The 113786-nt window shown below is 73.5% G+C and carries 103 protein-coding genes and 2 pseudogenes (2 of these 105 only partly in view); 50 read left to right on the top strand and 55 right to left on the bottom strand.

Going from position 1 to position 113786, the window contains the following annotated elements; all coding sequences use genetic code 11:
* A protein-coding gene (locus OG937_05355) for an amidase family protein (protein ID WUD71152.1) crosses the window boundary here: on the top strand, window positions 1–1065 show its 3' portion. Its footprint begins 399 nt before the window's first position; the window shows 1065 of its 1464 coding nt (coding positions 400–1464); its start codon lies off the left edge, out of view; its stop codon occupies window positions 1063–1065.
* Window positions 1066–1118: 53 nt separating this feature from the next.
* On the opposite strand, the gene OG937_05350 is transcribed toward OG937_05355, so the two are convergent.
* Window positions 1119–2780, bottom strand: coding sequence for an ATP-binding cassette domain-containing protein (locus tag OG937_05350; GenBank protein ID WUD71151.1), 1662 nt, complete (start codon window positions 2778–2780; stop codon window positions 1119–1121).
* A 377-nt stretch (window positions 2781–3157) separates the two neighbouring features.
* Between OG937_05350 and OG937_05345 the strand changes: the two genes are divergently transcribed.
* Window positions 3158–4198: a serine/threonine protein kinase gene (locus OG937_05345; protein ID WUD71150.1), complete on the top strand. Its 1041-nt coding sequence runs from the start codon at window positions 3158–3160 to the stop codon at window positions 4196–4198.
* 3 nt (window positions 4199–4201) lie between these two features.
* Here the strand turns inward: OG937_05345 and OG937_05340 are convergent, their stop codons facing one another.
* The gene (locus OG937_05340; GenBank protein WUD71149.1) at window positions 4202–5353 is read right to left on the bottom strand and encodes a right-handed parallel beta-helix repeat-containing protein; all 1152 of its coding nucleotides are present in this window, start codon (window positions 5351–5353) and stop codon (window positions 4202–4204) included.
* A gap of 229 nt (window positions 5354–5582) precedes the next feature.
* Between OG937_05340 and OG937_05335 the strand changes: the two genes are divergently transcribed.
* Complete coding sequence (locus tag OG937_05335; protein ID WUD71148.1) at window positions 5583–5993, top strand: DUF3662 domain-containing protein; 411 nt, start codon at window positions 5583–5585, stop codon at window positions 5991–5993.
* Window positions 5994–6008: 15 nt separating this feature from the next.
* Here the strand turns inward: OG937_05335 and OG937_05330 are convergent, their stop codons facing one another.
* Both OG937_05330 and OG937_05325 read right to left on the bottom strand, forming a co-directional pair.
* Window positions 6009–6479, bottom strand: a complete 471-nt coding sequence (locus tag OG937_05330; protein WUD71147.1) for a helix-turn-helix transcriptional regulator — start codon at window positions 6477–6479, stop codon at window positions 6009–6011.
* A 60-nt stretch (window positions 6480–6539) separates the two neighbouring features.
* On the bottom strand, window positions 6540–7259 hold the full coding sequence (locus tag OG937_05325) for an SDR family oxidoreductase (GenBank protein ID WUD71146.1): 720 nt from the start codon (window positions 7257–7259) through the stop codon (window positions 6540–6542).
* Window positions 7260–7381: 122 nt separating this feature from the next.
* Here OG937_05325 and OG937_05320 point away from each other — a divergent pair, with 122 nt between their 5' ends.
* From OG937_05320 to OG937_05295, 6 genes are all read left to right on the top strand, one after another.
* Window positions 7382–7930: a GNAT family N-acetyltransferase gene (locus OG937_05320; GenBank protein WUD71145.1), complete on the top strand. Its 549-nt coding sequence runs from the start codon at window positions 7382–7384 to the stop codon at window positions 7928–7930.
* 65 nt (window positions 7931–7995) lie between these two features.
* Complete coding sequence (locus tag OG937_05315; GenBank protein ID WUD71144.1) at window positions 7996–8973, top strand: WGR domain-containing protein; 978 nt, start codon at window positions 7996–7998, stop codon at window positions 8971–8973.
* 74 nt (window positions 8974–9047) lie between these two features.
* The gene (locus OG937_05310) at window positions 9048–11441 is read left to right on the top strand and encodes a PAS domain-containing SpoIIE family protein phosphatase/ATP-binding protein (protein WUD71143.1); all 2394 of its coding nucleotides are present in this window, start codon (window positions 9048–9050) and stop codon (window positions 11439–11441) included.
* Window positions 11442–11728: 287 nt separating this feature from the next.
* Window positions 11729–14023 carry an FdhF/YdeP family oxidoreductase gene (locus tag OG937_05305; protein ID WUD71142.1) on the top strand — a complete coding sequence of 765 codons (2295 nt, stop codon included), beginning with the start codon at window positions 11729–11731 and terminating at the stop codon, window positions 14021–14023.
* Complete coding sequence (gene fdhD / locus OG937_05300) at window positions 14011–14850, top strand: formate dehydrogenase accessory sulfurtransferase FdhD (protein WUD71141.1); 840 nt, start codon at window positions 14011–14013, stop codon at window positions 14848–14850. Before OG937_05305 ends, fdhD begins: the two co-directional genes overlap by 13 nt.
* Window positions 14851–15110: 260 nt before the next feature.
* Window positions 15111–16028 (top strand): LysR family transcriptional regulator, encoded by a 918-nt coding sequence (locus tag OG937_05295; GenBank protein WUD71140.1) that lies wholly within the window; start codon window positions 15111–15113, stop codon window positions 16026–16028.
* Here the strand turns inward: OG937_05295 and OG937_05290 are convergent.
* The 7 genes from OG937_05290 to OG937_05260 form a co-directional block, all read right to left on the bottom strand.
* On the bottom strand, window positions 15994–17826 hold the full coding sequence (locus OG937_05290) for a glycoside hydrolase family 13 protein (GenBank protein ID WUD71139.1): 1833 nt from the start codon (window positions 17824–17826) through the stop codon (window positions 15994–15996). The genes OG937_05295 and OG937_05290 overlap by 35 nt on opposite strands.
* Window positions 17823–19019, bottom strand: a complete 1197-nt coding sequence (locus OG937_05285) for a Gfo/Idh/MocA family oxidoreductase (GenBank protein WUD71138.1) — start codon at window positions 19017–19019, stop codon at window positions 17823–17825. Before OG937_05285 ends, OG937_05290 begins: the two co-directional genes overlap by 4 nt.
* Complete coding sequence (locus OG937_05280) at window positions 19016–20032, bottom strand: glycosidase (GenBank protein ID WUD78634.1); 1017 nt, start codon at window positions 20030–20032, stop codon at window positions 19016–19018. Before OG937_05280 ends, OG937_05285 begins: the two co-directional genes overlap by 4 nt.
* Window positions 20033–20123: 91 nt before the next feature.
* Entirely contained in the window at window positions 20124–21017 is an 894-nt protein-coding gene (locus OG937_05275) for a carbohydrate ABC transporter permease (GenBank protein WUD71137.1), read from the bottom strand.
* A gap of 1 nt (window position 21018) precedes the next feature.
* Window positions 21019–21981 (bottom strand): sugar ABC transporter permease, encoded by a 963-nt coding sequence (locus tag OG937_05270; protein ID WUD71136.1) that lies wholly within the window; start codon window positions 21979–21981, stop codon window positions 21019–21021.
* Window positions 21982–21990: 9 nt separating this feature from the next.
* Window positions 21991–23265, bottom strand: a complete 1275-nt coding sequence (locus OG937_05265; protein WUD71135.1) for an extracellular solute-binding protein — start codon at window positions 23263–23265, stop codon at window positions 21991–21993.
* Window positions 23266–23378: 113 nt separating this feature from the next.
* Entirely contained in the window at window positions 23379–24410 is a 1032-nt protein-coding gene (locus OG937_05260; protein WUD71134.1) for a LacI family transcriptional regulator, read from the bottom strand.
* Between the two features lie 435 nt (window positions 24411–24845).
* On the opposite strand from OG937_05260, the gene OG937_05255 reads away from it, so the two are divergent.
* A complete protein-coding gene (locus OG937_05255; GenBank protein WUD71133.1) occupies window positions 24846–25409 on the top strand; it encodes a GNAT family N-acetyltransferase in 564 nt (187 codons plus the stop codon).
* Window positions 25410–25618: 209 nt separating this feature from the next.
* On the opposite strand, the pseudogene OG937_05250 reads toward OG937_05255, so the two are convergent.
* The 3 genes and pseudogenes from OG937_05250 to OG937_05240 form a co-directional block, all read right to left on the bottom strand.
* Window positions 25619–25747: pseudogene (locus OG937_05250) on the bottom strand (ATP-binding protein).
* 293 nt (window positions 25748–26040) lie between these two features.
* A complete protein-coding gene (locus tag OG937_05245) occupies window positions 26041–26832 on the bottom strand; it encodes a class I SAM-dependent methyltransferase (GenBank protein ID WUD71132.1) in 792 nt (263 codons plus the stop codon).
* 50 nt (window positions 26833–26882) lie between these two features.
* Window positions 26883–27638 (bottom strand): SDR family oxidoreductase, encoded by a 756-nt coding sequence (locus OG937_05240; protein WUD71131.1) that lies wholly within the window; start codon window positions 27636–27638, stop codon window positions 26883–26885.
* Window positions 27639–27731: 93 nt separating this feature from the next.
* Here OG937_05240 and OG937_05235 point away from each other — a divergent pair, with 93 nt between their 5' ends.
* Entirely contained in the window at window positions 27732–28367 is a 636-nt protein-coding gene (locus tag OG937_05235) for a TetR/AcrR family transcriptional regulator (protein WUD71130.1), read from the top strand.
* 16 nt (window positions 28368–28383) lie between these two features.
* Here the strand turns inward: OG937_05235 and OG937_05230 are convergent, their stop codons facing one another.
* The 4 genes from OG937_05230 to OG937_05215 form a co-directional block, all read right to left on the bottom strand.
* A complete protein-coding gene (locus OG937_05230) occupies window positions 28384–29226 on the bottom strand; it encodes an aldo/keto reductase (protein WUD71129.1) in 843 nt (280 codons plus the stop codon).
* Window positions 29227–29304: 78 nt separating this feature from the next.
* Window positions 29305–30090 (bottom strand): rod shape-determining protein, encoded by a 786-nt coding sequence (locus OG937_05225; GenBank protein WUD71128.1) that lies wholly within the window; start codon window positions 30088–30090, stop codon window positions 29305–29307.
* Window positions 30087–30461 carry a hypothetical protein gene (locus OG937_05220; protein ID WUD71127.1) on the bottom strand — a complete coding sequence of 125 codons (375 nt, stop codon included), beginning with the start codon at window positions 30459–30461 and terminating at the stop codon, window positions 30087–30089. Before OG937_05220 ends, OG937_05225 begins: the two co-directional genes overlap by 4 nt.
* A 26-nt stretch (window positions 30462–30487) precedes the next feature.
* On the bottom strand, window positions 30488–30772 hold the full coding sequence (locus OG937_05215) for a TraR/DksA C4-type zinc finger protein (protein WUD78633.1): 285 nt from the start codon (window positions 30770–30772) through the stop codon (window positions 30488–30490).
* 408 nt (window positions 30773–31180) lie between these two features.
* Between OG937_05215 and OG937_05210 the strand changes: the two genes are divergently transcribed.
* The 6 genes from OG937_05210 to OG937_05185 all read left to right on the top strand — a co-directional run bounded on the left by OG937_05210 (window position 31181) and on the right by OG937_05185 (window position 37011).
* Entirely contained in the window at window positions 31181–32137 is a 957-nt protein-coding gene (locus OG937_05210) for a HAMP domain-containing sensor histidine kinase (GenBank protein WUD71126.1), read from the top strand.
* Window positions 32134–32799, top strand: a complete 666-nt coding sequence (locus OG937_05205; protein ID WUD71125.1) for a response regulator transcription factor — start codon at window positions 32134–32136, stop codon at window positions 32797–32799. The genes OG937_05210 and OG937_05205 overlap by 4 nt, the downstream gene beginning before the upstream one ends.
* Before the next feature lie 65 nt (window positions 32800–32864).
* Window positions 32865–33278, top strand: a complete 414-nt coding sequence (locus OG937_05200; protein WUD71124.1) for a hypothetical protein — start codon at window positions 32865–32867, stop codon at window positions 33276–33278.
* A gap of 64 nt (window positions 33279–33342) precedes the next feature.
* Complete coding sequence (gene secD, locus OG937_05195; GenBank protein WUD71123.1) at window positions 33343–35607, top strand: protein translocase subunit SecD; 2265 nt, start codon at window positions 33343–33345, stop codon at window positions 35605–35607.
* A 107-nt stretch (window positions 35608–35714) separates the two neighbouring features.
* Entirely contained in the window at window positions 35715–36539 is an 825-nt protein-coding gene (locus OG937_05190) for an LLM class F420-dependent oxidoreductase (GenBank protein ID WUD71122.1), read from the top strand.
* Between the two features lie 31 nt (window positions 36540–36570).
* Window positions 36571–37011 (top strand): TIGR03668 family PPOX class F420-dependent oxidoreductase, encoded by a 441-nt coding sequence (locus OG937_05185; GenBank protein ID WUD71121.1) that lies wholly within the window; start codon window positions 36571–36573, stop codon window positions 37009–37011.
* Between the two features lie 28 nt (window positions 37012–37039).
* On the opposite strand, the gene OG937_05180 is transcribed toward OG937_05185, so the two are convergent.
* Window positions 37040–39559, bottom strand: coding sequence for an excinuclease ABC subunit UvrA (locus OG937_05180; GenBank protein ID WUD71120.1), 2520 nt, complete (start codon window positions 39557–39559; stop codon window positions 37040–37042).
* A 130-nt stretch (window positions 39560–39689) separates the two neighbouring features.
* Window positions 39690–40565 (bottom strand): LysR family transcriptional regulator, encoded by an 876-nt coding sequence (locus tag OG937_05175; protein ID WUD71119.1) that lies wholly within the window; start codon window positions 40563–40565, stop codon window positions 39690–39692.
* A gap of 169 nt (window positions 40566–40734) precedes the next feature.
* On the opposite strand from OG937_05175, the gene OG937_05170 reads away from it, so the two are divergent.
* Complete coding sequence (locus OG937_05170; protein ID WUD71118.1) at window positions 40735–41592, top strand: aldo/keto reductase; 858 nt, start codon at window positions 40735–40737, stop codon at window positions 41590–41592.
* A gap of 56 nt (window positions 41593–41648) precedes the next feature.
* Here the strand turns inward: OG937_05170 and OG937_05165 are convergent, their stop codons facing one another.
* Complete coding sequence (locus OG937_05165; GenBank protein WUD71117.1) at window positions 41649–42416, bottom strand: NPP1 family protein; 768 nt, start codon at window positions 42414–42416, stop codon at window positions 41649–41651.
* A 270-nt stretch (window positions 42417–42686) separates the two neighbouring features.
* On the opposite strand from OG937_05165, the gene OG937_05160 reads away from it, so the two are divergent.
* From OG937_05160 to OG937_05140, 5 genes are all read left to right on the top strand, one after another.
* Entirely contained in the window at window positions 42687–43109 is a 423-nt protein-coding gene (locus OG937_05160; GenBank protein ID WUD71116.1) for a hypothetical protein, read from the top strand.
* A gap of 80 nt (window positions 43110–43189) precedes the next feature.
* Window positions 43190–43354, top strand: coding sequence for a hypothetical protein (locus OG937_05155; GenBank protein WUD71115.1), 165 nt, complete (start codon window positions 43190–43192; stop codon window positions 43352–43354).
* 106 nt (window positions 43355–43460) lie between these two features.
* Complete coding sequence (locus tag OG937_05150) at window positions 43461–44333, top strand: aldo/keto reductase (GenBank protein WUD71114.1); 873 nt, start codon at window positions 43461–43463, stop codon at window positions 44331–44333.
* Window positions 44334–44427: 94 nt separating this feature from the next.
* A complete protein-coding gene (locus OG937_05145; GenBank protein WUD71113.1) occupies window positions 44428–44883 on the top strand; it encodes a tellurite resistance TerB family protein in 456 nt (151 codons plus the stop codon).
* Window positions 44884–44987: 104 nt separating this feature from the next.
* Complete coding sequence (locus OG937_05140; GenBank protein ID WUD71112.1) at window positions 44988–45578, top strand: hypothetical protein; 591 nt, start codon at window positions 44988–44990, stop codon at window positions 45576–45578.
* Between the two features lie 65 nt (window positions 45579–45643).
* Here OG937_05140 and OG937_05135 read toward each other — a convergent pair whose 3' ends face one another.
* On the bottom strand, window positions 45644–46090 hold the full coding sequence (locus tag OG937_05135) for a hypothetical protein (GenBank protein WUD71111.1): 447 nt from the start codon (window positions 46088–46090) through the stop codon (window positions 45644–45646).
* 67 nt (window positions 46091–46157) lie between these two features.
* Between OG937_05135 and OG937_05130 the strand changes: the two genes are divergently transcribed.
* The 4 genes from OG937_05130 to OG937_05115 all read left to right on the top strand — a co-directional run bounded on the left by OG937_05130 (window position 46158) and on the right by OG937_05115 (window position 49160).
* Window positions 46158–47009, top strand: a complete 852-nt coding sequence (locus OG937_05130; GenBank protein WUD71110.1) for a DUF3626 domain-containing protein — start codon at window positions 46158–46160, stop codon at window positions 47007–47009.
* Window positions 47010–47044: 35 nt separating this feature from the next.
* A complete protein-coding gene (locus OG937_05125) occupies window positions 47045–47518 on the top strand; it encodes a hypothetical protein (GenBank protein ID WUD71109.1) in 474 nt (157 codons plus the stop codon).
* Window positions 47455–48318 carry an MFS transporter gene (locus OG937_05120; GenBank protein WUD71108.1) on the top strand — a complete coding sequence of 288 codons (864 nt, stop codon included), beginning with the start codon at window positions 47455–47457 and terminating at the stop codon, window positions 48316–48318. The genes OG937_05125 and OG937_05120 overlap by 64 nt, the downstream gene beginning before the upstream one ends.
* 113 nt (window positions 48319–48431) lie before the next feature.
* On the top strand, window positions 48432–49160 hold the full coding sequence (locus OG937_05115) for an HAD hydrolase-like protein (protein ID WUD71107.1): 729 nt from the start codon (window positions 48432–48434) through the stop codon (window positions 49158–49160).
* Between the two features lie 145 nt (window positions 49161–49305).
* Here OG937_05115 and OG937_05110 read toward each other — a convergent pair whose 3' ends face one another.
* A complete protein-coding gene (locus tag OG937_05110; GenBank protein ID WUD71106.1) occupies window positions 49306–50151 on the bottom strand; it encodes a patatin-like phospholipase family protein in 846 nt (281 codons plus the stop codon).
* A 282-nt stretch (window positions 50152–50433) separates the two neighbouring features.
* On the opposite strand from OG937_05110, the gene OG937_05105 reads away from it, so the two are divergent.
* Window positions 50434–50721 (top strand): DUF6480 family protein, encoded by a 288-nt coding sequence (locus tag OG937_05105; GenBank protein ID WUD71105.1) that lies wholly within the window; start codon window positions 50434–50436, stop codon window positions 50719–50721.
* 45 nt (window positions 50722–50766) lie between these two features.
* On the opposite strand, the gene OG937_05100 is transcribed toward OG937_05105, so the two are convergent.
* The gene (locus tag OG937_05100) at window positions 50767–51708 is read right to left on the bottom strand and encodes an ion transporter (GenBank protein WUD71104.1); all 942 of its coding nucleotides are present in this window, start codon (window positions 51706–51708) and stop codon (window positions 50767–50769) included.
* A gap of 121 nt (window positions 51709–51829) precedes the next feature.
* Window positions 51830–52840: a 2,3-diaminopropionate biosynthesis protein SbnA gene (sbnA, locus tag OG937_05095; GenBank protein WUD71103.1), complete on the bottom strand. Its 1011-nt coding sequence runs from the start codon at window positions 52838–52840 to the stop codon at window positions 51830–51832.
* A gap of 274 nt (window positions 52841–53114) precedes the next feature.
* Between sbnA and OG937_05090 the strand changes: the two are divergent.
* Both OG937_05090 and OG937_05085 read left to right on the top strand, forming a co-directional pair.
* Window positions 53115–55592: pseudogene (locus OG937_05090) on the top strand (amino acid adenylation domain-containing protein).
* Window positions 55593–56216: 624 nt separating this feature from the next.
* Window positions 56217–56483 (top strand): hypothetical protein, encoded by a 267-nt coding sequence (locus OG937_05085; protein WUD71102.1) that lies wholly within the window; start codon window positions 56217–56219, stop codon window positions 56481–56483.
* Window positions 56484–56767: 284 nt separating this feature from the next.
* On the opposite strand, the gene OG937_05080 is transcribed toward OG937_05085, so the two are convergent.
* Window positions 56768–57589, bottom strand: coding sequence for an SAM-dependent methyltransferase (locus tag OG937_05080; GenBank protein ID WUD71101.1), 822 nt, complete (start codon window positions 57587–57589; stop codon window positions 56768–56770).
* 82 nt (window positions 57590–57671) lie between these two features.
* Window positions 57672–58580, bottom strand: a complete 909-nt coding sequence (locus OG937_05075) for a helix-turn-helix domain-containing protein (GenBank protein WUD71100.1) — start codon at window positions 58578–58580, stop codon at window positions 57672–57674.
* A gap of 160 nt (window positions 58581–58740) precedes the next feature.
* Here OG937_05075 and OG937_05070 point away from each other — a divergent pair, with 160 nt between their 5' ends.
* The 3 genes from OG937_05070 to OG937_05060 all read left to right on the top strand — a co-directional run bounded on the left by OG937_05070 (window position 58741) and on the right by OG937_05060 (window position 61870).
* Window positions 58741–59805, top strand: coding sequence for a lipoate--protein ligase family protein (locus tag OG937_05070; protein WUD71099.1), 1065 nt, complete (start codon window positions 58741–58743; stop codon window positions 59803–59805).
* A gap of 139 nt (window positions 59806–59944) precedes the next feature.
* Window positions 59945–61132, top strand: coding sequence for an LLM class flavin-dependent oxidoreductase (locus OG937_05065; protein ID WUD71098.1), 1188 nt, complete (start codon window positions 59945–59947; stop codon window positions 61130–61132).
* A gap of 3 nt (window positions 61133–61135) precedes the next feature.
* Entirely contained in the window at window positions 61136–61870 is a 735-nt protein-coding gene (locus OG937_05060) for an NAD(P)H-dependent oxidoreductase (GenBank protein WUD71097.1), read from the top strand.
* Here OG937_05060 and OG937_05055 read toward each other — a convergent pair.
* On the bottom strand, window positions 61815–62690 hold the full coding sequence (locus tag OG937_05055) for a phosphatase PAP2 family protein (GenBank protein WUD71096.1): 876 nt from the start codon (window positions 62688–62690) through the stop codon (window positions 61815–61817). The genes OG937_05060 and OG937_05055 overlap by 56 nt on opposite strands.
* A gap of 667 nt (window positions 62691–63357) precedes the next feature.
* Here OG937_05055 and mdlC point away from each other — a divergent pair.
* Window positions 63358–64947: a benzoylformate decarboxylase gene (gene mdlC / locus OG937_05050; protein WUD71095.1), complete on the top strand. Its 1590-nt coding sequence runs from the start codon at window positions 63358–63360 to the stop codon at window positions 64945–64947.
* Between the two features lie 19 nt (window positions 64948–64966).
* On the opposite strand, the gene OG937_05045 is transcribed toward mdlC, so the two are convergent.
* Window positions 64967–66388, bottom strand: a complete 1422-nt coding sequence (locus OG937_05045) for an MFS transporter (protein WUD71094.1) — start codon at window positions 66386–66388, stop codon at window positions 64967–64969.
* Between the two features lie 161 nt (window positions 66389–66549).
* Between OG937_05045 and OG937_05040 the strand changes: the two genes are divergently transcribed.
* The 6 genes from OG937_05040 to OG937_05015 all read left to right on the top strand — a co-directional run bounded on the left by OG937_05040 (window position 66550) and on the right by OG937_05015 (window position 72633).
* Window positions 66550–67119 (top strand): MarR family transcriptional regulator, encoded by a 570-nt coding sequence (locus tag OG937_05040; GenBank protein WUD71093.1) that lies wholly within the window; start codon window positions 66550–66552, stop codon window positions 67117–67119.
* A 210-nt stretch (window positions 67120–67329) separates the two neighbouring features.
* Window positions 67330–69627, top strand: a complete 2298-nt coding sequence (locus OG937_05035; protein WUD71092.1) for an LLM class flavin-dependent oxidoreductase — start codon at window positions 67330–67332, stop codon at window positions 69625–69627.
* Window positions 69628–69710: 83 nt separating this feature from the next.
* The gene (locus OG937_05030; protein ID WUD71091.1) at window positions 69711–70394 is read left to right on the top strand and encodes a TetR/AcrR family transcriptional regulator; all 684 of its coding nucleotides are present in this window, start codon (window positions 69711–69713) and stop codon (window positions 70392–70394) included.
* A 153-nt stretch (window positions 70395–70547) separates the two neighbouring features.
* Window positions 70548–71081, top strand: a complete 534-nt coding sequence (locus OG937_05025) for a hypothetical protein (protein ID WUD71090.1) — start codon at window positions 70548–70550, stop codon at window positions 71079–71081.
* Window positions 71082–71086: 5 nt separating this feature from the next.
* Entirely contained in the window at window positions 71087–71785 is a 699-nt protein-coding gene (locus OG937_05020; GenBank protein ID WUD71089.1) for a DedA family protein, read from the top strand.
* A gap of 110 nt (window positions 71786–71895) precedes the next feature.
* On the top strand, window positions 71896–72633 hold the full coding sequence (locus tag OG937_05015; GenBank protein WUD71088.1) for a hypothetical protein: 738 nt from the start codon (window positions 71896–71898) through the stop codon (window positions 72631–72633).
* An 18-nt stretch (window positions 72634–72651) separates the two neighbouring features.
* On the opposite strand, the gene OG937_05010 is transcribed toward OG937_05015, so the two are convergent.
* The gene (locus tag OG937_05010; protein WUD71087.1) at window positions 72652–73047 is read right to left on the bottom strand and encodes a DUF2267 domain-containing protein; all 396 of its coding nucleotides are present in this window, start codon (window positions 73045–73047) and stop codon (window positions 72652–72654) included.
* Window positions 73048–73329: 282 nt separating this feature from the next.
* Here OG937_05010 and OG937_05005 point away from each other — a divergent pair, with 282 nt between their 5' ends.
* Together OG937_05005 and OG937_05000 are read left to right on the top strand one after the other, a co-directional pair.
* On the top strand, window positions 73330–73686 hold the full coding sequence (locus OG937_05005; GenBank protein ID WUD71086.1) for a DUF805 domain-containing protein: 357 nt from the start codon (window positions 73330–73332) through the stop codon (window positions 73684–73686).
* 176 nt (window positions 73687–73862) lie between these two features.
* Window positions 73863–74462, top strand: a complete 600-nt coding sequence (locus OG937_05000; GenBank protein WUD71085.1) for a hypothetical protein — start codon at window positions 73863–73865, stop codon at window positions 74460–74462.
* A gap of 79 nt (window positions 74463–74541) precedes the next feature.
* Here OG937_05000 and OG937_04995 read toward each other — a convergent pair whose 3' ends face one another.
* Together OG937_04995 and OG937_04990 are read right to left on the bottom strand one after the other, a co-directional pair.
* The gene (locus OG937_04995) at window positions 74542–75993 is read right to left on the bottom strand and encodes an aldehyde dehydrogenase (GenBank protein WUD71084.1); all 1452 of its coding nucleotides are present in this window, start codon (window positions 75991–75993) and stop codon (window positions 74542–74544) included.
* Window positions 75994–76067: 74 nt separating this feature from the next.
* Window positions 76068–76919, bottom strand: coding sequence for an oxidoreductase (locus tag OG937_04990; GenBank protein ID WUD71083.1), 852 nt, complete (start codon window positions 76917–76919; stop codon window positions 76068–76070).
* A gap of 173 nt (window positions 76920–77092) precedes the next feature.
* Between OG937_04990 and OG937_04985 the strand changes: the two genes are divergently transcribed.
* Window positions 77093–77638: a TetR/AcrR family transcriptional regulator gene (locus OG937_04985; protein WUD71082.1), complete on the top strand. Its 546-nt coding sequence runs from the start codon at window positions 77093–77095 to the stop codon at window positions 77636–77638.
* Window positions 77639–77665: 27 nt separating this feature from the next.
* On the opposite strand, the gene OG937_04980 is transcribed toward OG937_04985, so the two are convergent.
* The 6 genes from OG937_04980 to OG937_04955 form a co-directional block, all read right to left on the bottom strand.
* Window positions 77666–77929: a helix-turn-helix transcriptional regulator gene (locus OG937_04980; GenBank protein WUD71081.1), complete on the bottom strand. Its 264-nt coding sequence runs from the start codon at window positions 77927–77929 to the stop codon at window positions 77666–77668.
* 228 nt (window positions 77930–78157) lie between these two features.
* A complete protein-coding gene (locus tag OG937_04975; GenBank protein WUD71080.1) occupies window positions 78158–81034 on the bottom strand; it encodes a SpoIIE family protein phosphatase in 2877 nt (958 codons plus the stop codon).
* Between the two features lie 15 nt (window positions 81035–81049).
* The gene (locus OG937_04970) at window positions 81050–81364 is read right to left on the bottom strand and encodes a hypothetical protein (GenBank protein ID WUD71079.1); all 315 of its coding nucleotides are present in this window, start codon (window positions 81362–81364) and stop codon (window positions 81050–81052) included.
* A 184-nt stretch (window positions 81365–81548) separates the two neighbouring features.
* Complete coding sequence (locus OG937_04965; GenBank protein ID WUD71078.1) at window positions 81549–82202, bottom strand: NAD(P)H-dependent oxidoreductase; 654 nt, start codon at window positions 82200–82202, stop codon at window positions 81549–81551.
* A 528-nt stretch (window positions 82203–82730) separates the two neighbouring features.
* Complete coding sequence (locus OG937_04960; protein ID WUD71077.1) at window positions 82731–83045, bottom strand: hypothetical protein; 315 nt, start codon at window positions 83043–83045, stop codon at window positions 82731–82733.
* A gap of 68 nt (window positions 83046–83113) precedes the next feature.
* A complete protein-coding gene (locus OG937_04955) occupies window positions 83114–83473 on the bottom strand; it encodes a hypothetical protein (GenBank protein WUD71076.1) in 360 nt (119 codons plus the stop codon).
* A 395-nt stretch (window positions 83474–83868) separates the two neighbouring features.
* Here OG937_04955 and OG937_04950 point away from each other — a divergent pair, with 395 nt between their 5' ends.
* Complete coding sequence (locus tag OG937_04950; GenBank protein ID WUD71075.1) at window positions 83869–84348, top strand: MarR family winged helix-turn-helix transcriptional regulator; 480 nt, start codon at window positions 83869–83871, stop codon at window positions 84346–84348.
* A gap of 102 nt (window positions 84349–84450) precedes the next feature.
* On the opposite strand, the gene OG937_04945 is transcribed toward OG937_04950, so the two are convergent.
* From OG937_04945 to OG937_04935, 3 genes are all read right to left on the bottom strand, one after another.
* Entirely contained in the window at window positions 84451–84777 is a 327-nt protein-coding gene (locus OG937_04945; protein ID WUD71074.1) for a hypothetical protein, read from the bottom strand.
* Between the two features lie 180 nt (window positions 84778–84957).
* The gene (locus OG937_04940; GenBank protein WUD71073.1) at window positions 84958–85593 is read right to left on the bottom strand and encodes a DUF1345 domain-containing protein; all 636 of its coding nucleotides are present in this window, start codon (window positions 85591–85593) and stop codon (window positions 84958–84960) included.
* Window positions 85594–85703: 110 nt separating this feature from the next.
* Entirely contained in the window at window positions 85704–86177 is a 474-nt protein-coding gene (locus OG937_04935) for a carboxymuconolactone decarboxylase family protein (GenBank protein ID WUD71072.1), read from the bottom strand.
* Window positions 86178–86288: 111 nt separating this feature from the next.
* Here OG937_04935 and OG937_04930 point away from each other — a divergent pair, with 111 nt between their 5' ends.
* Window positions 86289–87023 carry a class I SAM-dependent methyltransferase gene (locus OG937_04930; GenBank protein ID WUD71071.1) on the top strand — a complete coding sequence of 245 codons (735 nt, stop codon included), beginning with the start codon at window positions 86289–86291 and terminating at the stop codon, window positions 87021–87023.
* Between the two features lie 78 nt (window positions 87024–87101).
* Here the strand turns inward: OG937_04930 and OG937_04925 are convergent, their stop codons facing one another.
* Window positions 87102–89402 carry an esterase-like activity of phytase family protein gene (locus tag OG937_04925; GenBank protein WUD71070.1) on the bottom strand — a complete coding sequence of 767 codons (2301 nt, stop codon included), beginning with the start codon at window positions 89400–89402 and terminating at the stop codon, window positions 87102–87104.
* A 721-nt stretch (window positions 89403–90123) separates the two neighbouring features.
* Here OG937_04925 and OG937_04920 point away from each other — a divergent pair.
* The 3 genes from OG937_04920 (at window position 90124) to fxsT (ending at window position 96780) form a co-directional block, all read left to right on the top strand.
* Window positions 90124–91272, top strand: coding sequence for an FxsB family radical SAM/SPASM domain protein (locus OG937_04920; GenBank protein WUD71069.1), 1149 nt, complete (start codon window positions 90124–90126; stop codon window positions 91270–91272).
* 370 nt (window positions 91273–91642) lie between these two features.
* On the top strand, window positions 91643–92824 hold the full coding sequence (fsxC, locus tag OG937_04915) for an FxsC protein (protein WUD71068.1): 1182 nt from the start codon (window positions 91643–91645) through the stop codon (window positions 92822–92824).
* Window positions 92821–96780: an FxSxx-COOH system tetratricopeptide repeat protein gene (gene fxsT, locus OG937_04910; protein ID WUD71067.1), complete on the top strand. Its 3960-nt coding sequence runs from the start codon at window positions 92821–92823 to the stop codon at window positions 96778–96780. Before fsxC ends, fxsT begins: the two co-directional genes overlap by 4 nt.
* A 60-nt stretch (window positions 96781–96840) precedes the next feature.
* Here fxsT and OG937_04905 read toward each other — a convergent pair whose 3' ends face one another.
* The 5 genes from OG937_04905 to OG937_04885 all read right to left on the bottom strand — a co-directional run bounded on the left by OG937_04905 (window position 96841) and on the right by OG937_04885 (window position 105137).
* Window positions 96841–98067: a toll/interleukin-1 receptor domain-containing protein gene (locus tag OG937_04905; protein ID WUD71066.1), complete on the bottom strand. Its 1227-nt coding sequence runs from the start codon at window positions 98065–98067 to the stop codon at window positions 96841–96843.
* Window positions 98064–100874: a hypothetical protein gene (locus tag OG937_04900; GenBank protein ID WUD71065.1), complete on the bottom strand. Its 2811-nt coding sequence runs from the start codon at window positions 100872–100874 to the stop codon at window positions 98064–98066. The genes OG937_04905 and OG937_04900 overlap by 4 nt, the downstream gene beginning before the upstream one ends.
* A complete protein-coding gene (locus tag OG937_04895; protein WUD71064.1) occupies window positions 100868–101899 on the bottom strand; it encodes a hypothetical protein in 1032 nt (343 codons plus the stop codon). Before OG937_04895 ends, OG937_04900 begins: the two co-directional genes overlap by 7 nt.
* Window positions 101896–102801 carry a MoxR family ATPase gene (locus OG937_04890; protein WUD71063.1) on the bottom strand — a complete coding sequence of 302 codons (906 nt, stop codon included), beginning with the start codon at window positions 102799–102801 and terminating at the stop codon, window positions 101896–101898. The genes OG937_04895 and OG937_04890 overlap by 4 nt, the downstream gene beginning before the upstream one ends.
* A gap of 68 nt (window positions 102802–102869) precedes the next feature.
* Window positions 102870–105137, bottom strand: a complete 2268-nt coding sequence (locus tag OG937_04885; GenBank protein ID WUD71062.1) for a large ATP-binding protein — start codon at window positions 105135–105137, stop codon at window positions 102870–102872.
* Between the two features lie 169 nt (window positions 105138–105306).
* Between OG937_04885 and OG937_04880 the strand changes: the two genes are divergently transcribed.
* The gene (locus OG937_04880; protein WUD71061.1) at window positions 105307–106422 is read left to right on the top strand and encodes a hypothetical protein; all 1116 of its coding nucleotides are present in this window, start codon (window positions 105307–105309) and stop codon (window positions 106420–106422) included.
* Here the strand turns inward: OG937_04880 and OG937_04875 are convergent.
* The 3 genes from OG937_04875 to OG937_04865 all read right to left on the bottom strand — a co-directional run bounded on the left by OG937_04875 (window position 106415) and on the right by OG937_04865 (window position 108305).
* A complete protein-coding gene (locus OG937_04875; GenBank protein ID WUD71060.1) occupies window positions 106415–107248 on the bottom strand; it encodes an AAC(3) family N-acetyltransferase in 834 nt (277 codons plus the stop codon). The genes OG937_04880 and OG937_04875 overlap by 8 nt on opposite strands.
* A gap of 218 nt (window positions 107249–107466) precedes the next feature.
* Window positions 107467–107709, bottom strand: coding sequence for a hypothetical protein (locus OG937_04870; protein ID WUD71059.1), 243 nt, complete (start codon window positions 107707–107709; stop codon window positions 107467–107469).
* Between the two features lie 59 nt (window positions 107710–107768).
* Window positions 107769–108305 (bottom strand): universal stress protein, encoded by a 537-nt coding sequence (locus OG937_04865; protein ID WUD71058.1) that lies wholly within the window; start codon window positions 108303–108305, stop codon window positions 107769–107771.
* 103 nt (window positions 108306–108408) lie between these two features.
* Here OG937_04865 and OG937_04860 point away from each other — a divergent pair, with 103 nt between their 5' ends.
* A complete protein-coding gene (locus tag OG937_04860; protein WUD71057.1) occupies window positions 108409–109287 on the top strand; it encodes a LysR family transcriptional regulator in 879 nt (292 codons plus the stop codon).
* Between the two features lie 30 nt (window positions 109288–109317).
* Here OG937_04860 and ssuE read toward each other — a convergent pair whose 3' ends face one another.
* The 5 genes in view from ssuE to OG937_04835 are tightly spaced (at most 56 nt apart) and all read right to left on the bottom strand, a layout consistent with a single transcriptional unit that may run on beyond the window.
* Complete coding sequence (gene ssuE, locus OG937_04855) at window positions 109318–109875, bottom strand: NADPH-dependent FMN reductase (GenBank protein ID WUD71056.1); 558 nt, start codon at window positions 109873–109875, stop codon at window positions 109318–109320.
* A gap of 56 nt (window positions 109876–109931) precedes the next feature.
* Window positions 109932–110726 (bottom strand): lysophospholipase, encoded by a 795-nt coding sequence (locus OG937_04850; GenBank protein ID WUD71055.1) that lies wholly within the window; start codon window positions 110724–110726, stop codon window positions 109932–109934.
* 1 nt (window position 110727) lies between these two features.
* Entirely contained in the window at window positions 110728–111768 is a 1041-nt protein-coding gene (locus tag OG937_04845) for an LLM class flavin-dependent oxidoreductase (GenBank protein WUD71054.1), read from the bottom strand.
* 24 nt (window positions 111769–111792) lie between these two features.
* Window positions 111793–113133, bottom strand: a complete 1341-nt coding sequence (locus OG937_04840; GenBank protein WUD71053.1) for an NtaA/DmoA family FMN-dependent monooxygenase — start codon at window positions 113131–113133, stop codon at window positions 111793–111795.
* Window positions 113134–113159: 26 nt separating this feature from the next.
* Window positions 113160–113786 carry the 3' portion of an ATP-binding cassette domain-containing protein gene (locus tag OG937_04835; protein WUD71052.1) on the bottom strand. It continues 243 nt past the right edge of the window, so the window shows 627 of its 870 coding nt (coding positions 244–870); its start codon lies off the right edge, out of view — the gene reads right to left on this strand; its stop codon occupies window positions 113160–113162.

Below are 113786 nucleotides of genomic sequence, written 5' to 3'. Positions count from 1 at the left end.
GTGCTCAACCCGTACGACCTGAGCGAGACGCCGAGCGGCTCGAGCGCCGGTTCGGGGGTCGCCGCCGCGGCCGGACTGGCCGCCGTCACCATCGGCACCGAGACGGACGGGTCCATCCTCAGCCCGGCGTCGGCGACGTCCGGGGTCGGGGTGAAGCCCACCCTGGGCCTCGTCAGCCGCACCGGCATCGTGCCCATCGCCTCCAGTCAGGACACCGCGGGCCCGATGACACGGACCGTCGCGGACGCCGCCGCCCTGCTGACCGTCCTCACCGGCACCGATCCCGAGGACCCGGCCACCGCCGGCAACCCGCTCGAAGGCCACGACTTCACCGCCGACCTGTCCCCGCAGGCCCTGCGCGGCGCGCGCATCGGTGTCGTCGCGGAACAGACGCCCGAGGACGGCACGGACGAACGGGCCCTGTGGGACGCGGCCCTGGACGCACTGGCGCGACGCGGCGCCGAACTCGTCGACCTCGGCATCGAGGCGCGCCGCCGGTACGACGTCGCCTCCCCGGTGCTGAGCCACGAGTTCAAGCGCGACCTGAACGCCTACCTGGCGCGGCTGCCCGAGGGCGCACCGGTGCGCACCCTCGCCGACGTGATCGCCCACAACGAGGCCCACGCGGACGACGCCCTGAAGTTCGGGCAGACGCTCGCGCTCGCCGCACAGGCCAGGGACCTCGGGCCGGACAGCGCCGACACCGTCGAGTACAAGGCGGCCCGGGCCCGGGACCTGGAGGAGAGCAAGGACCGCATCGACGCCCTGATGGCCGAACACGCCGTCACCGCCCTGCTGTTCGTGAACAGCGGCAGCTCGTCCATCGGCGCCAAGGCGGGCTATCCCTCGGTCACCGTGCCCGCGGGCTACCTCGCGGCCAACCGCCGCCCGTTCAACATCACCTTCCTGGGACGGGCGTGGACCGAGCCGCTGCTCCTCGGCTACGCGCACGACTACGAGCAGGCGACCCGGCTGCGCAGGCCGCCGTCCGCCGTCAACCCCACCCTGCTGCGCCGCCGTCCGCTCGCCGTGCCGGCGCCGAGGGCGGCGGACGCGGAGCGCTGACGGCGTCGGCGCGTGGGACCGGACCGCCCCGCACGAGCGGGGCGGTCCCACGGTCAGTCGTCCCCGGCGTCCTCCAACAGGTGGCGCACCTCCTCGGCGGTGGTCTCGTGGAGTTCCTCGCCCACGAGCAGCCAGCGCGTGATCCCGACCGACTCCAGGAACGGCAGGTCGTGGCCGGCGATGACGAGTGCGCCCCGGAAGGACGCGAGGGCGGTCGTCAGCTGACGGACGCTGTCCATGTCGAGGTTGTTGGTGGGCTCGTCCAGCATCAGCAGCTGCGGGGCCGGCGTGGCGAGCATCGACGCCGCCAGGGCGGCGCGGAAGCGCTCCCCGCCGGAGAGGGTGCCCGCGGGCTGTTCGGCGCGGGCACCCCGGAACAGGAACCGCGCGAGCCGGGCGCGGATCTCGTTCTCGGACACCCCGGGAGCCACGCGGGCGACGTTCGCCGCCACGCTCAGCTCCTCGTCCAGGACGTCGAGGCGCTGCGGCAGGAACCGCAGCGGCACGTGCGTCCTCGCCTCGCCCGACAGCGGGGCGAGTTCACCGGTGAGGGTGCGCAGCAGTGTCGTCTTGCCGGCCCCGTTGCGGCCGACCAGCGCGACGCGTTCCGGCCCGTGGACGTGGAGGTCGCCCTGGCGCAACCTGCCGAAGCGTGGCCGCAGTCCCCGCAGGGTGAGCACGGTGCGGCCCGCCGGGACCGCGGTGTGCGGCAGGTCGACCCGGATCTCCGCGTCGTCGCGGAGCGCGTCCGCGGCGGCCTCGCGGCGTTCGCGCGCCTGGGCGAGCCGTTCCTCCTGCACGCCGCGGAGCCGGTCGGCGGACTCCTGCGCGGAACGCTTGCGTTCGCCTGCGACGATCCGCGGGGCGCGGCGCTGGGCGTCCATCTTCCGGCTGTGCCGCCGTCGGCGGTCCGACGCGATCCGTGCCTCCTCCAGTTCGCGGCGCTGGCGGCGCACGTCGGCCTCGGCGGCGCGGAGCGCGCGCCCGGCCGTCTCCTGCTGGGCGGCCACGGTCCCCTCGTAGTCGGACCACGCCCCGCCGTACCAGGTGACGGAGCCCGCGCGCAGTTCGGCGACGCGGTCCACGCGTTCCAGCAGTTCGCGGTCGTGACTGACCACGACGAGGACGCCGGAACGCCAGGATCCGACGGTCTCGTGGAGCCGGCGGCGCGCGAAGAGGTCGAGGTTGTTGGTGGGTTCGTCGAGCAGGAGGACGTCGGGGCGGCGCAGCAGCAGTGCGGCCAGGCGCAGCAGCACGGTCTCGCCGCCGGACATCCGGCCGACGGTACGGTCCAGTCCGAGGCCGCCGAGCCCGAGGGAGCCCAGGGTCGCCAGGGCGCGTTCCTCCACGTCCCAGTCGTCGCCGACGGTTTCGAAGTGCTCCTCGCCGACGTCCCCCGCCTCGATGGCCCGCAGGGCGGCGCGCCGTTCGGCGATGCCGAGGGCCTGGTCGACGCGGAGCGCGGTGTCGAGGGTGACGTCCTGGGGCAGGTAGGCGAGGCTGCCGCCGACGGTCACCGACCCCCGGGTGGGGGGCAGCCGGCCGGCCAGCAGCTTCAACAGGGTGGACTTTCCGGTGCCGTTGGCTCCGACGAGCCCGGTGCGGCCCCTGCCGATGGTGAGGGAGAGCCCGTCGACCACGGGTGTGCCGTCCGGCCACCGGAAGGAGAGGCCGGAGCAGCCCAGGGACGGGCCGGTCGGGGTGGGGATGGACATGATGATCCTCGCAGTCGCAAGCGCAGGGGTGGCGGGCTTCGTGTGCGAGCACCACGCGGCGACCGTGCGGGGACGGGGGGTGCGGTCCTCCGGGGAACGGGGACGGCTCGAGCACCGAGGTCGCATGCGCGCGGGGTCACGGGCGGCGGGAAGGCCGGCTGCTGCGTGACCGGCGGACGGCGGTGGGGCCGTGCGCGCGATGATCGCGGACCTCAGATGAGCAACGTCCACCTCTATCGGAGACGACAGGACCCAGGAACTGTACCTCAGGCCTCGGGGGAAACGCGCGACCGCGAATTGCCGGGGCCCGGTCGATACAATTCAGAAAGGGAGCGCGGAAAGGTCTCCGATGTCGGGCCGCGTGGCGGTGGTGCGCGATGAATTCGATTCCGCATGACGTGAGCGTGTACGCCGGGCGGTCCTCCGGGCTCATCGGGGCCCAGATCGCCGGCTACCGCGTGGAGCGGGAGATCGGCCGCGGCGGAATGGCCGTGGTCTACTGCGCCCGGGACCTGCGGCTCGACCGTACGGTGGCTCTGAAGCTGCTCGCCCCCGAGCTGGCCCGCAACGACACCTTCCGCCGCCGTTTCACGCACGAGTCACGGGTGGCGGCCGCGATCGACCACCCCCACATCGTGCCGATATTCGAGGCCGGGGAGACCGACGGTGTCCTCTACATCGCGATGCGTTACGTCTCGGGCCTCGACCTGCGGGCGCTCTTCGACCGGGACGGTCCGCTCCCCATTCCCACCGCCCTGCGCATCGCCACCCAGGTGGCCTCCGCACTGGACGCGGCGCACGACCACGACCTGGTGCACCGCGACGTCAAACCGGGGAACGTGCTCGTCGCCAAGGGCACCGACAGCGAGCACCCCGAGCACGTCTACCTCACGGATTTCGGGCTGACGAAGAAATCGCTGTCGCTGACCGGATTCACCACGGTCGGCGAGTTCGTCGGCACCCTGGACTACGTGGCGCCCGAGCAGATCTCCGGGCGCCCGGTGGACGGCCGCTGCGATCTCTACAGCCTGGCCTGCGTCGTCTACGAGAGCCTGACCGGTGGCCTGCCCTTCGAGCGCGAGGAGGACATGGCCCTGCTGTGGGCGCACCAGTACGATCAGCCGCCACCCCTCAGCGAGCGGCGGCCGGACATCCCGCCGGCCATGGACGACGTCATGGCCAAGGCGCTCGCGAAGGTCCCCGAGGACCGTTACGACTCCTGCCTGGAGTTCGTGGGTGCCCTGCGGGCGGCCGCGGCCGTGACCGCGCCGGAGGAGGGTTCCGCGCGGAGCGTTTCCCCCGACCACCAGGTGACGCGGGTGGCGCCCCGGGCGCCCGTGCTCCCCACGCTCCCGGGACCGCCGCCGGACCCGCCGATGTGGGCCCGGGCGGTCTTCCGTCGTCTGCCGGGTCTTTGAACGTCAGCTGCTGGGCGCGGTGCTCGGCGCGGTGCTCGGCGCGGTGCTGGGCGAGCTGTTGACCAGCTGCTTGGGTTCGGTGGTCTCCGAGGTGTTGTTGACGAAGGTGTTCCCCTTGCCCTTGAGGTCGCGGTTGGCGAGGTCGGCGGGCTTGTTGCCGCGGGCGACGTTGTCGCGGATGGTGTTCTCGGAGTTGGACGTCCCCACGACGCTGCCGAACAGCACGATGCCGCCGGACATCGGGGACTTGCCGCTGTTGTCGCGCACGTCGTTGTCGGTCACGACGGTCTTCTCGACGCCCGTGAGCAGGATGCCCGTGCCCTGGATGAACGGGAGGCGGGCGCTGGGCGCACAGTACTTGTTGTTGCCGGTCACCGTGTTGCGGGTGACGGTCAGCGCACCGCCGCGCGGGACGCCCTCGTCGCCGACGACGAAGACACCGCCGCAGTTGCCGGTGACCTGGTTGCTCTCGACCGTGACGCCCCGGACGCGGCGCAGTCCGATGCCGATCCGGTTCTCCGCCAGTTTGTTGCCGTCGATGACGGCGCCCTGGGTGTCGAGCGCACCGCCCTCGGTGTCCATGGAGTTGGCGAGGAAGATGCCGGAATCGCCGTTGTTGCGGGCGGTGTTGTCACGGAAGACGGTGCGGACGGACTTCTCCGCGAGGATGCCCTGCACCTTGTTGTCCCGTGCCGTGACACGGACGACCTGCAGGCCGTCGGCCTGCGTCGCGTGGATGCCGGCCTTCTTGAACCCGGCGACCGTCAGCGACTCCAGTGTCACGTCGGACGCCTTCTTCTGCGCCGTACCGGTGACGCAGATTCCCTCGCCCGCCTTGGCGCAGGCGTTCTCCTTGCCCTTCGTGCTCGGGGAGATGACGGTGCCCGTACCCGCTCCGCGCAGCGTCAGCCGCGGCGTGCTGATCTGGACGCTCTCGTGGTAGGTACCGGCCGCGATGTCGATGACCTGACCGGGCTTGGCGCGGTCCACCGCCGACTGGATGGATTCCCCCGCGCGGACGGAGATCTTCTTCTGCGCGTCCGCGGACTGCGAGGCCGTGGGCTGCGACTCGCCGCCGCACGCGACCGCGCCCCCCACGATGGTCGCCGTGGCGGCCGCCGCGATGACGGCCCTGCGGGACCGACAGAGCTTCATGTGTGTGCACCTGCTTTCCGTGACATGTGATCAGCCGAAAACAGACGCTATGGACGGATGTGACACCTCGCCACTCCAGAGCCAGTGGCATGCGGGCGACGGGGCCCTGATCGGCCGGTGGCCCCCGGGCTCACGGGGGTGCCGGGTTCGGTGGCCGGAATCGATCCGGTACGGCTGATGGGGTGGCCGCGGCCGCATCAGGGCCCGGGCCCCGGGCAGGCGCATCGTCATGGGAACACTGAAACGATGGGAACGGGTGATCGAGCGCTGGGAACAGGTGCTGGTGGCGAAGCTGATCCACCGTGAGCCGGTGGAACTGGTGGACGCCCTGCGCCGCGAGTGCGACGAACGGGCGGTGGTGTGCAGTTCGAGCCGCGTGGTGGTGCCGAACGTGTACACGGTGGAACTGGCCGACGCCCCGCACCGGGAACTGATCCCGCATCGGGCCCGCGTGGGGGAGGCCTTGACGGATTCGCTGCTGCGTCACGCCGACCGGCGCGGCTACGAGTGGGCCGGCCCGGTCACCGTGCGCATCGTCCGGTCCGCCGAGGTGCCCAACGGGCGTTACCGGGTGAGCAGCAGGCCCATGAGCCGGATCCGCGCGGACGCGCTCGCCCGGATCGCGCCCGGGTGGTCGTGAGCCACGGTGGCGCGGTCAGCGGGCGACGCCCTCCGAGGGGGTGAACGCCACGCCCTCCGGCGGGAGCACGGTGCCGGCGTCGTCGACGAAGGCGACGCTGACCGGGCGGCCCTCGTCCGCCGAGCGCCGCAGATGGCTCGGCCCCCGCGCGGGGGTCCGGTGCGTGTCGCCCCACTGCTGGAGCGCCGCGAGGATCAGCCGCAGCTCCTCGCCCGCCGGCGTCAGGTGGTAGCTGTACCGGGTGCGGCTGCCCGGTTCCCGGTACGGCCGCTTCTCCATGATCCCCTCGTCCACCAGCGAGCCCAGGCGCCCGGTCAGCAGATCGGGCGCGATGCCGAGCTCCCGGCGGAAGTCCGCGAAGCGCGTCACCCCCCGGATCGCCGCCTCACGCAGGACGAGCAGCGTCCACTTGTCGCCGACGACCTCGAGGGTCCGGGCGATCGAGCAGACGGTCTCCTCCTTGCCGGTGGCCTTGGCGCTGGACATGCCCCCAATGTACCTCTGGATTGACATCTCCAATTCAGCTGCTCCCGCGGCGTGCGGCGGTCAGCGGGCCGCCGGTGCGGGCAGGCCCGGGTAGAGCAGTTCGAGTCCGCCGGACAGGGCGGCCCTGACGCCGCGGCTCCGGTCGTCGACGACGACCTCCAGGGCCCGCTGCTCGATGCCGTCCAGGGCCAGGCCCGCCACCCACGCGGGGTCCACCTTGTCGGAGGGGTCGACGTAGTCGGCCATCTCGGTGTCCATGTAGCCCACGTGGAGCGCGGTGACGTCGATGCCGGACGGGGCGAGCTCCTGCCGGAGGACGTTGGTCATCGCCAACTCGGCGGCCTTGGCCACGCTGTAGCCGCCGTATCCCGGGAGGTGGATCCAGGACAGGATGGACAGGACGTTGAGGACGGCTCCGCCGCCGTTCGCGGCGATCACCGGCGCGAAGGCCCGCGTGACGCCCAGGGAGCCGAAGAAGTGGGTCTCCATCTCCAGGCGGATGTCGGCCATGTTCCCCTCGGCGAGCCCCACGTGGGTGCTGACGCCCGCGTTGTTGATCACGAGGGTGGCGTCGGAGGCGGTCCGGGCCGCCCGCGCGATCGACTCGGGGTCGGTGATGTCCAGCCGGAGCGGCTCCACGCCCGGCAGGTCGAGGGCGTCGGGGTTGCGGACGCCGGCGTAGACCTTGGCGGCGCCCCGGTCGAGCAGCCGGGTCGCCAGGTGACGGCCGAGGCCGCGGTTGGCGCCGGTCACGACGGCGACGGAGTTCTTGATGTCCATGAGGAGCGCTCATTCCGTTGTGCTGAGTAGGTATATCCAATCTAGGTCAGCTGGATTCTGAAAAGCAACTCAGCTAGGAAATGACCTTGCCCCGGGGCCGCGGCTGCCGTTGGCTGGGCGGCGTGACCGAACTGAGCACCGAACGCCTGATCCTCCGCCGCTGGCGGGACCGCGACCTCGCGCCCTGGGCGGCGATGAACGCCGACCCCGAGGTGCGGGAGCACCTGGGGGAGCCGCTGACCCGGGAGCAGAGCGACGCGTCCGTGGCCCGGTTCCTGGCCGAATTCGACGAGCGCGGCTACGGCTGGTGGGCGGTCGAGATCCGGGCGACCGGCGGGTTCGCCGGCTTCGCGGGCCTGGACCGGGTGGACGACGGCCTGCCGTTCACGGGAGTGGAGATCGGCTGGCGCCTCGCCCGTGCGGCCTGGGGCAAGGGCTACGCCACCGAGGCCGCCCTGGCCGTCCTGGCCTTCGGCTTCGGCACCCTCGGGCTCGCCGAGATCCTCGCGGTGACGACGGCCGGGAACCTCCGCTCCCAGGCCGTCATGCGCCGCATCGGCATGACCCGCGACCCCGCCGGCGACTTCGAGGACCCCACCGCCCCCGAAGGGCCGCTGCGCCCCAACGTGCTGTACCGGATCACGGCGGGCGCCCCGGTCGAGGCGCCCTAACATGGCCGCCGGGAGGCGGCGCGCAGTGCACGGGCGACGCCGCGGACGCCGGAGGACGGACACGGATGACAAGGTGGCGGCGGTTCGAGTCCCCGGGGGCCGGGAGGACCGAGTACCGGGAGATCCGTCAGGAGGGGATCCGCTGCTTCCTGCGCTGGGGCTCCGTCGGTGCGGACGGCAAGGGGAGCACCTCGACGCTCGACGACGAGGAGCACGCCCGGCGCCACGCCGCGCGCAAGGCCGGCGAGTGGCTGCGGAAGGGTTTCGTGGAGGTCGACCCGCCGGAGGACGACACCGGACCCGACCCGGAGGCGAAGGTCCTCGACGTGCTGCGGGCGGGCGCCCGCCCGCACGCCCGGCCGCACGCCCCGGCCCAGGAGTACCTGCCGGTCGAGGGCTTCGAGCAGGTGTACCGCCATGTGCTCGCGCCCGGGCGGCCGGCGGGTTTCCACGAGTACGTGGTCCTGCGCGACGACGGACGCAGCGCCGTCCGCTTCGCCGTGCGGTCCGACCGGAGTGACGCCGCGGCGGTGTCCGCCTTCCTGGACTTCGTCCGTACCCGTCGCGACCTGGCCTTCGACGGGCGCTCCCACCACAAGGTGCCGCTGCCGGAGCCGGTCGGGGCGTTCAGCCACGCGCTGTTCTGCGCACCGGCCCTCGGACGGGGCTGCGTCGCCTACCCCGCCATCGCCGACCGTGTCGCCGCGGCCTTCCCGGTCTTCGACTGCGAGATCGGTGACGCGGATCCCGAGGTTCTGGTCGACGCGCGGATCCACGGGCACGGCTCGCTGCCGTACGCCGACTGGGCCCGCCGGCCGCAACCGGTCGTCGACCTCCGCTTCGACGTCCAGCCGTCCCATTACCGGCGGACACGGACGTTCAAGGTGTTCGGCACCGCCGATCTCGAGGCCCTCCTGGCGGCGCTGCCGGGCGCGGACCCCGGCAGTTGGCTGGAAGTGCGCTCCTTCCGCGGCGAGACCCGGCGCGTCACACCCGCCGCGGTCCCGTCCCTCGCGGAGGTGACGTCCTTCCTGCAGGGCTGAGGCGGCCCCGAGTGGTGACCTCGCCCGCCTGCGCAAGACTGGGAACCTGAGGACCGGAACGTGATGGGACGGTCATGGGCACTTGGGCATCGCGGGAACGCGGCGAAGAGCGCGAAGAGCCGGCGGGGCGCACGGCGGCGCGGATGGTGATCGACGCCCATGGCACGGTCGTCGCATGGAGCCCTGAGGCGGAGTGCCTCCTCGGCCACCCGGCGGGCGACGTGCTCGGCCGGCCCGTGCTGGACCTGCTCGCCCCCGTCCCCGCCCCCGGCACCGCCGACGCCGGATCCGGCGCGTGCGCCGGGCCCGGATGCGTCCTCCTCCGGCACCGTGACGGGCGGACGGTTGCCTGCCGGCCGAGCCTGCGGGCCGTGCGCGACGACGGGACGGGCCCGTGCCTGACCGTCGACCTGCTGACCGGGGTGTCGGGCCTCTCCCCGGACGTCGACCGCGCCCTCCTCGAGGCACTGTTCACCCGCTCGCCCATCGGCCTGTTCGTGCTGGACCCGCAGCTCAGGCTGATGCGGTTCAACCCGGCGGCGGAGGGAATGCAGGACCACCGCTCGCAGCTCGCCCTGGGGCGGCGGCCCACCGAGGCGTGGCCCGACTTCAGCGCGGAGCTCGCCGAGCGCGTGATGAACAGGGTGCTCAGGACCGGAGAGGCCGCGATCTCGTTCGAGAAGCGCGGCCGTCCGCCCGGCGACCCCGCCCGGGAGCACGTCTACTCGGCGTCCGCCTTCCGGCTCGAGTCGGAGGACGGCCGCATCCTCGGCGTGGCCGACGCCGTCGTCGACGTCACCGAACGCCATCTCGCCGAGGCGCGCCTGGCCCTGATGGCCGAGGCGGGCCGGAGGATCGGCACCACCCTGGACCCGATCCGCACGGCGCACGAACTGGCCGAGGTGGGCGTCCCGGTACTCGCCGACTGCGTGAACGTGGACCTGCTGGCCCCCCTCCTCGGCGGCGAGGAGATGGCGGCGGGCCCGGTCGCGGACGACGCCGGGCTGCGGCGCGCCGCCACCTCCGCCCGCTGCGGCCAGACCGGGGCGTACACCACGGGTGCGGTCAGCACGCACCTGGTGGGCTCGCCCGCCCTGCAGGTGCTCGCCGACCACGAGCCGCGCCTCGTTCCCCGGCTCAGCCAGGACAGCGCGTGGATCGGCGACGACCCCGTGCGGGGCGGCAGGATGCTGGAGGAGCGGGTGCACTCCCTGATGGTGGTGCCGCTGCTGGTCCGCGACTGCGTGCTGGGCCTCGTCACCTACCACCGGTGGGACCCGGACCTGGGCCCGTTCGACGACGACGACCTCACGCTCGCCGTCGACCTCGCCGGCCGCGGTGCGATGGCGCTGGACAACGCCCACCGCTACGTGCGCGAACGTAACGCCGTCCTCGCCCTGCAGCGCGGCATGCTGCCCCAGCGGCTGCCCGCGCCCAGCGCCGTGGAGTGGGCCCACCACCTGGTGCGTTCCGGTGCCGGCGGCGACTGGACGGAGGTCATCCCGCTGCCCGGCGCACGGGTCGCCCTCGTCAGCGGCAGCACCCCCGGCCGTGGCATGCGCACCGCCGCCACCATGGGCCGGCTCCGGGCGGCCGTGCACACCCTGGCCAACTTGGACCAGGCCCCCGACGAGGTCCTCGCCCGCCTGGACGACCTGGTGCGCAACCTCGCCCAGGAGCACGAGGGCGCGGGCTCGGGCTCCCCGGTCGGGGCCACCTGCCTCTACATGGTCTACGACCCCGTGGCCCGGCAGAGCACCATGGCCTCGGCGGGCCATCCGCCGCCGGCGGTCGTCCACCCCGACCACACCGTGCGGACCCCGGACGCCCCCGCGGGTGAACCGCTCGGCCGCCCCGGGCCGTCCTTCGAGATGGCCACCCTGGAAATGCCCGAGGGGTGCATGCTGGTGCTCCGCACCCCCGGGCTCCTGCAGAGCCACCCGGAGGCGACCGGTCGGGCGGAGTTCGAACGGCTGCTGGCCACGCCCTGCGACTCCCCCCAGGACATGAGCCTGCTGCTCACCGACGCCCTGGTCCCCGCGGACCCGGACCACGACGCCTCGGTGCTCGTGGCCCGCCCTCGGCCCCTGGGCCCCGACTCCGTCGCCACCTGGGACCTGCCGTGCGATCCCGCCGCGGTGGCCACCGCCCGGACACTGACGACACGTCAGCTCGCGGCGTGGGCGCTGAACGAGGAGTGCTTCGCCACCGAACTCATCGTCAGTGAGCTGGTCACCAACGCCATCCGGTACGCGGCACCGCCCATCCAGCTCCGGCTCATCCGCGACCGGGCGCTGACCTGCGAGGTCTCCGACACCAGCAGCGCCGCACCCTTCCTGCGCCACGCCCGCACCACCGACGAGGGCGGCCGCGGCCTGCTGCTGGTCTCCCAGTTCGCGGAGCGCTGGGGCACCCGCTACCGGGAGCGCGGCAAGACCATCTGGACCGAGCAGACCATCGCCGTCTAGAGGGGCGCAGAGCCGGTCCTGAATTCCCGTGGGCGGCGGAACGGACGTCCCCGGGGAAATCCCCGGATGGCGAGGCGTTTTTTGCGCCCGCTTTTTCGCGGCGTTCCCCAGGATGCGTCCAGTGCCGCGACGAGCAGGGAGTTCGCCCCTGGTTTCCTTGATCGGCGCCGCCTATCAAGCAAAAGGAACGGCCTCTTTGACGGGCCGGTGAAGCGGGTCTAGCTTTTCTGCGAATCGGTATTCGCGGCGGTTTCCGCGGTGTCGGAAGCCGGGAAGGCAGGGCAGGCATGAGCGCTCTGGAGGACCCAACGGACGAGCACCTGGAGATCACCTCGCCCAAGGACTGGGCGACCGGTCTCCCCGCGGTCACGCACGCGCTGCAGTACTCGCTGAGCCAGACCTCGCCCCGCCGGACCATGCTGACCCTGCTGAACATCAACCAGGCCAAGGGCATCGACTGCCCCGGCTGTGCCTGGCCGGAGGCGGCACCGGGCAAGCGGCACATGAACGAGTACTGCGAGAACGGCGCCAAGCACATCAACGACGAGGCGACGTCGCACCGCGTACGGCGCGAGTTCTTCGAGCGGTACACCGTCGACGAACTGGGCCGCAAGTCCGACTACTGGCTCAACCAGCAGGGCAGGCTGACCGAACCGATGGTCAAGCGGCCGGGTGCGGAGCACTACGAGCCCATCTCCTGGGACGACGCCATCGCCCTGATGGCCGGGGAGCTGCGGGCCCTGGACTCCCCGGACGAAGCCCTGTTCTACACCTCCGGCCGGGTGGGCAACGAGGCCGCCTTCCTCCTCCAGCTCTTCGCCCGCGCCTACGGCACCAACAACCTGCCGGACTGCAGCAACATGTGCCACGAGTCCAGCGGCGCCGCGATGAACGAGACCCTCGGCGTCGGCAAGGGCACCGTCAGCCTGGACGACATCCACGAGGCCGACCTGATCTTCGTCGTCGGCCAGAACCCCGGCACCAACCACCCGCGCATGCTGTCCGCACTGGAGGAGACCAAGCGGGCCGGCGGAAGCGTCGTCGCCGTCAACACCCTCCCCGAGGCCGGGCTGATGCGGTTCAAGCACCCGCAGAAGGCGCGCGGAGTCATCGGGCGCGGCACGGTCATCGCCGACCAGTTCCTCCACATCCGCGCGGGCGGCGACCTCGCCCTCTTCCAGGCGCTGAATCTGCTGCTCCTGGAGGCCGAGGACGCCGCTCCCGGTACGGTCCTGGACCACGACTTCATCCGCGAGCACAGCACGGGCTTCCAGGAGTTCGCCGAGCACGCGCGCAAGACGTCGTGGGACGACGTGCTGACGGCCACCGGCCTGACGCGCGAGGAGATCGAGCAGGTCCACGAGCGCGTCCTGGCCGCCAAGAGCGTCATCGTCTGCTGGGCCATGGGCGTCACGCAGCAGAAGCACGGTGTGCCGACCATCCGCGAGATCGTCAACTTCCTGATGCTGCGCGGCAACCTGGGCAGGCCCGGCGCCGGGGCGTGCCCGGTGCGCGGCCACAGCAACGTCCAGGGCGACCGCACCATGGGCATCTGGGAGAAGATGCCGCAGAGCTTCCTCGACTCCCTGGGACGGGAGTTCGGCTTCACACCCCCCGCCAAGCACGGCCACGACTCCGTCGACGCCATCCGTGCCATGCGCGACGGCGAGGCGAAGTTCTTCCTCGGGGTGGCGGGGAACTTCATCCGGGCGACCCCCGACAGCGACGTCACGGAGCAGGCGATGCGCCGCTGCCGGCTGACGGCGCACATCTCCACCAAGCTCAACCGCTCGCACACCGTGTGCGGTGACACCGCACTGATCCTGCCCACCCTGGGCCGCAGCGACCGGGACGTCCAGGTGGGTGGCGAGCAGTTCGTCACCGTCGAGGACTCCATGAGCATGGTGCACGCCTCCCGCGGCAAGCTGGCGCCCGCCTCCCCCGACCTGCTGAGCGAGGTGGCGATCATCAGCCGGCTGGCCCGGTCCACCCTCGGCGATTCACCGGCGATCGGCTGGGAGGAGTTCGAGGCCGACTACGGCACCGTCCGGGACCGGATCTCCCGGGTCGTGCCGGGGTTCGAGGACTTCAACCGGCGCGTCGCCGAACCGGGCGGCTTCCAGCTGCCGAACCCGGTGAACGCGATGACCTTCCGGACGCCGAGCGGCAAGGCCGTCTTCACCCGCAACGACTTCGAGATGCCGCGGGCACCCAAGGGCCACCTCATCCTGCAGTCCCTGCGGTCGCACGACCAGTGGAACACCATCCCGTACGCCATGGACGACCGCTACCGCGGCATCCGGGGCGGCCGCCGGATCGTCATGGTCAACCCCGAGGACATCGAGGCCCTGGGGCTCACCGAGATGCAGATGGTGGACCTGGTGAGCATATGGACCGACGGCAGCGAGCGCCGGGCCGAGTCCTTCCGCCTGGTGCCCTACCCCACCTCCCGGGGGTCGGCCGCCGCCTACTACCCGGAGACCAACGTCCTGGTCCCGCTGGACAGCGTCGCGGACGTGAGCAACTGCCCCACCTCCAAGGCCGTCGTCGTACGACTGGAGGCGGCGGCATGGGCCGGGTGACCGCGCGGCGGCGGGTGCTGCGGATCAGGGACGGGGTTCCCGGGCACCGCTCGGACACGCTGGCCGCCGAGGAGCCGATGGAGATCCGCGTCGGCGGCCGCGCGCTGACCATCACCATGCGCACCCCGGGCAGTGACTTCGACCTCGCGGTGGGCTTCCTCGTCAGCGAGGGCGTCATCCACGGTCCGGACGAGGTGCTGGGCATCCGCTACTGCGCCGGCGCGACGGCCGACGACGGCAACACCTACAACGTCGTCGACGTCGTCCTGGCGCCTGGTGTGCGCCTCCCGGACCTCTCCCTGGAGCGCAACTTCTACACCACCTCCTCCTGCGGTCTGTGCGGCAAGGCGAGCCTGGACGCGGTGCGGACCACGCAGCACTGGAGCGTGGCGGGCGACGACGCGGAGATCGACTCCGAGGTTCTCTTCACCCTCCCCGACCGGCTGCGGGCGGCGCAGCGGGTCTTCGACAGCACGGGCGGGCTGCACGCGGCCGGGCTGTTCACGGCGGACGGCGAGATGCTGTGCCTGCGTGAGGACGTGGGCCGCCACAACGCCGTCGACAAGGTGGTCGGCCACGCGCTGCAGGAGGGGCGGCTGCCGCTGCGGGGCACCGTGCTCATGGTCAGCGGGCGGGCGTCCTTCGAACTCGTGCAGAAGGCGGCCATGGCGGGCATCCCGGTGCTGGCCGCGGTGTCCGCGCCGTCCTCCCTCGCCGTGGACCTGGCCGCCGAGACGGGGATGACCCTGGTGGGCTTCCTGCGCGGCCGCTCGGCGAACGTGTACACCGGCGCCGAGCGGTTGCGCGTGGCCCAGCCCGTCGTTTGACGCGGAGCGTCGCCCGGCGGCGCGTGCGCGAGGGGTGCCGCCCCTCCGGGCAGCACCCGTTCCGCGCCCGGTGATGCCGTGACCACGTCCTCGACTCGCCCCGCACGGCACTCACGGGTTCACTGGGAGCACGAGCGCTCCGGGCACTTCGCGGAGGCGGGCGCCGTCGGCCCGCCGGGAGCGACTTGGTATACAGCTCGGAACCCGGGAACAGGTCCGACGCGTCTCCCGGTCGGCGGAATCCTGAGAGGTGCTCAGCCGTGCTCTTCCGGCAGCTCGAATACCTGGTGGCCCTGGCGCAGGAGGGGCACTTCGCCCGTGCCGCGCAGAGCTGCGGGGTGTCCCAGCCCTCGTTGTCCGAGGGCATCCGCAAGCTGGAGGAGGAGATGCGGGTCCCGCTGATCCAGCGGGGCCGGCGGTTCGACGGCCTCACCGCCGAGGGCGAGCGCGTCGTGGTGTGGGCGCGGCAGATCCTGGCCGACCGGGACGCCATGGAGGGCGAGGTCGCCGCCATGCGCACCGGACTGAGCGGCCGCATCCGCATCGGCGTGGTGCCCAGCGCGGCCACCGCCGTGCCGCGCCTGGTCGACCCGTTGTGCACGCGGCACCCGCTGCTCACCGCGCACATCGTGAACGACCTGACGTCGAGTGACATCCTCACGATGCTCAGGGACTTCACCCTCGACGCCGCCGTCACGTACCTGGACGACGAGGTGCGCGCCGCCTTTCGCACCGTGCCGCTGTACCGGGAGAAGTACGCACTGCTCACCGACGCCTCGTGGGCCCCGGCCGGCGGCGCCACGGCGACCTGGGCGGAGGCGGCGGCCCTGCCACTGTGCCTGCTCACATCGACCATGCGGGGACGGCGCACCATGGACGCCCTTTTCGCCGCGGCCGGGGCCGAACCGACGGCGAGGGTGGAGACCGACTCGTTCGCCTCGCTGATCGCGCACGTCGTGCCCGGACGATGGGCCGGGATCGCCCCTCTGGCGTGGATCCATGCCCTGGGAGTGCCGCCCGGGGTGCGGGCGGTCCCGATGGTGGAGCCCGCCCGGGCGGCCGAGATAGGGCTGGTCGCCTTCCGCCGGGATCCCGAGTCCGTGATGGTGCAGGCGCTGGTCGCCACCGCGCAGCACGCCGACCTCAAGCCGCTGGAGTCGCTTCCCCGGATGCAGTGAGACCGGTGATCGCGGCCGACGGCGCCCGAGGGCGCCCCACGGCGGCGGGGCCCGCCGCCGTCGAGGTCGTCGCGCTGCCGGACGAGATGTTCGCCGGCCGTTCGCCGAGTGGCGCAGCCCTGGAACTGCCGGCCTGGGACGCGAACGCGGTCGTGGTCCCGGCGGTACGGAGCCACACGGTGGTGTCCGCGGGCACCGAGCGGCCGTCGAGCGGGGTGCTGGCCAGCAGCACCTCGTCCTCATCCGCGAGGGGCAGCGGATCCGGGCCGAAGTTGGTCAGGCACCGCAGCCCCGGCGCGCGGTCGAAGGCGACCCAGGAACCGTCCGCGGGCCCCTGCGGAACCGGCACCGCGTCCGCCGGGACCGGCGCCTCGCGCCGCAGCCGCAGCGCGGAGCGGTACAGGGCGAGCATCGACGCGGGGTCGTCCCCCTGGGCCCGGACGGTGAGGTCCGCCCAGTCGTCGGGCTGCGGGAACCAGCAGGCGTCCGCGGGGGCGCTGCTGAAACCGTACGGTGCCGCCGGGCCCTCCCAGGGCAGCGGCACCCGGCAGCCGTCGCGGCCGCGCTCGCGGTGGCCGGAGCGCTCCCAGAGGGGATCACGCAGCCGGTCGTCCGGCACGTGGACCTGCGGCAGCCCCAGCTCCTCGCCCTGGTAGACGTAGGCGGCGCCGGGCAGCGCGAGCATGAGCAGCGCGGCGGCCCGGGCCCGGCGCCGGCCGCGCTGCCCGCCGCCGTAGCGGGTGACCGGGCGGACCGCGTCGTGACTGGACAGGACCCAGGTGACCCGTGCCCCGACGGCCCGCATCGACGCGACGGACCGCTCGATGACCGCGCGCAGCTCCGTCCCGTCCCAAGGGGACTCCAGGAACGCGAAGTTGAAGGCCTGCTGCATCTCGCCGGGGCTGACGTACCGGGCCAGCCGGGCCGGTTCGAACACGGCGGCCTCGGCCACCATCACGCGCTGCCCCGGGGGGACCGCGCCGGACGGTGCCGGATGGGTGTCCAGCAGCCGGCGCCAGGAACGGAACAGCGGGTGCAGTTCCTCCTGGTCGTGGTACGGCAGCAGGTGGTTGCGGAGGATGTCCTGGTGCTGCCCGGGTCCGGCGTCGGGCAGGCCGGGGGCCTTGAAGAGGGTGTGGGCCACGTCGATGCGGAAACCGTCGACGCCGCGGTCGAGCCAGTGCCGCAGGATCCGCTCGAAGTCGGCGACGACCTCCGGCCGGCGCCAGTTGAGGTCCGGCTGCTCGGGCGCGTGCAGGTGCAGGTACCACTCGCCCGGGCCGCCGTCCGGTGCGGGCACACGGGTCCACGCCGGACCCCCGAACGCGGACTCCCAGTCGTTCGGGGGGAGTTCACCGTCCGCGCCGCGTCCGGTGCGGAAGAGGTAGCGGTCCCTTGCCGCGCTCCCCGGATCGGCCGCGAGGGCCTCCCGGAACCAGGGGTGCGTGTCCGAGGTGTGGTTGGGGACGAGGTCGATCAGGACCCGCAGCCCCAGGCCGTGGGCGCGCGCGACGAAGGCGTCGAAGTCCGCGTCGGTGCCGAGGTCGGGGGCGACGGCGGTGTGGTCGGCGATGTCGTACCCGCCGTCGGCCAGCGGGGACGGGTAGAACGGGGTGATCCACACCGCGTCCGCCCCCAGGCGGGCCACGTGGTCCAGGCGGGCGGCGGCGCCGGCGAGGTCGCCGACGCCGTCCCCGTCGCCGTCGGCGAACGCGCGGGGGTGGATCTCGTAGCAGACCGCGTCCCGCCACCAGGGCGTGGCCGGTGCGGGATCGGTGGTGCTCACGGTGCTCCTCATGCTCCTGTCGGGCCGGACGGGACCGGCAGGGTGCGGCCGGTCTCCGCGGAACGCGTGGCGGCCTCGGCCACCGCGACCGCGGACCGCCCGGACCGCGCGTCGGCCACCGGGGTGCCACCCTCGGTCGCGCAGCGCAGCAGGTCGGTGAAGGCGGCGCGCACGCTCTCGGCGTACACGTGCTGCTTGCGGGCCTCGCCGCCCAGGTCGACCACGCAGGTCACCCGGTGCGGGACGCTCCGCTCCACACCGCGGCCGCGGGCGGGCGCCGCCGGTCCCGCGTCGCGTTCCACCGTGACGGTGATCCGCTCCTCGCCGTGCGGCCGCAGCCCCGATACGGCCAGCAGCGCGGCGGTGCGCGCGGGCAGGTCCTCCCAGCGGCGGGCGCCCTGCTCGTCCGTCCAGGCCGTGACCGTCGCGTGGGTCGGGATCCAGCCGGTGACCCGGGCCTCGGCGAAGCCGTAGTCCAGGCGCATCAACTGCCGTTCGGCGCGGTGGGCGTGGGTGAAGGAGTGGGTGTGGGTGGCGACGGCGCCGCCGGGGTGGGTGGCGGTGGCCACGACGATGTCGACCGGGCCGCCCTCGCGGCGCACGGCCGTGCCGTGCACCTCGACGGGATCGCTGCCCATGAGGGCGCGGGCTGCGTCGAAGAAGTGCACGCCGTGCTCGACGTGGATGCCGCCGCTGTGGGCGGGGTCCCAGAACCAGTGGCCGGGGCCCAGGTCCTCGTCGGCGGCGTCGTTCTCGAAGGCGAAGCGCACCAGCGGGTCCAGCAGCCCCTCGGCGCTCAGCCGCTGCAGCATCCGCAGGACGGGGTTGTAGCGCAGGACGTGGTCGACGACGAGGACGCCGGGGGAGCGTTCGGCCTCGGCCTCCACCCGCAGGGCGTCCTCCAGCGTCACGGCCAGCGGCTTCTCGCAGAACACGTGCCGGCCCGCGCGCAGCGCGCCGACGGCGAGTTCCGCGTGGGTGGCCGGGGGAGTGGCGATCGCCACGACGTCCACACCGCGCAGGCCCGCCAGCGCGGCGGCGTCGGCGGCGACGTCGGCGCCGTGCCGCCGCGCGAGGGCGGCGGCACGGTCACCGTCGGGGTCGGCGCACGCCACGACGCGTACGCCGGGCAGGTCGGCCACGGCGTCCAGCAGGTAGGCGCCGAACGCACCGCAGCCGGCCAGGCCCAGACCGAGCGTGGTCACTCGGCACGGTCCAGGCGGGCGACGCCGATGTGGGCGTCGGCCATGCCGTAGAAGACGTAGCGCACGCCGTCGATCTCCTCGATCGCGGTGGGGAAGACGACGTTCGGCACGGTGCCGGAACGCTCCTCCTCCGTCTCCGGCTCCATCAGCGGCTCGTCGGTGCGGGCCAGGATCCGCGACGGGTCCTGCGGGTCGAGGATCATCGCGCCCGCCGCGTAGCTGACCTTCTGCTGCTGGGCGAAGGGGTCGTCGATCGTGCCGGACACGCCGTGGTGGATGAGCAGCCAGCCCTCCTCGACGCGGATCGGGGCCGGGCCGGCGCCGATCTTGAGCTCTTCCCAGGGGTGCTCGGACAGCGCGACCAGACGGTGGTCACGGGGGCGGGCCAGGGCGCTGAGGTCCCTCTCCACCTCGGCCACCGGGACGTAGGAGATCCAGATGCCGGGGCGCTCGTCGGTCACGCCGGCCGGCAGGTGGACGCCCTCCCCGGGGCGGAACCAGCCCAGGTCCCACATCGGGCGGTGCAGCATGGCGAAGGCGGGCTCGCCGTCCGGGCCCGGGACGGGCTCGGGGAAGTGCACCACGTCCTTGTTCGGGAAGAGGTTGAGGTCGGTGTCGAGGTCGGCCTGGTAGGCGAACTGGATCGGGCCCAGACGCTCCCAGGTGACCAGGTCCTTCGAGACGGCCAGCGCCGGCTTGGGGCCGAGCGGGCCGTAGGCGACGTACGACATGACGTGCAGCCCGAGCGCCTCGATCCACGTCGTGCGCGGGTCCTCCACGCCGGCGTTGTTCTTGCCGCGCTCCCAGCCGGCGTCGGGGGCGAGGACGACGCCGCGGCGCTCGACGCCGGTGGGCACGCCGTCCTCGATCACGACCTCGGCGAGGCCCACGCGGGAGACGTTGCCCTCCGCGACGAGGCGGGGCAGCAGGTGCAGGGTGCCGTCCGGGGTGCGGCCGGACGCGGGGTTGAGCACGCCCTCGGCCTCGTCGGCCTCGCCGGCCAGCGGGGACATCACGACGCCGACGCGGGTCAGGCGGTAGGGCACGGAGCTGTTGGAGCCGGTGGTACGGGCGGTGCTGGTGGTGCGGTCGTTCACGGCGAGTTCAGCCCTTCGTGGCGGAATCGAGGTCGGTGGAGGTGAAGCGGCTCTGGAAGACGAGGTAGAGGGCCACCGCGGGCGCGGCCAGTACGCAGGCACCGGCGAGGATGGCGCCGAACGGGTTGGCGGCGGCGGAGGAGACCGTGCTGATGTAGTTGGCCAGGGACACCGCCAGCGGCTGCATGTCCTGCTCCTTGGTGACCAGGAACGGCCACAGGAACTCGTTCCACGGCCCGGTGAAGCTCAGCAGCACCACGGACGCGAGCGCCGGCTTGCACAGCGGGATCGCGATCCGGAACAGGATCTGCAGCTCGCCCGCGCCGTCGATGCGCGCGGCCTCGAACATCGCCTGCGGCAGCTGCAGGAAGAACTGCCGGAAGATGAAGACCGCGCTGGTGTTGATCGCGAACGGCAGGATGATCCCGATGTAGGAGTCGGCCAGGCCGTAGTCGCGGACGATCAGCACGTACAGCGGGATCATCAGCAGCTGGAACGGGATGACCTGCACCAGCAGCACCAGGGCGAAGGTGGAGCCCTTGCCCCGGAAGTGGAGCCGGGCCAGGGCGTACCCCGCCAGCAGGCCGAAGACGGTGGTGCAGACGATGACGCCGCCGGTGAAGATGCCGGAGTTGATCAGGGAACGGCCGAGCGAGATGGCCGAGTTGATCTCCGCGTAGTTGTGCAGGGAGAGGTTGCCCGGTTGCGGGAAGGCGCCGGCGGGGCTGCTGTCGGGCTCGCGCTGCAGGGAGCCGATGAGCATGTAGTAGAAGGGGAAGAGGAAGGCGAAGGCCCCGGCGAGCAGGGCCAGCCGCGACAGGATCCGGCGGCCGCGCGAGTGCGTGTGCGGGCTGTGGTGCGCAGAGCGGCGCATGAGCGAGGGGGCGTGTGCGTCGGCCATGTCAGTCCCTCTCCAGCAGTCGGCGGTAGAGGAGGGAGATCCCGGTGATCAGCACGACCAGGATCACGCCGATCGCCGCGGCCTCGTCCGGGTGGCCCTGCTGCAGACCGCGCTGGTACATCAGCAGTACCGGTGAGGTGGTGGCGCCGTCGGGTCCGCCGCCGCTGGTCAGCAGGTAGGGCTCGGTGAACAGGTTCGCGCCCGTCACCGTCGCCATGACCAGCACCAGCAGCGTCGCGGTGCGCACCGCCGGGACGGTGATGGACCAGAACATCCGCACCTTGCCCGCGCCGTCCAGCGCGGCCGACTCGTAGAGCTCGCCGGGCACGTTCTGCAGCGCCGACAGGTAGAGCACGATGAAGAAGCCGAGCTGCTTCCAGGCGACGAACAGCGCGATGGTCGGCATCGCGAGGTGCGAGTTGACCAGCCACGACGGGTCCGGCGCGAGCGGCCCGAGCGCCTTGTTGACCAGGCCGTTGGAGTTGAACAGGAAGAGCCACACGCCGACGACGGCGACGCTGGCGGTGATGTACGGGACGTAGTAGGCGGTGCGGAAGAACGTGCGCGCCCGCAGCTTGGAGTTGAGGGCGGTGGCGAGCACGAGGGACGCCGCCACCGTCAGCGGCACGTTGATGACCAGGAAGACCGCGATGTTGGCGAAGGAACGCCACACGGCCGGATCGGTCAGGACGGCCGTGTAGTTGGCCAGCCCCACGAAGGGACGGTCCACCTGGGCGCCCGGCGCGGCGAAGAAGTAGTCGTGGAAGGAGATCCACACCGCGAAACCGAGCGGGTACAGGAAGATCGCGGCCAGGTAGATCAGGTACGGGGAGACGAAGGCGAGGCCGATCGGCTGCCGGCCCGCGAACCGCAGCCGGCGCGGCCGCGGCTCGCGGTCGGCCCGGGGGCGGGCCCCGCCCCGGGCGGACCCGGGGCGGAGGACGTCATGGTGCGTGGAGGACATGGCCGTGACTCACTGCTTCGCCAGGCCGTCGACCTTGCCCGCGGCCTCGCGGAAGGCGCTCTCGACGTCGCCCTTCCCGAAGATCACGGACTTGGTGTAGGCGTCGCGGAACGTCTGCCAGATCTCGACGGAGTTCGGCACGTTCGGGGCCTCGACGGTGCGGTCGGCCTGCTCGGCGAAGGTCTTGTAGTCCGGGTGCGAGGCGAAGTAGTCGGGGAACGCGGCCGGGAGGTCCTGCCGCATCGGCATCTGGCCGGTGGCCTCCAGCAGCTTGCCGTCCTGCTCCTTGCTGGTGGCGAACTTCAGCACGTCCCAGGCCGTGCCCTTGTTCTTGCACGCGGTGAACATGCCGATGGACTTCTCGTCGCTGAAGGTGCCCTTGGCCTCGGTGCCGGTCGCGGTGGGCACCGGCACGGCGCCCCACTCGACCTTGTCGCCGTAGACGGAGACGGCCCACGGGCCGACGATCGCCATGGCGGACTTGCCGTCGGCGAAGGAGTCACCGTTGTACTGCTCGTTGGGGGCCAGGCGGTCCGCGTACATGGTCTTCCAGAACTCGGCGGCCTTGACGCCGTCGGGCGAGGCGAACTGGGCCTTGCCGTCCTCGACGAGCTGCTTGCCGGTCTGGGCCGCGAAGAGCGGGTAGAAGTCGAACCAGGACTGGTAGAACTCGGAGGTGGGCGCCGGCCAGATAGCGGCGTGCACACCGCCCTTCACCAGGGCGCGCGAGGTGGTCAGGAAGTCCTGGTAAGTGGAGAGCTTGGGGTGCTCGGGGTCGAGCCCGGCCTTCTTGAACAGGTCCTTGTTGTAGAAGATCATGACGGGGTTGCTCTTCCAGGGCATCTGGTAGTGCTTGCCGTCGGGCGACGCGTACTGCGAGAGCCGGTCGCCGGTCCGCGCCTTGAGGTACGCCTCCGCACCGGGGAAGTCGTCCAGGGCCACCAGGCCGCCCTGCTTCTGGAAGCCGGGCACGGCCGCGGGGGCGGTGTTGAGGATCAGGCACGGGGCGTTGCCCGCCGTGATGGCCGCGCCGATGACCTCCTCGGAGCTCTTGCCCGCCGGTATCTCCTGCGCCTTCACCTTCTCGTCGGGGTGGGCGGCGTTCCAGGACGCGACCATGCTCTTGCCCCAGGCGACCTCCTGGGCGTTGTTGGAGTACCAGACCGTGATCGGCCCGTGGGCGGCGTCGCCGCCCGCGGCGGAGTCCGATCCGCCGCTGCCGCACGCCGCGAGGGGCACGGTCAGGGCGACGGCCGAGAGGACGGTCAGGAGGGTTTTCTTCATTGCGGTGGCTCCGGGTTCTCAAGGGGTGGGGAGAGGCCGTTCCGGGGCGTCGTCCTGCCTCGGTGACGGCCCTCCGGGGAGCGGAGAACGTCGTGGGCGCGTCGGGCGCGCGTTCAGGGGCGGGCGGTGCCGGCGGGGGCCGGGCCCGTGGAGCCGCGCACCATGAGCGCGGCCGGGTCCAGTTCCACGTGCGGGGTGGTGCCCTGCTCGATCGTCTCGATCAGGGCGAGTGCGGCGGCGCGGCCCCAGGTGGCGGCGTCGGCACGGCAGGTGGTGAGCGAGGGTCTGGTCCAGGAGGCCAGCGGTACGTCGTCGAAGCCGACCACCGACAGGTCGTCGGGCAGCCGCAGGCCGGCCTCCTGCGCGACCGCCATGCCCGCGGTGGCCGACAGGTCGTTGGCGTACACGATGGCGGTGGGCCGGTCGCCCCGCGTGATCAGGGCCTGCGTCGCGAGCGCGCCGCCCTCGGCGGTGAAGCCGCCCGGCAGCACCGGGCCCGGGGGCAGGCCCGCCTCCGCGAGCGCGTCCCGCCAGGCGCCCAGCCGCCGCTGGGCGTGCAGGTACTCCTCGGGGCCCGCGACGTAGGCGATGTGGCGGTGGCCGAGTCCGACGAGGTGGCGGACGGCGCCCGCGACCACCGGCCGGTCGTCCAGGTTCACGGTGGCGATCCCCTCGACACCGTCGTCGGCGCCGACGGCCACGGCGGGCAGACCCAGTTCCCGCAGCAGCGCGGGGCGGGGGTCGCCCACGCGCAGGTCGGTGAGGAACACCCCGTCCACGCGCTGGTCGTCCACCAGGCGGCGGTAGGTGTCCATCTCGTTGCGGGGGCCCGTCACGTGCAGCATGAGGCCGTCACCGGACTCGGATATGACGGACTCGATGCCCGCCATGAAGGCCGGGTAGAAGGGGTCGGTGCCGATCAGGTCGGGCTCACGGGTCAGCACCAGACCGACGGCCCTGGCCCGCCCGGTCGACAGCGCGCGGGCGCTGCGGCTCGGCGTCCAGCCCAGCTTCTCGGCCGCCGCGCGGACCCGTTCCTGGGTCGCGGCGGCCACGCCGGGGCGGTCGTTGAGGACGAAGGAGACCGTCGCCCGGGACACACCCGCCAGCTGGGCGACATCGGCGATCGTGGGGCGTCTGGCCATGCGGACTCTCCGTGTACGGCGGCGGAAGGGCGCCACATCCGCATCCGCGGGTCCCGTCGGCCGGCGTACCCCGAGGGGCACACCGTCCGGCGGCACCTTCGGCGCCGGAGGCAGCACGTTCTTGCACTCGCATACCGGGGCAACCAACGCGAAGGGATCTCGTAACCTCGCGTTTGAACCGGTTTAAACGAGCGATGTGAGGAACCATGAACCTCGGGGGGCGGAGTGTCAAGGGTCTACTCTCAGTTGGTGAGTTGTATGCGGCAAGTGTGGCGGTAAGTCCGAAATGTCGCATCGGCGCACTGTCACCACGCACCGCGCGGGCCGTGACAGTGCGTCACGGCCCCCGCGGGGGCGCCGGCACGGCACGGCGTGCTGCTAGCGTCTGCCCAACCCCGCGGCCGGCGGCGGACGGAGACGACGACGGAGACGGATGTGTTCCCGGACACGGTCCTGCGCACCGAACGGCTCCTCCTGCGCCCGTTCACCCCGGACGACGCCCATGACACCCGGGCCGGCTGTGAGGACCCCCACACCCAGCGATGGCTGCCCCTGCCCCGCCCCTACACGCTCGACGACGCGACGGCCTGGTGCACGACGGTCTCCCACGCCCTGCGCGAGTCCGGCGACGGCATCCACTTCGCCGTCACCGACGCGGACGGCGGACGGTTGCTGGGCACCGTCGGCCTGAAGCGGACCGACTGGCGGGCGCTGACGAGCGAGGTCGGCTACTGGGTCTCCCCCTGGGCGAGGGGACGCGGCATCGCCACGGAGGCGACCCGGGCCCTCGCGACGTGGCTGCTGGCCGAACAGGGCTTCCAGCGTCTGGAACTCCGCGCGGCGACGGGCAACACCGCCTCCCAGCGCGTCGCCACGAAGGCCGGCCTGCGCCGTGAAGGCGTCCTGCGCAACGCGGGGTTCGTGCACACCGGCCGCGTCGACCTCGTCCTGTTCTCCCTGGTGCCGGGGGACTTGGCGGCCGCCGCCGCTGGTGGCTGACCGGGGCAGGGCCGTGAACGGGTCGCTGACGGACCCGGGTTGGACGCGATCGAAGAATGGCGCCGAGAACGCGTCACCTGGCGGTGAGCAGGGCCGACGAGTCCCACCACGCCTGGGTCACCGCGGACGTGAGGTCGCCGCCCTGGACGAACGGCTCCACACCGACCTCGACTTCATCGCGTTCGCGCGCCAGGACGCGTCGCGCCGCGGGCTGGGCCGTTGAAATCGGGTGCCTCGTCCAGGAAGAGCACGCATTGATGGGAGAGCGACACGGCACCCGGCCGTGTCAGCCCGTTCCCGTCGCCGACGGGCTGCGTGGTCGCCGAGGGGTGCGGCGCTCAGTCAGTGGCGAGTTCGTCGTTGCGGAGTGCGTCGCCGAGGTGCGCCGCCTGCGGGCAGCACTCGCGGCGGAGGGCGCCTGAGTATGCCGCAGGCCCCCGCCGCGCCGTTGCGGCAGGGGCCCGACTCATGGCGATGAGGGCTCGAACGGGGAGAGTCGGAGCCCTCCAACTACACCATCGCCCAGCCTCGTCGTGGGCCCGCGCGCTCGCACGCCACCGGGGGCCGGTCGGGTGACGCTCCCCGTGCCCATGGGTGGCGTCACGCCGTTGGCCGGCCCCCGGCGGCACGCCTAGAGCGGCGACCGCCCCCAGGCCGTGAGCATCCCGGGGGACAGGTCGGCGCACTGCGGGGAGTCCAGGTAGCGCAGGGCCTCGTCGACGAGGGTGTCGTCGACGAGGCCGGTGGCGATCATGGTCGACCGGGTCCGGTTCCAGGTCTCCACCCAGAACCGGCTGATCGTGCTGCCCGGCAGGAGCGGCGGAACGTGGATCTCGGCCGCGACCGATCGGAGCCCGGCCGCCCTGAGCATCCCTGGGTAGCGCGGCACCCGTGAGACGTCGGTGCCGATGGTGTCGCGCAGCCCCCGCCACATCGCCCGCATGACCAGCGTGTACGGCGTGTCGGGGGCGGCGGCGGTGGTCAGGTCCACGGCGTCGCAGACCACGAGGACGCCGCCGGGGGCGAGCAGGCCGCCGAGCGTGGCGATCATCCGCTCCGGCGACGGCAGGTGCATCAGCACGAACCGCGCGTGGACGAGGTCGAACCGCCCCGGCGGGAGGTCGTCCACGGTGACGTCCGCCTGCCGCACCGTGAGGCCCGGCGTCGGACGCGCCGCCAGGAACCGTACGTCCCGGTCGACCGCGAGCACCTCGCTGACCCCGGCCTCGCGCAGCAGTCTGCGCGCCACCGTGCCCGTGCCGGCGCCGACGTCCAGGCAGCGCCACCCGGGGCCCGCCCCGAGCTGCCGCAGGCGGGCGAGGGTGGTGTCGTCGTACGTGGCGGCGGCGAGGTCGATGCGGTCGCCCTCACCGGCGTCCTCCGGGCGGAAGAAGCGCTCACCGTAGCGACCGGCGCTGGTCATGCCCTCATTGTGGCAAGCACCGGACGCGGTCACCCGTCGGCGGCAGGTCGCTACACCGCGGTGAACCCGCCGTCGACGGTGAGCGTGGCGCCGTGGATCTGCGAGGCCTCGTCGCTCGCCAGGAACACGACGGCCGACGCCACCTCCGCCGGGTCGCCGGCGCGGCGCGAGGGCATGCGCGAGATGATCGGGGTCAGGTGCTCCTCCATCGCCGCGACCTTCTCCGTCAGGGTGGGACCGGGAGCCACGGTGTTGACCCGGACCCCGTGCGGTCCGTACTCCGCTGCCCACGACATGGTGAGCGAGTGCACGGCCGCCTTGGTCATGCTGTAGAGCGCCGAATGCGCCATGCCCCGCATGCCGTTGATGGACCCCAGGTTGACCACGGCGCCGTGGCCGCGCTCGGCCATGGGCGGCGCCAGCAGGCCGGTGAGGAGGAACACCGACCGCACGCTCACCGCCAGTGCCTGGTCGACGGTCTCCTGCGGGACCTCGGCGGTCGGCGTGGGCGTGAGCAGGAGCGCCGCGTTGTTGACGAGGACGTCGATCCGGCCGCCGGCCGCCGCGAGCGCGTCGGTGGCGAGGCGGCCGACCGCGTCGGCGCCGCCCGACAGGTCGGCGCCTACGAACGTCGCCGAGCCCCCGTCCTTCTCTATGCGTGCCACCACGTCGGCACCCCGCGCAGCGTCGCGTCCGCTGACGACGACGAACGCGCCCTCGGCGGCCAGGGCCGCCGCGATGGCGGCGCCGAGGCCCGTGGTGGAACCGGTGACCAGGGCCGTCCGCCCGGTGAGTCGCTGGGTCATGTTTGCGCACCTTTCTCCGTGAACCGGCTGGGAACGGCCAAGGTGCCACCCGGAAATTGGACCTGCAAGTCCAGAAAGTGGCAGGATGGGGGCATGGCAGCACGACTGACGGCCAAGGGCGCCGCCACCCGGCAGCGCATCGTCGAGGGGGCCGCGGAGGAGATCCGCGAGCGAGGCGCGGTCGAGACCACCCTGGACGACATCCGCGCCCGCACGGCCACCAGCAAGAGCCAGCTCTTCCACTACTTCCCCGGCGGCAAGGAGGAACTGCTGCTCGCCGTGGCCCGGCACGAGGCCGGCCGGGTCCTGGCCGACCAGCAGCCGCACCTCGGCGCGCTCACCTCCTGGCAGGCCTGGTACGACTGGCGGGACGCGGTCGTCGACCGCTACCGGCGGCAGGGGCAGCAGTGCCCGCTCGGCACGCTCATCTCGCAGCTGAGCCCCGCTACGCCCGGCGCGCAGGCCGTCACCAGGGAACTCCTCGCCTCGTGGCAGGCGCAGATCACCACCGGCATCAGGGCCATGCAGGAGCAGCGGGAGATCTCACCGGAGCTGGACGCCGACCGTGTCGCGGCCGCCCTCCTCGCGGGCATCCAGGGCGGTGTCTCGATCCTGATGTCGACGGGCTCGCTCACGCACCTGGAAGCCGCCCTCGACCTGGGCATCGAACGGCTCCTCGCCGCACCCGCACCCGCACCGGTACCCGCACCCCTGCCGTCGGCCCCCTGACCGGGCACGGCACCCGTCAGAGCACCTCCAGCGGCACCGGCCCGCGGGGCGGCGGGAACGCGGCGTCCAGCGCCGCCAGCGCTTCCGCGGGGAGCCGGAGGTCCGCCGCGGCGCGGTTCTCGCGCACGTGCTCGGGCCGCCCCGAGCGCGGGATCGCCGCCACGCCCTGCTCCAGCACCCACGCCAGCGCCACCTGGGCAGGCGTGGCGCCGAGGCCGTCCGCCACGGCCAGCAGCGGTGCGGAACGCAGCAGTCTGCCCTGCTCAATGGGGGAGTACGCCATCACCCCGGCCCGGTTGCGCCGGCACCAGGGGAGCAGGTCCCACTCGATGCCGCGCCGGGTAAGGTTGTAGAGCACCTGGTCCACCGCCACGGCCGAACCGCCCGGGAGGGAGACCAGTTCGGCCATGTCCCCGGCGTCCAGGTTGCTGACCCCCCAGGTGCGGATCTTGCCGGCGGCCATCAGCTCGGTGAACCCGGCCAGCGTCTCCTCCAGCGGATGCCGCCCCCGCCAGTGCAGCAGGTACAGGTCCAGGATGTCCGTGCGGAGCCGTCGCAGACTCGCCTCGCAGGCCGCGACGACGCCACGGCGGTCGGCGTGGTCCGGCAGCACCTTGCTGACGAGGAACACCTCGGCACGGTGTCCCGCGATGGCCTCCCCGACCAGTTCCTCCGCCGCGCCGTCGCCGTACATCTCGGCGGTGTCGACGATCGACATGCCCAGGTCCACACCGAGCCGCACGGCGGCGACCTCCTCGCGGCGGCGGCCCGGATCCGTGCCGAGGTACCAGGTGCCCTGGCCGAGCGCGGGGACGTCCCTCGAGGACAGCCGGACCGTACGCATCGACGCTGTCGCCATCCCTGCCTCCCCGGCACGACACCTCTTCAGGCCACCATCCCGCATCCGGTCGTGCAACTCGGTGGACGGCGCCGGCTCCTACTCCGGCATCGGCGCGCGGACGTTGCCGGTGAGCGACGGGTGGAGGCGGGCGGATCCCAGGAGTTCGGCGGCGCCGCGCACCGCCGCGGTGTGCGGCGCCGGCACCACCTTGACGGGGACGTCGAGCCGGCGCGCGAGACGGTAGACGACCTCGGGGCGCAGGGCGCCCCCGCCGGCGAGGAGGACGCCGTGCGCCAGGGCGGCCGGCGCGGCCGCCGTCCGGTCCTCCTCCAGCACGGTCGCCACGGTGGCCACCAGCGAGTCGACGACGCGTGCGGCGGCACCGGGGTCCGCGTCGAGGTCGGCGGTGCCGAGCGTCGCGCGGTGCGCGTCGGTCACCGCGCCGTCGACCAGCAGGACCGTCTCCGTGAGGTGGGCGCCGACGTCCACCACGAGCAGCGGGCGGTTGTGTTCCTCGCGGGCCGCGAGGGCCACCGCCCGCGCCGTGGGCACCGTCAGGACGGCGCGCGGCCGCAGGACCTCCACGGCGGCCCGGGCCGCCGCGCGGTAGGCGACGCCGTCCAGGGCGGGCGCCGTCAGCGCGACCAGCGGGCGGCAGCGGCGGGGCAGCCGGTGGCGGAGCAACCGGTCGAGCATCCGGGCGGTGCCGGGGACGTCGATGACGCCGCGGCGGACGGGGTGGACGGTGCCCGAACCCGGGAACGTCACCGTGGGCACGTCGAGCACCATGCCCCGGCCGAGGGCCCAGACCCGCGTGCGGGCACTGCCGAAGTCGATGGCGACGCCCGCCCGCCGGCGCAGGGGCAGCCACGGCGCGCTCATCCCTCGGCCCCGCGCGCCTGCCGGCAGCGGCCGCAGTAACGGGCCTGGGGGACGACCACCAGGTGGTTCAGCGGGATGGGCTCCCGGCACAGCGGACAGATCCCGTACCGCCCCTCGCGCATGCGCTCCAGAGCCGCCTCGACGTCGGCGAGCACCATCCGGGCCGAGGCGGCGAGCGTGGCGCGGACCTTTTCCCGTGCCGCCGCCCGCCCTCCCGGCGGCCGGTGCGGTTCGGCCGGCACGGCCGCGGCGACCTGCCGCAACTGTTCCCGGCGGAAGAGGCGTTGCTCGTGGAGGCTCGCGCGCAGCGCGGCGAGGTCCTCGGCGGACAGATGCGCTGCGCGGTCGTCCGCGGTCCGGTGGTTCACCACGTCCCCTTTCTCCGGCTGGTCACGGGTCACGCGGCACGGCGCCCGCAGGCCACGCAGCAGCGCGCGTACGGGAGGATCTCCAGACGCTCGGCCGGTATGGGCTTGGCGCAGTCGGGGCAGACCCCGTAACTGCCGTCCTGGAGGCGCGTGAACGCGGCCTCGATCTCCCCCAGCACCCGCTGGATGGCCTCCTTCTGCACGACCATGACGTGGTCGTCCGCCGCCCAGCCGGCCTCGGCGACGGCCCGGAGCTGGGTCAGCCGGGTGCTGCGCTCGTGCTCGAGGCGCTGACGGGCCTCGTGCGCGGTCATGCGGCCGGGCCGGGGGTCGGGCCGCGGGTCGGGCCGGGCGGTGTCGGGGGGCACGGCGGGATCCTTCCTGGGAGGGGACGCGCGGCAGGCCGGCGCCGGGGGGTGACGCCGGCCGGGACCACGCGGGGGGTCGCTTCCCACCCTGGCCGAGGGGGCGGCGCCTGCCCATCGGCCGTGACACCCATTCGCGGTGGGTACCGGACCCCATCCGGAGCCCCGCAGGCGACCTCACGACCACCCCGGAGATGGGGGTCGCACCCCATCGACCAGGGCACCCGGGCACGGGCAGGCTGGACGGAGGCCGTCACCACGACGGCCGCGCCCGCCTGCCGGAACCCGCGGAGGCGGGCGGCCGGTGTGCGCGTGTGAAGCGACGAGGGAAGAGCGGGAGAAGGAGGCCGACGTCAGGTGTCCCTGTTCTGGCGGATCTTCGGGCTGAACGCCGTGGTGCTGGGTACGGCCACGGCACTGCTGTTGTGGGCCCCGGTGACCGTCTCCGTACCCGTGGTGCTGGCCGAGGCGGTGATCCTGGTGGGCGGCCTCGCGGTCATGCTGGTCGCCAACGCCGTGCTCCTGCGGGTCGGCCTGGCCCCGCTGGACCGGCTGACCCGGCTGATGACCACCGTCGACCTGCTGCGCCCCGGGCAGCGGCTCCCGGCGACGCGCGGCCACGGCGGCGTCCCCGAGCTGATCCGCACCTTCAACGCCATGCTGGACCGGCTGGAGGAGGAGCGGGCCACCAGCAGCGCCCGCGTCCTGTTCGCGCAGGAGTCCGAGCGCAGGCGGGTCGCCCAGGAACTCCACGACGAGGTGGGGCAGAGCATGACCGCCGTCCTGCTCGAACTGACCCGCGCCGCCGACCAGGCGCCCGAGCCGCTCCGCGGCGAACTGCGGCAGGCGCAGGAGATCACCAGGGAGAGCCTGGACGAGGTCCGCAGGCTCGCCCGCCGGCTGCGCCCCGCGGTGCTGGACGACCTCGGTCTGGTCAGCGCGCTGACCTCGCTCACCGGCGACTTCGCCACGCACACCGGACTGGGCGTGCGGCGCCGCTTCGACACCGATCTGCCGTCGCTCGACCGCGAGACGGAACTCGTGCTGTACCGCGTCGCCCAGGAGAGCCTGACGAACGTCGCCCGCCACGCCGAGGCCGGACGGGTCGAGGTCAGCCTGCGCCACAGCGCCGGCCGCGTCGTGCTCGGCGTCAGCGACGACGGACGCGGCACCGGCATCGTCCACGAGGGCGCCGGTATCCGCGGCATGCGCGAACGGGCCCTGCTCCTCGGGGCCGCGCTCGACATCACCTCCACACCACGGGCCGGCACCCAGGTCCGGCTGACCGCGCCCGCCCCGAGGGACCGCTCATGACCCCGACCGGACCGACCCCGATCCGCATCCTCCTCGCCGACGACCACGCCCTGGTACGCCGCGGGGTGCGGCTGATCCTGGACCGCGAACCGGATCTGGAGGTCGTCGCCGAGGCCGGGGACGGCGCGGAGGCCATCGCGCTGGCCCGCGCCCAGGACGTCGACCTGGCCATCCTGGACGTCTCGATGCCCCGCGTCACGGGCTTGCAGGCGACCCGCGACCTGGCCGCGCTGAAACCGGGGCTGCGCATCCTGATGCTGACGATGCACGACAACGAGCAGTACCTCTTCCAGGCGCTCAAGGCGGGTGCCTGCGGCTACGTGCTGAAGTCGGTCGCCGACCGCGACCTGGTCGCCGCCTGCCGGGCCGCGATGCGCGACGAACCGTTCCTCTACCCCGGCGCGGTCACCGCCCTGATCCGCAACTACCTCGACCGCGCCCGCCACGGCCAGCAGGCCCCTGACCACGTGCTGACGGCGCGCGAGGAGGAGGTGCTCAAGCTCGTCGCCGAGGGGCACTCCTCCAAGGAGATCGCCGAGGCGCTGGTGATCAGCGTCAAGACCGTCCACCGGCACCGCGCGAACCTGCTGGGCAAACTCGGCCTGCACGACCGGCTGCAGCTCACCCGCTACGCGATAAGGGCCGGCCTCATCGAGGCGTGAGCCCGCCGCCCGAACTCCGCCCCTCTCTCCCTCACCACCCCCGACGACCGACGAGGAGGTGCCGCATGGCACCGCGCCGTGCCCCCGCGGCCCGCCCGCGCGGCCCTCGCCGGTCGGTGAGGGCGGTCGCCGGGACGCTGGTCGTCACCCTGTTCGCACTCCTCGGGCTCCTCGTCCCGGCCGTCGCCGCGACGGGACCCGGGCACGCCCCGCCGCCCCCCGCCGCCACGGGTGACCGGGACCCCGGTCCGTACGCCACCGGGCCGATCGCCGACTGTGCCGCGTCCGCCCGGTCATGGCGCGACGCCCCGGGTGAGCGGCACTCGCCGCTCCTCGACGCCGCGACCGCCTCCGCCCGGACCGCCCTCAGCTGCTCGGGGTCCGTCACACCGCGACCGTCCGCGGACCGCGACGCCTCCGCGACCGCGCAGGCGTCACCCTGCCGCGGACGTGCCCCACCCTCCTCCACAGGCATCTGACACTCCCTCACATTTCCCTCGCATGCCGCCCCGCGCGGCTGCGCCCTGCCTGCTGGAGGCCCCCGTGACACGCGCCACGCGCGTGCGGGCGTTGCTCGCCCTCGTTGCCGTCGCCCTGTCCCTCTACGTCGCCGCCACCGTGCCGGTCCGCCTCGGACTCGACCTGCGCGGCGGCACCCAGATCGTCCTGGAGACCCGCTCGACCCCCTCGGCGCCCGCCGACGCCGAGGCCACCGCCCGCACCGTCGAGGTGCTGCGCGGCCGCGTCGACGCCCTCGGCGTCGCGGAACCCGCCATCGTGCAGTCCGGGGACCACCGGATCATTGTCGAACTGCCCGGTGTGCAGGACCCGGCGCAGGCCGCCGCCGTCCTCGGCCGTACCGCCCAGCTCACCTTCCACGCCGTGCTCGGCACGGCCCGCGAAGGCGACGACGTCACCACCCCGCTGCCCGAGCGGCCCGAGGAACGCGTCCTCGCCGACGAGTCCGGCCAGTCGCTCCGGCTCCGCGCCGTCTCCCTGACCGGCGGGGACGTCAAGGGCGCGCACGCCCGCTTCGACCAGGACACCGGTGCGGGCTGGTACGTGGACCTCGACTTCAAGGGGGAGGGCCGCGACGCGTGGGCGCGCCTGACCGGCGAGGCGGCCTGCCGTGCCCCGGGCGACCCCGCGCGTCGCGTCGCCATCGTCCTGGACGACAAGGTGATCTCCTCCCCACAGGTCGACGCGTCGGTCGCCTGCCGGACCGGCATCACCGGCGGCTCGACCCGGATCACCGGCACGTTCGACGACGCCGAGGCACGCGAACTGGCCCTGCTGATCAGCGGGGGCGCCCTGCCCGTACCCGTGGAGACCGTCGAGCAGCGCACGGTCGGCCCCACCCTCGGCGCCGAGGCCGTCACGGCCGCCGTCTGGGCCGCGGGCCTCGGCACCGTGCTGACCTCGCTGTTCGTCATCGCCGTCTACCGCCTCGTCGGCGCCCTGGCCGTCGTCGCGCTGGCCTGCTACGGCCTGGTCGCCTACGCGGCGCTGGCCGCCCTCGGCGCGACCCTCACCCTGCCGGGACTCGCGGGCTTCGTCCTGGCGATCGGCATGGCCGTGGACGCCAACGTGCTGGTCTTCGAACGGGCCCGCGAGGAGTACGCCGCACGGCGCCGCGCCAGCCTGGGGTCTGCGCTGACCGCCGGGTTCCGGAAGGCCTTCAGCGCCGTCGCGGACACCAACGTCACCACCCTCATCGCCGCCGCGCTGCTGTTCTTCCTGGGCTCCGGGCCGGTGCGCGGTTTCGGCGTCACCCTCGGCATCGGTGTGCTGGCGTCGATGCTCAGCGCGCTGGTGATCACCCGGGCCCTCGCCGAACAGGCCGTGGCCCGCCGCTCCGTCCGACGGCGCCCGCACCTGTCCGGCATCGCGGGCATCGGCGCCGTACGGGAACGGATCACCCGCCGCGACCCCGACCTGATGCGGCGCCCACGGCGCTGGCTCGCCGTGTCGGCGGCGGTCCTCGTCCTGGCGGGCTCCGGCGTCCTCGTGCGGGGTGCCGACCTCGGGGTGGAGTTCACCGGTGGCCGGCTCATCGAGTACGCCACGGACCGGCCGGTGGGCGCCGACCGGGCGCGCGAGGTCCTGGCCGGTGCCGGATTCCCCCGGGCCGTCGTGCAGACCTCGGGCGACGACCGTCTCACCGTGCGCACCGCGGAGCTGACCGAGGCGGAGGAGGACCGCGTCACCGCGGCGATCAGCGGCCTCGGCGGGCAGGCGGAGAAACTCCGTGACGAGTCCGTCGGGCCCGGCATCGGCAAGGAGCTGCGGCGTGGCGCCGTCATCGCCCTCGCCGTGGCGCTGGCCGCCCAACTCGTCTACCTGGCGGCCCGGTTCCGGTGGACGTTCGGCGCGTCGGCGGTGGTCGCCATGGCGCACGACGTCGTCGTCCTCGTGGGGGTGTTCGCCTGGCTGGGCAAGCCCGTCGACGGCGTCTTCGTCGCGGCCCTGCTGACCGTCGTCGGCTACTCGGTCAACGACTCCGTCGTCGTCTTCGACCGGGTCAGGGAACTGGCCCGGCGCGACCGGAGGCGCCCCTTCGCCCGTGTCGCCAACGCCGCGGTCCTGCAGACGGTGCCCCGCACCGTGAACACCGGGATGGGCGCGGCGTTCGTCCTCGCCGCGCTCGCCGTGCTGGGGGAGGGATCGCTCGCCGACTTCGCGCTGGCCCTGCTCATCGGGCTCGCCGTGGGCACCTGGTCCTCGGTGTTCACCGCCGCGCCGCTCGCCGTGGAACTGCACCGGCGCAAGCGGGCGCCGGTGACCGCGCGCCCCGTGGCGGCCGGCTGACGGACACCCGGCGCGATGCTCCTCCCGGGTGGTCGTGGCCGCGCGGCCACCCGGGCGGGGTAGGCAGCACAGTGTGCCATCCGCTCGCCGCGACCCACGGAGCCGTCGTGTACATCGGGATCTCGACCTTCATCACCGATCAGGTCATCCGCCCCGCCCCGCTCGGCACCGCCCTGGAGGAACGGGCGTTCGACTCGCTCTTCATCGCCGAGCACAGCCACATCCCCGTCAGGCGCGAGAGCCCCTACCCCATGGGTGGCGAGCTGCCGGAGGTGTACTACCGCACCCTCGACCCCTTCGTCGCCCTCTCCGTGATCGCCGCCGTCACCCGGCGTCTGCTGCTGGGCACCGGGATCGCGCTGATCCCGCAGCGCGACCCGATCCACACGGCCAAGGAGGTGGCCTCCCTCGACCTGGTCTCCGACGGCCGTGCCGTCCTCGGCGTCGGCGTCGGCTGGAACCGCGAGGAGATGCGGAACCACGGCGCCGACCCCGCCACGCGCGGCCTGCTCACCGACGAACGGCTGCGGGCGATCCGCGAGCTGTGGACCGCGGACAAGGCCGAGTTCCACGGCCGGTTCGTCGACTTCGACCCCGTCTTCGCCTGGCCCAAGCCGGTACGGCGGCCCCATCCGCCGATCTACGTCGGCGGCGGCGAGGGCGGGTTCGGCCGGGTCGCCGAGTTCGGCGACGCCTGGCTCGCCAACAGTGACGCGCCGGACGACCTCGGCCCGCGCATCGAGCGGCTGCGCGAGGTCACCGGACGCGACGTGCCCGTGACGGTGTACGGGGTCCGCGGCGGCCCCGAGCAGCTCGAGGGCTACCGGCGGCTCGGCGTCGAACGGGTGCTGCTCCACCTGCCGACGCTGCCCGAACGGGAGACCCTGGAGCACCTGGACGAAATGGCCGCGCTGGCCGACCGGTTCCGCTGACCCGGCGGGGCCACGACGAGGGGAGGACCCGATGCCGGCCCTGACGGGCGGTGAGGCGCGCGGGCGCTTCGCCGCGGCACGCGTCGCACGCCTGGCCACCGCCGACGCCGCCGGCGTGCCGCACCTGGTGCCGGTGGTCTTCGCCGTGGACGGTGACACGGTCGCGCTGGCCGTGGACCACAAACCCAAACGGACCACGCGCCTGAAACGCCTGGCCAACATCGACGCCAACCCGTCGGTCTGCCTGCTCGCCGACCGCTACGACGAGGACTGGGACCTGCTGTGGTGGGCCCGCGCCGACGGCACGGCCCGCGTCCTCCCACCGGTGGGCGGACCGCCCGGCGGATCGGCAGCGGCCGCCCGCTGCGTCGCCCTGCTGACCGCCAAGTACGGCCAGTACGCGGGCCGTCCACCCGCGGGGCCCGTCCTGGAGGTCTCCGTACGGCGCTGGAGCGGCTGGCGGGCCGTGTGAAGCCGGGGGCGGACCGCGGATGGAACGGTCAGCCCGTCAGCCGGCGCGCCAGGTAGGGCGCCGTACGGCTGCCCTCGGCCCCGGCCACCTCCGCGGGCCGCCCAGTGGCGACGACCTTCCCTCCGGCGTCCCCGCCGCCGGGGCCCAGGTCGATCACCCAGTCGGCTCCCGCCACGACGCTCATCTCGTGCTCGACGACGAAGACCGAGTGGCCGGCGTCGACCAGCCCGTGCAACTGCCGCATCAGCAGCTCCACGTCGGCCGGGTGCAAGCCCGTGGTGGGCTCGTCCAGCAGGTACACGGTGTGCCCGCGGCGGCCGCGCTGCAGCTCCGAGGCGAGCTTGATCCGCTGCGCCTCGCCGCCCGACAGCTCGGTGGCCGGCTGCCCCAGCCGCAGGTAGCCCAGCCCCACCTCCTGGAGGGTGCGCAGGCTCCGGGCGACCGCAGGGACGTCCGTGAAGAACTCCGCCGCCGCGTCCACGGTCATGCCGAGCACCTCCGCGACGTTCCGCCCCCGGTAACGGACGCCCAGCGTCTCCTCGTTGTAGCGGTCCCCGTGGCAGGTGGGGCACGGGGCGTACGTGCCGGGCAGGAACAGCAGCTCGACGGCGACGAAGCCCTCGCCCTGGCAGGTCTCGCAGCGGCCGCCCGCGACGTTGAAGGAGAAGCGCCCGGCCTTGTAGCCGTGCCGCCGCGCGGCGTCGGTGGCCGCGAAGAGCTTGCGCACCGTGTCGAACAGACCGGTGTAGGTGGCGAGGTTGGAGCGCGGGGTGCGGCCGATGGGCTTCTGGTCCACCCGCACCAGCCGGTCCACCGCCTGCAGGCCGTCCGCCAGGACGCCGAACGCCGGCCCGGCGCCGGCGCCCTCCCACGCCTCGTCGTCGCCGCCGTCGCCCTCGGCGGCGTCCGCCGGAACGGCGGCGTCGTCCACCGCGCCGGAAGGCCCCAGATGCTCCGTCAGCACCCCGGCCAGTACGCCCACCAGCGTCGACTTGCCCGAACCCGACACCCCCGTGATCGCCGTGAACACCCCGAGGGGCAGCTCGACGTCCACGCCGCGCAGATTGTGCCGGGCGATGCCGCGCAGACCCAGCCACGACGACGGCTTCCGTGCGGCGCGCCCGGCGGCCGGATCGGGTCCCGCGGCGAACAGGAACCGGCGGGTGGCGGACTCGGCGACCGCCTCCAGCCCGTCCACCGGGCCGCTGTACAGCACTTGGCCGCCGCGCTCGCCCGCGAGCGGTCCGACGTCGACGATCCAGTCCGCGCGGCGCACCACGTCCATGTCGTGCTCGACGACGAACACCGAGTTCCCCGCGTCCCGCAGCCGCACCAGAACCGTCAGCAGCGCCTCGCTGTCCGCCGGGTGCAGCCCGGCCGAGGGCTCGTCCAGCACGTACACCACACCGAACAGGCCGGAGCGCAACTGGGTCGCCAGGCGCAGGCGTTGCAGCTCGCCGGGGGAGAGCGTGGGCGTCGTGCGGTCCAGGCTGAGGTAGCCCAGGCCGAGTTCGGTGACGACCTCGATCCGCGCGACGAGATCGGCGCACAGCGTCGTGGCGATCTGCCGTTCCGGGCCCTCGGGGAGGTCGTCCACCGCGCCGCGGGCGGCCGGGCGCAGCACGTCGGCGAGCCGCGCGAGGTGCATCGCGTTGAGCTCGGCGATGCTGCGGCCGGCGAAGGTGACGGCCAGGGACTCCGGGCGCAGCCGGCTGCCGCCGCAGGCGGGGCAGAGCGAGCTCTCCAGGAACCGCTCCGCGCGGGCGCGCAGCGCCGGGCTCTTGGAGTCGGCGAAGGTGTGCATGACGTAGCGCCGCGCGCTCTGGAAGGTGCCCTGGTACGGGCGCTGGATCCGGCCCGCCTCCCGCACCGGGTGCACGGTCACCACCGGCTGCTCGTCGGTGAACAGGATCCACTCCCGGTCCTCCGCGGGCAGGTCGCGCCAGGGCCGGTCGACGTCGTACCCGAGGGTGCCGGTGACGTCCCGCAGGTTCTTGCCGTGCCAGGCGCCCGGCCAGGCGGCGATCGCGCCCTCCCGGACGCTCAGCGAGGGATCGGGGACCATCAGCTCCTCGGTGGCCCGGTGCACCCGGCCCAGCCCCTGGCACACCGGGCAGGCGCCCGCGGCCGTGTTGGGGGAGAAGGCGTCGGAGTCCACGGGATCCGCCCCCTGCGGGTAGCGGCCCGCGCGGGAGAAGAGCATCCGCAGCGTGTTGGACAGGGTCGTCACCGTGCCCACGTAGGAGCGGGAGGTGGGTGCCCCGCGGCGCTGTTCCAGGGCGACCGCCGGGGGCAGCCCCAGGACGTCGTCGACCGCCGGCGCGCCCACCTGATGGATGAGCCGGCGGGCGTACGGGGCGACGGACTCGAAGTAGCGGCGCTGCGCCTCGGCGTAGATGGTGCCGAACGCCAGCGAGGACTTGCCCGAGCCGGAGACCCCCGTGAACACCGCCAGCGCGTCCCGCGGGACGTCGACGTCGACGTCGCGCAGGTTGTGCTCGCGGGCGCCGCGCACCCGGACGTACGGGTCGTGGGCCGTGCTGTTCATGCCCCTCCGGAGAACGGGGTGGGGGTACGTGCCGGGAGCGCGGCACCGCGCGCCCGGCACCAGTGTGCGCGCGGCTGCGGGTGCCCGCAGGTCCACGGCGGGGCCGCCGGCGAAGGCGTGGACGGTGACGTCACGGCAGGTAGGACAGCAGTTTGCGGGCGGCGGGGGAGACCCGGTCCTCCTGGGGCAGGGCGGCCGACACCTCCCAGACGTGGTCCTCGGCGCCGTCCAGCGTCACGGTGCGCAGTCCCGCGGCGTGCTCCTTGCGGGCGATGGGCCGTGGCACGACGGCGATCCCGAGCCCGTGGTGGACCAGGTCGATCAGGCTGTGCACGTCGTTGACCTCCAGGGCGACCCGGCGCGGTACCCCGTTGGCGGCGAAGGCCCGGTCGGTGAGCCCGCGCGCGCCCCAGTCGGGGTGGAAGTCCACGAACTCCTCGCCGCCGAGGTCCGCCCAGCCGGCCGAGTCCGCCCCGGCCAGCCGGTGCCCGGGATGGCACAGCAGGACCATCGGAGCCCGGGTGATCGGCATCAGCTGCACTCCCTCCGGCGCCTCGCCGCTCAGCGCCGTGAACGCCACGTCCAGCCGGCCGCTGGTGATGTCCTGCACCAGGGCGGCCGACCCGGCCTGCCGCAGCCGGACCTCCACGCCCGGGTGCTGGGCGCGGAAGCGGGCCAGCAGCGCCGGCACGTCGACGCCGGCCAGGCACTGCTCGGTGCCGATGGTGAGCACCCCGCGCATCAGGCCCTGCACGGCCGCCACGGCCTCCTTGGCGGCCCGTACGCTCGCCAGCGTGCGGCAGGCCTCGTCCAGCAGGGCCCGGCCCGCCGCGGTCAGCTCCACGCTGCGGGTGCTGCGCACGAACAGCGGCGTGCCGAGTTCCTGCTCCAGGGCGCGCACGGAGGCGGACAGGCCCGACTGCGAGATCATGAGGCGTTCGGCGGCGCGGGTGAAGTGGTGCTCCTCCGCGACCGCGACGAAGTACTCCAGATGGCGTAGCTCCATGATTCAGAAGCCTAGCTCCTGAATGCGTTCGCTTTCTTCTATTGGACGTGTGGGTGCAGCTCCGGCGAGGCTTGAGCGCGTGCCCGCACGGCTGCGGCCCGTTTCCGGCCGTGCCGGCACGCCATCAGTGCGCAAGAACGAGACGCAAGCCGAGAAAGGCCACGGACACATGGAGACTCGCCGCATCGGCGCCACCGAGGTCAGCGCGATCGGCCTGGGCGGCATGCCCATGTCGATCGAGGGCCGGCCGGACGAGGCGCGGTCCATCGACACCATCCACGCGGCGCTCGACGCCGGTGTCACGCTGATCGACACGGCGGACGCCTACCACCTGGGGGCCGACGAGGTCGGCCACAACGAGACCCTGATCGCCAAGGCGCTGGCGTCCCACGGACGCGGCTCCGACGTCCTGGTCGCCACCAAGGGCGGCCACCTGCGCCCCGGTGACGGACGCTGGACCCTCGACGGCTCGCCCGAGCACATCAAGCGGGCCTGCGAGGACTCGCTGCGCCGGCTGGGCGTGGAGGCCATCGGCCTGTACCAGTTCCACCGCCCCGACCCCAAGGTGCCGTACGCCGAGTCCGTCGGCGCGGTGCGCGACCTGCTCGACGAGGGCAAGATCCGCATGGCCGGCATCTCGAACGCGGACCCGGAGCAGATCCGGCAGGCGGACGAGATCCTGGGCGGCCGTCTGGTCTCCGTGCAGAACCAGTTCTCCCCGGCCTTCCGCTCCAGCGAGCCGGAACTCGAACTGTGCCACGAGCTCGGCATCGCCTTCCTGCCGTGGAGCCCGCTCGGCGGCATCTCCCAGGCAGGCGAACTCGGCTCGTCCTACGCGCCGTTCGCCCGGGTCGCGCAGGCCCACGGGGTCAGCCCGCAGCGCGTGTGCCTGGCGTGGATGCTCGCCAAGTCGCCCTACGTGATCCCGATCCCCGGCTCCAGCCGGCCGGAGACCATCCGCGACTCGGTGGCCGCGGTGGAACTCGTGCTCACCGCCGAGGAGATCGCGGAGCTGGACGCCGTCTGACACGGCCGTGCCCGGGACGGGGCGGGGCGGTGCGCCGCCCCGTCCCGGCGCACGCGTCAGGCGTTCGGGTCGAACGGGATGCCTGCCGGCTTGGCCTTGGCCAGGTGGCCGTTGAAGTTGCCGTCCTTCAGGCCGAAGACTGCGCTGCCGAAGTCGGCCTGGCTCAGCTTGTCGCGCAGGCCCGCAGGGTAGCCGTTCCAGCCGATCAGGTCGGGGAACTGCCAGCCGTGGTAGTGGTTCTCCGGCGGCTCGTCGTTGGTGTTGGCGGGACGGAAGCAGTGCGTGCTCGCGCCGTCCTTGTGGTAGACGACCTTGGGGTGGGTCCCGTCCCAGCGGATCTGGTCGCGGCCGTAGATGTTGAAGTTGCCGTGCGCCGACGTGGACACGTACTGGGCCTGGTTGTCCTTCACCCAGACCACGACGTGCTCCCAGTCGTTGCGGTGGCCGCCGAGGCTGATGCCGGGTATGGCCTGGTCCTTCTCGAAGTAGAGGCCGTAGATGATGGCGCACCAGCCGTTGTTGCACTTGTAGCGGGCGTAGCCGTTGGTGTTGTCCAGGTCCGACTGGTCGCGGCAGTTGCCGTTCAGGGCGCCGGTGGGGTTCAGGCCCGGGTTGATGGTCCCGTCGGGGCCGATGGCGGGGGTGGGGTAGCAGCCGTCCGTGTCGTAGTCGAACGCCGGCTGGAACGTCTGCTCCAGGCCGTCCGCGTTGGCGGGCAGGGCGGGGGGCGGGGCGGCGAACGCCGTCCCCGGAAGGGCGATCACCAGCGCGACCGCGCTGCCGACGACAGCCGGGACCCTGCCGATACGCGAGCTTCTCTTCACTTGCTTCCTCCTGGTCGACCGCGGTGGGGAGTGCACGGCCTGATTGACATGCCCGGCTCATCTTTCCCGAACCGCGGTGACGCGTCGAGCCTCGGCGGATGTCCCGGTGATGAAGCGTCAACCAATAGCGGGGGCAAGGCCGGAGGGCCGCGACGTCCCGGGACTGTCACCGCCGGGTACCGAACCCGTGTGCCCGCGGGACACGCGCCGGAGGATGGCGTTGGATGGCGGCACCGGACGTCGTGGGGGCGTTCCGACGGAGGGGGAACCATGAAGTACGCAGTGCCCGCCGCCCTGTTGCTGCTGCTCCTGACCGCGTGCGGTGGCAAGGGCGCCGAAGCGGGCGACGGATCGCCCTCCGCCGGCACGCCGGGGCCGGACGCGAGCGCGAGCGCGTCGAGGAGCGCCTCCGCGGACGACCCGGCGAAGGGCGGCGACGGCAACCCGGTCGACGCCGCGGCCTTCTGCGCCTTCCTCACCGATGAGCAGCCCAAGGTGAAGGACATCGGCTCCGACGTCGGGGCGCAGGCCGCCCTGGCGATCGACCTGGCCACCTGGATCTCCGACCACCCGGAACAGCAGCCGCGCACGGCCGCGGACTTCGACGCCGCCGCGCAGCAGGTCTGCCCCGAGGTCCGCGAGTCGATCCTCGACGCCACCGGTCACGACAGCCTCAAGGACGCGGTCGGATGACGGCCGGGCCGCTCCCCGGCGGGCCCGACACACCGCCCCGCCGCCCTTCGCCGCCCCCGCACCGGGCACGACCGAGCCTGATGCGACGAACGGCGAGGAGGCTGTGCACGGCATCGACGGGTCCTGACCGGTCGGTGCTCGCGCCGCGCTGGGACCCGGCCCGGCGCAGCGCACAGGGCGACGCCGCCGCCTCGGCGGTGACGTACGCCCTGGGCGCCATGGGCGGCGGGCAGGCGGTGAGCTGAGGGACCGGCCGGGGGGCGCCGGTCGGCGTAGTCCGCCGCGCGGGGAGCGGGCGCCGGTCCGAAGCTGGTGAGCAGCCGTCCGCGGGCCCGACGCGAGGAGACCCCCATGACATCCACGAGCGCGCAGGCCGACGCCCGCGACTCCGGCACCTTCGACCTCGGCGGCGACCTGCCCGTCCACCGGCTGGGCTACGGGACGATGCAGCTCACCGGCGAGGGCGTGTGGGGCGACCCCGCGGACCCCGACGAGGCCGTACGGGTCCTGCGGCGCGCGGTCACCCTCGGCGTCACCTTCATCGACACCGCGGACGCCTACGGCCCCTTCACCGCCGAGCTGCTCCTGCGCAAGGCCCTCCACCCCTATCCGCAGGACCTGGTGATCGCCACCAAGGCGGGTTTCGCCCGCCCGGGCCCCGGACAGTGGGTCGCGGTCGGGCGGCCCGCGTACCTGCGGCAGCAGGTGGAGCTGAGCCTGCGCCACCTGGGCGTCGAGCGCATCGACCTGCTCCAGCTGCACCGCGTCGACCCCGAGGTGCCCATCGCCGACCAGGTCGGTGAACTCGCCGCGCTGCAGCAGGAGGGCAAGATCCGGCACATCGGGCTCAGCGAGGTGACCACGTCCCAGATCGAGGAGGCCGCGAGGACCGCCACCATCGTCTCCGTGCAGAACCGCTACAACCTCGCCGACCGGGCGGCCGAGGACGTCCTCGCCCACGCCGAGCGGCACGGCATGGGCTTCATCCCCTGGTTCCCGCTCGCCACGGGCGAACTGGCGCGGAAGGGCGGCCCCCTGGACCGCATCGCCGAGGCGCACGGCGCCCAGCCCTCCCAGCTCGCCCTCGCCTGGTTGCTGCGGCGCTCCCCGGTCATGTTGCCGATCCCCGGCACGTCCAAGGTCGCGCACCTGGAGCACAACATCGCCGCCGCGGGCATCCGGCTCACCGACGAGCAGTACGAGGCGCTGACGACGGCGGTCTGACGCGGGGGAACGGCCGCCGTGCGGCGCGGCACTCGCGCCGCGAGTCCTTCGTTACCTCCTCGGCGAACGCCGGACCATCACCTGAGGAGAGACCGTGGCCCTCTGGGACCGCATCAAGGACTCGGCCGCGACGATGCAGACGCAGCTCGTCGCCAAGAAGAACGACCTGAAGAGCGGCGCCTTCCGCGACGCGAGCATGGCGATGTGCGCCCTCGTCGCCGCCGCGGACGGCACCGTGGACCCCTCCGAACGGCAGCGCGTCGCGCAGCTCATCGCGACCAACGAGGTCCTGCAGAACTTCCCGGCCGCCGACCTGCAGCGACGCTTCGACGACTGCCTCGACAAACTCACCGCCGACTTCGCCTTCGGCAAGGTCGGCATCCTCCAGGAGATCGCCAAGGCCAGGAAGAAGCCCGCCGAGGCGCGGGCCGTCATCCAGATCGGCATCGTCATCGGCGGCGCCGACGGCAACTTCGACAAGACCGAGCAGGCCGTCGTCCGCGAGGCCTGCTACGCCCTCGACCTGCCCCCGGCGGAGTTCGACCTCTGACGCTCCCCGCACGGTGCGCACGTCGGGCCGCCCCCGGGACCGGGGGCGGCCCGACGCGTCCCGGCCCTCCCCCCGCCGCGGGGGATGCTGCATCATGGCCCGCCATGGAAGCAGCACCTCTGCTCGTCCTCGTGGGCCCGGCCGCGACGGGCAAGACGACCGTCGGGCAGGGCGTCGCCGCCCGGCTCGGGCGCCCCTTCACGGACCTCGACGCGGTCGCCGACACCTACTACCGCGAGGTCGGCTGGAGCGTCGCCCGCCTGCGCGAGCGCATCACCGCCCTCGGCCGCGTGGCCGCCGAACGCGAGTGGGAGCCCGCCCGGGTCCACGCAGTGCGGCGCGTCCTCGCCGACCACCCCGGGGCGGTGATCGCGCTCGGCGCGGGCCACACCAGCTACGCCGACCCCCGCCACGCCGCACAGGTCCGCGCCGCCCTCCGCCCCTGCGCCGCGGTCCACCTGCTGCTCCCCGCCGCGGATCCGGAGCGCGCCCTCGCGGTGCTGCGCCGCCGCTCGATGGCGTCCAAGGGGACCGACTGGATCACCGACGGCCATGACTTCCTCGCGCACTGGCTCCACGACCCCACGTGCCGCGCCGTCGCGACGCACGTCGTCTGCACGGAGGGCGCCACCCCGGAACAGAGCATCGACCACGTGCTGCGCCTCCTCCCCGCCCGCCCGGACAGCCCCGTGTGAAGGTGCGTCGTGGCCGGGGCGTTCGCCGGGGTCGTCCTCGGCCGGCCGCGCGGCGACTCCCGGCGTCAGGAGGCTTGCGCCTTACGGCACTGCACCTGGGGATCGTGGGCGTTGATCTCGTCGCCGAGGCTGAGGACGCGGACCTGCAGTGCGTCCGTGCCGTCGGACGCCGGCGTGGCACCGGCCTTCAGGTCGGCGAGTTCGAGGCTCACCGAGGCCCACTCCACCGTCCGGGACAGCCCTTGGGCGAGTTCCCGCCAGTCCGAGTCGAGGCGGGCGGCCTGGGCGGCCTCGCGCGCACCCTCCTCGAGAGCGGGTACGACCTGCTCGCGGATGCCATCCCGGTCCCCGGGGACGCCGAAGTCGGCCTGCAGGAGCATCTCGTAGTTCCCGCACGCCTCACGGGCGAGGCTGCGTGCCCGGTCGTCGTCCCCCGACCCGCAGGCGCCGGCCAGGGCCGTCACGGCGAGGGCGACGGTCACGGCGACCGCGCCCAAAGATGATCTCCGCATGGACACATCATGCCTCGCCGGTGATTCGGATGTGCGAACTCCCCGTTGTCCGCGGGACACTGCGTGGATGACGGCCGACGCCACCGCCCCGACCCCGCGGGAGCGGGCCCTGCGGCACGTCACGGGGCTGTCGTCGGGGCCTCCGGTGGATCCGGCGCTACGGGTCACGCTGAACTTCCACCCGGACCGGGTGGCGCGGGGCAAGCCGGTCCTGCAGGCCCTGTCCGAAGGCGGCGTCTACCACTCGCAGTTCGTCACGGGGACGAGCAACGGCGGCATGACCGCCTGGCCGGGCGGTGACCGGTGGCGGTGGGAGAGCCGCATCTTCAACGGTGCGTACGATGCCGCGCCGCCCGCCGAACGACCCGTCTACGGGGCGCTGAACTTCCGCCGCAAGACGGTCGGCGCCGCGCCGCGGTTCGGGTCCGCCCACTTCCGACTGAGCGCCGGGACGGTGGCCCGGACGACGTTCTGCTACCCGGACAGCTTCTTCGAGCCCTCGGACTTCGGCGTCGGGGAGCGCATGGACCTGGTCGCGCTCGCCCTGGCCGATTCCAGGGACGCCCTCGACGACTACATCGAGGCGCAGGTCCACGGACCGGTGCGGCTGGACCGCGATGTCGAGGCGCTGGTCCTGGACCCCTGCTACCGGGGCACGGCCGTCGAGGACGCCGCCCGCCGGCTGCCCTGCCCCGTGGAGTGGCACGGCGGCTTCCGGCTCACCGTCGAGGAACTCCGGCTACGCCCCGCGTACCGCGGCCAGGAGTACGTGGACCTGGGAGCCGGGATAGCGGTCGGCGGCCTGCTCGACCCCCGCGTCATCGGCACGGCCGCCGCGACCGGCCGCCACGACCCTCAGGCGCTCAAGAAGGTGTGGCACTGCCTCGCCCGCTTCGGGGCGGTCGGCGTCCGAAGTTGACGTGGCGTCGGATAATGGATCGCGGGATGGGGACGATGACCACAGCACGCTTCACTGCCCGTTTCACCGCCGCATGGCTTCCGCTGTCCGGTGCCCTCTTCCGGCGGCACTTCGCGGCGCGGGTGCTGTCGTGGACCGGGACCGCGGTCTCGCCCATCGCGCTGGCGTTCGCCGTGCTCGGGATCGGCGGGGGCGTCGGCGGGCTCGGGGTCGTGCTGGCGGCCGACATGGCAGCACGAGCGGCGCTGCTGCTGGTCGGGGGCGCGGTGGCGGACCGGTGGCCCCGGTCCACGGTGCTGGTCGCGGCCAACGTCGTCGCCGCCGTGGGTCAGGGCTGCGCAGCTGCGCTGGTGTGGTCCGGGACCGCCCAGGTCTGGCACCTGGCGGTGTCGGCGGCGTGGCGGGGGCGTTCATCGGGCCCGCGTCGAGCGGGGTGCTCCGTGCGGTGGTGCCGCCGGAACAGCTCCGGCAGGCCAACGCGCTGCTGCGGCTGGCGCAGAACTCGGTGAAGGTGGCCGGCCCGGCGCTGGGCGGCATCGTGGTGGCGGCGGCCGGGCCGCAGTGGGCCATCGCCTGGGACGCGGTCACGTACCTGGCCGCGGGACTCCTCTCCCTCCGCCTCCGCACCCCGCCGCCGCCCGATGCGCGCCGGCGGACCGGCGGCCTGCGGCCCGGCGAGGGATGGCGGGAGATCGCCGCGCGTCCGTGGCTCCGGCTGCTGCTGGTCCAGGGGACGGTGGTGGTGCCCGTGTGGCTGGTGTCGTTCCAGACGCTGGGGCCCGCCTACGCGGAGGAGCACTTGGGCGGTGCGGCAGCGTGGGGCTTGGCCATGACCGGCTTCACCGCGGGAATCCTCGTGGGCGCCGCCGTGGCGCTGTGGTGGCACGTCCGCCGCGTGGGCCGGCTGCTCTGCGCGGGGACCGCGCTGATGGCGCTGCCCATGCTCACCATGGCGGCCGGTACGGGCCTTCCGGCCGTGGGGGCCGGGTACTTCCTGGCCGGTGCAGGGGAGGCACTGGTGTCGACGGTGTGGACCCTGCTGCTCCAACGCCGCGTTCCCGACGAGGCGTTCGGCCGGGTCATCGCGTTCTCCAGCCTGCTGCAGCTTGCCCCTGTCCCCCTGGCCTCCCTGACGGCCGCGCCGATGGCCCACGCTTTCGGAGTGCGGCCGGCGCTGGCCGGCTGCGGCCTGGTCACGCTCGGCGCCGTCGTGGTTCCGCTGGTGCGCCGTCGGGTCCGCGTGCTGTGCCTGCCGGCGAGCGGGGAGGAGGAGGGGCTGCCCCGGCGCAGACCCCAGCCGCAGTCCTGAGCTGTGACCGGCTACGACGTGTGGCGTGCGAACCGGCCGGTGCGTGCCCCGGTCACCGCCCGGAGCTCCGCCGGGCCTGGCGGTCGCCGTGGGGCGTGCGGTAGGAAGATCGAATGACACAGCCTCCCGTCTGCGGCCCGGAAGGGCCCCTGCGTGCCGCGGTCGTCGCCCGTGGGTTCGTGCCCGTGCGTGCCGTTCTCTTCGACTTCTCCGGGACGCTGTTCCAGATCGCGTCGTACGCGGACCGGATCCGCGCGGTGCTCGAACGGCCTGTGACCGAAGCGGAGATGGACCGGCTGCTGGACGGGCTGGAGGCGGGGCTCACGGACCCCGAGGTGGTGCGCGCGCAACCGGGCCGGGACGTCTCCTCGAAGGCGCACCGTCACGCTTTCACGACGTGGTACGCCTCCGTCGCCGAACTCGCCCCGTACGCCGACGCGCTCTACGAGCAGCTGCGGGCGCCCGGCCACTGGGTTCCGTACGCCGATGCCGGGGCCACGCTGGAGGCCTTGCGGGGCGCGGGCATCCCCATGGGCGTCGTCAGCGACGTGGGCTGGGATCTGCGGCCGACCTTCGCTCACCACGGGCTCGACCACCACTTCTCGGCGTGGGTGCACTCCTACGCGTACGACACCGAGAAGCCCGACGCCGTCCTGTTCGCGCACGCCTGCCGTCAACTGGGCGTCGATCCGGCCGAGACGCTCATGGTGGGTGACCACCCGGCCAAGGACGGCGGTGCGGCCGGCGCGGGACTGCGCTCGTACGTCCTGCCGGCAGGTGCCGCCCCCGGCGGGCACCGGGGGCTGGACGCGGTGCTCCGGCTGGCCGGGGTGGGGTCGTGAGCGGCCCGGAGGGGATCCGGTCCTGGCACCTCACACGGAGCTGAACCAGCGGTGGCAGGTGGGCCGGGCCCCTTTCTCGGCCGCCTCCGCCTTCAAGACCTCTGGTTCGGGGAGGGGCGATGTCCCTCCGCCGCCCGCCGGGTGCTCAGGCTCGGCTCCACTCGATCTTCAGCTCGCGCCCCTGTGCCCGCCCGGCCTCGGCGGCGGGCCGGCGGGTGGCGGGGTCGAGCGGGTTCGTGCCGATCGCCGCCAGTGACGCCTCGTCCGGTTCGGCCACCGCCACCTCGGCGCCCGCGGCCCGTAGGTCCGCCAGGGCCCGCTCCAGGGGCAGTTCGCTGGGGAACAGTTCCGTGACCCCCATCGGCGCGATCGCCAGCACGCGCGACGATCCCCCGGCGTAGTCGGCGTTCGTGGCGGACCGTACGCCGCCGTCGACGAAGCGGCGCCCCTCGATCGTCACGGGGGGCCAGATGCCCGGCACGGCGCAGCTCGCCGCGACGGCGTCCACGAGACCCACGCCGCAGGAGCCGTCGAAGACCCGCGGCTGCCCCGTCTCCGCGTCCACGGCGACGATCCGCACCGTCCGGGAGGCGGGCCAGTCGTGCGAGGGAAGACGGGACTCGATCACCCGCCGCCGTTCCGCCTCCGGCACGGTCTCGGCGCCCAGGGCGTACCTGCCGACCGCGCGCCGCATGTCGGGGACGGAGGCCGCGCCCTGCAGCACTTCGGCGATGCCCGCGCCGAAGTTCGCCAGGTCCACGTCCGCCATGATCTCGGCCGACTGCAGCTCCGGCTCGGTCTGCCGGGCGTAGAGCTCTTCCAGCGACAGCCCGCTGCCCAGTTGCGCCGCGACCGTCGCCCCCGCCGACGTCCCGACCAGCACGTCGGCTCCCGTCACGTCCTGCCCCGCGTCCGCGAGCCCCGCCAGCAGTCCGGTGATCCAGGCGATCCCGGCGACGCCCCCGCCACCGAGCACCAGTGCGTCGGTCATCTTCCGCCCTCCCTCGGGGTTGCCCTCGTCGGCCCTCGTCCCATCCTCTCCCATGGCGGCCGGATCATCCGGTTCCGCGAAGAGGGCGTGCGACGTCGGCCACCCGGCGTGACGCGCTGGTCACGCCGGTTCCCTGATCGTGGATCCCTTCGTGCGGATATAAGATGAATCGCCCGGGTGGTGCGCGGCGGAGACCTCCGTGGACCCCGGCTGCCGCGGCCCGAGGTGACGCCATGCGGGGCGATTCCCGCGTCCGCCACAGGAACGTCCGGAGTGGTGAGCATGTCCGAGACCCTGATTCCTCCCCGGCCGGTGATCGGCCCCACGATCGGCCCGGCGTTCGGCGCCGCGACCGGCACCGCCGCGCAGCCCGCGCCGGCCCTGCGCCCGCACCGGGACCGGGTGGCGCCCACCCCGACGCCGGCCTGCGAGGAGAGCACGACCGCGGGCATTTCGTACACCGAGCCCCCGGAGGTCCCGAAGACCTGGGAGATCGTGGCCCTGGTGGCGATCTTCGCCGTCACGCTCCTGATCGCCGTGGGGATGTTCGGCCGGGTCCTGACGCTCTGACCGTCGCCGGCGGCACATGGTCCAGGACGCCGGGCGCGCCCGTCCTCAGGTCGGGGCCGGTGACCCGGCCGTACGTCCGCCGGGCGGGGCGGCAGGGGCGGCCGGGGCGGCGGTTCCGGGGCCCGCGCTCTGCGCGCCCACGAGATCGAGCCCGGCCTCCAGTTCGTCCAGGGCCCGCCGGGCGGCGGCGAGACGTTCCCGCAGGTGGTCGGGCGGCGGCTCGCCCTCGGTCGGCCGGGGCGGCGACTCGCGCCCGCGCTCCAGTTGCCTGGCCTCCTCCAGCGAGCTGATGACCACGCCGATGAGCAGGTTGACCAGCACGAACGAGCCGAGCAGCACATAAGAGGCGTAGTAGAGCAGGCTCCAGCGCGAGATCTCCAGGCCGCCCCGGACGGCGTCGCCGATGCCGTCGAGGGTGATCAGCAGGAAGAGCGACAGGGCGGCCCGCCCGACGGACCCGTAGTGCTCGGGGTCGTCGTCGGCGAAGAAGACCCAGCCGGTCATGGCGTAGACGTACAGCAGCATCGTGCCGACGAGCAGGAAACTGAACGTGCCCGGGAGGCTCTTGCCGACGGCCACGATGATGATGCGCAGCTGCGGCAGGAAGCGGGCGGCGCGCACGACCCGGGCCAGCCGCAGCAAACGCAGCACCGTGGCGTTCTCGCGCGCGAAGGGCAGGTAGGCCAGCGTCACCACGGCCAGGTCGAAGACGTTCCACGGGTCGCGGAGGAAGTCCCTGGGGCGGTCGGCGTGGGCGCAGGCCCGTAGGGCGACCTCGGCGGTGAAGGCCGCGAGGAAGGCGTGCTCCACCAGTTTCAGGGGGCCGTGCCAGCGTGCGGCGATGCCGTCGTACGTCTCGACGCCGAGGACGGCCGCGTTGGCCAGGACGAGGGCGAAGACGGTGACGCCGAACCACTCGGAGTCGACCACGCGACGGCAGCGTGCGGCGAGCGCATGGCCCGGGGGAGTGGCGATGTGTTCGGCCATGTGCGTGTACCCGGTCCTCCGCTGCCGCCTGCCTGTTGATCCGACTGAAGTGGATCTTATGGCCGGGCAGGCTGGCCCGGGGCCCATGGACGCGCTCAACTGGGCTTCGGGCGGCGGTGGTTCAGGGGGTCCGGGCGGCGGCGATAGCACCGGCGGGGCGCGGTGCGGGGTCGTCGGGGCCGGCGAGCGCGTCATCGCCGTAGAGGTCCTTGACCCAGGGGGTGTGGTAGACGGTGTCGAGGTAGCGTTCGCCGAGGTCGGGGGCGATGGCGACCGCCGTGAGGCCGTCGTGGCCGCGGTCGGCGAGCCAGTCGGTGGCGGCGCTGACGACGGTTCCGGTGGAGCCGCCGAAGAGGAAGCCGCGGCGGGCCAGGCGGTGGCAGGTGCGGATGGCGTCCGCCTCCGCGACGTGGACGACCTCGTCCACGCACGCGGTGTCGAGCAGCGGCGGGCGGACGCTCGTGCCCAGCCCGGGGATCATGCGCCGGCCGGGGGCGCCGCCGAAGGTGACCGAGCCCGCGGTGTCGACGGCCACGACGCGGACGCGGGGATGGTGGCGGCGGAAGTAGCGGGCGCAGCCCATCAGCGTGCCGGTCGTGCCCGCGCCGACGAACAGGACGTCCAGGGCGGGGAAGCGGGCGGCGATGGCCGGGGCGGTCGTGCGGTAGTGGGCCCGGCCGTTGTCGGGGTTGGTGTACTGGTTCAGCCACACGTAACGGTCGTCGGCGGCGCACAGCGCGCGGACGTGGTCGATGCGGGCCCGCAGCCAGCCCCCGACGGGAGCGGGTTCGGTGATCAGGTGCACCCGGGCGCCGAGGGCGGCGATCATCTGCCGGGTGGCCAGGTTGCAGCGGGTGTCGGTCACGCACACGAAACGGTGGCCGCGGTTCGCGGCGATCATGGCCAGGGCCACGCCGAGGTTGCCCGACGAGGACTCGACGAGGACCGAGCCGGCCCCGAGGCGTCCGCTGCGCTCGGCGGCCCCGATCATGGCGGCGGCTGCCTTGAGTTTGATCGACCCCGCGAAGTTGAAGCCCTCGCACTTGAGGAACAGCCGCTGCGCGAGGACGGGTTCGAGGTCGACGTACAGATCGTCCTCGTTGAAGTCCTGGGGTGCGGATATGACCGGCACGGTGTCTCCTTCCGGGGTGGTCGTGCTTCCAGTGACACCCATCGGGAGCTGTCCGTCATGTCACCGGAATCCGTGACTTGACGCCGTCGGCGAGCGCCGTTACGGGCGGCCACCGAACGGGCGGGGCGGGCGGATTATCGGGACGTACGCCGACGCGTCAAGTACCGAATTGCCGGGGCAGGACAGGCCGTCGGCGCCGGTGCCTACTGGAGGGCGGCGCCCCCGGCACACCGACGACCCGACGCCACCGCATCGCACCGGAAGGACGACCCCGATGGACACGTACGCGCACACCGGCCGCAGGTTCTGGCACTCCATGGTGACCACCGGCGGGTTCACCTCGATACCGCGCTGGACCTGCCGGCCGTCCCCACCGGGCACCGCCGTGCACCGGCTGGGGCTCCCGGACGGGCTGGTGGCGGCCTTGCGACGGCAGGCGTACCGCCTCGGCGTGCCGCTGCGCTCGATGCTGCCGGCCGCGCACGCCAAGGTGCTGGCGGCCCTGTCGGGGGAGGCGGAGGTGGTCACCGGCTACGCCGTCGAGGACGGAAGGGTGCTCCCGTGCCGGCTGTCGGCGGCCGCCGCCACCTGGCGCGGGCTGGTGCTGGCCACGCACCGCGTGGAGGCGCAGGTGCTGGCCTTCCAGGACTACCCGGTCGGTGAGCTGAGCCGCGAGCTCGGGATGACCGGCCCGCTGTTCGAGACCGTCTGCGACCCGGCGGGCGTGGGCGCCGGTGTGGCCGTCGGCGCGGACGGCGCACCGGACGGGTCCACGGTGCTGCGGGTGGGCCTGGGCGCCCACGAGGGCCGTCCGGTACTGGAGCTGGGCTACCGCACCGACGTGCTGGACGAGCCGGCGGCAGCCCGGATCGCCGGCTACCACCTGACCGCCCTCACCCTGATGGCCGCCGACGTCGACGCCGAGCACGCAGGTCAGAGCCTGCTCACGGCGGAGGAGACCCGGCTGCAGCTCGACGGCATGGCGGGGCCCCGGCGCAGGTTGCCCGACCGGCGCTTCCACGAACTCTTCGAGGAGCGGGCGGCACGCCGGCCCGAGGCGGTGGCGGCCGTCCACGCCGGCCGGCGGTGGACGTACGGGGAGCTCAACGCCCGCGCCAACCGGCTGGCCCACGCCCTGCTGGCCCGCGGGCTGCGGGCCGAGGACGTGGTCGCGGTGGTCACCGGGCGGAACCTGGACTGGCTGGCCGCGGTCCTGGCCGTCCTCAAGGCCGGGGGCGCGTACCTGCCCGTCGAGCCGCACCTGCCGCCCGGCCGGATCGCCGCCGTCCTCACCCGTGCCGCCTGCACGACCGTCATCACCGAGCACGGCAGCACCGAGGCCCTGGAACGGGCCCTGCCCGGGCTGCCCGGCACCACGACCGTCTTCGTGGAGGAGGCCCGCGCGGAGGAGCACCCGCCGTCCGATCCCGGTGTCCCCGTGGCCGGCGACCAGCTGGCGTACCTGTACTTCACCTCCGGCTCGACCGGGGAGCCCAAGGGCGCGATGTGCGAGCACGCCGGATTCCTCAACCACCTCTACGCCAAGATCGACGACCTCGGCATCGGGGAGGGCCAGGTCGTCGCCCAGACCGCGCCGCAGAGCTTCGACATCTCCCTGTGGCAGCTGACCGCCCCGCTGCTGGCCGGAGGGCGGGTCCTCGTCGTCGAGCAGGACGTGGTCCTGGACGCCGACCGCTTCCTCGACACGGTCGCCGGGGAACCGGTCGAGGTGCTGCAGCTCGTCCCCTCCCACCTGGACGTCGTGCTGTCCGCGCTGGAGAGCCGGCCGCGGCGCCTGCCGGACCTGCGGTGCGTCTCGGTGACCGGGGAGGCGCTGAAGAAGGACCTCGTCGAGCGCTGGTTCGCCGCCGTGCCGGGGACCCGGCTGGTGAACGCGTACGGGCTGACCGAGACCAGCGACGACACCAACCACGCGGTCATGGACCGTCCCCCCGAGTCCGACTGGGTCCCCGTCGGCCGGCCGGTCAACAACGTCCGCGTGTACGTCGTCGACGAGCGCCTGGCGCCCGTCCCGCTGGGTGCTCCCGGCCTGATCGCGTTCTCGGGGATCTGCGTCGGCCGGGGCTACGTGAACGACCCCGAGCGCACCCGCGAGGCCTATCTGCCCGACCCTCACCACCCCGGGGCCTGGCTCTACCGCAGCGGTGACGTCGGCCGCTGGCATCCCGGGGGCCGGCTGGAGTTCCTCGGCCGGACCGACGACCAGGTGAAGATCCGCGGCTTCCGCATCGAGATCGGCGAGATCGAGAACACCCTCACGCGCGCCGACGGCGTGCGTGACGCCGCCGTGGTCCTGACGGACCACGGGACCCGGCTGGCCGCCTTCTGCACCGGGGACCGGCCGCTGCCCGCGGCCGCGCTCCACGAACACCTGGCGGCGGCGCTGCCCGCCTACATGATCCCGGCGGCCTTCCACTGGCTGGAGCGCCTGCCGCTGACCGGCAACGGGAAGACCGATCGCGAGGCCCTGGCCGCGCTCGCCGGCCGTACGGACCCTGCCGGTGCCCACCAGCCGCCGCACACGGCGGCCGAACGCCGTCTGGCCACCGCCTGGGCTCAGGCGCTCGGCATCGCGGACCACCGCGTCGGCCGCGGTGACCACTTCTTCGACCGGGGCGGTACCTCACTGGCCGCGGTGCGCCTGGCGATCCTGCTGGACCGCGACGTCACCCCCGCCGACGTCAACGCCCACCCGGTGCTGGCCGACCTCGCCGGGACGTTGGAGGCCCGGCGGCGCGTGGGCGGGCCGCAGGACGGGGAGCTCAGGCAGCCGGGGGCCGGCACTGCCGGAGGTCCGCCGGCACCGGCCCGTCGACACCCGGCACCGGCGGCGGCGCCGGGCGCTGGCACGCGGGACACAGCTGATGCCCCCGCGCCGTGATCCGGGTGCCCCACCCGAGGCAGACCGCGCAGCTGCGCGCCGCGGCCAGGTCGGGATGCGGGACGGCGGGAGCGGAGTGTGCTCCGTGGGACATCCGGGACTCCTTGGGGTGCACGGAGAGGCGGCATGATGTCGGGCCTTATGGGCTCTTTATCCAGGTATAAGCGGAATGCCCCATTTTGGACAAACGCGGTGCGTCACCGACCGCGCACCATCGGAGACATCGGCGGGCGGCGGTCCCGCCGCCCGCAACGGGAATGACATCGTCCGCCCGGCGGTTGCACACAACGCGGGTGACCGGTGGCGGGAGTACGCGACCTGGCGCGTGGGGGCCGCGCAGCGGTACGTCCCCACGCGGCCGCCGGGGAGCGGCGACCGGCACCCGCCTCATTCCCGCGCCGGTCCGGCCCCCATCCGGGCCGGCGCAGGCTGCGTCCCCGGGGATTGTCGGTGCCGGGTGGCACCGTGGACACCATGGACGAGGTGATAGAGCCCAGGGTCTACGGTGCCGACGTGGACGACCCGCATCCGGGCCCCAAGCCGGGGCACGTCTACCGGGAACTGGTCGGCGGCCCGCTGGACGGGCTGCTGCTCGACGTGACCGGCTGGACCGCGCCGCAGCACTCGGCGGGCGCGGAGCTGCGCACCGACATCGGCCGTTTCGGCCCGGGCGGGCGCGCCCGGTACGCCCCTCGCGACGGGGACACCGCCCACTGGGACTGGCACGGCGACAGCCGCTGACCGCCCCCGGGGTCGCGGACGCCCCGTCACGGTCGCGTCCACCGGGCCGGGTTGCCGCGGGGGCCCCGGGTGGGTCAGTCCGGCTCGCCGGATCGCGCCCCGGGGTGTCTGATGAACACAGCGGTCCCGGGGCCCCGGAGTGGCCCCCGGTTGGTCCCGGGCCGCTCTTCTCGCCGTGTCCGGCCCTGCCCGGACCGCCCGGCGCCCGCCGCGGAGTTCACGGGCGCGTGGTCGACGCGGAGGGCGGGCGAGGGCACCGGCGGCGAGCCCTTTAGGGCCGCCGGTTACGGCTTCCTGGCCATCCCGGCGGCGATGAGACGCTCCCAGACGGTGAGTTCGCGCTCGGTGTCGCCGATGCGGGAGACGCCGTCGCTCGCGTCCGGGCGCCACAGCGACGCGGGGACGATCCCCGGCTCCAGGACCTCCAGGCCGTCCAGCAGGTCCTCGATCTCCTTGTCGGTGCGCCACCGCCCGCGGCCGAAGGTCTGCTGGAGGATCCGCTCCGACTCGGCGGTCTCCGGGTTGTTGCCGGACCGGAAGTGGCTGACGAAGAAGTAGCTGCCGGAGGGCACTTGGTCGCGCCAGTAGCCGACGATGCCCGCCGGGTCCTCGTCGTCGTTGACGTGGTGGAGGATGGCGCTGAGGATGACGGCGACGGGCTTGTCGAAGTCGATCACCTCGAGGGTGTCCGGGTGGTTCCGGATGACCTCGGGTTCGCGTATGTCGGCCTGGATGACGCGCGTGTCGTCGTTCTGCTCCAGCAGCGCCCGGCCGTGGGCGAGCACGATCGGGTCGCTGTCCACGTACACCACCGTGGAGCCGGGGGTGTGCCGCTGGGCGACCTGGTGGACGTTGTCCGCGGTCGGCAGACCGCTGCCCAGGTCGACGAACTGGCGTACACCGGTCGTGGTGGCGATCTCCCGGATCGCGCGGATCAGTGCCGCGCGGTTGGCGAAGGCGATCGCCACCGAGCCGGGCAGGTCCTTCTTGAACACGTCGCCGATCTCCCGGTCGACGGCGTAGTTGTCCTTGCCGCCGAGCAGGTAGTCGTAGACGCGTGCGATGCTTGGTCTGGTCTGGTCGACCCAGGAGACGTCGTCCGTCATGACACCCATCCTTCTCCGCGATGACGCCGGGCAACCGTCATCCTAGGGAAGACCGTGGGCAGTTCACCCCCGGCGGTGGTGCTCAGCCCATGCGGTCGATGAGGCGGGTCAGGATCCGGCCGGTGTTGCGGGGCGGCTGCGACTCGGCGGCGAGCCGGTCCATGACGGTCAGGTAGTGCTCCACGTCGTCCTGCTTGTCCAGGTAGAGCGCGCTCGTCAGCTGCTCCAGGTAGACGATGTCGGGCAGGTCCGGCTCCGAGAAGCGCAGGATGGTGACGGGGCCGCCGGCGGCGGCCAGACCGCCGATGTCGAACGGGGCGATCTGCAGCGTCACGTTGGGGAGCGCGGCCACCTTCATCAGGTGCTCCAGCTGACCACGCATCACCTCGACGCCGCCGAGCGGCCGGTGGAGGCAGGCCTCGTCGAGCACGACCCACAACTGCGGCGCGTCCACCTTGGCGAGCAGGTCCTGACGGGTCATCCGCAGGTCGACACGGCGGCTGATCTCCCGCTCGGTCGCGCGGGGGTGGCCGAGCCTGGTGACGGCCCGGGCGTACGCCTCCGTCTGCAGCAGGCCGGGGACGAACTGCACCTCGTAGGTGCGGATGGTGTGGGCGGCCTCCTCCAGGCCGATGTGCGTCTCGAACCAGCTCGGCAGGACGTCGGCGTACTGGTGCCACCAGCCGGGGGTGTTGGCCCGCAGGGCGAGCCCCAGCAGGTCGGCGCGCTCCTGCGCGTCGGTCACGCCGTACAGGGTGAGGAGGTCGGCGACGTCGCGCTCCTTGAACCCCACCCGGCCCAGCTCCAGGCGGCTGATCTTCGCGTGCGACGCGCGGATCGCCTCGCCGGCCGCCTCGCGGCTGATCTGCCGGGACTCGCGCAGCCGGCGCAGCTGCGTGCCCAGGACGATGCGGAGCACCGTCGGCCCGCCGCGCTGCGCGGCGAGCGGCGAACCGGTGGCGGGCTCGTGGCCCGGCCGGGCGGCAGTCATGTCGGATCCCCCTGAACGACTGGTTGCGGATTCAGTGTTCCATCGCCGGGCCCGTCAGTACAGGCACATCCGCATCGCGGCGGCGTGCCCGGAGCCCACGGCGTACGAGCCCGGCGCACCGGCCGGGAGTAAAGGGGCGGCCGGGACGGTTGTCGTCAGCATGCACGGTGAGTACAAGGTGCCCGGTGGCAAGCTCGTGGTCGTGGACCTCGACGACCACGACGGGGTCCTCCGGAATGTTCGCGTCGCAGGCGACTTCTTCCTCGAGCCGGACGAGGCGATCACCGCCATCGACCGGGCGCTCGAGGGCGCTCCCGCCGACACCGACGCCGCCGGCCTCACGGCCCGGATCGAGGCGGCCCTGCCCGAGGGGACGGTCATGTACGGCCTGACCGCGGAGGGGGTCGCCGTCGCCGTACGGCGGGCCCTCGCCCAGGCCACGGACTGGACGGACTACGACTGGCAGCTGATCCACGAGGGACCGCAGTCCCCGGCCCTGCACATGGCCCTCGACGAGGTCATCACCGCGCAGGTCGCGGCCGGCCGCCGTCCGCCGACCCTGCGCGTGTGGGAATGGGGCGGACCCGCGGTCGTCATCGGCAGCTTCCAGTCCCTCGCCAACGAGGTCGACGCGGAGAACGCCGAGCGCCACGGCCTGACCGTCGTGCGGCGGATCTCGGGCGGCGGCGCGATGTTCGTGGAGCCCGGGAACACCATCACGTACTCCCTGTCGGTGCCCGCCTCCCTGGTGTCGGGGCTCTCCTTCGCCGACTCCTACGCCTACCTCGACGACTGGGTGCTCGACGCCCTCGGGGACATGGGCATCAAGGCCTGGTACCAGCCGCTCAACGACATCGCCACCGAGGCCGGCAAGATCGCCGGCGCCGCGCAGAAGCGCGTGGTCGCCCCCGACGGGGGCGCGGGTGCGGTCCTCCACCACGTGACGATGTCCTACGACATCGACGCCGACAAGATGCTCCAGGTGCTGCGCATCGGACGCGAGAAGATGTCCGACAAGGGCACCCGCAGCGCCCAGAAGCGCGTCGACCCGTTGCGCCGCCAGACCGGGCTGCCGCGCGAGGCCGTCATCGACCGGATGATCGATTCCTTCCGCGCCCGCTACGGCCTCACGGACGGGAGCATCAGCGCCGAGGAGCTCGCACGCGCCGAGGAACTCGTCGCCGCGAAGTTCGGCACCGCGGAGTGGACCGCTCGCGTGCCGTGACGCACGCGCCCGACCCTCGTCTTTGACTCGTCAAGCATATGCCTATGCTTGACGAGTCAAAGATGTGGGGTACGGGCCTGCCGGCGCGGACCCCGGAAGCCCCCGGGCGTCCGTCCGCGCACAAGAAAGACGAACCACCATGCAATTCGGCATCTTCGGAGTCGGCGACGTCACCCGGGACCCGGTCACCGGACGCACGCCGAGCGAGGCGGAGCGCATCGACGCCATCGTGCGCATCGCCCGGCGCGCGGACGAGCTGGGCCTGGACGTCTTCGCCATCGGCGAGCACCACAACCCGCCGTTCGTCCCCTCCTCGCCCACCACGATCCTGGGGCACGTCGCGGCGCTCACCGAGCGGATCACGCTGAGCACCTCCGTGACACTGATCACGACGAACGACCCGGTGCGCATCGCGGAGGAGTACGCGATGCTGCAGCACCTCGCCAAGGGCCGGGTCGACCTCGTCCTCGGACGCGGCAACACGGCGCCGGTCTACCCCTGGTTCGGGCAGGACATCCACCGGGGTGTCGAGCTCGCCCTGGAGAACTACAACCTGCTGCACCGCCTGTGGCGGGAGGACGTGGTCGACTGGGAGGGCAACTTCCGCTCCGCCCTGCAGGGCTTCACCTCCACCCCGCGCCCCCTGGACGACGTGCCGCCCTTCGTGTGGCACGGCTCCATCCGCACGCCCGAGATCGCCGAGCAGGCCGCCTACTACGGCAACGGCTTCTTCGCCAACAACGTCCTCGCACCGTACGGGCACTTCGAACGACTCGTCGCCTTCTACCGCCAGAGGTTCGCGCACCACGGGCACGGCACCCCGGAGCAGGCGGTCGTCGGGCTCGGCGGCCAGGCGCACATCGCCCGGCGCTCGCAGGACGCCGTCGCGGCGTTCCGTCCGTACTTCGAGGGCCACCCGCTGTTCCGCGGGAGCTCGCTGGAGGAGTACCGCAAGCTCACACCGCTGTCGGTGGGCAGTCCGCAGGAGGTCATCGACAAGACGATGGACTTCCGGGAGCGCTTCGGCGACTACCAGCGCCAGTTGTGGAACGTGGACGGCATGGGACAGCCCGTCGAGGTCGTCCTGGAGCAGATGGAGCTGCTGGCGACCGAGGTGGTGCCGGTGCTCCGCAAGGAGATGGCCTCGCTGCGCGCACCGGGCGTGCCGGACGCGCCCACGCACGCGAGCCTGGTGCGGGCGAAGTACGGGGACGCCGAGCCGCGGCAGCCGCGGCCGAACCCCAATCGCGGGGACAACGTCACCGGCGCCTCGCCGTACCAGGACAGCGATCCGTCGGTCGCCGCGCACCGGCCCCTGGCAGGCTGAGCCATGAGCACCGGCACGCCGGCCGCGGACGCGTCCGCCGCCCGCCCGCTCAGCCTCGTCGTCGTCGACGCGGGGGTCGGCGATCCCTCCTCGTCGCGGCTGCTGGCCGGCCGCATCGCCCACCGGGCCGTCGCCGCGCTGCGCGAGCAGGGGCGTACGGCCACGACCCGGTCGATCGGACTCGGTCCGCTCGCCGTCGACATCGCCCGGGCGATCGTCTCCGGGCATCCCGGTGAGGACCTGCAGGCGGCGATCGGCGAACTGGCCGCCGCGGACGGCGTGATCACCTCCACCCCGGTCTACACCGCCGGGGTGAGCGGCCTGTTCAAGTCGTTCTTCGACGTCCTGGACGGCGACCTGTTCGTCGCCAAGCCCGTCCTGCTCGCCGCGACGGCCGGCAGCGCGCGTCATGCGCTGGTGGTCGAGGACCAGGTCCGCCCCATGTTCGCCTACCTGCGCGCCCTCTCCGTCCCGACGTCGGTCTTCGCCGCCCCCGAGGACTGGGGCGCGTCGGCGCTGGGGGACCGCATCGGCCGGGCGGCCGTCGAGCTCGCGGCGCTGATGGCCAGCGGGGTCGGTGACACGATCGCCGACCGGGCCTGGTCCGGCTACCAGCACCGGTTCGGCGGCAACGCCACGCGTGCCGAACGCACCGCCGCCGACGTCGACTTCGACACCCCGCTCATGCGCCTGGCCGCCGGGGGAGCCCCGTTGCGGAAGGAAGGCCCCGCCGGCTGACCGCCGAGGCGATCCCGCCGCGCCGGAGCCGGAGCCGGAGCCGGAACCGGGGCCGGGACCTGAGGTGTCCGGCGGCGTACCAGCCGGCGTGGGCCAGGGCGGCGCCTGCGAGGGCGTCCAGGACGTAGTGGTTGGCGGTCAGGACGACGGTGGCGTCCATCGACACGGTGAGCGCGACGGCGAGGACGCGGAGCCAGACCTTCCGGGTGGCGGCGAGGACCGCCAGCGTCATGAGGAGGTTCCAGCCGACGTGCAGGCTCGGCATCGCCGCGTACTGGTCGGTGAAGGCGGGCGGCTGCAGCACCCGGTAGGCATGGGACTGCCGGGTGACGGTGTCCGTCATGCCCGGCGCCGCCAGTCGCGGCGGGGCCACGGGGAACGCGGCGAAGACGACGAGCCCGGCCGCGCCCGAGAACAGCATCGCGCCGGCCGCCCGGGTGTACACCTCCGGGTGCCGCGAGAGCAGCCACAGCAGGGTGAGCGCGATGACCGGCCAGTGGCCGAAGATGTAGATCCAGTTGAGGACCCGCGTGACGGTGCGGTCGTCGACGACGAGGTCCTGCAGCGGGGACTCCCAGTCCAGGTGCAGGAACCGTTCGGTGGCCTGGACCCGGGCGGCGTTGTGCAGGGCCGTGCCCTGGGAACCGTCGGTCAGGCCCCGGACGCCGAAGTAGCCGATGACGGCGGCCACGACGACCGCGCTCCGCGGGACCAGCCGGGATGCGGTGGCGGCCGGGGGCCCGTCATGGGCCGCCCGGCAGGAGACGGCGTCGTACGCCAGGTGGCGGGCGCGGTGCGCGTAGGGCGCGATGACGCTCATCGCGGGGTCCGGAAGCCCTGCCGGTCACTCTGGGTGCCCGGGTGCGACTCCGCGCGGACGCCGGCACCCGCGAGCGGGGCCCGCCACAGCGGGACGACGATCCGGCTGCCGTCGGTGTTTCTGCCACTGCCGTCCGACGAGGGGAGTGGGCCGTTCATTTCTGCCTCCGGTTCAGTTGTGCTCGAACGCATCGCAACAACTGGGAGTTTCGTTTCCCGTATTCCGGAGGGTCGCGGTGGGGAAGATCACAGAGAGCCGTCGCGATGTGCCGGCCGTGGCGGGGCGTGGGGAGCACGGGAGGCCGGGTGCTTCCTCCCTGCGGGCAGGGTGGGCTGACCCTGCGTCCGGTGAGTGGTGTCACCGCTGCTCATGCGCCGGGTGCCCGACGTGGAGTTGACAGGGAGCGGCGACCGGTATCTACTTGACGCTGCAAGCATCTGGGGTGGCGGCGGCTTCCGCGTACCGTCCGGGGATTTCCGGTGAGGAGTACCGGGCATACCTGCGACAGGCCTTTCCGCGGCGATGAATGCGCGCCTGTCGACGCGGAATTGACCGCCGTCCCCGTTTCCGGCGGGTCGCCCGGGAGCGGCTCCCGGCGATGGCGGTGCCGTGCCGATTTGCCGATTCCCTGCGGCACTTCTACGGTCATGGGACAGGGTCCATCACCTTGCGTAAGAGGACGGCCGTGGTCACCGTCAGTGATGCCTTCTACCGAATCCTGCGCCATCACGGGGTGAAGGCGGTGTTCGGCAATCCCGGGTCCAACGAGCTCTCGTTCCTCACCGGACTGCCCGAGGACATCCCCTACTACCTGGCCCTCCAGGAGGGCGCCGCGATCGCGATGGCCGACGGCTTCGCCCAGGCATCGGACACGACCGGCTTCCTCAACCTGCACGCCGCCTCGGGCACCGGCAACGCGATGGGCTGCATGACCAACACGGCGAGCTGCCACACCCCGATGGTCGTCATGGCCGGCCAGCAGTCCCGGCGCTACGTCCCTGTGGGCGCGATGCTCACCAACGTCGACCCGACCAAACTCTGCGACCCGCTGGTCAAGTGGTCCGGCGAACCGCCGCGGCCGCAGGACGGCCCGGCACTGGTCTCCAAGGGCCTGATGCTCGCCGCCTCCGCGCCGCGCGGCGTGGTCTACCTGTCCGTACCGCTGGACGACTGGAACGAGCCCGCCGAAGAAGGCGACCTGGCCCACCTCATGGACCGCGGGGTCGAGGGCGGCCCCGTGTTGGCGCCGCACGTGCTGGACGCGCTGGCCGGCGTGCTGGGCCGCGCCGGGTCGCCGGTGCTCGTCCTCGGCCCGGGAGCCGACACCGAGACCGGCTTCCCCGCGGCGGTCGCGCTGGCCGAGCGCGCCCGGCTGCCCGTGTGGGTGGCCCCCAGCCCGCCGCGAGCACCGTTCCCCACGCGACACCGCTGCTACCAGGGCCAGTTGCCGTCCGCCGTCGGCGCGGTCGCGGAGGTGCTCTCCGGTCACGACGTCGTCCTCTGCTTCGGGGCGCCCGTCTTCCGGTACCACGCGCCCAGCGGCAGCGACTTCCTGCCGCCGGGCGTCAGCGTGTACGGGGTCACCGACGACCCGGACGAAGCGGCCCGCGCCCCCTTCGGCCGCCTCGCCGTGGGCGACCCGTCCGACGCGCTGGTGCGTCTCGCCGAGGCGGCCGCCCCGGCCGACCGGCCCTGGCCTCCCGAGCGCACCGTCACGGCGGCGGACACCTCCGGGCCGGCGTTCACCGCCGAGGCGATCCTCGACGCGATCGAGTGCGGCAAGAGCGACGACACCGTGTTCGCCCTCGAGTGGACGTCCGCGGACATGGCGCGCGACCGGCTCACCGTCACCCGGTCCAAGTCGCTGTTCTACCCCGCCGCCGGCGGCCTGGGCTGGGGCCTGCCCGCCGCCATCGGGTTGCGGCTCGGACGTCCCGAGCGGTCCGTCGTCGCCCTGATCGGCGACGGGGCCATGCAGTACACCACCTCGGCCCTGTGGACCGCCGCCCGCTACCGGGTGCCGGTCACCTTCGTGGTCTGCAACAACCGCAGGTACCGCGCGCTGGAGGAGTTCTCCGAGCTCCTCCACGTCCCGGAGGGCGACTACCTGGACATCGCGGGCATCGGTGTCCTGGACCTCGCCCGCGGCTACGGCCTGGAGGCGCACCGCGCGGAGGACCTCCAGGACCTGACGGACTTCGTGCACCAGGGGCTGACCGCCCAGGTCCCCCGGCTCGTCGAGGTCCACCAGCGCTGAAGGGGCCGCCGGCGTCCCGTCAGGAGCGGGCGAGGATCGCCTCCTTCGCGGGCGTGTGCCCGGCCGCGGTCCGACGGGGCACACGCCATGCGGCGAGGACCGCCCCCAGTCCGGCGAGAGCGAGCGCGCCGAAGCCGTAGGTGTACCCGGACTCGGCGGGCAGCCCGCCGTCGCCGACGCGGGCGCCGACGATCCCGCCCATGAGCGCGGCACCCAGGGCGCCGCCGATGGTGCGGAGGTTGGCGTTGACACCGCCCGCCACTCCCGTCTGCTCGGGGCGGACGGCGGCCACGACGACGTTCGACATCGTGGCGACGGCTCCCCCGAAGGCGGTGCCGAGCAGCACCATCGCGACCACCACCTGCCACGCACGGTCGTGCCGGAAGGCGAGCCCGGCCAGCGCGACCACGTCGAGCACGGCCGCGGCGGTGAGCACCGTGCGCGCGCCGAGCCGGCGCGTCAGCCGCACCGACACCGGACCGGAGACGGACATCGCCACCGTCATCGGCAGCAGGAGCAGCCCGGCCCGGGTGACGCTCGCCCCGAAGCCGTAGCCGCTCTCCGGCGGGCTCTGCAGGAAGGCGGGCATGAAGCCGAGCACGGCGAAGACGCCCGTGCCGAGCATCAGCGAGACCAGATTGGTGGTCCACACCGCGGGGACGCGCAGCATACGCGTGTCGACCAGCGGGCTCGCGGAGCGGCTCTCCGTCACGACCCAGGCCGCGCCGAGCGCGACGGCCGCGACCAAGGGGCCGATCACCCTGCCCGACGACCACCCCCACGCCGAGGCCTGGGTCAGCGGTACGAGCAGCGCGATCAGCCAGCCGGCCATGAGCAGGGCGGACACCCAGCTGACGGACCCCTCGTTCCGGGAGGGCGAGGGCGGCACCACGAGCCGTGCCGCCACCGCGGCGAGGGCGGTGAGGACCATGGGGACCCAGAACAACGCCCGGATGCCCAGGGCGTCGTCGAGCGGTCCGGCCAGGACGACGCCGATGCCGCCGCCCACCGCGGTCAGTGCCGACGCGAGGCCGATCGCGCCGGGGATCCGCTCCCTTGGCAACTCGTCGCGGATGATCCCGAAGGCGAGCGGCAGGACGCTGCCGCCGATGCCCTGGACGGCCCGTCCGGCGATCATCACGGTGATGTCCGTGGCGACCGCCGAGAGCAGCGAGCCCGCGGCGAGCGCGGCGAGCGCCACGACGAGCATCCGGTCCTTGCCGTACCGGTCGCCGAGGCGTCCGACGACGGGTGTGAAGACGGACGCCGACAGGAGGAAGGCGGTGACGACCCAGGTGATGAGCGTCTGTGTGGTGCGCAGTTCCTCCTGCAGCCGGGGAAGCACCGGGTTGATCAGGGACTGGAGCAGGGCGAACGTGAAGACGCCCAGCAGGACGACGGCCAGGACTGCGCGGGGGCGCGGGGGAGTACGGGGTGGCATGGGGCCTTCTCTGCGAACGGGTGCGGGTTCCGCCGGTCCCGGCGCCCCGGGAGGCCGGACGGCACTGGGGTCCCGGAGAAAGATGCCAACGAGATCTTATGCCGACAAGATAGTCTGTCAAGCAGACGATATGCGGTACCGAGGTGAATTAGGGTGTCCTCGTGACTTCACAGCGCAGCCTCGGTGCGGAGGCCCCGGAGAGCGGACCGTCCGGGCTGGACGACGACTTCGGCTTCGCCATCGGCGCGGTCTTCCGCGCCTACGCGAAGGCGGTCGACGCCGCTGTCGGTAACATCCCCGGGGGCCCCCGCGGCTACTTCGTGCTCGCGGCCGCCGTCTCGGGTGAGGCGGGCAGCCAGAAGTCCCTCGCCGAACGCCTCGGGGTCGACCGGACGGTCATGACCTACCTCCTGGACGACCTGGAGGCGGCCGGTCTGGTGGAGCGCAGGCCCGACCCCGCCGACCGCAGGAGCCGGCACGTGTTCGCCACCGAGCGCGGCGCCGAACACTGGGAGGAGTTGCGCGCCCGGGTCGGCCTGGTCGAGCAGCAGCTGCTCGGCGTGCTGCCGGAGGAGTCGCGGGCGGCGTTCCGCGGCATGCTGTGCACCCTCGCCCGTCATGTGACCGGGCACGACCCGATGGTCGACCCCTGCCAGGTGGTCGTCGAGTTCGGCATCGCCGAGGAGTCGCCGCGCGCACCGCGCCGCGGACGGCGGCGTCCCGCGAACTGACCGTCAGGGGTGCCGTGATGGCGCCCCCGCTCCACTGCTGCTGCCGCCGCCGTCCGTTCGGACGGCGGCGTCTTCGTGTACCGCCGTCCTTCACTTTCGCTCTCGGCCCGGGAGGGTCGAGAGGAATAGGCGTGCTCGCAGATGTGCTGCAAGATATATTATTTACGAGACAGATAAGCTGTCCGGCAGCACACTTAGAGGGGCGAGGTCATGCCCGACCACGGTCACGAGCTCCTGCTCGGCACGTTCATCACCCCGACCGCCCACGACCCCGCGCAGGCCGTGGCCCTGGCCGAACTCACCGAGGCGTCGGGCCTGGACGTCGCGACGTTCCAGGACCACCCCTACAACCCGGACTTCCTCGACACCTACACGCTCATGACCTGGGTCGCGGCGCGGACGAGCCGGCTGCGCGTCTCGGCGAACGTCACGAACCTGCCCCTGCGCCCGCCCGCGATGCTCGCCCGTACGGCGGCGAGCCTGGACCTCCTGTCCGGAGGGCGGTTCGAACTCGGCCTCGGCGCGGGCGCCTTCCCCGACGCCGTGCACGGCATGGGCGGCCGGCGCCTGACGCCGGGCCAGGGCACCGAGGCGCTCGAGGAGGCCCTCGACGTCATCCGCGGCGTGTGGGACGGTGACGCCCCCGGCCCCCTGCGCTTCCAGGGCCGGCACCACACCGTCCCCGGGATGAGGCGCGGCCCGCGCCCCGCCCATGACATCGGCGTCTGGCTCGGCGCCTACAAGCCGCGGATGCTGCGCCTGACGGGCCGCAAGGCCGACGGATGGCTGCCCACGCTGGAGTACCTGCAGACCCCGGGGATGGAGGAGGCCAACAAGACGATCGACGAGGCCGCACTCGCGGCCGGCCGCGACCCCGGGGAGATCCGGCGCCTGCTCAACGTCTTCCGGGTGGACTTCTCCCCGGTGCGGCGCGGCCACCTCCAGGGCCCGCCGTCGCAGTGGGTCGAGGAACTGCTCCCCCTCGTCCTGGAGCACGGCTTCTCCGGGTTCTTCATCGGCCGGGACGACCCGCACGTGATCCGCACCTTCGGCGAGGAGGTGGCGCCCGCCCTGCGCGAGGCCGTCGCACGTGAACGGGCCGCCGCGGGCACGGGCACCGCCCCGCGGCGCCCGGCGGTCGTCCTCGCCGCGCGGCACGACACGCTCGACTACGACGCCGTCCCGGAGTCCCTGGCCGGCAAGGTCGTCGAGCCCGGCGACCGCGGCTACGAGGACGTGCGCCACACCTACACCCGCACCGGATCGCCCGCCCTGGTCGTCCGTGCGGCGAGCGCCGACGACGTGGTGGCGGCGCTCGCCTACGCGCGCGGCCAGAACGCCGCCGTCGCGGTGCGCAGCGGCGGCCACGGCATCAGCGGCCGTTCGACGAACGACGGCGGGGTCGTCATCGACCTCTCCGCGATGAACGCGGTCGAGGTCCTCGACCGGCCCACCGGCCGCGTCCGCATCGAGCCCGGCGCGCGATGGGGGGACGTCGCGCGCGCCCTCGCCCCGTACGGACTGGCCATGAGCTCCGGCGACTACGGCGACGTCGGCGTCGGCGGGCTCGCCACGGCGGGCGGCATCGGCTACCTGGCCCGTAAGTACGGCCTCACCATCGACCACGTCACCGCGGCCGAGATCGTCGTCGCCGACGGCCGCAAGCTCCGCGTCGACGCCGGGCACCACCCCGACCTCTTCTGGGCGATACGCGGCGCGGGCGGCAACTTCGGCGTCGTCACGGCCTTCGAGTTGGAGGCCTACGAGGTCGAGGACGTCGCCTACGCCACGCTCGTCGTCGACGCGACCGACACCGCGGACTTCCTGATGGAATGGGGGCGCCTGGTGGAGGCCGCCCCGCGGGAGATCAGCAGCTTCCTGTCGCTCTTCCCCGGACGACGCGGCGCGCCGGTGACCGCGCGGATCACCCTGGTGTACGCGGGGGACGACGTCGACGAGGCGCAGCAGGCCCTCACCCCGTTCCTGGGCACCGGGCCGGTCCTCGACCAGCAGGCCCAACTCGCCCCCTACCACGCGATCGTGGCGCCGCCCGGGAACCGGCACCGCGGGCAGGGCCTGGAGGACACGCGCAGCGGACTGCTCACGCGCATGACCCGCGAGGCCGCGGAGACCGTCGAGGCGATGATGAAGTCCGGCGACCTCCTCATCATGCAGTTCCGCTCGATGGGCGGTGCCGTGCACGACGTCCCCGCCGACGCGACGGCCTGGCCGCACCGCACCCAGGAGTTCTCCGTGCTCGCCGCCACCGCGCCGGGCCTCGTCCCGCGCATGAACGCCCAGTGGGCCCGCCTGTACCCGCACTTGGACGGCATGTACCTGAGCTTCGAGACGGACACCGACCCGGCCCGCCTCCAGGACGCCTTCCCCGAGCCGGCCCTGACGCGGCTGCGCCGGACCAAGGCCGAGTGGGACCCGGGGAACGTCTTCAACCGCAACTTCCCCATCCCGCCGGCCACGTCCTCCGACGACGGCGCGGCCGGGCGGTAGGCCCACGACCGCGATCGCCCGGGCCGCTGCGGGTCCTGAGCCACGCCATCCGGAGGAGGTTCTCCGGTTGGTAGGCTGGGGGTATGGCAGCGACCGAGAGCCCCCGATCCGCAGAACGGGGACTGCGCGCGGACGCCGTGCGCAACCGGCAGCGGATCGTGGCGGCCGCGCGTCAGATCTTCGAAGAGCGCGGTCTGGACGCGCCGTTGGACGAGGTCGCCGAGCGCGCCGGGGTCGGCGCCGGCACGCTCTACCGGCGCTTCCCGACCCGCGAGGAGCTGGTCGAGGCGGCTTTCGCGGAAGAGCTGACGCAGGTGGGAGCCATCGCCGAGGAGGCGCTGCTCTGCGAGGACCCGTGGACCGGCTTCACCACGTTCGTCGAGCGGCTGTGCGGCGCCATGGCGGCCGACCGCGGCATCAGCGACCTGCTCGTCCTCAGGCTTCCCAACTCGCGGGTGGCCGCGGGCTCCTGTGAGCGCCAGAACCGCGCCGTGGGCGAACTCGTGCGCCGGGCACAGGAGGCCGGGGCCCTGCGCGAGGACGTCGTTCCGGAGGACGTCCTCCTGTTCCTCATGGCGAACGCGGGCGTCATCGAGGTGACCCGGGGCGCCGCCCCTCACGCGTGGCGGCGCCTGGTGGCGTTCCTGCTGGAGGCGTGCAGGCCGGTCCACACCGGCCCGTTGCCGGCGGCACCGACCCCGATGCAGACCCAGCGCGCGCTGCTGGGGAACGCGGAGGCCAAGGGCCTGCGGGCGCCGGGCCGCTAGGGCCGCGGCCTCGGCTGACCGTACCGCCGGGCCCGTGCGGTGTTAGGTGCGTCACGGCGGAAATAAGTGGAGAGCCAAGTCCGGTTCCCTGATCGGAAGACGAAGTCGACGCGCCGCCGTGGCGACGCGGACCCGGCTGATCAGGAGACCGCCGTGAACCCACCCCCATCCGCGACAGATGGCTGGACGGCGCTGGGGCAGGACGCGGCGCACGTGCTCGACCGGATCCACGCCGTGGCCCCCTGGCCGCTGATGGCGGTGACCTTGCTCTGGCTGTCCCACCGGCAACCCGCGGTCTACGTCCGCGTCGCCGTCGCGCTGCTGCTGTCGAGCGCGGCCGGGCTCGCCCTCTCCGCGTCCATGGGGCGCGTGCCGGTGCGCGGGGCGTCCCCCGCCCGTGACTACCTGGCGGACTACTTCGCGCTGCCCGGCGCGGGGGCGGGCTGGTACCTGCTGACGGCGCTCGCGGTCGTCGCCACCGTTCCGGCCGTCTGGGCGCGGATCGCCGTGGCGGCGATCGCCCTGTCCTCGGTCGCGGCGGCGGTGGCGACCGCCGACGACCCGATGGCGGGCGCCCTGCTGGCCGCGGGCGTGCCGGTGCTCGCCTGGTTCACCGCACGCCACGTGCCGTACCGGCGGGGGGCGCGACGCGCACCCGAAGCGGCGCCGCTGCGGCAGGCGGGCTGACGGCCATGCACCTGGACGGCCTGATCGAGGCGGCCGGATGGTGGTCGTACGTCGTCGTGTTCGCCGTGACGGCGGGGGAGACCAGCGCGTTCGTCGGCCTGCTGCTCCCCGGGGAGACGGTCATCCTCCTGGCGGCCGCCATCGCGGGCCGGGGGGACCTGGACCCCCTGCTCCTCGCCGCCGCCGTGGTCACCGGCGGCATGGCCGGTGACAGCCTCGGCTTCGCACTGGGCCGGCACTGCGAGCGTCACCCGGGCACGTGGCCGCACCGGATACGGCCCGACAGCCGGATCGGACGCGCCCAGCACTTCCTGCTGCGCCATGGCGGGGCGGCGGTGTTCACCGGCCGGTTCGTCGGTTTCGTCCGCACCTTCCTGCCGTTCGTCGCGGGGGCGTCCGGCATGCCCTACCGCCGCTTCTTCGCCTACAGCAGCGCCGCGTCGCTGGTCTGGGGCGTCGGCAACGTGCTGCTCGGCTACTTCGCCGGCGCGGCCGCCACGGAACTGCTGCACCGGGCCGGTCTCGTCGCGATCCCCGTGCTCGTCGCCGCGGGCGCGGCCGCGCTGGTCGCCACCCGGCTCCTCGCCCGGCACCGGCGCGGGAGCGCACGGGCCGCGTCGAGGATCGTGGCGTCCGGCGGGGGCGCCCCGCGGACGCCGGAGCAGGACCCCGCGGGCACGTACACCTCCGCACGGGAGTCGTGAGCGACCGCGTTGCCTTCCCGCGCAAGGCGGCCCCCGGCGGCCTCCCGCCGGGGAGACCGGCGCCAATGGAGGGGATACCGGGCGCACCGTGATCCCTCTAGGATCCCCGCGTGCCCGAGACAGAGATCGTGACATCCGGTGACCGCCCCGACCTCCGTGAGCAGGCGAAGGACGCGCTCTGGGGCGGGTGGCCGGAGTTCATCCTGCACGCCCCGTCCTCGGCCGTGTACCGGCGCCGGGCGCTGGCGTACTTCCCGCGGTTCGACGTGCTGCTGCTGGACGGCGGCGAGGTGGTGGCCGGCGGGGCGGGTGTGGCGTTGCGCTGGGACGGGGACGTCGGCACGCTGCCGGACGGCTACGACGGCGCCATGGCCGCCGCGGTGACCGGGCACGAGGCCTCCGTCGTGCCCGACACCCTCTGCATCATGGTCGCGACCGTGCGTCCGGACCGCCTCGGCGGCGGACTGGCCGGCACCGTGCTCACCGCGCTGCGCGACCGCGCCGTGGACGCCGGACTGCGGCGGGTGATCGCACCGGTGCGGCCGACCCTCAAGGCGCGCTACCCGCTGGCGGCGATGGAGGACTTCGCCGGCTGGGCGCGCCCGGACGGGCTGCATCTGGACCCCTGGATCCGCACCCACCAAAGGCTCGGGGCGACGGTCCTCGCGCCCGCGCCGCGTTCCATGGTGATCCCCGGCACCGTGGCCGAGTGGGAGTCGTGGGCCGGCATGGCCTTCCCGCGGACCGGCGGTTACGTCGTCCCGGGAGCCCTCGACCTCGTGGAGATCGACCGCGAGCGGGACCAGGGCGTCTACGCCGAGTCCAACCTGTGGATGCGGCACCTTTAGCCGCTCCCGGCGGCCGGCTCAGGCGGCGCTGACGAGGTCGTCGCGGCCGAACAGCGGGGCGTAGTCGCACGGCAACTGGTGCAGGACGCGCGTGGTCAGGTCGCGTCCGGCCAGGCGTGCGACCACGGCGAGCACGGTGCAGCTGTCCCAGCGTGCCGTGGTGGTGCTGCCGCCGGTGCGTGCGGCCAGGTCCTCGACGAAGGCGCCGCAGGTGATGGGCCGGATCTCCGGGATCTCGGCGGTGAAGACCAGTGCCGCCTCGACCGGCAGGCACGCGGCCAGGGCGACGCGTTCGTCGCCGATGAGCCGGCGGCCCAGGGCGGCGAGCACCGCCCGCACGGCCTCCTCGGCCCGTTCCCGGGTGGGGTAGACGCCGTCGTACCGCACCCGCTCCAGCATGTGGTCGAACGTCATGGACGCCGTGGGCCGACCCGGTTGGGGCTGGGGGGACATCGGTGGACCTCCGCGGTGGGTGGGCGTGCCGGCCGGTGGGTCCGGCCGTTCCGCCCCCGTCTACCCCGAAAACCGCGGTGTATGACTCCCGGACCGCCATGGGGACGGTACGACCCGAAGGCCGTGAAACGGATCAAGGCCATTTGCCGTCACATGTCTTGACCTGCCCACTACAAAACCGTACATTCCGCCTGCCCGGCCGCTCCGGACGGGCTTCCGTTCGTCGACCTTGGGGGGTTCCGCATGCACTGGTACGTGGACGTGCTCAAGAAGTACGCCGTCTTCGGCGGGCGCGCGCGCCGCACCGAATACTGGATGTTCGCGCTGTTCAACGTGGTGATCAGCATCGTGCTCGTCCTCGTCGGGCGCGCGATCGACTTCAACTTCCTCCAGTCGATCTACGCGCTCGCGGTGCTGCTGCCCGGGCTCGGCGTCGCCGTCCGCCGCCTGCACGACACCGGGCGGTCCGGGTGGTGGATCCTGATCGCCCTCGTCCCGGTCGTCGGCGCGATCGTCCTGCTGGTCTTCTTCTGCACCGAGGGCCAGCCCTCCGAGAACCAGTACGGCGCGAACCCGAAGTTCAGCGGCGCGCCCGCCTGATCTCCGCGTGGTGCGGGGCCCCTTCCGGCCGGGCCGGCCGGAAGGGGCCGCGTGCCGTCCGGGCCGTGCGGTGTCTGAATTCGCCGGTCGGGGGGTGTGGGGGGATGCTGGTGTATATGAGTACGCGCGTTCCTGCGGATTCTGTGGCTCGGGCGGAGTTGCCCGGGTGGTCGCCGATGCTGGCGGTGGCGGGGCCGTTGCCGGGGTCGGGGGCCGAGGCGGAGTACGGTTTCGAGCCGTTGTTCAACGGTGCCCGGGTGCTGGTGTACCTGCCGGGGGACGGTCAGGTGCGGTTGGTGTCGGGGATCGGGCAGGACGTGACGGCGGGGTATCCGGAGTTGCGGGGGTTGCCGGGGTTGTTGCCGCCGGGTCTGGTGGGGGTGCTGGACGGGGAGATCGTGGCGTTGGGGAAGCATGGTGGGGTGTCGGTGGAGCGGTTGCAGCGGCGGATGAGTCTGCGGCATCCGGCGGCGGTGGCGGAGGCGGCGGAGGCGATGCCGGCGCAGTTGGTGGTGTACGACATCCTGCACTTGGGGGAGCCGGTGTTGCATTCGCCGTACACGGCGCGGCGGGCGTTGCTGGATGATCTGGGGGTGTCGGGGCCGCATGTGGTGGTGCCGCCGTACTGGCCGGCGATGGCGAGTGAGGCGTTGCACTACATCCGTCAGGAGGGGTACGACGGTGTGGTGGCGAAGCGGTTGACCAGCACGTACCTTCCGGGTCGCCGCAGCCGTGACTGGATCAAGGTCAAGAACCTCCACGCCGACGACTCCTGACCCCCACCCGGGCCGCCGCGACCGGTGACCGCCGGGCCCGGGGCGCCCCACACACCTCCCGGGCCCGGCCCGTCCGCGGTCACCGCCGACGGGTGATCGTCTTGTGCTCGACGTAGCCGGTCAGGCCCACCGACCCGTACTCGCGGCCGATGCCGCTGGCCTTGTAGCCACCGAACGGGCCGTCGAAGCTCATCGGGGAGCCGTTCAGGGTGACGGTCCCGGTGCGCAGTCGGCGGGCGACCGCCAGCGCACGCTCGGGGCTCGTGGTCCAGACGCCCCCCGACAGGCCGTAGTCGGAGTCGTTGGCGATCCGCACCGCGTCGTCCTCGTCGTCGTAGGCGATCACGACCAGCACGGGGCCGAAGATCTCCTCCCGGGCGATGCGCATGCCGTTGTCGACGTCGGCGAAGACGGTGGGGGTGACGTAGTTGCCCTCCTCCAGCCCCCGCGGCACCTCGGGCCCGCCGGTCACCAGGCGGGCGCCCTCCTCGATGCCCAGCTTGATGTAGTCGATCACGCGCTGCTGCTGGTCACGGCGGATCATGGGGCCGATGAAGGTGTCCGGCTCGGAGGGGTCGCCGACCTTCAGCGACTCCACCATCTCCTTCAGGGCCGTGACGACCTCCTCGTAGCGGCTGCGCGGCGCCAGGATCCGGGTCTGCAGGATGCAGGCCTCGCCGTTGTTCGCCAGGGAGCCGAAGCGCAGCCCCTGCATCACGGCGGGGAGGTCGGCGTCGTCGAGGATGACGGCCGCGGACTTGCCGCCCAGTTCGAGGCTCACCCGCTTGAGCTGCTCGCCGGCGATCGAGGCGATGCGCCGTCCGGCGCGGGTCGAGCCGGTGAAGGCGATCTTGTCGACGTCCGGGTGCGAGACGAGGTGCTCGCTGGTCTCCCGGTCCGCCGGGAGGACGCTGAGCACGCCCTCGGGGAGGCCCGCCTCGTGGAAGAGGTCCGCCAGCAGCATCATGCTCAGCGAGTTCTCCGGGGAGACCTTCAGCACCACGGTGTTGCCGGCCAGAAGGGCCGGGGTCAGCTTGGCCGTGGCCGCGGAGAAGGGCGAGTTCCACGGGATGACCGCGGCGACCACGCCGATCGCCTCGCGCCTGGCCACGGTGTCGAAGGCCACCGAGGGGTCGGAGGGTTCGAGGACCTCCTCCCAGCCGAGTTCGGCGGCGGCCTTGAGGTAGGCGTCGACCTGGCGGGTCAGGAACGGCTGGCCGGCCTTGGTGAACCAGCCCGCCGAACCGTTCTCGGCGGATATGGTCGCGGCGATCTCGTCGGCACGGGCCTCGCGCAGCGCATTGACCCGGCGGATCACCTCCTGCCGCTCCTTGGGGTCGGTGCGCGGCCACGGCCCGTTGTCGAAGGCCTCACGCGCCGCGGCGACGGCCGCGTCCACGTCCGCGTCGGACGCCTGGGCCACCCGGCCGAGGACGGACTGGTCGTGGGGGGAGCGGATCTCGAGGAGGAGGTCAGGGTCGCTGGGGGTCACCCAGGAGCCGCCGATGAAGAGCCTGTCGCGAAGGGTCATCAGTCACGTCTTCCAGTTGCGGGGGCAAGGCAAGGGCAAGGGCAAAGCCGGGGCGGGGGTAGGCGGGTGCGGGGTCACGCGGAGCCGGAAGCGACCGGGTGGTCCGTGGAGCGGCTGAGGTGCGCCCACGTCCTGGCCTCCGTCAGACGTGCCTCCTCCGCGTCCAGTGCGATCTCCAGCGCGTCGCTGCCGAGCAGCAGGCGGCGCGGGGGCTCCTCGGCGCCGACGACGTCGACGATCGCCCGGGCCATGCGGGCCGGGTCGCCGGGCTCGTTGCCGCTGTAGGCCGCGAACCGCTCCTGCCACTGCCCGACGGTCTGCTCGTAGTCGGCACCGATCGGGCCCGAGGTCAGCGCGGCGCCGGCGGCCCAGCCGGTGCGGATGCCGCCCGGCTCCACGATGGTCACCTTGATGCCGAGCGGGGCCACCTCGTTCGCCAGGACCTCGGAGAAGCCCGCGACCGCGAACTTGGCGGTCTGGTACGCGCTGAGGCCGGGCGTGCCGCCGACCCGGCCGCCGATGGACGAGATCTGCACGAAGTGCCCGGAACGCCGGCCGCGCAGGACGGGCAGCGCCGCCCGCGTCACGTTGACGACCCCGAAGAGGTTCGCCTCGATCTGGGCCCGGAACTCGTCCTCCGGGAAGTCCTCCACCGAGCCGTTGGTCGCGTAGCCCGCGTTGTTGACCACGACGTCGAGGCCGCCGAAGCGCTCGACCACCGCCGCGACCACCTGCCGGGCCTCCGCGGGCGAGGTGACGTCCAGCGCGAGGCTCTGGAACCGCTCGGGGTGTGCCGCCGCCAGCTCCGCCAGCGCCTCCGGCTTGCGCGAGGTCACCGCGACCCGGTCGCCCGCCTCCAGCGCCGCGACCGCGAGGGCCTTCCCGAGGCCCTGGGAACCACCGGTGATCAGCCACGTACGTGCCATGGAACGTTCCTCCTGTCCTGCGACGAGCGCTCTCGGGCCGAGGGGCGGATCCGAGGTCACTGTCGAAGCTCTTCAAGTAACTGCAACACCAATGTAGCACTATGCATGCCCGATGCAGCGGGTGTGATGGTGATGTACGTCTAACTGCGACTCGCTGTTACCATGACGCCATCATGAGAGCCGATGCCGCACGTAACCTCGCCGTGGTCCTGCGCACCGGGGCCCGGCTGCTGGCCGAGGACCCCGGCACGTCGATGTCGGCCATCGCCACTGCGGCGGGGGTGGACCGGACGACCGTCCACCGCCGCTTCGCCACGCGCGAAGCCCTGCTCAACGCCGTCTTCCACGCGAAACTCGACTCCGCCGAGCGCGTCCTCGACGAGGCGCGGCTCATGGAGGCGCCCGTCGGTGTGGCCCTCCACCGCTACGTGGAGGGGATCGTCCCCGTCAGCCGTGAGTGGCCCGTCGACACGCGCCGCATGATGCGGCAGGACCCCGAGGCCGACCGCCGGCGTGCGGAGCAGAGCGCGCGGCTGGACGCCTTCCTGCGGCGCGCCGCGGACGAGGGCCATCTGCGCCCCGACGCCTCCCCGGAGTGGGTGAGGGCGGTCCTCGACCAGCTGGTGGACACCGTCGCCCATCGCTTTCCCGACGTGGAGCCCCCGCGGGCGGCCGACCTCGTGGTGGACACGTTCCTCAACGGCTTCGGCCGCTCCTGATCCTTCGGGCTGCCGGGACCGCCGTGGTCACAGTCCGAGGGCGACGGCGGTGCGGGTGAGTTCGGCGGTGCTGTAGATGCCGAGCTTGGCGCGGATGCGGCGGAGGTAGGCGTCGACGGTGTGCTTGGACAGTCCCATGTGGCGGGCGGTCTGGAGGTAGGTGCGGCCCGCGGCGATGTGGCGGAGGGTCTCGCGTTCGCGGGGGGCGAGTTCGGGGACGTCGCCGCTGGTCCCGGCGGTGTCGGCGTCGGGGCTGGGGTCGGTCTGGGGCGTGGCGGGTGCGGAGCTCATGGGGTGTCCTTCGGCGGTTCGGCGGCTGCGGTCCCTGCTCACGCCCTCGGAAGCAGGAGGTCGATGTCCGATTAGGGCGTTTTGCCCTCTATGGACCACCTTCGCGCTGCGACGTCATGACCCCGTCCGCCGACTGTCACAGACGTGTCACACCATGCTCCGCGGGGCCGGCCCGGGCGGCCACCTATCCGCCAACAGCGCCGCCCACGGGGGAAGTTGGAAGGCCGGTCAGTCGAGGGGCGGAACGGCGTCCACGTCGAACGGCTCCGGGAGCGGCACGCAGGCGTCGGGGTCGGGCAGCTGCTGCGCCGTCCAGATGCACTTGCCGTTTGGGGTGTAGCGGGCGCCCCACCGCTGGGACAGGGAGGCGACGAGCTGGAGGCCCCGGCCCCCCTCGTCCGTCTCGGAGGCGTGGCGGATGCGGGGCATCGTCAGGCTGTCGTCGGAGACCTCGCAGACCAGGTCGATGTCCCGCAGCAGCCGTAGCGTCATCGGGCCCTTCCCGTGGCGGACGACGTTCCCCACCAGCTCACTGGCGAGCAGCTCCGTCGTCGGCGTCAGCTCCTCCAGACCCCACGCGGACAACTGCTCCCGCACATGCCCGCGGGCCATCCCCGCCGCCCGCGGGTCCTCGGGGAGCGGCCAGCAGGCGATCCGCTCGGGGGCGAGCGCGTGGACGCGGGCGACGAGGAGCGCGATGTCGTCACTGGTGGTCCGCCCGACCGGGAGCAGCCCGCAGATGAGGGCGTCGCAGAGCGCCCCCAGGTCCTCGGCGTCCACGTCGGCCAGCAGGCGCGCCAGATCGCCCAGGCCCTCGTCGATCTCGCGCTCGGAGGACTCGACCAGCCCGTCGGTGAACAGCACGAGCAGGCTCTCCCGGGGGACCTGCAGCTCGATGCTCTCGAACGGCTGCTCCGCGGCTCCCAGGGGCGGGTTCGGCGCCGCCTTCGGAAAGCGCACGGTCCCGTCGGGATGGACGACCGCGGGCGGGGGGTGCCCGGCGCGTGTGACCGAACAGGTGCCGGTGGTCGAGTCGTAGAGCACGTAGAGGCAGGTGGCGTACGAGTCGGCGCCGAGTCCGCCGACGATGTCGTTGAGGTGCCCCATGATCTCGTCGGGGGGCAGTTCGAGACCGGCCAGCGTGTGGACGGCCGTGCGCAGGCGTCCCATGGTGACCGCCTCGGACAGGCCGTGGCCCATCACGTCGCCGATGACGAAGGCGACCCGGCCGGCGGACAGCGGGATCACGTCGTACCAGTCGCCGCCGACGTCCGCGCCCTGCTCGGTCGGCAGGTAGCGGGCGGCGAGGGTGCACGACGGCAGCCCGGGCAGCTCCTGGGGGAGCAGCGCGCTCTGCAGTTCCCGGGAGCGGGTGTGCTCGGCGTCGTACAGCCGCGCGCGCTCCAGGGCGTGGGCCACCAGGGCGCTGATGGCGCTCAGCAGGGTGCGCTCCTCGTCCGTCAGGCGCCGCGGCTGGTCGAAGGCGACCACGCACACGCCGAAGGTGAGCCCGGAGGCGGTCAGCGGCAGGAAGGCCCAGGACCCCTTCCCGGTCAGGTGCGGGCGGTCGGACATGGCCGGGTACCGCGCCGCGTACTCCTCGGCCGAGGAGACGAACACCGGTCCGCTGGTCGAGATGGCGTCCCACACCGGGTCCTTGGCACCCCGGGGGCGGCCTTGGAGGTTGTCGAGGAAGGCCTGCGGGTAGCCGACGGACCCCACGTTGTAGGCCCTGCCGTCCTCGAGCGCCTGCACCAGCAGCCCGGTGGCGCCGAACGGCGGCAGGACCCGCTGGGCGACGGCGTCCACCACGTCGCGCGAGGTCGTCGCCTTGGCGAGGGCCGCGGTCAGTTCGGCGATCCGGGTCGCGCGTTCGCCCGCCGCCCGCTCGGAGGCGGCGCGCTCGGCCTCGTGCCTGCGCCGGTCGGTGACGTCGGTGAAGTAGAGCGTCACCCCGTCGGGCAGCGGGACCAGCCGGACCTGGTAGCAGGAGCCCGTGTCCGGCATCCGTACGTCGAAGCTCGTGGGCGCCGCCTTGGCCGCGGCCTCCCGGCAGCGCGACTCCAGGCCGGGGATCTGGCGCAGCGACGGCAGCGTCCAGAGCACCCGGCCGAACAGCTCCTCCTCGGAGGAGCCGAGTACGTCCTCGGCCTCCAGGTTGACGAAGGTGATGCGCCAGTCCTCGTCCGCGGAGAGGAAGCCGTCGCTCATGTACCGCAGGGCGCGGCTCAGCGCGTCCCGCGCGGACCGCGACTCGTTGCTCTCCCACGCCGTTCCGATCATCCGGTACGGCTCGCCCCTGTCGTCCAGGACCACCTTGGCGCGGGTCTCGGTCCAGCCGTAGCTGCCGTCGGGGCGGCGCACCCGGTATTCGGCCTCGAACACGCCCCGGTCCCGGATCGCCCTCTCGGCGGTGGCGAGCGTCCACCGCAGGTCGTCGGGGTGGACGACCTTCATCCAGCTCTCGACCCGGGGCACGAAGTCGGAGGGGTCGGTGCCGTAGACGGCCATGGCCGCGTCGTCCCAGGCGAGTTCGCCGGTGCGGATGTTCCAGTCCCACGTGCCCACCTCGACGGCCTTCAGCGCCTGCCGCAGCCGGCTGCCGCTGGGTTCCTCGTGCGTGGGGCGGGTCGGGGGCGGCGCCTGGTCCACGCGTTCCTGGGCCCAGGCGGTCACCGCCTCGAGGAACCGCCACTGCTCCTCGGTGGGCTCCCCGGCCGAGCCGGTGACGACGGTCAGCGACCCCACCGAGCTCACCCCGTCGGACAGGGCCACGGAGGCCAGCCCCGTGCCGGGCCATCCCTTCGCCGTCCCGGGCCGTCCCGCGCCGGCCGATCCGTCGGCCGCCCACACGCGGCCGTGCCGGCGCACGGCGCGCGCCGGGACCGCCGGGCTCTCCTGGTCGATGATCTCCCAGGGGCGTACGTACCCCGGTGACAGCCCGACCGTGGACACCAGGCGCAGCGCCGACATCGGCCCGCACAGGTGGACCGCGCCGCCCAGCCCGTCCAGCTCGGCGACCGCGTGCTGCAGCGCGAGCCGGAGCACCTCGCCCTCACCGATGCCCTTCTCCACATCGGCGAGGAGCGCCAATCGGTCGTTCACGATGTAAATGTACATTTATGGAGCAAAGCTGGCAGGCGAGGCAGGCCTTACTCCCGTGGTGGTCCGGTTCCGCTCGGGCTCCCCGGGGCCGCCGGGGCGCGGGGCCCGGCCGGGGCCCTCCTGGAGGTGCAGGAGGAAGAGGGCGTTCAGCACGTCGTCCGACATGCCGGCGAGGAGGGCCTCCGGTGTCGTGGCCATCGCGTGCGCGAGGTCGTCGACCAGGTGCGCCAAACCGTCGATGCCGGACTCCAGCGGGCCGGAGGCGGCGTCGGGGCCGGCGGGGCCGTGGGGAACGGCGGCGTGGCGATGGGTGGTCGTCTGGTTGCTCATGGGCGTCTTCCGAACGGGGCGGGGGTGACCGCGGAGCGCGGCCGTGCGAGGTGTGCCGGACACGGCCAAGGGTGCGTCATCGCGGCCGCGCCGGCCACGGAACGCTGTTCCTATGCCTCCCGGTACCAGGCAGGGGGTGGGGGGAGCCGTGTCCTGCCCGGTGCGGGCAGGACACGGCCCGGGGTCAGGCGGCTGCGACGCGCTGCGCGACTTCCTTGGCCTTGGTGGTCGCGTCCTCCAGTGCCCGGGTCCACGAGGCCTCGGCCAGCGGGACGAGCTCGGCCATGGCGGGGTTCGACGCCGCCGCGGTCAGTTCGGGGACGATGAAGTCCAGGTCCAGGCCCATGTACTCGCCGAGGATGGACCGCAGGTAGTTCTGGACGTACTCGGAGGACTCCCGGGGGGTGCCCGGAGCGTAGGAGCCGCCGCGGCTGGCGATGACGGTCACCGGCACGCCCTTGACGCTGGAGGTGTCACCGGTCGTGCGTCCGACCATGAGCACGTGGTCGATCCAGCTCTTGAGCGTCGACGGGATCGTGAAGTTGTACATCGGGGCGCCGAGGAGCACGGCGTCGGCCTTCTCCAGTTCCTCGATCAGGGCCAGACGGCCCGCGAAGGCCGCCGCCTGTTCGGGGGTGTGCGACGGGGCGTCGACGAAGGCGGCGGAGAAGCCGTGCACGTCGAGGTGGGGGAGCGGGTCCGCGGCGAGGTCGCGGTAGACGACGGTGCCGTCCGGGTGCTGCTCCTGCCATGCGTCGCGGAAGGTCAGCGCGACGGTGCGGGAGCGGGAACCGGAGCCCGGGTGGAGGGAGGAGTCGAGGTGCAGCAAGGTTGCCATGTGAGTTCCAGGTGCGTCAGACGTGTGCGTGTCCCCGTGGGGCGGCTCCCCGGCGTCATGGCGCCGGGGAGCCCGGTGGCCCGCGTCGCCGGGGGATGCGAGGTGCGGGTCCCACGGCTCCACCGTGGTGCACCCGGGTCCCGCGGGCCAAAGAGGGGATTAGTCGCTAACTTTTGGTAAGTGCCTGGATGTGGAGCGGCGAACTGCCATCGGTGGAAAGGGAGTCGAACCGCGAAGGGGGCGGCCTGCCGCCGCCGTCACAGGGGCGTCATGGCGCGCCGCAGCGCCGTCCGGCCGGGTCGGCGGCGCGTGTGCGGCGGCACGCCGAAGGCTCCCCGGTCCGGAGGAGTCAGGACGGGGAGCCGGGGCGGTTTTCCATGGAGGGGTGCCGGGGCGCGCGGTGTGCGCGGCGGACGCGCGGCCAACTCATCTCCGGGGCAGCGGAGTTGGTTGTTCCCTCCGGTGGCGACCCGGCGCAGGCGCAGGCACGGGTCGGTGAGGTCGGGGGCCGGACGGCGCAGGCGGTGCTCAGGCCTGGGTGGCCGTGTCACCGGAGCCGGGGGTGTCGAGCGGGCGGCGGTGGGCGCCCATGCCCCGGACGCCGATGGAGGTGATGCGCTCACCGGCGGGGCGGCCGCGGTGCCGTCCGGTACCGGAGGCGGTGGCCGGGGGCTGCAGACGCCGTACCGCCACGAAGGCGTTGTTGAGCAGGCCGCCGGACTTCGTCGTCGGGATGGGCATGATGTTCTCCGGGTCTTTCGGTGTGCCGGTGGCGGCACGGGTGGGGGAGAGGCGGGGGCCGGTGCCGGTGCCGGGCCGTGCGAGGACGGGGCGGCTCGGCACCGGAGTGGCTTCCTGCCTGTCGGCGGGGCGTGCGTGGCCCGGCGGGGTGTGCCGGATCCGGTCGCGCCTCAGCGGACGGGCCCGTGGCCGTGGGACTGCCAGACGGTCACCCAGTGACCGTGGGACCAGCGGGCCAGGCGGTGGCCGTCGTACCGGTAGAGCTTGCCGTCGTACCCGTACCAGTACTGCACCTGGTGGTGGCCGTAGTCGTAGTGGTGGCGGGTGACCTCGTCGTTCCAGCGCCGGTCGTCGTTCCCGGCGCGGTCGGCGGACCTGTCCCACGCCGTGCTGCTGACGCTCACGGCGTGCCGGTCCTGGCCGGCGGGCCGGGGGGCGGCGGAGGCGGAACCTGTGGCTCCGAGCAGGGCGGTGCCGGCGAGTGCCACCGAGGCGGTGGAGGTGGCGATGATGCGCGTCCACTTGTTCATGACTGGTGTCTCCTTGCTGTGCCCCGGTGTGCGGGGCGTCGGACGACGGTCCGGCCGGGTGGGCCGGTCCCCGTCGTGCGGGGGCGATTCCGTGGTGTTGCCGGGGCGGGGCGCCTGGTTCGCAGGTGCTGGTTCCGCGGGGCCGGCGTCCCTGTGGATCGCTGGTGAATGGAACCTAACAGATGATTGAGGAGGGTCAATCATTTATGGGGTGTGACCATCGCCTCGCGCAAGGAATCAGGAGAGGTGGAATAACGCGGCACAAACGACCGCTTGGGGCGACCTCGTCCGTAGGGGTCGTGGTGGGGTCGTGGTGAGGTCGTGGTTCCCGAAATCGTTGAAGGTCATGGATTACCCATCGATCACGATGGTTGGCGGCGCGCTATGATGCAGGCATGGCAGTGAACGAGATCGCGGTTGAGGGTGCTGCAGGCGGCGACCCGCTGGAGCAGCTCGGTTTCCTGCTGGCCCGGCACGGCGCCATCGCGAACGGCCGCGTCCAGCGCGCCTTCGCTTCCTGCGGCCTCACACCGCGGGCGGGAGCCACGCTGATGCTGCTCGGGGGGTGCGGATCCATGGGGCAGCAGGGTCTCGTCGCGGCGCTCGAGGTGGATCCCAGCATCATGGTCGCGATCCTCAACGACCTCGAGTCCGCGGAGCTCGTCGAGCGCCGTCGCGACCCGTCCGACCGTCGCCGGCACATCGTCGCCATCACGGACCGGGGGCGCGGCGTGCTGGCCGAGGCCCAGGCGGCGGTGGAAGAGGTCGAGCGGGGGCTCTTCGGGGACTTGTCCCCGGAGGAGGTCACGGCGCTCCGCGGCCTCCTGGCCCGGGTGCGCACCTCGCCGGGCGACGAGCTCTGCACCGAGGAGTGACCCGCGGGCCCGGCCGGCACCCGTCCGCGCACGGGGACGGGAACAGCACCCCCGGTGGCCGGAGGTGCTGGTGGTTTCGGGTCGGCGGGACGTACGTGACGCTCAGTCGAAGATCACGCCGTTGTTGACGGTGCCGTTGTTGATGTTGGTGGAGTTGTTGTCGCCGACGACGATGATGATGCTGCCGTTGCCATTGGCGTTCGGGCGGTTGCCGCCCTGGTTCCAGCCGCGGCGCCCCCAGTCCCCGTCGTCGTGGCCCCGGCCTCCGCCGTGACCGCCGCCCCGGCCGGACTCCTTCGCGGTGGCCGCGTGCGCCTCGGCCGGCGCGGTGGCGGCGAACGCGGTGGTGGGGAGCAGCGCCCCTCCCGCGGCCAGGGTGGCCGCGGCGGTGAGGGTGACGAGGCGCTTGGTGCGGAGGGTGGGGGCCATGGTCGTTGTCCTTCGTGAGCGAGGGTGGAGGGGGTTCCGGTGGTGTCCGGTGGGCCGCCCCTGGGGGGTGAACCCGATGTCTCCAGTAAGCCGGGTACGGCGCCCGGCGTCATGTCGCTGCAATTCGGGACTTGACAGGAATTTTCGACTCGAGATATAGGGCGCGCGGCCGGTCGGCCCTCAGCCGGTGACCATCCCGGCGACCAGGTTGATCGTCGTGGCCAGGATGCTGGTGCCGAAGACGTACGACAGCAGCGAGTGCCGCAGCACCGTCGCACGGATCGCCGGGCTCGAGACGTCCGTGTCGGAGACCTGGTAGGTCATGCCCAGGTTGTAGCTGAAGTAGAAGAAGTCCCGGTACGTCGGCGGGTGCGGGGAGTTGAAGTCGATCCCGCCCGCCGCGGCCGCGTAGTAGAGGTACCCGTAGCGCGCGGCGTACATCAGGTGGAGCGCCGCCCAGGCCATGAACACCCCGCCCAGCGCGGTCGCCGCCGCGGCGTGATCCCTGTCGGTGCCGCCGCGCAGGAGCAGGACGACGATGGCCAGCAGCCCGCACAGGGCCGCGGCGACGACGACCAGCTCCTCGACGACGGGCCGGAAGTCCTCCCGCCGGGCGTTGCGGTGGGTGGCGGTCGCGTCCATCGGCCACAGCACGAGCCAGCCCGTCACGACGAAGACCGTCTCCGTCGCCGCGATCCCGGCGAGGACGCCCAGCGACGCGTCCGTCAGGACACCGACGACCACGCCGGTCAGCGCGCCGACGACGATCGCGCCTGCCAGCCGGGGGACCGCGGAGAGCGGCGAACTGGTCCTCATGCCGCATCACGCTACAACCCGGCGTCCGCGGCCCGTGGCAGCGGCACTTGGGATCGCCCGGAGGGTGCAGCGGCGCCCCGGCCCGTGGGCACGGGCCGGGGCGCCCGCCCTCAGCCGAACTGGCCGGGCCGGTAGTCGCCCGCGGGCTGGCGGTTGATGACGTTGACGCGGTTGTAGGCGTTGATGACGGCGATGAGGCCGATCAGGGCGACGAGCTGGTCCTCGTCGTAGTGCTTGACGGCGTTCGCCCAGACCTCGTCCGTGACGCCGCCGGCGGCGTCAGCGATGCGCGTGCCCTGCTCGGTGAGTTCCAGGGCGGCGCGCTCGGCCTCGGAGAAGACCGTGGCCTCGCGCCAGGTCGCGACGAGGTTCAGCCGCACCGAGGTCTCACCGGCCGCGGCGGCCTCCTTGGTGTGCATGTCGGCGCAGAAGGCACAGCCGTTGATCTGGCTGGCGCGGATCTTCACCAGCTCCTGGGTCGCGGCCGGCAGCCCCGACTCCGCGGGCAGCTTGCCCGCCGAGTTGAGGTGCTTGAAGAACCTGAGCGCGAGGTCGTTGCCGAACAGGTTCACGCGGGCTTCCATGGTGGGCTCCTCTTGCGTGGTGACGGTTACGCAGCCATGACGGACGGGCCGGCGGAAACGTGACACGGGCACGGATGTGACGTGGGTCCCACCGCGGGTAGCGTCGCCCCCATGGCTGACGAGGAATTCCGGGACCCGCGGCTCGCCGCGCTGTACGACGCCCTCGACGACCCCGGCCGCGGCGACCTCGACGCGTACACCGCGTTGGTGCGGGAGTACGACGCGCGCCGGGTCCTGGACATCGGCTGCGGAACGGGGGTGTTCGCCCTGCGTCTGGCCGGCCTCGGCATCGAGGTCGTCGCCGTCGACCCGGCCGGGGCGGCCCTCGACGTCGCCCGGGCCAAGCCGGGGGGTGAGCGGGTCCGGTGGATCCGCGGTGACGCGACGGCGCTGCCGCCGCTGCGCGTGGACCTGGCGACGATGACGGCCAACGTCGCCCAGGCGATCGACGACCCCGGGGTGTGGCGGGACACCCTGCGGGGGGCGTACGAGGCGCTGCGGCCGGGCGGCCGCCTGGTGTTCGAGACCCGGGACCCGGCGAAGCGCGCGTGGGAGGGCTGGAACCGCGAGGCGTCGCACCGGGTGGTGGACGTGCCGGGTACAGGACCGGTGGAGCACTGGGTCGACCTGCTGGACGTCAGCGGGCCGCTGGTGACGTTCCGTTGGACCTACGTCCTGGCCGCCGGCCGGGAGGTGCTGACCTCGACGTCCACCCTCCGGTTCCGGGAGCGGGAGGAGGTCGAGGCGGCGCTCACCGCGCAGGGGTACGACCTCGACGAGGTGCGGGACGCCCCGGACCGGCCCGGCCGGGAGTTCGTCTTCCTCGCGCGCCGTCCGGAGGCGTGACCCGCCGGGCTCGCACGGGCCTGACGCGTACGGCCGCCGGCGGACCGGCGGCCGTACGGGGGAGGGCGTCGCGGAGGATCAGCGCTGCCCGAAGACCTTCTTGCCGGAACCGAGGTCCAGGAAGACCGTCTCGCCGGTGGCGTCGGCCAGGGCGTCGTTGTCGGTCACGGCGTAGACGTGGCCGTCACCGCCCACGGTGAGCCCCTCGAGCTTCTCCTGGGTCCACCCGTTCGTCGCCCGGAGGTCGGGCAGCACGTCGTGGGCGAGCTTCTTGGGGAGCACCTGGAGCGGGCCCGACGGTGCGGCGGACTTCGGCATGTCGACCGTGTACACGCGCTTGATCTTCGCGGCCGGGCCGTTCAGCTTGTCCCGCTCGATCAGGGCGAGCTTGTCGCCGACCGCCGTGATCTCGGACAGGCCGATCCAGTCGCCGGGGGTGTCCGTGGTGCCGATCCGGTAGCCGAACCAGCTCCAGGTGCCCGACTGCACGTCGTAGCGGCCGATCCGGACGACCCCGGCCGGGTCGCCCTTGACCTCGCGCTGCAGTGTGGCCCACACGACCTCGCGGCCGTTGCCGTCGGTGGTGGCGGTGACGCCCTCGAAGCCCTGCTTCGCCAGGCCCGCGGCGACGTCCGCCGGGAGCGTGACGACCTGGCGGGTCACGCCGTCGCGGTCGAGCCGGACCAGCTTGTTGCCGTCGCCGGTCGCACCCTCGACGGCGAGCCAGAAGCCGCCCTGCGGACGGGCGTATATGCCCTCGGCGTCGTAGCCGACCGGCTTGCCGTCGGCGTCCTTGACGGTCAGGGCCCGGGTGATCACCACCGGCTTCCGCGAGGTGTCGATGGTCATGATCTTGGTGACGGAGTACGCCGCGTCGGTGACCGTGTACAGCTCGTGCGGCCTGCCGGGGACGGCGGACAGCGCGCCGAGCGCGCCCCAGCCGATCGGCGCGCCGGTGGAGTCCGGGGCCGAGACGATGCCGGGGAAGGACGGGGTGCCCTTGCCCAGCTGGAACAGGCTCACCGAGGACCGCACGTTGACCGAGGCGTCGTCCTCCTCGCTGGAGACCGCGAGCAGGTCGCGCGACGGGATCGGCAGCAGCCCCTCGGGGCCGTTGGTGGTGGCCAGCATCTGGCGGAAGACCGGGGCGGTCGGCCGGCTGACGTCGTAGACGGCGACGAAGTTGCTGCGCTCGGAGCCGACGAAGGCGTACCGCACGCCGTGGAAGGTGGCGACGACCACGCCCTCCGGCTCGGTGCCCTTCTTGCCCGCGCGGTCCTCGTTGTGCAGGCCGTAGCGCACCGCGAGGCGCTCGAAGCTGTTGCCCGCGTCCCACACGACCTTGCCGGTCTGGCTGTCGAAGACGGTCCAGCCGCGCGTGCCGCCCTTCCAGTCGCCCTCGTTGGCGGTGGCGAAGTAGCGGTCGTCGATCCAGTTGACGGCGTCGGGCTCGCGCCGTACGTCGGTGATCGAGCCGGTCTGGTCGATGACGCCGTCCTTGACGGTGTCGATGCCGTGCACGGTGGCCGTGCCGGCGCTGAAGGCCTTGGTGATCCGGCCCGTCGGCAGGTCCACCAGGACCAGCCCGTTGTTCTCCTGCAGCGTCACCACCAGCTGGTTGCGGCCGTTGACGGCGACGTACTCCGGCTCCGGGTCGGTGGGCTCCACGATCCCGGCGGCGGTCAGCACGGGCAGCGCGCCGCCGTCGGGCCGGGTCAGCGGTACGGCCCGGGTGCGCCAGTGCTGCGGCGAGGTGGCCTTGAGGTCGACGATCTGCACGAAGCCGGCCGGGGCCTGGGGCAGGTCGCCCTCCTCGCCGCCGGGCGGGGTCGCCTCCTCGTCGCGCTCGTTCTCGATCGCGATCGCGGCGTACCGCTTGTCCTTGGTGATGGTGATGGAGTCCGGCTGGCCGCCCAGGTCGATGCTGGTGACCCGCTTGCGGTCGCGCAGGGATATGACGTCGAGACGTCCGGAGGGGGTGGAGTAGCCGCTGCTGGTGTTGACCACGACCAGCACGTACTGGCCGACCACGGCCACGGAGGTGGGCTCGTCCTCGGCGTCGCCGAGCTCGGCCAGCGACAGGGTGCCGAGGCCGCGCGGGCTGCCCGGCCTGCCGATGTCGAGGAAGCCGATCCGGCGCGCCAGGGCGTCGGTGTAGACCAGGGTGCGGCCGTCCTCGCTGACGGCCGAGATCTCGGCGACGGTCGCCGTGGCCGGGTCCTCGCCCGCCGGGCGGTTCTGGAAGACCGGGTAGGTGGCGGTGCGCTGGAAGGTCGGCGTCACGTGCGGGTGGTGGGCACTCGCGGGGCTCGCGGCCACCAGCGTGCCGGCAGCGACAGCCGCGGTCGTGAGCGCGGCGTAGGTTCTCTTGGGGAGCATCGTCTCTCCGTTGCGCTACGGTCGGAAAGGCGATCATCTCGCCGCCGGACCAGCGCAATCGGGCGCGCAGATGAACAAACGACGAAGATCGTCCGGACGGAGCGACCGGAACGCCCCGGTCCGTGCGGGTGCGGGTGCGGGACCGGGCGGGACGTACCGCGATCCGCGCGATGATGACGTACCGTCAGGTCCGGCCGCGTGCCGGTGCGGTGGGAGCCGCGACGGCGGTGGCACGCGGTGACATCGGCCGGAGAACAGGAACGGCTCGAATCGTACGGCGGACCGGTCCTCCGTTCCGGGCGTGGCGTTCGAAACCGCGCGGGAGGGCGTGAAGCTGTCCGGGAGGCGGTCTGGCCTGGTCCGTGGCGCTGTGCTTCCCTGGGAGGGACACTTCAGCAGTCAGCACGGGGGAGCCGGCGGTGACACCCGAGGGCTCCAGCCACGTCCGATCACGCACGCGTCGGCAGGGTCGAGCCACCGTGGGCGGCAAGGGGTACCGGGGGCATTGGTCGATGGAAACGGCACCACGTGACGCGCACGGCGATGTCATGCACCTGCGCATCGAGCCGGAGCGCCTCCGCGCGCTCCCACCGTGCGCACTGGTGAAATCGCTGCTCCGCGTCGCGGAGGACCGGTCGGAGCACGTTCCCGACCCGCACACCGGATTCGATTCCTCGTTGTGACCCCGGGACGGGGGTGAGGGCCCGGCGGGAGGTCGGTGATGGAGGGGACGCGGCCCATCCACGAGTTCGTGGTGAAGGTGCACGGCCTGTGCAACCTCGCCTGCTCGTACTGCTACGTCTACGAACTCCGCGACAGCAGCTGGCAGCGCAAGCCCGCCGTGCTGTCGCGTGCCCTCGCCGAGCGCCTGGCCGCACGGATAGCCGAGCACGCCGAGCGTCACCGGCTGCCGTCCGTCCGGGTCGTCCTGCACGGCGGTGAGCCCCTGCTGGCGGGACGGCGACGGGTCGAGCACCTGCTGCAATCGGTGCGCGAGGCGGCGCACGGAATCACGTCCGTGGAATTTGCCGCACAGACCAACGGGACGCTGCTGAACCCTGGTTGGATGGACCTGTTCCGCCGCTACGGTGTGCGCGTGGGGGTGAGCCTCGACGGAGGCAGGGACGCCAGCGACCGCCACCGGCGCACACGTGGGGGGCAGAGCAGCCACGTTGCTGCCGAGAGGGGGATCGGGCTGTTGCGGCGCGCGGAGAACGCCGGCTTATACGGCGGCCTGCTGTGTACGGTCGACCTCGCCAATGAACCCCTCGGTGTCTACGAGTCGCTGCTGAGCCACCGGCCCCCGGTCATCGACCTGCTGCTCCCGCACGCGACCTGGGAGTTCCCGCCGCCGGGCCACGACCCCGCGACGGCCCCCTACGGCCGGTGGCTGCTCGCGGTCTTCGACCGCTGGTACGCGGCGCCGGTCCGCGAGACCCGGATCCGGATGTTCGAGACGATCATGGATCTGGTGCTCGGCGGCAAGGCGACGGCCGAAGCCGTCGGGCTCGACCGCCCGCCGTTCGTGGTCGTCGACACCGATGGGTCGATCGAACAGCCGGACTCGCTCAAGGCGGCGTACGAAGGCGCCACCGCCATGGGCCTGGACATCGGTGCGGACGACTTCGACACCGCCGCCGACCATCCGCTGCTGCGGGAGCAGGGCCGCGGGCTGAGCTCCCTCTCCCCGCAGTGCCGGGCCTGCGACGTGGTGCGGCTGTGCGGGGGCGGGCTGCGGGCGCACCGCTACCGCCCCTCGAACGGGTTCGCCAATCCGAGCGTCTACTGCGCCGATCTGAAACTGCTGACCGAGCACATCAGGGACCGGGTGACCGCCGACGTCCGCGCTCTGATCGGAGGGGCGTCATGAGCGCCCCTCCACCGTCCGCCGGGATGGCCGAACGGTCCATGGCGGGTACCCGTCCGGATGAACCTCCGGCGCACCGCGCCGATGGCCGCGCGCCCCGCCGCCCCCGCGGCCGGCCGGGCCGCCCGCCGGGTGCGTCCCCCTTGTCCCCGCAGCGCACGGGCACGCCGAGCAGGCTCCCCGACGGACGGTGCGGAAAGCCTGATCAGGAAGGGGTGACGGTCCCGATGCGCGCCCGTCTGCGGTGCCCGGATGTGGTATTTATCCGCTATTGCTCGAATAGAGATGCCTACGGCGAGCCGTTGGCCCCTATCGAGTCGTCCCCGCTGCCGCGCTCGTTGCGGGGCGTCCCGACACGCGCGACGGAGTCACCATGAGCCGGTTCTACATGAGCCATATCCGCGGGGTCGACGACGAGTGGACGGCGACCTTATTCCGGGACCTCCGCAACGCGGTCGCCGCCCGGACCGGCGAGTCGCCCGAGTCGGTCGGAGTGTGCGGCACGCCCCGGTCACCCGAGGCCACGGTGGAGCGCATGCGCGGTGCGACCACCATGGTGGCGCTCTACACACCGGCGTATTTCGGCCAGTCCTACTGCGCCACCGAATGGTCCTACTTCGAACACCGGGCCGAGGTGCTGTGGTCCCGGACGGGACGCAGCGCGGACGCCATCATCCCGGTGGTCTGGGCGCCGGCCACCGAGCCGCTGCCCCCCGTCGTCCGGCGGAAGGGGCCGCTGACCGCCGACTCGACCGCCTACGCCCGTGAAGGACTGCTCCACCTCCTGCGCCTGAAGGCCCGGTACGCCGAGGACTACCGGCTCGTGGTGGCAGCCCTCGCGGACCGGGTGGCGGCCGCCCTCGGGCAGCACCTCCCGGACGCCGCCGGTTTCGACGCCACCGGCAGGCGACAGGGCGCACCGCCCCTCCCGCCGTACCCGGGACACCAGACGGTGAGCTTCGTCGTGGCCGCCGCGGCCGCCGACGACCTGCCGGGGGAACGGACCGCCCGCGAGTACTACGGCACCACGCCCGTCGACTGGTCCCCGTACGCACCCGGGCGGCCCGGTGAGCTGGCGTCCCTGCTCTGCGACACGGCGGCGGAACTGGACCTCGCCCCCGACGTCCTGGCGCTCGAGGAGAGCACCGTGGAACAGGTGGGCTCAGGACCGCGGCCGGAGGAACTGGTCGTCCTGCTGGTCGACGCCTGGGCGGCCAAGGCGGAGCGGCAGCAGCGCCTGCTGACCTCGCTCGACGCGGCCGTGCCCGAGGGCACCGCCGTGCTGGAACCGCGCAACCAGGACGACACCCAGTCGTGGCAGCACGCCGAGGACCTGGACGCCGCCCTCGACGAGGTGCTGCCCACGCTGCGCGGCCAGGCCACGGAACTGGAGCGCTGGGGACTGCCCGACGAGGAGAAGTTCACCGCCGCACTCCGCAAGGCCCTGGTCCGCGCCCAGAACGACGCCATGAAGTCCGCACAGGTCGCTCAGCGCCTGCCCACGCCCACAGGCGGCCTCGACTCGTTCCCCCTGCTCGGAAGGTCTTCCTCATGACGCACGACTCGGGCGGTCCCGGCGCCCAGGGGCCCGGCACCGTAGTGACGTTCTACTCGTTCAAGGGCGGTACGGGCCGCACCATGGCCATGGCGAACGTCGCCTGGATCCTGGCCACGAACGGCAAACGGGTCCTGGTCATGGACTGGGACCTGGAGGCGCCGGGTCTGCACCGCTACTTCGCCCCCTTCCTGCGGGACCCCGAACTGAGCTCCACGCCGGGCGTGATCGACCTCGTCCGCGAATTCGAGCGGATGAGCCCGCACCTGACGGACGGCCTGCGGACGTACGCACGCGTCGACCGCCACGCGCACTCGCTGGAGTGCTCCTTCCCCGGCGGCGGCTTCATCGAGTTCGTCTCCTCGGGCCGCCGCACCCCGGAGTACTCCGAGAACGTCAACACCTACGACTGGCGCGGCTTCTACGAGAACCGGAACGGGAAGGCGTTCCTGCACGCCCTGCGCGAGGACATGCAGGCGGGCTACGACTACGCGCTGATCGACAGCCGCACGGGCTTCAGCGACACCTCGGGCATCACCACGCTCCTGCTGCCCGACGTCCTGGTGAACTGCTTCACCTTCAACGTCCAGTCCGTCGACGGCGGCGCGAACGTCGCGCGCGACGTCCGCAGGTTCGCCCCCCATGTGACGATCCTGCCGGTCCCGATGCGCGTCGACCCCGCCGAGCAGGACCGGCTGGACACCGCCCGGCAGCACGCGCGCAGCCGTTTCCAGGAGTTCCTCGACGAATCCGCGCACCCGGACCCGGACCGGTACTGGGGCGACATCGAGATCCCCTACCGCCCCTACTACGCCTACGAAGAGGTCCTGGCGACCCTGAAGGACCCGATCCGCAACCAGGGCACGTTGCTCGCCGCCTACGAACGCCTCACGTCCGTCATCACGCGCGGCGAGGTGACCGCGATCGGGCACATGGCGGAGGAGCAGCGGGCGTCGCTGGTCAAGCGGTTCGACCGAGTGCCCGCGGCCGGCGCGGCCACCCCGCGGGTCCGCATCGACCACGCCCTGCGCGACCGGCTGTGGGCCGAGTGGATCGCCGACCAGCTCAAGGCGGCGGGCGTGACGGTGACACTGCGCCCCAGCAGCGCCACCGCGATGGCGCCCGTCCCCGCGACCGCCGCGGACACCGTCCTGGCGCTGCTGTCACCGGACTTCGTGAACACCAACGTCGCCGAGGAACTGGTCACCCTGGTCGAGACCGCCGACCGCCGCGGCGACGGTCCGCGGATCCTCGGCCTGCGGACCCGCGAGTTCCAGACCCCGACGGCGCTGGCGAGCCTCCCCGGGTTCTCCCTGGTCGGGATGACGGCCGCGACGGCGCTGGAGCGGGTGACCGCGCTCATCGGGGTGCCGGCCCTCAACGAGCCCGTCGCGGGCCGCACCCGGTACCCGGGCGAAGCCCCCTCGACGTTCAAGGCCCCGCCCCGGTACAACCTGTTCACCGGCCGGGACCAGGAGCTGGACAAATTCTGGGACGACCTCGGCCAGGACTCCCTGGACGACGTGCACACGCCGGCGGACCGCCTCTTCCTCTACGGGCTCGGCGGCATGGGCAAGACGCAGATCGCCCTGGAGTACGTCCACCGCTTCGGTGCCCAGTACGACCTGGTGCACTGGATCCCCGCGGAGCAGACCGACCTGATCCCGCAGAGCCTGGCGAACCTGGGCGTCCAGCTGGGCGTCCAGGGCGAGACCGCCGAGGACCTGGCCATGGCGACCCTGGCCGAGCTGGAGAGCGGCAGGCGGGGCAAGTGGCTGCTGGTCTACGACAACGCGGCGAACGACGAGGAGACCCGCCAGAGCGGCCGCCGGCTCGAGGACTACCTGCCCTCCAACGGGCCGGGGCACGTCATCATCACCGCGCGGGAGTCCGACAGCGGCCCCGCCACCGTCGAAGTGGGCGTCTTCCGGCGGGCGGAGAGCGTCGCGCTGCTCCGGCGCCGGGTGGAGAACCTGACCCGTCAGGACGCGGACCGGATCGCCGAGGAACTCGGCGACCTGCCCATGGCCGTGGAACTCGCCGCGGCATGGCTCCGGGAGACCGGGATGCCGGTGGACACCTACCTGGAACAGGTGCGCAGCCGCGTCGGTGAAGTGCTGAGCGCCGGCCCCGCGGGGGAGTTCGAGCGGCAGACCCAACTGCCCGCCGTCTGGCGGCTGTCCGTGGAGCGGCTGCGCGCGGAGCGGCCGGCGGCGGTCCGCCTGCTGGAACTGTGCTCGTTCTTCTCACCCGAGCCGATCGCGGACTCCCTGCTCTACAGCGACGGCATGCGCAACGAGCTGGCGCAGTCCGACTCCGCGCTCCGCGACCCGATGATCATGGGCTACCTCATCCGCGATCTGAGCAGGTACGCCCTCGCCCGCCTGGAGGGACGCTCGCTGCAGGTGCACCGGCTCCTGCAGGCCCTGGTCCGCGAGTGGATGGCGGTGGACCCCGACGCCCTGGCGCGCACCCGGAGCCAGGCCCACCTCGTGCTGGCCAGCGCGCTCCCCTCGCCCTCGCAGGGGGAGGACCACCCGGCGTCGCTCCAGCGTTTCGCGGAGCTCCGCCCGCACCTCGAACCGTCCGGAGCCATCGAGAGCGTCGACCCGCAGGTCGGCGAGTGGGTGGTGAGCCAGGTCCGCAACCTGTGGCTGGTCAAGGACCACCTGGCGGCGATCGGTCTGGGGCGCCGGGCCCTGGACGCGTGGACCGCGAACCGTGGTGCCGACGACCCGCTCACCCTGCGCCTGGCGGCTCAGCTGGCCAACCCGCTCCGCTCGATGGGCCGTTACGCCGAGGCCTTCGAACTGGACTCGGACACCCTGCGCAGGCAGCGCGAGCACCCGGCGCTCGGTCTCGCCCACCCGCACACCCTCATCACCGCCCGCAACGTCGGCGCCGACCTGAACGGTCTGGGCCGCTACGCGGAGGCCTGCGAGTCCGACGCGGACACCCTGGACCGGTACCGCCGGTCGGTGGGGAACGACCACCCGGACACGCTCCGCGCCATCAACAACTACGGCGTGTCGCTGAACCTCATCGGACGCCCCCGTGAGGCGCTGGCACTCGCCGAGGAGGCGTACCAGACGGCCCGTCAGGTGCTGGGGGTCAGGAGCCCCGCCTGTTCGCGCTACGCGCTCGGCGCCGCCCTGGACCGCCGCGAGATGGGCGACTACCAGGGCTCGCTCGAACTGCTGCTGGAGACCAGGCAGCACTACGTCGCCCTGTCCGGGGAGCACTCGCCCGAGGTGATGCGCACCGACGCCTCGCTCTCCGTGACCCGTCGCCGGCTCGGCGAGTTCCGGGCGGCCGAGGCCCTGTCCCGGACGACGTACGACCAGTACCGGCGCCGGTACGGCGAGCGGCACCCGGAGACGCTGGCCTGCGCGGCGAACCTCAGTTGCGACCTGCTCGCGCTGGCCGGCACGCAGAGCGACCCGTCCTTCGACGAGGGCCGGGAGATCGCCGAGCGGAACCACGCGAACTACCACACGACGCTGGGCGCCGAGCACCCGTTCACGCTCGCCGCGGCGACCAACCTGATCATCGCCCGCAGGCTGGGCGGCGAACCGCTGGCCGCCCTCGACCTGGGGCGTCCGACGCTCGCCGCGCTCGAACGGCGCGTGAGCGGCGGGCATCCGGCGGCGGTCGCCTGCCGGGCCGACGTGGCGGGGGTCCTCGCCCAGCTGGAGCGGTACGACGAGGCGGTGGCGGAGGACGAGCGCGCGCACCGCGAGTTCCTGTCCCTCTTCGGCGACCGGCACCCCCGCGTGCTCTGCGGTGAGTACAACCTCGCGGTCGACCGGATGCGCGTCGGCGACCCCGGAGCGGAGGACCGCGTGCGGGAGATCACGCGCCGGTCCGCCGCCCGGTTCGGGGACACGCATCCCACGACCGTCGCCATGAGGGAACAGCGGCGCATCGACTTCGAGCTGGAGATGCCGCCGATCTGACCCGGCGGCAGGACCGCCGCCACGACGAGCCGCCCCCGGATCCCGGGGGGCGGCTCGTCGTCAGTTGCGGCCCGCGTAGCGGCGCACGAAGGTGCGTATGGTGCGGTTCATCTCCTCCTCGTGCGGGCGGGGCAGCCCCTGCAGCCGCGGCAGCGGATCGGGCGCGGTGCCGACCAGGTCGCCGTCCACCACGAAGAGGAAGAGGACACCCGCCGGGAACTCCTCGCCGAGCCGCGCCACGAGGTCGGGGTCCGGGGGATGCGGCACGATCACCACCACCGGTCCGAAGTCGTGCTCGTGCTGCAGCAGGGTCTCCAGGTCGTGGACGTCGACCTCGGTCAGGTGGTCCCGGACGCCGGCGATGAGGCTCTCCGCGACGCCGGAACCCACGTCGATGGGCACGACGAAGTGGTCCCAGGCCACGGGCTGTCCGCTGGCGCGGTGGACGAAGCGCCGGGCGGTCTCGGTGGAGTGGGCGGGCAGCACCGCGGCCCGCGGGGCGGCCGGGGCCGTGAGCACCTCGTTGATGCGCCGGGAGTCCGATGCGGGGACCCGGGCATGGGTGACGCTGAGTTCGATCACCTCGCGGGATCCGGAGGTCGCCTGGAGCGGCAGGAGTTCGGTGAGGGCCGCGCGCAGCGGATCGTCCTGGGGCTCACTGCTGCGTTCCGTGAGCAGCCCCTCGGCGACGCGGTGGTGCATCAGGGGCAGCAGGATCTCCCGCGAGACACCGAGCCGGTCCCCGGCACGGCTCAGGACGGGCCCGTCGACCTCGCGCAGGTGCTGGACGACCCGCTGGTGCACCCGGTCCTCGTTCACCTGGGCCCGCATCAGCTCCAGTTGGGGAGTGATGTCCCTGACGACGTCGGCGAGGTCCCCGTCGACGGGCCAGTCGATGTTCTGCCGCCGGGTGGGACTGAGCGAACCGAGCCTGCTGGCCTCCAGGCCCTCCCGGTCGATCTCGGGGAGCAGCACGAGGATGATGGGGAAGCCGTCGTGCCGGTTGCGCAGTTCCGCCATGGCCAGCTCGTTCTGGACGTGCGGTGACTCGACGGCGTGCGGCGACGCGAGCAGCACCATGCCGTGGGCGTTGCCCATGCCGTCGGATATGGCCTCCATCCAGTCCTGGCCCGGCACCAGGGTCTGCCTGTCGATCACGATCGGTTCGCAGCCGGCGGCCTCGAGCAGGCCGATCACCGATCTCCTGGCCGGCCAGCAGGTGCAGGTGCAGCCGGGCGGTTCGCTGCGGCTGAGGAAGACCAGCGGGCGCGACGTCGTCCCGTTCATGCGCCCGGCCGCCATCCGGGGTCGGTGCTCTCCCACAGGCTCAGCCAGTGGGTCGCACCGGGTGCCACGGTGATCGCGTACCCGCCGGCCGACGGACGTACGGTGAGCGGCCACGGCTCTCCCACGGCGGCGCCGAGCGTCGCGATCCCGACCAGCTCGGGCCCGTCGGGCGGCGCCGGTACGGTGACCGCGACCGGCGCGTCGCCGGCGTTGCCCAGGCACAGGACGGACTCGCTGCCGTGGCGCCGCCACAACGCCGTCACCCCTGGCACCGGTTCGGGCAGCGCCGCGTCGACAAAGCCGTGGACCAGGGCCTGCTGCCGTGCCCGGACGGAGAGCAGGACGCGCAGCGCCTCCGCCCGGTGCCCCGTGGCCGTCAGCAGACCGGCGGGGACCTCGTGGCAGCCGGGCAGGGCCAGCAGGACGCCCGGATCGGCCGGCGGCCGATCCGGAAGCACCCAGGCCGTACCCGGCGGGACCGTCCAGGCCCCGGGTCGCGGGAGCGGCGGAGGGCCCACGGTCAGATGGACGGCGCCTCGCGGGGCCGCTTGCTCCGGCCCGCCGGTGGACGACGGTCCGGCGGTGCCGATCAGGCCCGCACCGGTGTAGGCGTCCGTCAGGTGCCGCAGGTCGTCCAGCAGGTGGGCGGGCCAGGCCGCCAGGTCCTCCAGCAGCAGTGCGTCGACGCGCGCGTCGAGGAGACGTCGCGCGTCGAGCAGGACGTCGGCGGGCGCGGCTTCGGGCGGGGGAGCGGGAAGGCCGGCGACGACGCGCAGTCCGGCCTCCCCGGCCCGCCCGACCACGAGGTCCGTGCGACGGGAGTCGTGCGGGTGCGGCCCGGAGAGCCGGATGTGGCCGATGCCGCAGCGGCGGGCGGCACGCAGCAGATCCTCGGGCGGTGCCTCCGGTCCGGGGCCGGGAAGCGCGACGCCGACCGATGCGCGCAGCCAGGAGGGCCCCGGCCCCGGCGCCTGCGACGTCGACGTGGACGCGGAGGTGGCGGCGGGGTAGGGCAGGACGAGGTGCACCCTGCCGTCCTCGGACCGTATCTCGACCGGCCCGCCGGTTCCGGTGAGCATCAGGCGGCCCCGGCCGGCCGTGAACACCTCGCGCACCTGGAACGGCAGCCGGGCGCCGGGGAGCGGCGCGGAGCCGGGGTCCTCCGGGTCGCCGGCCGCGGGACGGCGCAGCCGCAGCAGGTGGCGTCCCCCGTCCGCGGCGACCACCGTGGCGTCGGAGGAGGAGACGGCCAGTGAGGTGGCCGGCCGGGGCAGCCGGCCGAGCGGCACCGGATCGCGCGCGTCGTTCTCCGGGCTCCGGGCCAGCCACACCCGGCCGTCCTCGGTGGCCCAGACGACGTCCCCGGTCAGCGGATCGCCCGCGAGCGCGGTCACCGGGGACCCCCCGGTGGCGAACCGGCGGGAGACCATGCCGTTCCCGGGCGCGGCGTGACGTGCCACGACCCTTCCCTCGGCGTCCGCGACCGCGATCAGGGCCGCCGAGACCGACGTCCACAGGTGGGTGACGTCGGCGGGGTGATCGAGGGTCAGCACCACGCGCCGCGGATCGCCGTCGTCCAGCAGGTGCACCTTCCGGCCCTCCGCCACGCAGAGGACGGCCGGGCCGCTGCCCGGCCCGCCCGGCGCCGCCCAGCCCAGTGCCGTCGGCGCCGGGGACCACGGATGGGCGGTCACCTCGCCCGAGGCGTCGAGGGCCGCGCCGACCACCTGGAGCCCGGAGCCCCCGGCCGCGGCCGCCCTCGGCGGCCCCGCGTCGGCGACCGCGAGCAGGTCGGGGGGCACCGGGAGGTCCGCGACCAGCACCCGTCCGGCCGCGTCGACCCGGATCTCGGTACGGCCCGCCGCGCTGACCGCGAGCGCTCCGTGCTCCCCGGCCCAGACGCAGCGCACCACGTCCCCCAGTTCGGCCCGGGCGCCGTCCAGGCTGCCGTCGAGCCGGGCCGCGGCCACCACGTCCAGGGGTGCGGTGGCCCGTCTGCGGTCGTGCAGGTCCAGTTCGTGCCAGGCCGCTCCGGGGAGGGCGGCCCGCAGGCGCAATCTGACCCTGGCGGCCCCGCTCACCTGGCACACCTGGGCGTCGCGTTCCGGAGGTCTGGTCAGCACGATGCCACCGGGCTCCGCGCGGATCCCGACGTCGACGTCACGGTGGACCATCCGGCGGACGGCCGTCACCTCCTCCGGGAGCAGACCCGCCGCGGCGGGCGTCAGCTCCAGGCCCAGGCGCTCGGCCGCGGCGATGCGCAGGCGCCGCGCGGGTGCCGAGTCCCGTACGGCGTCGGGCAGTCGGGGCAGGTGACGGATCGCCCACCGGCCGGCCTCCAAGGCCTCGGGGCCGTCGGAGAGCACCTGGGCGAGGAAGGGTTCGAGCTCCCGCCGGATGTCGCCCCCCGCGGGCACCGCCTGCGCCGTGCCGGCCCACAGGAGGGTCTCGAAGGTGCGCACCGCCAGGGGCGCGTCGTGGTGGGCGCGTTCGGTGAAGCTGCGGACGGAGGCCAGCAGGGCGCGGTCGTTCGTGGCGAGGTCCCGGCGCAGGACCGCGGCCACCGCGGGGTCGAGCACCATGGTCAGGCCGCCTGCGGCCTCGACCAGGGGAGAGAACCACAGCTGGGCCTCCAGCCCGGCGCTGCTGCGCGGCACGAACCGCAGGCGCGCGGCACGCACGACGTACGGTTCGGCCTGCGCCGCCAGGCTCAGCGACTGGGCCAGCCGGACCACGTCCGGTTCCTCCTGGCGCTGTTCGTGGATCAGCCTGGCCGCGGAGGTCCGTCCGGCGGCCGCCGTCACCATGCCTGCCTCCGGCGGCGCAGCCGTCTGATCTGGGAGCGCGCCGACCACACCGACGTACGGCGGTCCAGCGGGACGAGGGCCACCAACCGGCGGACGGCGGGCGGGTAGACGTCCGGACTGAACGGGGTCAGGCAGGTCACCGGGTGACCGGCGTGCTTCAGCCGGCCGAGGAAGGCGAGCCAGTCGGCCGGTGAGGCCTGGTTGCGCACCGCCACCGGAGGGCGCAGTCGGCCGAGGTCGGAGACGAGCAGCACCGGAGTGCCGGGTGCCGGGCGGACCGCCGCACCCCATGTGCGGCCGCCGTCAGCGCTGGCGCCCTGGGGCAGCCGGAAGTCGAGTATCCGCAGCTGGTCGGGGGCGAGTACCTGCCGGGCCAGCCGGGCGACCCACTGGTGGTCGTGGCGGAACGGCCGCATGGAAGGGCTCCGGTCCAGCAGCACGTGCAGCCCCGCCCGGGTGGTGGGGCGGGGCCGGTAGGGGAGGCGAAGGCCGCCGGACGACGGCCTGCCACCCAGGCGCCGGACCATCAGGTCGATCAGCCTGCGGTGGTCCAGCTCCCTGCCGAGCGCCTCGGTGGCGGCCACCGTGAGCATGATCGCCTGCTGGGTGCGCGGATTCCACGGCGGCGACGGCGGCTGCTCGGTGACCTCCGCGCGGTCGGCGAAGAGCGGCTCCTCAGGACCGGCCGGCTCACCGGCCGGTCGCCCGGGTCCGGGCGGGGTCCGCGGAGGCGCGAAGGTGATGACCGACCGGCCCGCGGGGTCGGCGCCGGTGGCGGTCCCCGAGGACGGCTCCGGCACGCCGCCGCCGTCCCTGGGCACCGTCCGGCCGACGGGACGGGCCGGCGGCGCGGGTTCGGTGCCCTGCCGGGGTTCCGTCCCCGGGCCGTCCGGTTCCGGGGGCCGGGGTCCGGGGCCGGGCAGACCCATGGCGCGCACCAGGGAGAGGACGCCTGCGGGGTCCGCGATGCCCAGCGCGGCGGCGGCGCGCACGACGTCGCCGGCGTGCACCGGACCGCGGCTCACGCGAAGGCCGTCGGCTCGTAGGTGTCCTTGACCATGGCGAACCGCGCGACGCTGCGCCACAGTTCGGAATCGGCGGTCAGCCCCATCTCGTGGCACGCCCGCAGCGTGTCCAGGTACTCCGCGGTGCTCGCCGCCGCGAGACGACCCGTACCGGAGCCCTGGGCGAGGAAGAGGTCGGCCACCTCGGCGCCGAGTTCCGCATCGAAGTCCGATCCCATGTGCAGCCGGGCGACCTCCAGCAGGTGGGTGCGCCCGGGGACCTGCAGCCGCAGCGGGATGCAGCGCCGCCGGAACGCGGCCGACAACTCGCGTTCCTCGTTGCTGGTGATGACGACCAGCGGCGGCCCGATCTCGGGGCGCACCGTGACCCGGGAGCGGTCCGGGCCCTCGAAGCGCAGGTTGTCCAGCGGGTCGAGGAGCGCGTTGGGGAGGTCGGGGTCCGCCTTGTCGATCTCGTCGATGAGGACCACGGCGGGACGGTCGCGCAGACCGTCCGGGGCCGCGTCGTCCTGGGCGGGGTCCAGTGCCTTCCACAAGGGGCCGGGCCGGTGGTACGGCTGGTCGCCGGGCGCGCCGAGCCTGCCCCGGGAGGCGTCGTTGAGCTGACGGAACGCCTCCTCGCGCCAGAGCAGATCGGGTGCCTCCGTGCGGGCGGTGACGACCTCCGCGTAGAAGCGGTAGCGCAGGACGCGTGCCACGTTGGGGGCGAGCGTGGACTTGCCCGAGCCGGGCGGGCCGAGGACGAGCAGCGGACGGCGCGTCACCAGCGCGACGTTGACGGCGAGCACCGTGTCCTCGTCGAACAGGTACACCTGGTCGTCCTGACGCCCCGAGGATGTGTCGGCGCCGGTCTCCCCGACGGCGCCGGGCGCCTGCGGGTCGAAGACCTTGGTGTACCGCATGTGCCCCCCGAGAACGTCATGCCACCACACGCTGTGGCGCCACTGTAACGGACCGCGTCGCGGCTGATCTACAGGCCGGGAGGACCCCCCGGGGGGCCCGGCGGCGCGAGCACGCGCACGTCGGCACGCCCGACGCGCGGGGCGCGGACGGCGTCGTCGCCGCCCCGCGCAGCGGCGGTCACCAGGTCGATCCTCCGCAGCCAGGGCGCATGGTGAAGCGGGCTCAGGTCCAGGGACGGGAGCCAGGGCGCGATGGTCAGGAACATCACCGGGGAGGCGCCGAGGGAGGTCAGGTCTCGCAGCCGGGGGCAGTTCGACAGGCGCAGCGACCGGAGCGCGGCGCAGCGGCTCAGGTCCGGCACCGCGGTCATCTCCAGGTGGTCCAGGATCACCAGGCTCCGCAGTCCGGGGATCCCGGGCAGCACGGCCTCCAGTTCCCCGAGCGGTCCTTGGCACCAGACCTCGGGCGCGGCGTCCCGCCGCGCGGCCAGGCCCGCGAGTTCGTCCGCGGACCGTACGACGACGGGACCCGTGGCCCGCCTCCCCGGCGTCGCCGATGCCGTCAGGCGCCGGCCGGTGGCACCGTGCTCCAGGAGCCCGGGGACGTCCGGGAGCGACTTGCGGACCGCGCTCAGTTCGGCGACCAGGCGGGCGAGCCCGGACGACCCCGTCCGTTCGAGGTGCTCGGCGAGGATCCGGTCGCCGTCGGGGCCGGGGTGGGTGGCCAGGTGCTCCGCCGCGAGGTACTGCCGTACGGAGTCGCCGGCGAAGGCGATCGTCGCGGGAGCCGGCGCGTACAGGATGCCCGCCTCGTCGGCCAGTTGCGACAGCAGCCGGGCGGGGGGAACGGTGCCGGTGAGGCCGGGCGCGCTCAGTCCGTAGAGCGCGTCGAGTGCCGTGTCGGCCGGGAGCGGGGCGTCGCCGGACCCGAGTGTCGCCGCGGCCAGGCCCCCGGCCGCGGCCCGCAGGACGCTGTCGCGCACCCTGGTACGCGCGTTGGCGGCCTCCCGGTCGGGGCGCCAGACGGCGGCCACCGCGGCGCGCAGCAGATCCATGCGGTCCGGCCCGCGGTCCCCGGCGGCCCGGGCCGCGTGCCGGACGGCGACCGCGGCGGACGGCCAGCGGACGGCGTCGGCGAGCAGCGGGTCGTCGGCCAGGGCGGTGAGCGCGGACCTGCCGCCGGGGGCGCCGGCGAGGGGATCGCCCCCGGCGAGGAGGGCTTCGCGTTCGGCAGGGTCGAGGGGGTCGAGGAGGACCGGGGTGAAGACACCGTCGAGCCGGTGCCAGGGCACCGAACTGCCGTTGGCCTCCACCAGGATCACGGCGTCGGGGTAGTGCTCGGCCGTGCGCAGCAGCCATTCCCAGGCCGCGGGGCGCATGTGGACCGGCGCGCGGTCCAGGCCGTGGACGGCCAGCAGCGCGCGCCCGCCGCGCAGTTGCCGGGCGGTCCAGCCCGCGGGCTCCCGGGCGGCCAGCGAGGGGGCGGCCGCCTGGACGATCCCGTCGGGGGAGGGCAGGCCGCCGGTGTCCGCCCGCAGGGTGAACGCCACCTGGCAGCCCCAGGGCGCTCCGCTCGGTCCGGCCGCGACGCGGTCCGCCAGGTGCCCGAGCACGGCGCTGCGCCCGGAACCCGCCGGGCCGATCAGCAGCAGCCGCCGCCCCGCGGCCGCCGGCTCCCCGGACGGGGTGTGCCGTCGCGACGGACCGTCCTGCCAGCTCAGTCGCCGGCCCAGTGGGCGCCCGCCGGTGAGTCCGGGCGCGGTGCCCGTCAGCTGGCCGCGGTACAGGCCGGTGAACCGGGTGTCGTCCGAGGTCAGGGCCGGGGGGAGTTCGGCGGGGATGTCCTGCGGGGCGGGGCCGCTTCCGGTGGGGGGAGCGGTGGTGAGCCATCGGGTGAGGTTGCCGAGCACCTCGTCGAGGGCGGCCCGGTGGCGCGCGGCCTGCATCGTCATCAACGCGAGTCCGTGGGTCCGGTACTCGGGCGGCTGCCCCGCCGTGAACGTGTCCGCCTCGGCCACCACCGCCGGCATCCGCTGGAGCACCGGTTCCCAGAGCAGGGGCAGCACGATGCCGTTCTCCGCCGCCCCGCGGGCCCGGTCCAGGCTCGTGCGGTGGGCGAGCATCGCCCAGTCCGCGTCCGCGGGGCCCTCGCTGAAGTAGGCCGGTGAGCACAGGACGAGGACGCGGTCCGCCGTCGCCACCCCGGGCGAGGCCGCGCCCCGGCCGCCGTCGGTGGCCGCCCTGACGAAACGGACCGGGGAGGTGCCCAGCCGCCGGTCCAGGTCGTCCAGGAAGCGCGCCACCCAGGCCTCGTCCCTGCCATGCAGGTAACTCACGGCGTAGGTGTACGTATTCTTCATCCCCCACCCGTCCGAACCGGTACGAACGGGCGCGGTCACGGACGCCCGCACTGGCGTCATCATGGAAGAATCCGCTGACGTCTCGTCATGTCCCGTTCCGCAGCACATGTATGACTGGCTATCACTTTATATGTACGACTCATTGATGGGTGGGGTCGACCCCGCGACGCTCTCCCGTCCCGGCCCCCGGCCGGCGCCGTCCCCTTCCGCGCCCCCGGGCCTGGGCAAGCGGCAGGAGAACCTGCTGACCGCGGTCCTGCGCGGAATCCCGCTGATGGGACAGGACACCATGGTCCCGTTCGCCGAAGCGGACGTCCGTTCGTGCCTGGCCCGGTTCCGGCCCTCGGAGTACGGAGCCGCCGCGGGGGTGGTCAACCGGGTGCGCCCGGCCCTCCTCGACGCCGTCGTCGGCCGTACGGCCCGGCTGCAGGGGTACGTGCGCGGGCTGCCCGAGGGCGGAGTGGAGCCGCTCCTGGACGTGGTGGGCAAGGCCGCCGTGTACGGACCGCCGGTGCTGCGGGTGGTGTTCGGCGCGTCGGTGCGCATGCCGCTGCGCGCCCTGAGCTACGTGCTGCCTGCCGTGCTCATGGCGGAACGGGTCCAGGCGGTCACGGGCCGGCTGCCGTACCTGCAGGTGCTCTACGTGGGCGAACTGGGCGCGCGGATCAACGCCCTGCCCGCCGCGGTCGTCGCGGAGGAGGGCCGGCTCCTCGCCGAGCACCTGTGCCGCGTCCTGGACCAGGGGCCGATGGCGGGCCACTACGGGCTGTTCGCCGACCTCCCCCTGCCCGCGGGCGAGGATCCGATCGAGGACACCATCGCCCGGCTAGGGGAGGAGCCGCGCGAGGAGATCACCCGGCGGCTCCAGGGGAAGGGCGGCAGCCTCTCCGACCGGCAGACCCTCGAGTACGCCGCCGCCCACGTGCTGCTGCACGACCTCGGCCGTCTGCCGCTGCGAAGAATCGGCGGCACGGCGCCCTCCGACGCGGAAGCCGTCGGCGTCATCGACATCGGCGGCGTCCAGGAACGTCATTTCCACCGGGTGCGCGCGATCTTCGCCGAGGCGCTCGGGCACGCGGGACCAGGGCCCCTCGTGCTCACCCGGCACTCCGTTCCGCCGTACACGATGTCACGCGTCGGCGACGTCGGACTGCGCGACTTCCTGGACGGCGTGCCGTACGAGGAGGCCGCGCTCCCCGCGGCCGTACGGCACGACCTGCACCTCCTGCGGGCCGGCAGGGTCCTCGACCGCCTCAGGTGAGCCCGGGCCCGGGCCCCGTCCCGGCCCCGGCGCCCGCCCGCCGCGGCCGGTTCGCGGGCATCCAGCGCACCGCGAAGTCGACGGCCTCCCGCAGGTCGAGCAACCGGCACCGGAGCCCGCTCACGGTGCCGGTCCTGGTCGTGCCCTCGGCCTCGTACGCCGCGCCCAGGGCGGCGAAGTCCGAGTCGTCCAGGGCCACGTCCTCGTAGGACCACCAGGAACGCCGGCCGCCCCTGACGACGACGCAGCGGTAGGTGCGCAGGGGCGGCCGGGGCACCCGGTACTCGGCCAGGTGGAACGCGCTGCACACGTCGAACCCGACGCCGAGGAGCAGGACCTGGGCGCGGGCCCGGTAGAGCGCCGCCAAGGGGGACCGCTCGCCGAGGTGGCAGTCGGCGCCGTGCCCCGCCGTGATGGCGCCCCCGGCCGGGCCGTACGCCACGAAGGAGGTCTGCGGATGGGCGCTGCGCACCGCACCCTGCGCGGTGCGCAGCGCCTCCGAGAGCACCCCCATCCCGGGCGCGGGTGTGGACGCCGGATCGAAGGGCGGCATCGCGCCCCGTACGGCGGCGGCCTCCCGGGGGTCCAGCCCCGCCACACGCGCCCGGTGGGCGGCGGAGGAGTCGGAGTTCTCGGGCGTGAAACTGGGCGTCACCAGCGTGCCGTGCGGTCCCAGCACCCGCAGCAGCGCGTCGAGCATCGTGCCCGCGCGGGTGCCGCCCGCGCCGCGCAGCGAGGCGTGCACCAGGACGACCCCGCCCGGTTCCAGGCCGAGTGCCGTCAGGGATCCCGCCAGAGCCGTCACCTCGGTGGAGCCGACCGCCATCCCGTCCCCCTTCCCCCTCCGCGCCGCGGGACCCACCCGCACCCCGCCCGGCACGACCGCGCTGTCAGTGTCCCGCCCGGGCCCGGTCGCCCGGTAGGGGGCCGGATCCGGCCCGCCCCCCGCCCCCCGCGCACGGCGACGATCGCCAAGCCCCTGCCCGGCCGTCCCGCGGGACGGCCCGGAGGGGTGACACCGTCCGGTCGGTGCCGCCCGGGGCCTCAGTGCCCGGCGCAGCGGCAGCGGACGGCCGCGGCGGCCGCGGAGTACCGGGCGGCGCGCCGCGGGGGAAGGTCCTCGGCGTGCGGGACGGCGGGGCAGGACCGCTGCCGGGGGAGCTGGCAGGCCGGGCACAGGGCGAGGCCGTCGTGGCCGGTGACGAGCGTTCCCCAACCGCGGCAGGTCCGGCAATCGCGGGCCCTGCCGGGATCGGCGTGGGGAGCGGGGCCGGTCCCTCGGGTCATACGGGGTCCCCTCCGGGGATCGGTGGTCGGTGACGTCCGTACGCCGACGGTGTACGCACTCAGTCCGGCTGCTGACGTGTCCTCAGCCGGGCGTCCTGCCTGCGGCAGCGGCGCAGCAGTCGTGCCTCGGCGGGCCGCAGGCGCGGTCCGCCGACGATCACGACGTCGCACACGGCGTCCGCCAGGACGGCCCGTTGCACGGGCCTGCGGTGCACACCCACCGGTGTCCGCGAGGACCGGGCCGCGCCGAGGAGCAGCAGGTCGTCGGCGCCGGACGCGACGGCGCACAGCACGGCCCCGGGGGCGCCCCGGAGCACGCACCGCTCGATCCGCACGTCCGGCGGCATGCCGCCGAGCGCCTCGTCCAGGGCCCGGTCCAGGCGTCCGGCGGCCTCCGCGGCGCACGCGTCCGCCCAGGCGGACTCCGGCTGCAGGCCGTAGAGGACCTCGCCCTCCGGAGGCTCCCAGGCCATGACGGCCGGCAGCGGCCGCCCGGCGGCCCGGGCCTCGAGGACGCCGCGGCGCAGCGCCGCGAGACTGGCGAGGGAACCGCTCGCGCCGACGACGACCCGGCCCGCTCCTGTCGCGTTCCGCATGGGGTGCCTCCCGTCTCTGGGTCCCGTCGGGACTCCGCCAGCGTCGCCGGGCCGCGTAGGATGAGGCAAATCGATGGCACTCATCCCGTGATGCGAGGCACCGATGGACGTGACCCTGCGGCAACTGGGCGTGTTCGTCGCGATCGCCGACCACCGGGGATTCGATACGGCGGCCGCCGCGCTCGGCATGAGCCAGTCCTCGGTGTCGCACTCGCTCGCCTCCCTGGAGCGCGCCGTGCAGGGTGAACTGGTGCGGCGCGCTCCACCCGTCGGGCCCACGCCCCTGGGCGACGCGCTGCTGCCGCACGCGCGCGCCACCCTCGCCGCGGCCCGGGCCTTCGACGCCGCGGCGGCCGCCCGGCACGACGCCGGTGCCGAGGGCACCATCACCCTGGCCGTGCCGCCGACCGCCGCGCACGGGCTGCTTCCCCGGCTGCTGAAGCTGTGGCGCGAGAACGTCCCGCAGGTCGAGGTCAGGATCTTCGAGGGCTTCGCCGAGGAGATCACCCAGTGGCTGGAGAGCGGCACGGTCGACGCCGCGATCCTCATCGACCCGGACCCGGCGCCCCGTGGGGCCGTCCAGGTCGCGACGGACGCGCTCGAGGCCGTCCTGCGCGGCGACCACCCGCTGGCCGGCGAGGAGTCCGTCGAACTGGCCGACCTCCTGGACGACCCGCTGCTCGCCACCACCTCCGGCGCCGAGAGCCAGCTCAGGGAACTCCACGCGCGGGCCGGGGTTCCTTACCGCCCCACCCAGCACATCCGTGAACTGGGCACGCTCCTCTGCATGGTGGAGGCCGGCCTCGGCGTCGCGGTCGTCCCCTCCCTGGCGGGGAGCATGCTGCCCGGCGGCCTCACCCTCGTCCCCGTACTGCCGCGCGTGGAACGGCGGTTGCTCCTCACCGGGCCGGACACGCGCCCCTGGCACCCGCACGTGACCGCGATCCGTGACCTGTGCCAGGGGGCCGGCCCCGCGATGTGACCCCGCGCGCGGCGTACGGCGGGCAGGGGCTCACCCCGTGGGCGCGAGCACGGTCGTACGGCCTCCCAACGCGGCGGAGAAGCGGTCGGTGACCTGCGTCAGGGCCTCGGCCGTGGCGGGCGCGACGGTCAGCGTGCCGTCGTCGGCCACGGTGAGGTCCTTGTCGAGCGTGAACCACCCCGGGACGACGTGGGCGGCGCCCATGGAACTCAGCACCGGGCGCAGCGCGTAGTCGATGGCCAGGACGTGGGCCGTGGTGCCACCGGTGGCCAGCGGCAGCACGGTCTTGTCGGCGAGGGCGAACTGCGGGAGCAGGTCGAGCAGCGACTTCAGCAGGCCCGAGTAGGCGGCCTTGTAGACGGGCGTGCCGATCACCACCCCGTCCGCCCGCTGGAACAGGGCCGCGGCCCCGGTGATGGCCGGGTGGTGGACGTCGGCGCCGAGCAGGGCGTCGGCGGGCAGCGTACGCACGTCCAGGGGGACCACCTCGTGGCCCTGGAGCCGCAGCCGGTCGTCCAGGTGGCGCAGCAGCCGTGCGGTGCGGGAGGTGGCGGAGGGGCTTCCGGAGACGGACAGGATGACGGCCATGGGGACCTTCCGGGTTCGGGCGGGCGGGGTGGGGGCGAGCGGGGACCTCGGCGCGGTCACCAGGTGCTGGATTCCACGGCCACGACGGGCACCAGCCCGTTGCGCAGCGTCTCCAGGAAGGTGACGACCTCGGCTGCCACCGAGCGGTGCTGTACGTCGTTGAGCACGTCGTGGTGGGCGCCGCGGACGACCGAAAGCCGGGCGCGGAGCTGGGACTTGGCGGCGCGCGCGAGCGCGTCGTGATCGGCGAGCGGGTCGGCGTCACCGGCGAGGAAGAGCGCGGGAGGGGCGAGTTCGGCCTCGTACGCGGCGGTGAGCAGGGCGTCGGGCACCGCCTCGCCCAGCGAGCCCCGGCGTACGCGCGGGTCCCGGGTGAGCGTGTCGCGGTGGGTGGGGCAGGACGTGCGGACGTCGAGCTCCCCGTCCCAGCCGCCGTCCTCGGCGGGGGCCGCCCGGCCGGGAAGCCCCGCGAGGACGACGCCGTCCGGCCGGACGCCGGCCCGGCCGGGGCGGCCCAGGAGCGCTGCGACGGCGACGGCGCCGGAGTCGGCGCCCACCAGGACGACGGGGGCGGCCGGCGCGCCCTCGGCGGCGGTGCCCTCGACGGCGTCCGCGAGGCGCTCGCCGAACCGGGTCAGGGAACCGGCCGGGTCGTCCGCGTCCGGCTCCGGGGGGTCGACGACCCGTACGCGGTAGGCGTCGGCGGCCAGCCGCCGGGCGAAGCGGGCGTAGGTCGCCCGTGTCTCGCCGCGGCCCGGCACCACGACGACCGTGCCGCGGACGAGCAGGCCCTGGGGCCCGTGGTGGTCGGTGTGGTCGGCGTGGTCGATGCGCTCGGTCTGCTCGGTCATGTCAGACTCCTGCCGGCTCGGGCCGGGGCTCGGGTTCGGCCGCGCGCCGCCAGCCCAGCGCCGGCGCCACTTCGGTCGCGATGAGCTCCAGGGCGCGCAACGCAGCGTCGTGGTCGGGGACGGCGGGGTTGAACTGGGTGATCAGGTCGGTCGCGACCGGCAGGACCCGCTCCCGCCGCAGCGACGCGACGATCTCCTCGGGATGCCCGAAGAAGGAGTGGAAGCGGCGCAGCGCCTCGTCCAGGTCCAGGCCCTTCGGGAAGGCGCCGCCCTCCGCCATACGGAGCGCCGCCCGGTGGACGTCCTCGCCGATCTGCCCCAGCGCCGTCCGCCGGTCCTTGGCCGGGAACACGAACCGCGACAGCCCGATCCGCGGTCGGCGCGGCCGGTCCCAGGCGTCGAGGTACGCGTCCGCCCAGGGTCGCTGCACCGCGTCGGTCGGGGAGTCGAAGCCGTACGCCGCCCGGTTGAGCAGGAGGTTCGACCCGGCGGCCGCCGCGTACGCGGCGCCCTGCGTGCTGAAGGCGCCCTGCCAGATGCGGTCGCCGAAGTCGCCGGCGGCCGGCTGGATGCGGAAGCCGGGCGCGCCGACCTCCTCACGTGCCAGCGCGCTGCGCAGTACGTCGAGGTGTTCGCTGGTCAGTTCGCGCTTGCGGGCGACGTCCCGGCCGAAGGCGGCGTACTCCAGGCCGTTGTAGCCGCTGCCCACGCCGATCTCGACGCGGCCGCCGCTGAGGGTGTCGACGGTGGCGACGTCCTCGGCGAGCCGGATCGGGTCCTCCAGCGGGAGGATGGTGACGGCGGTGCCGAGCCGGATCCGGGTGGTGCGTGCCGCGGCGTGGGCGAGGAACGTCCAGGGCGAGGACAGCCCCCCGCCGCCGAGGGAGACGTGGTGCTGGGCCACCCATCCGGCGTCGAAGCCGAGTTCGTCGGCGGCGACGAAGAGTTCCAGGGCGTTGCGGTAGGTGCGGACCGGGTCGTCGTCGCGGCCCTGCACGTGGGTGAGGAAGCCGAGTCGCAGGCGCGGGTGCTCGGTGGTCATGGCCTTGTCCGTCCCGTCCCGTGCTCAGTCGGCCACGAGCAGGCGCTCGCGGGTGTGGCGGTTGGCGGGGACCGGCAGGCCGAGGTTGCCGCGCAGGGTGTCGGCCTCGTACTCGGTGCGGAACAGGCCGCGCTTCTGGAGGAGGGGCACGACGCCGTCCACGAAGAGTTCGAGCTCGTCGGTGGTGCGGAAGGCGAGGTTGATGCCGTCGAAGGTGCCGGCGTCGAACCACTGCTCGATGGTGTCGGCGACGGTCCGCGGCGATCCGACGAAGGGGGAGGTGCGGAACTCGTTGACCGACTGGGCGACCTGGCGCAGGGTCAGGTTCTCCGCCCTGGCCCGCTCGATGATCCTGGCCGCGCCCGTGCGTCCGCCCTTCTCGGCGAGGTGCTCGACGTCGGGGAAGGGCGCGTCCAGGTCGTGCACGCTGAAGTCGTAGGCGCCGAAGGAACGCCCGAGCAGCGCGAGGTTGCGGTCGAAGTCGTTGTCCTCCTCGAAGATCTCCCGCTCGCGGCGCCGGGCGGCCTCGTCGGTGGCGGCGACCACCGGTCCGCCGTGGATGAAGATCTTGATGTGGTCGGGGTCGCGGCCGTAGGAGGCGGTGCGCTGCTTGATGTCGGCGTAGTACTCCTGCGCCTGCCCGAGTGTGCCCCCGGGCGCGTAGATGCCCTCGGCCACCTGGGCGGCCAGGTCGCGGCCCTCCTCGGAGACGCCGGCCTGGAAGATCACGGGCTGGCCCTGCGGGGACCGGGACAGGTTGAGGGGGCCGGCGACCCTGAAGTGCTCGCCCTCGTGGTCGAGCGCGTGCAGCTTGGCCGGGTCGAGGAAGACGCCCCGTTCCACGTCGGCCGGGAAGGCGTCGTCCTCGTAGGAGTCCCACAGGCCGCGGGCGACCTTGACGAACTCCAGGGCACGGCCGTAACGGGAGGTGTAGTCCAGGTGCTCGTCGAACCCGAAGTTCCTGGAGGTGCCCGTGTCGAAGCTGGTCACGACGTTCCAGCCGGCGCGGCCGCCGCTGATGTGGTCGAGCGAGGCGAAGCGGCGGGCGAGGTTGAACGGCGAGTTGTACGTCGAACTGGCCGTGCCGACCAGCCCGACGTGACGGGTGTGCGTGGCGACCGCCGACAGCAGGGTCAGCGGCTCCAACCGGTTGAGGTAGTGGGCGGGGTAGGTGGCGTTGATGAACTGGCTGTCGACGATGAACAGGGCGTCGAAGAGGGCGTGTTCGGCCGCTTTGGCCTGCGCGATGTAGTAGTTGATGTCGGTGCTGGCGTTCTTGGCGACTCGGGCGTCCTTCCACAGGCCGTGCTGGCCGGGGCCGCCGACGCCGTAGGGGTGGAGCGCGAGGTGGATCCTGCGGGACATGGTGGCTGTTCCTGTCTGTCGTGGGGTCAGGTGCGCAGCAGGGCGCGCAGCGCTTCGCGTTCGGCCCGGTCCGCCGGGGCGGAACGCAGGGTGGGCGCCGAGCCGACGAGCAGGCGCGTGTAGGGATGGCGGGGGTGGTTGACGACGTCGTGGGTGGTGCCGACCTCGACCAGTTCGCCCTGGTGGAGCACGGCGACGCGGTCGCAGACCCCGGCCACGGAGCCGAGGTCGTGGGAGATGAAGACCAGGGCCACTCCGGAGGCGCGGAGCTCCTTGAGGATCTCCAGGACCTGCACGCGGTTGGCCGCGTCGAGGGCGCTCACCGGTTCGTCGAGGATGACCAGGCGCGGTCCGGTGACCAGCGCCCGGGCCACCGCGACCCGTTGGCGCTGCCCGCCGGAGAGCTCCCCGGGCAGCCGGGCCAGGAGCTCCTCGTGCAGGCGGACGCGGGGGAGGAACGCCCGCGCCCGGTCGGCCGCCTCCTCGCGTGGGACGCCCTGCAGGAGCAGCGGTTCGGTGAGGGACTCCTCGACGGTGAGGTCCGGGTCGAGGCTGCGCAGGGGGTCCTGGAAGACGTACTGGACGACGCCTCGGCGGCGCAGGGCGCGCCACTGGCGCGGGCCGTGCCGGGTGACGTCCTCCCCGCCGACGAC

This window comes from Streptomyces sp. NBC_00510, assembly GCA_036013505.1.
GTDB lineage: Bacteria > Actinomycetota > Actinomycetes > Streptomycetales > Streptomycetaceae > Actinacidiphila.
Note: the sequence above shows the minus strand (reverse complement) of the source record. Positions and strands in the feature narration are given on the sequence as shown.

Bases quoted from the DNA above. Each gene is read 5' to 3' on its own strand.
- OG937_05045 (WUD71094.1), bottom strand. From the start codon at position 66,388: ATGCCACCCCGTACTCCCCCGCGCCCCCGCGCAGTCCTGGCCGTCGTC.
- OG937_05265 (WUD71135.1), bottom strand. From the start codon at position 23,265: ATGAAGAAAACCCTCCTGACCGTCCTCTCGGCCGTCGCCCTGACCGTG.
- OG937_05290 (WUD71139.1), bottom strand. From the start codon at position 17,826: ATGAGGAGCACCGTGAGCACCACCGATCCCGCACCGGCCACGCCCTGG.
- OG937_04940 (WUD71073.1), bottom strand. From the start codon at position 85,593: ATGAGGACCAGTTCGCCGCTCTCCGCGGTCCCCCGGCTGGCAGGCGCG.
- OG937_04950 (WUD71075.1), top strand. From the start codon at position 83,869: ATGGCAGTGAACGAGATCGCGGTTGAGGGTGCTGCAGGCGGCGACCCG.
- OG937_04980 (WUD71081.1), bottom strand. From the start codon at position 77,929: ATGAGCTCCGCACCCGCCACGCCCCAGACCGACCCCAGCCCCGACGCC.
- OG937_05035 (WUD71092.1), top strand. From the start codon at position 67,330: ATGCCCGACCACGGTCACGAGCTCCTGCTCGGCACGTTCATCACCCCG.
- OG937_05350 (WUD71151.1), bottom strand. From the start codon at position 2,780: ATGTCCATCCCCACCCCGACCGGCCCGTCCCTGGGCTGCTCCGGCCTC.
- OG937_05335 (WUD71148.1), top strand. From the start codon at position 5,583: ATGGGAACACTGAAACGATGGGAACGGGTGATCGAGCGCTGGGAACAG.
- OG937_05060 (WUD71097.1), top strand. From the start codon at position 61,136: ATGAGCACCGGCACGCCGGCCGCGGACGCGTCCGCCGCCCGCCCGCTC.
- OG937_04955 (WUD71076.1), bottom strand. From the start codon at position 83,473: ATGAACAAGTGGACGCGCATCATCGCCACCTCCACCGCCTCGGTGGCA.
- OG937_05230 (WUD71129.1), bottom strand. From the start codon at position 29,226: ATGGCGACAGCGTCGATGCGTACGGTCCGGCTGTCCTCGAGGGACGTC.
- OG937_05000 (WUD71085.1), top strand. From the start codon at position 73,863: ATGCTGGCGGTGGCGGGGCCGTTGCCGGGGTCGGGGGCCGAGGCGGAG.
- OG937_04845 (WUD71054.1), bottom strand. From the start codon at position 111,768: ATGACCACCGAGCACCCGCGCCTGCGACTCGGCTTCCTCACCCACGTG.
- OG937_04945 (WUD71074.1), bottom strand. From the start codon at position 84,777: ATGGCCCCCACCCTCCGCACCAAGCGCCTCGTCACCCTCACCGCCGCG.
- OG937_05130 (WUD71110.1), top strand. From the start codon at position 46,158: ATGACGGCCGACGCCACCGCCCCGACCCCGCGGGAGCGGGCCCTGCGG.
- OG937_05280 (WUD78634.1), bottom strand. From the start codon at position 20,032: ATGTCCCCGCTGGCCGGCGAGGCCGACGAGGCCGAGGGCGTGCTCAAC.
- OG937_04900 (WUD71065.1), bottom strand. From the start codon at position 100,874: ATGGTGACGGCGGCCGCCGGACGGACCTCCGCGGCCAGGCTGATCCAC.
- OG937_05125 (WUD71109.1), top strand. From the start codon at position 47,045: ATGACCACAGCACGCTTCACTGCCCGTTTCACCGCCGCATGGCTTCCG.
- fsxC (WUD71068.1), top strand. From the start codon at position 91,643: ATGAGCCGGTTCTACATGAGCCATATCCGCGGGGTCGACGACGAGTGG.
- OG937_05205 (WUD71125.1), top strand. From the start codon at position 32,134: ATGACCCCGACCGGACCGACCCCGATCCGCATCCTCCTCGCCGACGAC.
- OG937_04925 (WUD71070.1), bottom strand. From the start codon at position 89,402: ATGCTCCCCAAGAGAACCTACGCCGCGCTCACGACCGCGGCTGTCGCT.
- OG937_04990 (WUD71083.1), bottom strand. From the start codon at position 76,919: ATGGCACGTACGTGGCTGATCACCGGTGGTTCCCAGGGCCTCGGGAAG.
- fdhD (WUD71141.1), top strand. From the start codon at position 14,011: ATGGGCCGGGTGACCGCGCGGCGGCGGGTGCTGCGGATCAGGGACGGG.
- OG937_05115 (WUD71107.1), top strand. From the start codon at position 48,432: ATGACACAGCCTCCCGTCTGCGGCCCGGAAGGGCCCCTGCGTGCCGCG.
- OG937_05180 (WUD71120.1), bottom strand. From the start codon at position 39,559: ATGAACAGCACGGCCCACGACCCGTACGTCCGGGTGCGCGGCGCCCGC.
- OG937_05340 (WUD71149.1), bottom strand. From the start codon at position 5,353: ATGAAGCTCTGTCGGTCCCGCAGGGCCGTCATCGCGGCGGCCGCCACG.
- OG937_04875 (WUD71060.1), bottom strand. From the start codon at position 107,248: ATGGCGGTCGGCTCCACCGAGGTGACGGCTCTGGCGGGATCCCTGACG.
- OG937_04865 (WUD71058.1), bottom strand. From the start codon at position 108,305: ATGCGGAACGCGACAGGAGCGGGCCGGGTCGTCGTCGGCGCGAGCGGT.
- OG937_05005 (WUD71086.1), top strand. From the start codon at position 73,330: ATGCACTGGTACGTGGACGTGCTCAAGAAGTACGCCGTCTTCGGCGGG.
- OG937_05135 (WUD71111.1), bottom strand. From the start codon at position 46,090: ATGCGGAGATCATCTTTGGGCGCGGTCGCCGTGACCGTCGCCCTCGCC.
- OG937_05275 (WUD71137.1), bottom strand. From the start codon at position 21,017: ATGGCCGACGCACACGCCCCCTCGCTCATGCGCCGCTCTGCGCACCAC.
- OG937_05200 (WUD71124.1), top strand. From the start codon at position 32,865: ATGGCACCGCGCCGTGCCCCCGCGGCCCGCCCGCGCGGCCCTCGCCGG.
- OG937_04970 (WUD71079.1), bottom strand. From the start codon at position 81,364: ATGAGCAACCAGACGACCACCCATCGCCACGCCGCCGTTCCCCACGGC.
- OG937_04890 (WUD71063.1), bottom strand. From the start codon at position 102,801: ATGCGGTACACCAAGGTCTTCGACCCGCAGGCGCCCGGCGCCGTCGGG.
- OG937_05105 (WUD71105.1), top strand. From the start codon at position 50,434: ATGTCCGAGACCCTGATTCCTCCCCGGCCGGTGATCGGCCCCACGATC.
- OG937_05270 (WUD71136.1), bottom strand. From the start codon at position 21,981: ATGTCCTCCACGCACCATGACGTCCTCCGCCCCGGGTCCGCCCGGGGC.
- OG937_04965 (WUD71078.1), bottom strand. From the start codon at position 82,202: ATGGCAACCTTGCTGCACCTCGACTCCTCCCTCCACCCGGGCTCCGGT.
- ssuE (WUD71056.1), bottom strand. From the start codon at position 109,875: ATGGCCGTCATCCTGTCCGTCTCCGGAAGCCCCTCCGCCACCTCCCGC.
- OG937_05075 (WUD71100.1), bottom strand. From the start codon at position 58,580: ATGACTGCCGCCCGGCCGGGCCACGAGCCCGCCACCGGTTCGCCGCTC.
- OG937_05100 (WUD71104.1), bottom strand. From the start codon at position 51,708: ATGGCCGAACACATCGCCACTCCCCCGGGCCATGCGCTCGCCGCACGC.
- OG937_05070 (WUD71099.1), top strand. From the start codon at position 58,741: ATGCACGGTGAGTACAAGGTGCCCGGTGGCAAGCTCGTGGTCGTGGAC.
- OG937_05170 (WUD71118.1), top strand. From the start codon at position 40,735: ATGGAGACTCGCCGCATCGGCGCCACCGAGGTCAGCGCGATCGGCCTG.
- OG937_04840 (WUD71053.1), bottom strand. From the start codon at position 113,133: ATGTCCCGCAGGATCCACCTCGCGCTCCACCCCTACGGCGTCGGCGGC.
- OG937_05245 (WUD71132.1), bottom strand. From the start codon at position 26,832: ATGACCAGCGCCGGTCGCTACGGTGAGCGCTTCTTCCGCCCGGAGGAC.
- OG937_04860 (WUD71057.1), top strand. From the start codon at position 108,409: ATGGACGTGACCCTGCGGCAACTGGGCGTGTTCGTCGCGATCGCCGAC.
- fxsT (WUD71067.1), top strand. From the start codon at position 92,821: ATGACGCACGACTCGGGCGGTCCCGGCGCCCAGGGGCCCGGCACCGTA.
- OG937_05010 (WUD71087.1), bottom strand. From the start codon at position 73,047: ATGACGTTCGACCACATGCTGGAGCGGGTGCGGTACGACGGCGTCTAC.
- OG937_05080 (WUD71101.1), bottom strand. From the start codon at position 57,589: ATGACGGACGACGTCTCCTGGGTCGACCAGACCAGACCAAGCATCGCA.
- OG937_05055 (WUD71096.1), bottom strand. From the start codon at position 62,690: ATGAGCGTCATCGCGCCCTACGCGCACCGCGCCCGCCACCTGGCGTAC.
- OG937_05085 (WUD71102.1), top strand. From the start codon at position 56,217: ATGGACGAGGTGATAGAGCCCAGGGTCTACGGTGCCGACGTGGACGAC.
- OG937_05240 (WUD71131.1), bottom strand. From the start codon at position 27,638: ATGACCCAGCGACTCACCGGGCGGACGGCCCTGGTCACCGGTTCCACC.
- OG937_05175 (WUD71119.1), bottom strand. From the start codon at position 40,565: ATGGAGCTACGCCATCTGGAGTACTTCGTCGCGGTCGCGGAGGAGCAC.
- OG937_04930 (WUD71071.1), top strand. From the start codon at position 86,289: ATGGCTGACGAGGAATTCCGGGACCCGCGGCTCGCCGCGCTGTACGAC.
- OG937_04850 (WUD71055.1), bottom strand. From the start codon at position 110,726: ATGACCGAGCAGACCGAGCGCATCGACCACGCCGACCACACCGACCAC.
- OG937_05215 (WUD78633.1), bottom strand. From the start codon at position 30,772: ATGACCGCGCACGAGGCCCGTCAGCGCCTCGAGCACGAGCGCAGCACC.
- OG937_05185 (WUD71121.1), top strand. From the start codon at position 36,571: ATGCCGGCCCTGACGGGCGGTGAGGCGCGCGGGCGCTTCGCCGCGGCA.
- OG937_05310 (WUD71143.1), top strand. From the start codon at position 9,048: ATGGGCACTTGGGCATCGCGGGAACGCGGCGAAGAGCGCGAAGAGCCG.
- OG937_05160 (WUD71116.1), top strand. From the start codon at position 42,687: ATGAAGTACGCAGTGCCCGCCGCCCTGTTGCTGCTGCTCCTGACCGCG.
- OG937_05325 (WUD71146.1), bottom strand. From the start codon at position 7,259: ATGGACATCAAGAACTCCGTCGCCGTCGTGACCGGCGCCAACCGCGGC.
- OG937_05260 (WUD71134.1), bottom strand. From the start codon at position 24,410: ATGGCCAGACGCCCCACGATCGCCGATGTCGCCCAGCTGGCGGGTGTG.
- OG937_05140 (WUD71112.1), top strand. From the start codon at position 44,988: ATGGAAGCAGCACCTCTGCTCGTCCTCGTGGGCCCGGCCGCGACGGGC.
- OG937_05155 (WUD71115.1), top strand. From the start codon at position 43,190: ATGCGACGAACGGCGAGGAGGCTGTGCACGGCATCGACGGGTCCTGAC.
- OG937_04905 (WUD71066.1), bottom strand. From the start codon at position 98,067: ATGAACGGGACGACGTCGCGCCCGCTGGTCTTCCTCAGCCGCAGCGAA.
- OG937_05150 (WUD71114.1), top strand. From the start codon at position 43,461: ATGACATCCACGAGCGCGCAGGCCGACGCCCGCGACTCCGGCACCTTC.
- OG937_05020 (WUD71089.1), top strand. From the start codon at position 71,087: ATGCACCTGGACGGCCTGATCGAGGCGGCCGGATGGTGGTCGTACGTC.
- OG937_05110 (WUD71106.1), bottom strand. From the start codon at position 50,151: ATGACCGACGCACTGGTGCTCGGTGGCGGGGGCGTCGCCGGGATCGCC.
- OG937_05315 (WUD71144.1), top strand. From the start codon at position 7,996: ATGACAAGGTGGCGGCGGTTCGAGTCCCCGGGGGCCGGGAGGACCGAG.
- OG937_05235 (WUD71130.1), top strand. From the start codon at position 27,732: ATGGCAGCACGACTGACGGCCAAGGGCGCCGCCACCCGGCAGCGCATC.
- OG937_05345 (WUD71150.1), top strand. From the start codon at position 3,158: ATGAATTCGATTCCGCATGACGTGAGCGTGTACGCCGGGCGGTCCTCC.
- OG937_05030 (WUD71091.1), top strand. From the start codon at position 69,711: ATGGCAGCGACCGAGAGCCCCCGATCCGCAGAACGGGGACTGCGCGCG.
- OG937_04920 (WUD71069.1), top strand. From the start codon at position 90,124: ATGGAGGGGACGCGGCCCATCCACGAGTTCGTGGTGAAGGTGCACGGC.
- OG937_04870 (WUD71059.1), bottom strand. From the start codon at position 107,709: ATGACCCGAGGGACCGGCCCCGCTCCCCACGCCGATCCCGGCAGGGCC.
- OG937_05065 (WUD71098.1), top strand. From the start codon at position 59,945: ATGCAATTCGGCATCTTCGGAGTCGGCGACGTCACCCGGGACCCGGTC.
- OG937_05225 (WUD71128.1), bottom strand. From the start codon at position 30,090: ATGAGCGCGCCGTGGCTGCCCCTGCGCCGGCGGGCGGGCGTCGCCATC.
- OG937_04995 (WUD71084.1), bottom strand. From the start codon at position 75,993: ATGACCCTTCGCGACAGGCTCTTCATCGGCGGCTCCTGGGTGACCCCC.
- OG937_04985 (WUD71082.1), top strand. From the start codon at position 77,093: ATGAGAGCCGATGCCGCACGTAACCTCGCCGTGGTCCTGCGCACCGGG.
- OG937_05330 (WUD71147.1), bottom strand. From the start codon at position 6,479: ATGTCCAGCGCCAAGGCCACCGGCAAGGAGGAGACCGTCTGCTCGATC.
- OG937_04880 (WUD71061.1), top strand. From the start codon at position 105,307: ATGGGTGGGGTCGACCCCGCGACGCTCTCCCGTCCCGGCCCCCGGCCG.
- OG937_05305 (WUD71142.1), top strand. From the start codon at position 11,729: ATGAGCGCTCTGGAGGACCCAACGGACGAGCACCTGGAGATCACCTCG.
- OG937_04935 (WUD71072.1), bottom strand. From the start codon at position 86,177: ATGGAAGCCCGCGTGAACCTGTTCGGCAACGACCTCGCGCTCAGGTTC.